This is a genomic window from Streptomyces sp. NPDC018610 (assembly GCF_044391765.1).
GTDB lineage: Bacteria > Actinomycetota > Actinomycetes > Streptomycetales > Streptomycetaceae > Streptomyces.
This window is the reverse complement of record NZ_JBISAL010000002.1, coordinates 352,219-467,561: the sequence shown is the minus strand read 5'-3', so window position 1 is coordinate 467,561 and position 115,343 is coordinate 352,219. Positions and strand designations below refer to the sequence as shown.

Here is a 115,343-nt window from a genome sequence, read left to right as displayed (position 1 = left end):
CGGCGTGCCCGCCGTCCACCGCGAACTCCGCGCCGGTGACGTAGGCGGCCTCGGTGCTCGCCAGGTAGGCGATCATGGACGCGACCTCCTCGGCCGTGCCGAAGCGGCCCAGTGCCGTCACCGCCGCCTGGCCGGAGGCGTACGGCCCGTCGGCGGGATTCATGTCGGTGTCGATCGGACCGGGGTGGACGATGTTCGCCGTGATCCCGCGCGGGCCCAGCTCCCGGGCGAGCGCCCTGGTCAGACCGATCAGGGCGGACTTGCTCGTCGTGTACAGGGTTCCGCCGGGGCCCGGCACGCGCTGGGCCATGCAGCTGCCGACGGTGACGATCCGGCCGCCGCGGCCCATCCGCCCGGCGGCCGCCCGGCAGGTCAGGAAGACGGCGCGCACGTTCACCGCGAGGACCCGCTCGGCGTCGTCGGCCGACAGGCTCTCCAGGGGACCCAGCACGCCCACGCCCGCGTTGTTCACCAGCACGTCGATCCGGCCCAGTGCGTCCGCCGCGCGGTCCACGGCCCCCGCCGCCTCCATCGGGTCCGCTGCGTCCGCGCGCAGGGCCACCGCCCACCGCCCGAGCCGCCGCACGGCCCGTACGACGTCCTCGGCCGCCTCCTTCCCGGCGACGTAGGTGATCGCCACGTCGTGCCCCTCGCGCGCCAGCCGCACCGCCGTCGCCGCGCCGATGCCCCGGCTGCCGCCGGTCACCAGGGCGACCCTGGCCCCGGCGCCGTCCGTCCCGCTGGCGATCTCCGTGCCGTTCGTGTTCGTCTCCGAAGTCATGCCTCCCATCCCAGCGGCCGTACCGCTCCTACGCTGGCGGCGCACGGACATCGACCTCGCGAGCGGACGCCGGTGCGGCCGGACCGCACCGGGCGGACCCCGGCCGGAACCCGGCGCCCTCACCCCTTGGACCCCTGGGCGTCGGCGACGACGAACAGCGCGACGGCCGGCAGGAGCAGGCTGAAGTCCTTCGCGGCCCTTCGGGGGCGCGTCGTCCTGAGGCCGAGGGACGGGTGCGGTCAGTGAGCCGGTCCCTGGGGGGCGTCCGGGATCTCCGCCAGCCGCACCGGCCGGTGCTCGCGGCGGGACAGCTCGCAGGCCTCGGCGACGCGCAGCGCCTGCAGCGCCTCGCGTCCGTCGCACGGGTTGGGCCGCTCCCCGCGCACCAGCTCGACGAAGGCGCACAGCTCGGCCTCGTACGCCGCGGCGAAGCGCTCCGGGAACCCGGTCCACGGCTTGTCGGCGGCCGGCGGCCCGGTCGGCTCGGTGGAGGCGATCGGCGTCCGGTCGTCGAGGCCGACCACGATCTGGTCCTGTTCCCCGGCCAGCTCCATGCGGACGTCGTAGCCCGCGCCGTTCAGCCGGGTCGCGGTGGCCGTGGCGAGGACGCCGTCGTCGAGGGTGAGCACCGCCGCGCCCGTGTCGACGTCGCCGGCCTCCCGGAACATCGCCGGACCGGCGTCCGAGCCGGACGCGTACACGTCGACGACCTCCCGCCCGGTCACCCAGCGCAGCATGTCGAAGTCGTGGATCAGCGTGTCCCGGAACAGTCCGCCGGACAGCGGCAGCCAGGCGGCCGGCGGCGGCGCCTGGTCGGAGGTGAGCGCGCGGACGGTGTGCAGCCGGCCGAGCCGCCCCGACCGAACGGCCCGGCGGGCGCCCGCGTAGCCCGCGTCGAAACGGCGCTGGAAACCCATCTGCAGGACCGTCCCGGCGCTCTCCACCTCGGCCAGCGCCTGCAGGGTGCCGGGCAGGTCGAGTGCGACGGGTTTCTCGCAGAACACCGGGAGCCCGGAGCGCGCCGCCCGGCCGATCAGTTCCGCGTGCGCCGACGTCGGCGTGGTGATCACCACGGCGTCCACGCCCCAGGCGAAGATCTCGTCCACCCCGGGCGCGGCCGTCTCGCCCAGCCGGTGGGCCAGCCCCTGCGCCCGCGCCGGATCGGCGTCCGTGAGGATCAAGGACCCGACCTCGCGATGACGGCTGAGCGTGTTCGCGTGGACGGTGCCGATGCGGCCCGTACCGATGACCCCGATGCGCATGGCAACAAGGTGGGGGCGGAGACCGGACGCTGTCAATCCTTATGTCCGGACAATCGGACTACACGACTTCCCGTCACCCTGTGGCGGGACTACGCTCGTGGCCGTGCCGAAACCAGAAGTGGACCCCACCGTGTCACTCGGGCTCCGTGTGGACCGGGGTTCGCCGGTGCCGCTGTACTTCCAGCTGGCACAGCAACTGGAGGCGGCGATCGAGCAGGGCGCCCTGACCCCCGGCAGCCTGCTGGGCAACGAGATCGAGCTCGCCGCGCGGCTCGGTCTGTCCCGGCCCACCGTCCGCCAGGCCATCCAGTCGCTGGTCGACAAGGGACTGCTGGTGCGCCGCCGCGGGGTCGGCACCCAGGTGGTGCACAGCCAGGTCAGGCGCCCCCTGGAGCTGAGCAGTCTCTACGACGACCTGGAGGCGGCCGGGCAGCGGCCGACGAGCAGGGTCCTGGTCAACACGGTCGCCCCGGCCTCCGCCGAGCTGGCCGCCGTGCTCGGGGTGGCCGAGGGCAGTGACGTGCACCGCCTCGAACGGCTCCGGCTCGCGCACGGCGAGCCGATGGCGTACCTGGTCAACCATCTGCCGCCCGGCCTGCTGGACCTGGACACCGGGCGGCTGGAGGCCACCGGCCTGTACCGGCTGATGCGCTCGAACGGGATCACCCTGCACAGCGCCCGCCAGTCGATCGGCGCCCGCGCCGCCACCCCGGTGGAGGCCGAGCGCCTCGGCGAGGAGGAGGGCGCCCCGCTGCTCACCATGGAGCGCACCACCTACGACGACACCGGCCGCGCCGTCGAGTTCGGCACCCACACCTACCGCCCGTCCCGCTACTCCTTCGACTTCCAGCTGCTCGTACGACCCTGAGGGCGGGGGCGCTCCGCGCCGGGGGCGACGACGCCGGCAGTGCTGTGAGCCGGCGGTGCCGCGGGCCCGCGGTGCCGCGAGCCGGCCGGGCCTCGGACGGACGCCGGTCCGGCCGCGCACGTCACAATGTCCGGACAATGCGCACACCCCCCGCGCCCCGGTCGCACGCCTCCTTGCGCTCATATCTGATAATGGGATGTTCGGGGTTGATGAAATCGTCATCGACCCCGCGCGTACGTTCGCACGTTCACACACGGCTAGAAGGGCACAGCCTCGTGGCACGGTTTCCAACCTGGGTAGGCATCGCGCTCGCAGGGGCACTCTCGTTGTCCCTGGCGGGGTGCAGCAGCACTGGCGGCAAACGGGCGGAGGACGCCCGCAAGGCCGCGGCGGCCCAGGGGAGGGCGGCGGTGAACACCCCCCGCTGGACCTTCGCGATGATCACGCACTCCGGTGACGGCGACACCTTCTGGGACATCGTGCAGAGCGGCGCCAAGCAGGCCGCCGTGAAGGACAACATCAACTTCCTGTACTCGCACGACGACGAGGCGCAGCAGCAGGCGCAGCTCGTGGACGCGGCGGTGGACAAGAAGGTCGACGCCATCATCGTCACCCTGGCCAAGCCCGACGCCATGAAGGCCGCCGTGGCCCGCGCCGAGAAGGCCGGCATACCGGTGATCACGGTGAACTCCGGCTCCGCGGAGTCCAAGGAGTTCGGCGCCCTCACCCACGTCGGCCAGGACGAGACGGTGGCCGGCGAGGCCGTCGGCGAGGAGCTCACCAAGCGCGGCCGCAAGAAGGCGCTGTGCGTCCTGCACGAACAGGGCAACGTCGGCCACGAGCAGCGCTGCGCCGGCGTGGCCAAGACCTTCGACGGCAAGGTGGAGAACCTGTACGTCAACGGCACCAACATGCCGGACGTCCAGTCCGCGATCGAGGCCAAGCTCCAGGCCGACAAGTCCGTCGACGCGGTCGTCACGCTCGGCGCTCCGTACGCGGACACGGCCGTCAAGGCCAGGACGGACGCGGGCAGCAAGGCCGAGATCGACACCTTCGACCTCAACGCCAAGGTCGCCGCGGAGCTGAAGAACGGCACGCTGGGCTTCGCCGTCGACCAGCAGCCGTACCTGCAGGGTTATGAGGCCGTCGACCTGCTGTGGCTGTACAAGTACAACAACGACGTCCTCGGCGGCGGCAAGCCGGTGCTCACCGGCCCGCAGATCGTCACCAAGGACCAGGCGTCCGCTCTCAAGGAGTACGCGGAGCGGGGCACCCGATGAGCACCACCACGAGCAAGGCCACGACCGGCGCCGACGAGAGAGCCCCGCACGGCTCGCCGCTGCGCAAGCTGCTCTCCCGGCCCGAGCTGGGCTCCGTCGTCGGCGCGGTCGCCGTCCTGATCTTCTTCGCCGTCGTGGCCGACGGCTTCCTGCGCGCCTCCAGCCTGAGCACCGTCCTGTACGCGTCCTCGACGATCGGCATCATGGCGGTCCCGGTCGCGCTGCTGATGATCGGCGGCGAGTTCGACCTGTCCGCGGGCGTGATGGTGACCTCCTCCGCCCTGGTCTCGTCGATGTTCAGCTACCAGATGACCGCCAACGTCTGGGTCGGCGTCGGCGTCTCCCTGCTGGTCACCCTCGCCATCGGCGCCTTCAACGGCTTCATGCTGACCCGCACCAAGCTGCCCAGCTTCATCATCACGCTGGGCACCTTCCTGATGCTGACCGGAATGAACCTCGGCTTCACCAAGCTGATCGACGGCACCGTCTCCACCAAGACGATCGGCGACATGGAGGGCTTCCCGGCCGCCCACGCCGTCTTCGCCTCGACCTTCACCGTCGGCGGCGTCGACTTCAAGGTCACCATCCTGTGGTGGTTCGGCCTGGTCGCCCTCGCCTCCTGGATCCTGCTGCGCACCCGCACGGGCAACTGGATCTTCGCCGTCGGCGGCAACCAGGACGCCGCCCGCGCGGTCGGCGTCCCGGTGACGCGGACCAAGATCGGCCTCTACATGGGCGTGGCCCTCGGCGCCTGGATCTCCGGCCAGCACCTGCTGTTCTCCTTCGACGCGGTGCAGTCCGGCGAGGGCGTCGGCAACGAGCTGATCTACATCATCGCCGCCGTGATCGGCGGCTGCCTGATCACCGGCGGCTACGGCAGCGCCGTGGGCTCGGCGGTCGGCGCGTTCCTGTTCGGCATGACCAGCAAGGGCATCGTCTTCGCCGAGTGGAACCCCGACTGGTTCAAGTTCTTCCTCGGAGCGATGCTGCTCCTCGCGACCCTGCTCAACGCCTGGGTCCGCAAACGGGCGGAGGCCGCCAAGTGACGCAGACCGAAGCACGTACGGCGCTCGTCGAGCTGTCCGACGTCAGCAAGAACTACGGCACCGTCCGCGCCCTGGAGGGCGTCTCCCTGGAGGTCCACGCCGGGGAGATCACCTGTGTCCTCGGCGACAACGGCGCCGGCAAGTCGACCCTCATCAAGATCATCGCCGGGCTGCACCGGCACGACGGCGGCGTCCTGCGCGTCGAGGGGGAGGACACCCGGCTCTCCTCGCCGCGCGCGGCGCTGGACCTGGGCATCGCCACCGTCTACCAGGACCTCGCCGTCGTGGGCCTGATGCCGGTGTGGCGCAACTTCTTCCTCGGCTCGGAGCCCACGAAGGGCGCCGGCCCCTTCAAGCGCATGGACGTCGGCCTCATGCGCAGGACCACGCACGAGGCGCTGCTGCGCATGGGCATCGACCTCAGGGACGTCGACCAGCCCATCGGCACCCTGTCGGGCGGCGAACGCCAGTGCGTGGCGATCGCCCGCGCCGTCCACTTCGGCGCCAAGGTGCTCGTCCTCGACGAGCCCACCGCAGCCCTCGGCGTGAAGCAGTCGGGCATGGTCCTGAAGTACGTGGCCGCCGCCCGCGACGAGGGTCTGGGCGTCGTCCTCATCACCCACAACCCCCACCACGCGTACCTGGTCGGCGACCGTTTCGTGCTGCTCAAGAGGGGCGCGATGGTGGGACATCACACACGGGACCAGATCACCCTGGACGAGCTGACCCGGCAGATGGCGGGCGGCAGCGAACTCGACGACCTGAGGCATGAGCTCGAGAAATCGGCCTGACGACGGCGCCGCGACGGCCCCCGCAGGCGGCTCCACGCGCGCGCGTGGAGCCCGTCGCGGGCGCCCGGCCGTCGCCGCCCTGTACGACGTCCTTAACGCCGGTGCGGCAGAATCGGGGCCGATGAGCACCTACCGCGACCTCACCGCCCCCATCGGCTCCCGACGGGCCACGGTCCTGCGCACCGTGGGCACCCGGGAGCGCCGTTCCCATCTCACGGCGCCCCGCGTGCCCACGGTCGGCATCGACATCGGCGGCACCAAGGTGATGGCGGGCGTCGTCGACGCCGACGGGAACATCCTGGAACGGCTGCGCACCGAGACCCCGGACAAGTCCAAGAGCCCCAAGGTCGTCGAGGACACCATCGTCGAACTGGTGCTTGACCTGTCCGACCGGCACGACGTGCACGCGGTCGGCATCGGCGCGGCCGGCTGGGTCGACGCCGACCGCAACCGCGTCCTGTTCGCGCCCCACCTGTCCTGGCGCAACGAGCCGCTGCGCGACCGCCTCTCCGAGCGGCTGTCGGTGCCGGTCCTCGTCGACAACGACGCGAACGCCGCCGCCTGGGCCGAGTGGCGCTTCGGCGCCGGCCGCGGCGAGGACCACCTCGTCATGATCACGCTGGGCACCGGCATCGGCGGCGCGATCCTGGAGGACGGCCAGGTCAAGCGCGGCAGATTCGGCGTCGCCGGCGAGTTCGGGCACATGCAGGTCGTGCCCGGCGGCCACCGCTGCCCGTGCGGCAACCGCGGCTGCTGGGAGCAGTACAGCTCCGGCAACGCCCTGGTCCGCGAGGCCCGCGAGCTGGCCGCGGCCGACTCCCCGGTCGCCTACGGCATCATCGAGCACGTCAAGGGCAGCATCGCCGACATCAGCGGCCCCATGATCACCGAGCTGGCCCGCGAGGGCGACGCCATGTGCGTCGAACTGCTCCAGGACATCGGCCAGTGGCTCGGCGTCGGCATCGCCAACCTCGCCGCCGCCCTCGACCCGTCCTGCTTCGTCATCGGCGGCGGCGTCTCGGCCGCCGACGACCTCCTGATCGGCCCCGCGCGCGACGCCTTCAAGCGCCACCTCACCGGCCGCGGCTACCGCCCCGAGGCCCGCATCGTGCGCGCCCAGCTCGGCCCCGAGGCCGGCATGGTCGGCGCCGCCGACCTGGCCCGGCTGGTCGCCCGCCGCTTCCGGCGCGCCAAGCGCCGCCGGGTCGAGCGCCAGGAGCGCTACGAGCGGTACGCCGAGGCCCGGCGCACCGCCCGGGAGGCACTGTGACGATGTCACTGCCGCGCCAGGCGGCACCCCCGCAGCAACCGCCGCCGCCCCGGCGGACCGAGACCCGCCACGAGCGCAACCGGCGCCGGGCCCTCACCCTGCTGATCATCGGCCTGCTCATCGGCGTACCGGCCGGCTACCTGGTCTGGTGCGCCCACCAGAGCCGCGACAGCGGCAGGGACAAGGCAGCCAAGTACGCGGCGACCGGTCTCACCCCCACCTACCCGGCCAAGATCCAGCGCCGCCTCTACGAGGTGCCGGTGCCGCACCCCGCCGACCGGGTCGCCTCCTACGAGACGAACAACTGGCGCACCAGCCGCCTCTACGTCCAGTTCCGGACCACCGCGGCCGGCCTCGACACCTTCCTCGACGCCATGGGCGTCGACCGGGGCGACCTCAAGAAGGGCGCCGTCACCATCAGCGCCCGCGACCGCCAGGTCAGCGGCTGGACCTTCCAGGACCCCGGCCCGTGGTGGGGCCTCAGCCACAGCCAGACCAACCCCGCCCCCACCCAGGACGTCGTCGTCAACCTGTCCAACCCGGTCCTCCCGATGGTCTACGTCGTCTCCCGCACCGTTCCCTGACCGCCGCCCCGCCCCGGGCTCCGGCGGCCCGGAAGCGGCGCCGGAGCCGATTGTCAGACCCCGCCCGTAGAGTCGAAGACGACTGACTCGACAGGCGAGCGGGAGGTGACAGGACGTATGAGCGGGACAGCCGTGGCGCGGACAGCCGTCGCGGAGACGACCGGGGCGCACACGGGCGGCGCGGACACGGTGTCCACGCGGCTCGCCGCCGTCTTCCTGCCCGCGCCCCTGCCGCGCGAGAGCCTCATCGCCTTCTGGGACCCGGCAGGCGAGGTGTGGCCCCAAGGACCCACGGCCGACGCCGTGCCGTGGACCGACGAGGACACAGCCGCCGACGCCGCGCCGTGGACCGACTCCCGCGCGGCCGACGGCCCGCCCGTGCCTCAGGGCCCCGCTGCCGGCGACCCGCCCGCCCCCGAGGACCCCGCCGCCGACGCCCGGCCCGTACGCACCCGCCTCACGGTCGTGCGCAGGCACGGCACCGGAGCGCGCCGCAGGACCGCCCCCGCCCTCACCCTGCCGGTCGGCGAGGCCCTGCCCCACCTCGTGCGCGCCCGCCACGACCCGGCCGCCCATCCCGCCACGGCCTGCTGGGGAGCGGCGGCCCTGCACGCGCTGCGGCTCACCGCCCGCGGCCGGCTGCTGCCCGGCCTGACCGCCACCGGGCACGACGCCTGGCGCGCCGGCCCCCTCGACCCGGACGACATCGCCCACCTGCGCGCGATCGCCGCCGCGATGCCCTACGAGGGCCACGCGGTCCCGCTGCCCGGCCCGGGCCGCATCCTCCTGCCCGAACCGGAGGCGCTGCTGCGCGCCTTCCTCGACGCGGTCGCCGACACCCTGCCCCGCACCCCGGCCGCGCCCCACACCGCCGGCAGGCCCTTCGCGGACCGCCAGCCGCAGCACCTGCCCGCCGCCCACGACTGGGCGGCCGAGGTCGCCGCCGGCATGGACGCGGGCGTACGGATCTCGCTGCGCCTGGACCTGTCGGCGTACGACCTGTTCGACGGCGAGGACCGGGACGACGCGGCGGCCCGCAGGGCGGGCGCCGCGATCGTCCAGGTGCACAGCCTCGCCGACCCCACCCTCGTCGCCGACGCGGCGGCCCTGTGGGCGGGCGAGGCCGACACGTCGTTCGGCCCCCGCGCGCGCGTGGACACCGCCCTCGCCGTGCGGCGCGCGGCCCGTGTGTGGCCGCCGCTGGACCGGCTCGCCGAACAGGAGACGCCCGACGTCCTCGCCCTGTCCGAGGACGAGGTCAGCGAGCTGCTCGGGGTGGCCGCGACCCGGCTCGCCGCGGCCGGCGTCGCGGTGCACTGGCCCCGCGACCTCGCCCAGGACCTGTCCGCCACCGCCGTGGTGCGGTCCGCTCCGGGCTCCGCGACCGACGGCACCGGATTCTTCGAGAGCGAGGACCTGCTCCAGTTCCGGTGGCAGCTGGCGCTCGGCGGCGATCCGCTCAGCGACGCCGAGATGGACGCCCTCGCCGAGGCCCACCGCCCGGTCGTGCGACTGCGCGACCGCTGGGTCCTCGTCGACCCCGCCCTCGTCCGCAAGGCACGCCGGCGCGACCTCGGCCTGCTCGACCCCGTCGACGCGCTGTCCGTGGCCCTCACCGGCACCGCGGAGGTCGACGGCGAGACGATCGAGGCCGTCCCGGCCGGGGCGCTCGCCGCGCTGCGCGACCGGATCACGGCGGGGGTGCGGCCCGCGGAGCCGCCACCGGGCCTCGACGCCACCCTGCGCGACTACCAGCTGCGCGGCCTGGGCTGGCTCGACCTCATGACCTCCCTCGGCCTCGGCGGCTGCCTCGCCGACGACATGGGCCTCGGCAAGACCGTCACCCTCATCGCCCTGCACCTGAAGCGGGCGCACGACGACCCCACCCTGGTCGTCTGCCCCGCCTCCCTGCTGGGCAACTGGCAGCGGGAGATCACCCGGTTCGCGCCCGGCGTCCCCGTCCGCCGCTTCCACGGCCCCGACCGCACCCTCGAAGGCCTGACCGGGGGCTTCGTCCTCACCACGTACGGCACCATGCGCTCCGCGGCGGCGACCCTGGCCGAACGACGCTGGGGCATGGTCGTCGCGGACGAGGCGCAGCACGTCAAGAACCCGTACTCGGCGACCGCGAAGGCGCTGCGCACGATCCCGTCCCCCGCGCGCGTGGCCCTCACCGGCACCCCTGTGGAGAACAACCTCTCCGAACTGTGGGCTCTTCTCGACTGGACCACCCCCGGGCTCCTCGGCCCCCTGAAGTCCTTCCGCGCCCGGCACGCGCGCGCCGTGGAGAACGGCGAGGACGCGGAGGCGGTGGAGCGGCTGGCCCGCCTGGTGCGCCCGTTCCTGCTGCGCCGCCGCAAGTCCGACCCGGGCATCGTGCCCGAACTGCCGCCCAAGACCGAGACGGACCACCCGGTCCCGCTCACCCGCGAGCAGGCCGCGCTGTACGAGGCGGTGGTGCGCGAGTCGATGTCCGCCATCGGGACCGCGCAGGGGATGGCCCGCCGCGGTCTGGTCCTCAAGCTGCTGACCTCGCTCAAGCAGATCTGCGACCACCCGGCCCTGTACCTGAAGGACGAGCGGACGAGGGGCGGCGATCCGGCCGGCCGCTCCGGCAAACTCGCCCTGCTGGACGAACTGCTCGACACCCTGCTCGCCGAGGACGGCTCGGCCCTGGTCTTCACCCAGTACGTCGGCATGGCCCGCCTGATCACCGCGCACCTCGCGGCCCGCGCGGTCCCGGTCGACCTCCTGCACGGCGGGACGCCGGTGCCCGAGCGCGAGCGCATGGTGGACCGCTTCCAGGCCGGTGAGACCCCCGTGCTCGTGCTGTCCCTGAAGGCGGCCGGCACCGGCCTGAACCTCACCCGCGCGGGCCATGTCGTCCACTTCGACCGCTGGTGGAACCCGGCGGTCGAGGAACAGGCCACCGACCGCGCCTACCGCATCGGCCAGACCCAGCCCGTGCAGGTGCACCGCCTCATCACCGAGGGCACCGTGGAGGACCGCATCGCCGAGATGCTCGCCGCCAAGCGGGCCCTGGCCGACGCGATCCTCGGCACCGGCGAGTCGGCCCTGACCGAACTGACCGACCGCGAGCTGACCGACCTGGTGTCGCTGCGGAGGGGGGCCTGATGGCGACGACGGAACACCGGGAGACGGGGCACCGCACCGACGCGAACCGTGCCGACGAGCCGCACGAGGGGGAGCCGATCCCGCTCGCTCCCGAGCCGCCCACCGGCGAGGCCGGCCCCGCGTCCAGGGCACCGTACGAGGCCCACCCCGTCGCACCGGGTGAGGAGGACGGACCGCCGCAGGGGACGCTCGCGGGGGAGGAGCCGCTTCACGGACAGGGACCGGCGGGGGACGAGCCCCGCACCGGTCAGGAGTCGGCGGGGGAGGAGCCACGTCACGGCGGGACGCCCGGGGGCGGGGCGTCGGCGCTCGCACCGGCGGCAGCCCGACCCGGCGACGTGGCACGCGAGGCGCTGCGCGCCGCCCGCAGGCGGCAGACGCCGCCCGGTACGCCTGCGACGGCGGACGGCTCGACCGAGCAGGGCTCCACCGAGCGAGGTCCGGCCCCGCACCACCCGGCGCAGGACGGTCCACCCGGCCCGGACGACGACGGTCCGGCGGCGCACGCTGCGGCGGGGCGCGCGTCCCGGCCCGGTGACCTCGCCCGCGAGGCCCTGCGCCGCGCGGTCTCGGCCCGACGCGGCGGTGAGACCAGGCCCAGCCCCGACACCACCCCACCGACATCCGGCACCGCACCGGACGCCCCGCCGCCATCCGACACCGCACCGGACGCCCCGCCGGCATCCGACACTCCGCCGACGCGGGTCGTGCCGGCGGCGCCCGACGCCGTCGAACCGGCGGGCACCGCTCCGCGGACACCAGTCGGCGGCCCACGCCCCGCCGACGTGGCCCGCGAAGCCCTGCGCGCGGCGCGCGCCCGCGGCGAGGCGCAGACCGAGCAGCCCCGGACCCGGACCGGGCCCCGGCCCCAGCAGGAGGCTCGCCCCCGACCCGCCGGGCCGCAGAGCCAGAGCCCGACGCCGACACCCGCGGCGACCACCGAGGACACCGTCCGGCCACGCCGTTCCGCACTCCCCGTCGGACGACCGCGAAGCGGCGTCGCGGACACCGGTGCGGGCGCCGGCACCCGACCGGACACCGTGGGGGAAGTGCTCGCGGGCGCCCTCCGGACGCACGCCCTGCCGACCCGCACGCCGACGGCGCGGGCGAGCGGCGACAGCCGGGAATCCCGGGGCGGTGCCGGCCGGCCCGTCGGTCCGCTCCCGACGGCCGTACCGGCGGACGTCGACACCACCCCGTACGCCGACCGTCCCGGCGGACGATCCACCGGCGCGGACCCCGACGCCGCGACAGGTCCCGGCCCCGGCCCCGACGCCGCGACGAGCACCGGCCCCGGCCCCGACGCCGTGCTGGGCGCCGCATCCGGTTCCGGCGGCCCCGACCACGGCCCTGAGGCGCATGCCGCTGCCGCCCCCCTGGTCCCCCGGACCATGGCCTCCCCGAGGCGCGACGGCGAACTGCGCCGTACGTTCCCGCCGTTCCCCGCCCGGACGTCCGACGGCTCCGGCTTCGCCGAGACCTGGTGGGGCGACGCGTGGCTCACCGCGCTGGAGGAGGGCGCGCTGGACGCGGCGCGGCTGGCCCGGGGGCGGGGCTACGCGGAGAAGGGACACGTGGACGCCATCACCGTGACCCCGGGCCTCGTCCTGGCCTACGTACAGGGCAGCCGCCCCCGCCCGTACCGGGTCCAGGTGCGGTTGCGGACGCTGGACGACGCGGACTGGGCCCGTTTCCTCGACGCTGCAGCCGACCGCCCCGGACACATCGCCGCGCTCCTGGACAAGGAGATGCCCCAGACCCTCGCCGACTGCGGGGTCCCCCTGCTCCCCGGCCCCGGCGACCTGGAACCGCACTGCAGCTGCCCCGACCGCGGCCACCCCTGCAAACACGCGGCGGCCCTCTGCTACCAGACCGCACGTCTGCTCGACGCCGATCCGTTCGTCCTGCTGCTGCTCCGCGGGCGGGGCGAGCGGGAGCTGCTCGACGCGCTGTCCCGGCTGAGCGCCGCCCGCGCGGCGCGCGCCGCGCGCGACCGGGAACCGGAGCCCCTGCCGGGGGTGCGGGCCACCGACGCCCTCGCGCCCCGTCGGCTCCCACCCCTGCCCGCGCCCTTTCCGCCCCCGCCGCACCCCGAGCAGCCCCCGGTGTATCCGGCGGCCCCGGGCGGCCCGGACCCGTTCGCCCTGGACCAGCTGGCGACCGACGCCGCCGCCCGCGCCCACGCCCTGCTCACCACCGGCCGCGACCCCGTGGGCGGGCTGACGCTGTGGCAGGACGCGGTACGCCTGGCCGCCGCCCGGCCCGGTTCCGGCCTGACCGCCGCGACCCGCGCCCTGTACGCCTCGCTCGCCTCGGCCACCGGACGCACCCCGAACGAACTGGCGCGCGCCGTGGCCGCCTGGCGGCAGGGCGGTCCGGCGGGCCTCGCCGTCCTGGAGGAGCCCTGGGACCCGCCGGCCGGCCGGTTCGACCGGGCCCGCCCGCTGCTCCTCGCCGCCGACCTGCCCGTCTTCCGGCCGTACCGCAACCGGCTCACCCACCCCGGCGGCCGTCTCCAGCTCCGTCTGGGCCGGGAGGGCCTGTGGTACGCGTACGAGTCCGAACCAGGCCGCGAGGACTGGTGGCCGCGCGGCACCCCCGACCTGGACCCGGTCGGTGCGCTGACCGGTCTGGCCGCGCCCGCCGGCCTCTGACCCGCCCGGCCCCCGCCGGCCTCTGACCCGCCCGGCCCGCCCGGCCCGCCCGGCCTCGAACGCCGCGAGGGCGTGCGGGGCCGGCCCGGCGAACGTCGCCTCTTGCGGCCCTAAGGGCTGTCCCGTGATCCCTGGCGGGCGCGCGACGACGGCCACGGAACCCCCAGCCTTCGGCCGGGGGTTCCCCCCCCGGGGCGTGGACGGGCTGCTGCGTCTTCACGATCTGGGGCCGGACCGCGTCGTGCGGCCACTCCCGCGCCCGGTCCTCGAGGTCTCCGGTCGTCCCGCTGACGGTGTCACCGGTGGCGGGATCCTTGTCGTCGAGTCCGGAGAACGGGCAGGTGTCCATGACGGGATGATCGGATCGTCCGGCACGGGGGCCTCGGATTCGCCGATGGGCAGTCCCGCGTCCCGCGACGAGTCGCCGGGCAGTGCGCCCGGGAATTCCCGCTTCACCGTCACCGCGCGTTCCTGCGGCCCGCCACACGAACCGTGAGGGAAAAGGACGTCGACGTCCTGGACGGGTCGGGGATGTGAATCGGGGTGGGAATCGGGGTGCGGACACCGAGTTCATCCGGGGTCAGCAGTACCTCGATGCCACCGAACTCGTGAGCCTTTGTGTCGCTTTTCCCGCTACGGCGCGGCCGCGGGGGCCGTCTTCACGGGGCCGGGAACGGGGAACGGCGGACGAGGGCGCGGTGCCGGTGGGCGCCCCCTGAGGCCCGGTCTCGCGGCGGGACTTCTCGGGTTCGGGCAAGGTGTCATGACGGAGCGGGGACGCCGACGGACCGGCCTCCCCCTTTCCCCCGCCGCGGCCGGAGAGGGCCGGAGCCGTCACCGCGAGCACGGTGACGGCTGCCGGGCCCGGTGCGCCCGGGGCATGATCAGTCACAGGCCCCGACGGTCTGGACGTTGTCCACGACGGCCTTGCCGCTGGAGTCCTTCATGTAGGAGTAGACCGTGCCGCAGTAGCCGCGCTTCTGGTAGACCGGGCCGGCGTACGAGCCGTAGGTGCCGAAGTCCTCGGCGGCGGGGTCCGCGGTGTAGTTGGACCGCAGACGCACGCCCATGTACCGGCTGGCGCCGGTGTCGTTGAAGAAGACCGCGCAGATGGGCTTGTCGTAGTACCCGGAGCCCGAGGTGCCGTTGGTCCAGGTGTAGGTGGTGCCGTTGGTGCCGTAGCGCCAGGCGCCGACGGAGATGGTGTAGCCGGAGCCGCACACGTTGGCGGTGGCGGTGGCGGCGACGGCGTCCGCGCCGATGATGCTCTTCGTCTCCGCCGACGCGCCCTTGGCCACCTTGATGCCGTTGATGTCCAGCGTCGCGACGGGGGCGTTCGCCTTGAGGGCGGGACCCTCGGCGGCCGATGCGGCCGGGACGGCCGTCATGAGGCCGAGCAGCACGGCGGCGGCGACGCCCACACGTATCGAAGCGGTCTTCACGTGAACTCCTCGCACGGCATGGAAATGCCTGATGTCGACTGAATGATTGAATGCGCGCACCATGGCCCGGCGGCCGAGGGGCAGGGGCGGGCGCGATGCCCGTACGGCACGGTGAACGTCCGACGGAACCCGTGCTTCTCGACCCGACGGGTCGATGAGGCGTCACGGGACCGCGGAAAGGCCGTAGGTGATCACATGATCGGCACTGTGTGGCAAGCCGGGCCACATCAGGGCATGTTGTCGGCGCTCCGCTTCTCAGCGGAATTCCCGAGCTTCGCGACATGCCGGCGGGCATGCGGCGAAACGGAACCAACTCGCATAGCGATCTCCCCCGTCGCACACTGATTCCTGCACCCATGAGGAGGGTCCTTCACGGGAACCTCACCTCGTGGCCACCGGAGCATATGCCGATGCCGCGCACGGGGAACAGGAGTTTTCGGCGTGCGGAGTTCCCGGAAGGGAAGCCGTGTCACCGAGCGTCACCGACGAGTTCGACTTGCCCGAATTCACGGGAATACTCGTTGCCTGGTCAATTCTTTGGCGTTCAACGGGATTGGAGGGGCGATTATCGGCCACCGACTCACCGGTCGGCCCTCCGTCCGGGGCGGGGGCGGGGAGGCCTCGATTCCCCTTGGAGGGCCGGGGGTGCGGCGCCACGATCCGCCACTGTGGCGAGATCGCGACACCCGGCCAAACCGCCCAGGCCGGAGGGCGTTGAACGTGCGGTCGCGCGGAGCGCGGGAGGTGACTCTCCGGGTATGTGACGTTACTCACGCGACCGGAGTGCTTGAGTTCGCGCGTGTGATGCCGTACGCCCCGACGTGACCGAACGGCTCCCGGCCTGCGAGGAGTTCCCGCTCCGGGCGGCCGAGTGGCCCGCGCGGAGGTGACGCGCGGACGGGGCGGGCCGGGTGGGCCTCCGGAAGTCCTCACCGACCGGACCACGCCGTCGGCGCAGGTCCGCGCACCGGGCCGTCGCCCCGAGTCGCCGGGCGAACACACCTTCTCCGCCAACTGCCCTGTGAGGGAGCCCTGTTGGCTCGTCACCCTACCCGCTTCGGCACCGGCCCGGCCGTCGCGCCCGCCGGAGCGACGGGGCGACGCCGGAATCCGGCCAACGGTGACGTACCCGGCCGGTCCCGCCGTGGGACGAGGCCGCTCGGTTCCCCCGGTCGTGGGGGAGCCCGTTGGGCATGAGAGGGTCTGACGGGTGAGTGAGACACCGTCGAACACCCTGCAATACCGCTTTGACGGGCCAGAAGAGGCTCCCGTCCTGATCCTGGGCCCCTCACTGGGCACCACATGGCACAGGTTGTAGAGACCGTCTTCGGGCGTCCAGGTCAGTCCAGGGCGGGCGCGTGATGGCAGGTCAGGGCATCGCAGTCCGGGGGAGTCGGCGTAGTTGGTGACAGACGTGTGAGAGCGCCTGTGAGAGAGGCGTTCGACGGCGAGCTCCTGCAGCCGCGGGTCGGCGGGGGCTTCCGAGCGGGTGTGCTGCGGCTCCGGCGGTGGCACCGTACCCCCCGGGTTCTCGTCCACCGAGCGCGTGCCGCGCGGGCGCGGTGATGGCACACGCCTGCGGTGGGTGCAGCCTGGGGCTTCTGGTGATCAACAGGTCATGGCCTTCGCCTCTGCGAAGTCGACAGCCCTTAGGGGGGTCTCTGAGGCGATGCCTGCCACCGCCGAGGGGCGCACGGGTGTTTCTCGTCGGCGGGCTCTTCATGACCGCTCATGCCTGCCAACATCTCTTTGTTCCGGTTGCGGAGCTTGGGGGTCTCGCGTGGTGTCGGCAGAGCAATGGTCAGCGGCTGCTGGAGCGCATCTTGGAGGACCAGCTTCGTAAGCTCGCGCCGGACAAGAGCCGGGACGACTTCTTCTCCGCCGGTGGGGAGGGCCCTCCCCACGGGGGTCCGTACCGGATACCGGCGCCCGCTGGGGCGGTCACTGGTCCTGGCTCAACTGTGCGAGGCGTACTTCCTCTGCATCGAGCCGTTCCTGTACCCGCAGCAGAACGGCGTCGTCGATACGGTGCCTGTCGCGCAGGGCGATGACGGCCGAGCGCTTGTGTTCCAGGAGTGCCAGGCGCAGGGAGGTCTCCCGTCGCCGGCGCCGCAGGAGAGGTTCGGACTGCGGGTCGCTCGCGGCGTCGGCGGCGTGCACTGTACTCAGGTGCGTTTCGTACTCGGCCTCCGCGGGGCTGACACCGCAAAGGGCAGCAAAGGACGCCTCGGTGTTCAGCCGCTCGGGATTGTCCCCCATGGTGATCAGGACAGTGACGGCGCTGTCCGGACCGATGCCCACCGGCACGAGCAGCTGTGGGGCGTGGCGTTCCCCGAGTCGGGCCAGCCGGCCTTCACTTCTTGCCCGAGTTGCCTGCTTCGCCTGGCCAGCCGGCACGAGGTGATCCGGGTGTCCTGCAACACCACCTCTTCACTGTCGTGGTCGTCTTTGCTGTCCTCGGTGAGCCGTGCGCAGGAACGAAGTGCTTGCGGTGTCCGAGGCTCCCCGGCGTGTGCCGAGGAGGCGCGGTTCTCTGCGCTGCCTCGGCACACTGAGCCCGCCCAGCCAGGTGGGCCGGGCGGGCGCTGTGCGGTCTGTCAGCCCATGTCCGTCAGGAGGGCGTTCAGTTCCTTCTCCTGCTGCGCGGGCGACATCGGCGGGTTCGAGTGGTCGATGCCGAAGGTCTTGAGCATCTTGTCCATCTGGGCGTCGATGGAGGTCCAGCCGGTCTGGTCCAGCGGCTGCAGCGACGCCTGGTCGGCGTCCCACAGGTCACGCAGCTTCTGGGCGGCCGCGTGGGCCCCGGTCTCGTTCCCCGAGCGTGCGTCCTTGAGGGAGGTGGAGGCGAGGGTCTTCAGCGCGGTGACCTTGGCGGGCGGGAACTTCTTGACCGCCTGGCCGGGAGCCATCTGGACAGCGGAGGTGTTGTCCTCCTCCGGCGCCGGGCCGACGTGCGGCTGGCTGTGGGCCCAGACCAGCAAGCCCGCGGTGACGACGGCGAGCAGTCCGAAGCCGGCCAGCGCGACGCGCTCCTTGCGCGGGTCGCCGGTGGTGTGTACGGCGTGGGCAGCCTCGTGGGCCTCGGTCACGTCCGAGCGCGTCACCGTCAGGTAGACCACCGTCGCCAGGATCAGGCCCAGGAAGATCACGCTGGTGGTGAACGTGCCCAGATCGAGACCAGTGGGGTCGCCGGGGTTCTCGGCGACCTTGGGGGAGGCGAGCCAGTCGCCGATGTTAGCGCCGAGCGGGCGGGTCAGGATGTAGGCGAGCCAGAAGGACAGTACCGGGTTGGCGCCGAACTTCCACAGCGCCGTGATCGCCGCGATGAGGCCGAGCGGTAGCAGGACCGAGACTCCCGGGCTCCAGCCGGTCAGCTCCAGCGTCCAGTCGCCGGTCGCGGTGCCGAGCGCGAAGGTGACGAGAACGGCGAGCCAGTAGAACGACTCCCGAGGCAGCGTGGTGACCGAGTGGATCGACAGCGTGCGCTCACGCAGCCACCAGACACCGAAGACCACCGCGAGCAGTACCGAGAAGACCGCGGAACTGATCCACAGCGGCACGTTGAGCTGGTCGGTCAGGATGTCGGTGTACAAGGTGCCCGTGACGCTGACAACGACCACGGTCAGCCAGTAAGGGAACGGGACGTACCGCTTCAGCCGCAGCTGGACGGCCAGGACCACCACGAACACCGCGGTGAAGATCCAGGCCGTGTTCACCAGGCCGACGCCCAGCTTCATGTTGATCCAGTCGGCGAAGCTCTCACCGACGGTCGTGCACAGGATCTTGATCAACCAAAACCAGATGGTGACCTCGGGAACCTTGTTGATCATGAGGCGCCCGCTGCGTGCGCGTGCTTCCGTTGTCGTCGTCATGCGGGGAGGTTCACGCGGGGAAGCTGCACATAACCTGACTACGCGGTTGCACGGGCGGCCGGGAGTGTCACCTCGACGTGACCGCGGCCGTCCGCGATCGCGCGGACCTCCACACCGGCCGAGGCGGCGATGCGCCGGACCACCGGCAGTCCCAGCCCGTACCCGTCGCCGCCGGTCACCCCCGCTTCGAAGGCCCGTTCGACGTCCGCGGCATCGAATCCGGGGCCGTCGTCCAGGACGTCGACCACGATGGCCTCGCCCTGGTTGCGGGCGGTGATCCACACCCCGGACTTCGCATGCCGCAGGCCGTTGTCCAGCAGGGGTGACAGCAGCGACACGGCGACGTCGGCCGCCACGGCGACCTCGACCTTCGCGGGGAAGGCGACCTCGACCGCACGGCCGGCGATCGCCTGCCGTGCGGCGGAGCGCAGGTCGCACCGCGTCCCCTTGTCCGTCCGTGCGCGCGCGGCGCGCAGAAGCGTCGTGATCGCCGTATCGAGGCGGTCAACCTCGCTCAGCACCGCCTCCGTCGGCACCGGCTCGCCGGACAGCTGCGCCAGCTGCGCCTCGGCCCGCAGGACCGTGAGCGGTGTCCGCAGCTCGTGGGCGATCTCATCGGTGAGCCGGCGCTCGTCCGCCAGCGCATTGTCGACGCGCTCCAGGAGGTGGTCCAGGGTCCGCCCCAGTTCCCCGAACTCGTCGCGGGGGACGCCGAGGTTGAAGCGGCGCCCGGGTTCGTGCTGGCCCCAGTCGTCGGCGAGGGCGGCCATCTCGTGCACGACCCGCAGCGCGCGGTACACCACGAGGTGTGCGACACCGCCGGCGAGGAGGATCGTGAGGCCGCCCAGTATCAGGGACAAGGTCAGGCTGCGCTGTTCGGATGTCTCGTAGGGCGTGAGGTCCACCCGGACGATCACCATGACGTGGTGGCCGTGGATCGGGACCTGCCGCGCGTACAGGAGGTAATCGTCGACCGTCGCGGTCTGCGCTCGCCCGGAGTCCGCGAGCTCCTGGACGCGATCGACCAGGCTCGGCGGGACGTTTCCGTCGATCAGGCGGCCGTCGGCATATACCCAGGCGACCTCGTCGAGCGCCTCGCTGCTGTTCTCCGTCAGTACGACGCGGCCGCCTTCGGCGGTGACGTTCCCCGCGACCGCCTCGGCGCGAGTACGTGCCAGATCGTGCGCGTCGGCGTCGGTCACCCGGCTCAGCAGCACGTGCGAGACGACGACCAGGATCGCGACCACGGCGGTGGCGATCAGCACGGTGAGTGCGACGACCCGCTTACGGAAGCCCGTCACTGCCATCGGTAGCCCACGCCGCGGACGGTCGCCAGCCGCTCGGCCACACCCAGCGGACCGAGCTTCGCCCGCAGCCGGCGCACATAGGAGTCGAGGGTGTTGTCGCTGACCTGCGCCCCGTGCGGCCAGCCGGCGGCGATGAGGGCGTGACGGCGTACTGCGTCGCCCTGCGAGGCGATCAGGCGGCCCAGCAGCCGGAACTCGGTCGGGGTCAGGCTCATGCTCACCGAATCGTAGGTCACCACGTGCTTCGCCGGATCGAGGACGACCTCGCGCGGTGCGGGCGCGACGGTGGCCCGGCGCAGCAGCGCCCGGACCCGGACCAGCAGTTCCGGGATGTCGAAGGGCTTGGTCATGTAGTCGTCGGCGCCGGCCTCGAAGCCGCCCACCTTGTGATGCAGGCCGTCCAAGGCAGTGAGCATCAACACCGGCACGTCGACGCCGCGAGCCCGCAGGGCCAGGCAGACATCACGGCCGTCGGCGTCCGGGAGCCCGAGATCCAGGACGACCAGATGGGGCGCCGGTGCGAGCTGCCGCAGCAGGCTGTCGGCCGTGGCGGCGACGGAGACGGTGTGGCCGTCGTGCTCCAGGGCGCGCTTGAGCACGCTGCGGACCGCCGCGTCGTCTTCGCACACCATGATGAAAGCCACGTGGCGACCCTAGATACTCCTGTTCCAGTTCTCCATCTTCCCTGGTCAGCCGCCTGACAGTGGGGAGAGGTCCCGAGGACATGCTGCGGCAGCTTGCACGCACCGGTGTCCTGCGGCCCCGGCGACGGGCTGGGGACCGCGCTGTTCCGATCTACCGCGGCCACCCACCCCGGCACCCAATCCGCCGCCCCGGCCCGGCGGCGCCGCCGGGGCGACGCTGGCCGCCGCGGTGCTCGGCTTCTTCGTCAACACCTTCGACGCCGTCGTCGTCAACGTCGCCCTGCCCTCCGTCCGGCGCGACGTCGGCGGCGGCATCACCGGCCTGCAGTGGGTCGCCGGCGGCTGCACCCTGAGGTTCGTCGCGCTGCTGTCCGTCGGCTCACTGGCCGACCGCATCGGCGCCCGCCGCGCACTTGCCGCGGGCGTCGTGGTGTTCGCCACCGCATCAACCGCCACGCGGTGACGGCAGCCCCACCATCGTGTGGCGGTCACTCACCGGCATGGGCGGCGCTCTCCCCGCCACGGAAGAGCCGGTGGAATGCGCATAACGGGCACCGGCGCAAAGGGGACGCCCTCCCGTCGGCGCAACGCCACGGCGTCTACAGTCATGTAGACAGACAGGGCCCTACTTCATGTAGGGTTCCGAGGTGATTTCGACAGCACGTCATGCCCGTTCGGGCAGTACTGCCACAGGCGATTTCCAGGGCGCGATCCGTGTGCCTGGAGTCGTCATCGCTTTCTGGGTCGCCAAGGGCTTGTCGACCGCGCTGGGGGAGAGCGCCTCGGACTATCTCGTCCAGGCTCTGGTGCCGCAGCTCGCGGTGGTGCTCGGCTTCGCCGCCTTTCTCCTCGCGCTCGTGTTCCAGTTCCGCCAGGCTCGCTACCGGGCGTGGACGTACTGGTTCGCCGTCGCCATGGTCGGCATCTTCGGCACTATGGCAGCCGACGTGGTGCACGTGGCTCTCGGCGTGCCCTACACCCTCTCCAGCGCGCTGTACGCGCTGCTTCTCCTGGGCGTGTTCCGGGTGTGGCGGCGGACCGAGGGCACACTGTCGATCCACAGCATCGACTCCCCCCGCCGTGAGGCGTTCTACTGGGCGACCGTCGTTGCCACCTTCGCCACAGGCACCGCCTTGGGCGACTTCACCGCCTTCACCCTGCACCTGGGCTACTTCACCTCCGCATTCCTCTTCGCAGTGCTCATTCTCATTCCGGCGGTGGGATACCGCTGGCTGCGCTGGAATTCGGTGTTCTGCTTCTGGGCCGCCTACGTGATCACCCGTCCGCTCGGCGCTTCGATCGCCGACGGCCTGGGCAAGCCTCGCTCCGTCGGGGGCCTCGGCCTCGGCGACGGGCCGGTGACTTCGGTCCTGCTCGCTTTGATCGTTCTGGTGGTCGCCTACCTGGCGGCGACCAAGACCGACGTACAGGGTGGGCGTGAGGCCGCCGACACACCGGAAACGGCTGGCGAGCGCGAGTAGAGGGAAGGCGGCGGGACAGAGATGACCCACCGTGGGAACTGAATCACCCGAGCGACTCAAGGAGATCCGCCGCGTCGTCGAACAGGGCATCGGCTCCTTCGCCGCCATGCTGCGCACAGGGCGACTCCCCACGGACAACCAACTCCTTTCACTACGGCAGTCGGCCGCCAAGCGCGCGGAGGAAGGTGTGCCCGGCGAGGCCGTCGTGCGCGCCTGCCACGTCGGCGCGCAGGAACGCTTGCGGCAGATGCTCCGCCACGCCACGGCGGACGACCTGGAACACGTACAGGCCGTCACCGTTTTGGTGTTCCAGTTCCTGGAGCGGATGACAGTCACCGTGGTCGCCGGCTTCTTCGCCGAGCGACAGGCGGTCCTCGGCGAAGAGCAGTCGGCACGGCAGGCACTTCTGACTCCGCTCATCGAGGGCGCGGACGTCGCGGGCACCGCCGCCCGCTGGGGTCTCGACGTGCCCCCTTGCTACCTCGTCCTGGACCTCGCCCTCGGCACGCACCCGGACGAGGAGCTGGACAGGGTCAGCCCGGCCATCCCCGGCAAACGCAAACTGCGCCGCCTGCGGGTCGAACTCGACCGGCACGTCGACGGCACCGTCCTGTCCGTCCTGTCCAGTGAAGGCGGCCTCGCGCTCATTCCGTGCCGCATAGAACCGGACCAAGTCACCGACCAGGACTGGGCACGGGTCGCCGCCGCCCTCAGCCATATGCGGCGGGTCGCGGGCATCGACATCACAGCCGGCGCGATGGCCGCCGCCCCCGGAGACCTCCCCGCCGCCGTGACGCTCGCCCAGGAGGTGCGCCGGGTCGCAGCCGCATCGGAACGGCCGCCGGGCCTCTACCGGCTCCCGGACGTACTGCTCGAGTACCAGCTGATGCGTCCAGGACCGGCCAGGAACGAACTGGCCCAGCTCGTGCGGCCCCTGACGACCCGGCCCCAACTCCTCGACACGGTGCGCACCTGCCTACGATGCGGGCTCAGTCGGCGCGACACCGCACAGGCGTTGTGTGTCCACCCCAACACGGTCGACTACCGGCTGCGCCGCGCTGCTGAGATCACGGGGCTCGACGTGACGAGCGGCCCGGACGCGCTGCGGGCCCGGGTCGCCGTCAGTGCGCTCGACGCGGCACAAGGCGCTGCCGGGACGTCACCATCGAGAACGAGATGAAGCCGGCGAGCGCCCTCCGACGGGCCACGTTGGACAGCTGGCCGGGAAGGGGTCCTCAGCCAGCGCTGGACTCGCCATGGTCACCCACGTTGAGCATCAAGGCCACGAAGCCCTACTGCACGTCACCGTCGGCTCCCGACGCGCGGACGTCCCCCACACCACCCTCACTCGTGATCAAGACCACCACCAGAAGAATGCTCTGCTCCAACTCCTGCGCAACGTGGGCACACGTCTACGCGAAGGGCTCCATCACCGCCCGCCGGCACCGCCCCGGCCCGTTCCACCCCTGCCCGAAAACTACGGAGTCGGCGAGCTCGTCCTGCGCGCACAACAGGACCTGCATTGCCGGCCCGGCGACCGCTTCTCCCTCCTCGTGGACATGAGGGCTCTGATGCTCTTCGACGCGCACGGCGACCGCGTCTTCCCCCATCCCATCCACCAGCCCGAACTATGACCAGTGCGCCTGCCACCGCATTCCGTTCCGGCGCGCTCGGCAACATGGGCATCCATCGCGGCGCCGACGCAATGGATCGCGGGAGCCAGGCAGGCTGACGAGCACGTCTGCGAGGTATACCTGCCTGCCACGAGGGCGGGCGCCACCGGCATCGGTGCCGCCCGTCCGCAAGCCTGACGTGTCTTCGTTACCTGTCGACCAGGGACATGTGGTGGTCGTTGTAGCGGTCGCCCTGTACGCCGATCCGGCCGGCGAGTTTGTTCAGGTCGGCCAGTTCGTCGGCGGAGAGGGGGAGTTGAGTGGCGCCGGTGTTCTCCTCGACGCGGGAGAGCCGTCGTGTGCCGGGGATCGGAACGATGGACGGGTGCTGGGCGAGGAGCCAGGCGAGGGCGACCTGGCCGGGTGCGGCGCCCTTGGCCTGGGCGAGCGTCGCGACGTGGTCCACGAGAGCCTGGTTCGCCGCGCGGTTCTCGGCGGTGAAGCGAGGGATGGTGGTGCGGACGTCGCCGTCCGTGAACGACGTGGACGCGTCGACCGTCCCGGTCAGGAATCCCTTGCCGAGGGGGCTGAAGGGCACGAAGCCGATGCCGAGGGCCACACACGTGGGCAGCACCTCCGGCTCGGGGTCCCGGGTCCACAGTGAGTACTCGCTCTGCACCGCCGTCACCGGATGCACGGCGTGGGCGCTGCGGATGGTCTGCGCACTGGCCTCGGAGAGTCCGAAGCAGCGCACCTTGCCCTCTCGGACCAGCTCGCCCACCGCCCCGGCGACGTCCTCGATCGGTACGTCCGGGTCGACGCGATGCTGGTAGAACAGGTCGATCGTGTCCACTCCGAGACGCCTGAGGGAAGCGTCGGCCACGGCGCGGATCTGCTCGGGGCGGCTGTTGAGCCCGGCGGGGGCGCCGTTCTCGATGCGGAAGCCGAACTTGGTGGCGATCACCACCTGGTCGCGCAGCGGGGCGAGGGCCTCTCCGACGAGTTCCTCGTTGACGTACGGGCCGTACACCTCCGCGGTGTCGAAGAAGGTGACGCCGCGTTCGACGGCGCCCCGCAGTACGGCGATCATGTCCTTGCGGTCACCGGGGTTCGGGCCGTAGCTCTGGGACATGCCCATGGCGCCGAGCCCGATCGCGGAGACGCGCAGGTCCCGTCCCAGCGTTCGTGTGTGCATCGTTCTCCTCCTTGCCGGGCGCCCCGCTCGATCAACCGAGTGGGCTTGTCCTGCCGAGCCGGATGGTCACTGATTGTGGTCGAAGGTCAGGACGATGCGTTCACGCAGGGCGCCCTGTTCGAGCCGGGTGTGTGCGGCGGCAGCGTCGTCCGCGGCGAAGGACAGGGCGGGGCGCAGGGTGATCGTGCCGTCCTCGGCCTGGTCGCGGAGCCGTACGATCGCGTCGCGGTCCCCGTCCCGTTCCCGCACGTTGAGGTGCTTGACCGTGATGCCGCGCCCGGGGTCGACGTCCCAGAAACGCAGGATGCCGACCTGGCCGCCGTCCCGGACGGCGGGAGCGATCCGCTCATGCAGCAGGGCCGCGTCCGCTACCGCGTCCACCGGGCCGCCCAGTTCCTTCAGCACGCGCTCGGCGATGTCTGGACCGCGGGGCACGAGTGTCTGCGCGCCGAGTGAGCGGAGCAGGTCCGCGTCGTCCTCGGCCGCGACGGTCACGACGTGCAGGCCCTCTGCGGCGCCGAGTTCGACCAGGTAGCCGCCGACGGATCCGGCCGCACCGGTGACCAGGAGGGTGGCTCCCGGGGGCAGTTGGAAGGCGTCGAGGACGTTTCGGGCGGTGAGCGCGTTGTTCAGGAAGCCGGCCGCGTCAGCGGTGGGCGCGCCCTTGGGGGACTGGACCACGGACCGTGCGGGAAGTGCGAGGTATTCGCTGTAGCCGCCGTGGCTGCCCAGGTTGTCCACGAAACCGACGACGTGGGTACCGGCCACCAGGCCCCAGCGGGGATCCACCTCGCTGCCGACTTCCTCGATCGTGCCGGCGACCTCCATCCCGGGGACGAACGGGGGAGTGAGCCCCTGGTGCATCTGCCGCAGCTGCCCGGAGCGGAGCATCGCGTCGACGGGGTTCACACCGGCGGCGTGGACCCGCACCAACACCTCCTGTGCTTCGGGGTGCGGGTCGGGGAGTTCGAACGGCCGCAGCACTTCGGGGCTGCCGTACTCGCTCAGTCCGATGACTTTCATGCGGGTGTTTCCTCACATTCTTTATTCGTCGCGATGGCGGCAGAGTGGTGCATTTCATGTGGTCGCTTCCGCCGTAATCGACCGTACCCTGCATTCGAAGAGCAAAAGGGGGGAAGAATTTTTCCCAGGATGGAATTCTTCCCCCCTATGTCCACCGACGCTTCTGTCAGCGCAGCGGCGGGCGGTCCGCGGCGCTCATGCCGGTGGCGAGACGAGGCGTGTAGTGCTCTTGGAGCGTGCTGATCTCTTCGTCCGTCAGGGTGATGTCGAGGGCCGCGGCGGCGTCCGCCAGGTGATGTGGCTTGGATGCCCCGATGATCGGCGCGCTGACGACGGGATTCGCCAGGACCCACGCGAGTGCGATCGTGGCCATGGAGACTCCGCGTGCCCGGGCTACGGACTGCACTGCCTCGACGATCTTCCTGTTCGACTCTTCTTCGACGAAGAGGCGCCCGTACGCGGGGTCGGTTTCGGATCGTCGGGTCTCAGAACCCCAGGGCCGGGTGAGCCGGCCGCGCGCGAGCGGGCTCCAGGGGATGCTGCCGACGCCCTGATCCGCGAGCAGGCCGAACATCTCGCGTTCTTCTTCGCGCATGAGGAGGTTGTACTGGTCCTGCATGGACACGAACCGCGTCCACCCGTGCAGGTCGGCGGTGTACTGCAGCTTGGCGAACTCCCAGGCCAGCATCGATGATGCGCCGATGTAGCGGACCTTGCCCGCCTTGACGACGTCATGGAGGGCCTCCATCGTCTCCTCGGCGGGCGTCTCGTAGTCGAGGCGGTGGATCTGGTAGAGATCCACGTAGTCGGTGCCGAGCCGGGTCAGAGATGCATCGATCTGCTCCATGATCGCCTTGCGGGACGTTCCGGAGCCGCCCGGACCGGAGTGCATCGGGTAGAAGACCTTGGTGGCGAGCACGATGTTCTCGCGGCGCGCGTATGTCTTGATGGCGCGCCCGACGATTTCTTCCGAGCTGCCGAAGCTGTAGGCGTTGGCGGTGTCCCAGAAGGTGATACCCAGGTCGACGGCCTGCCGGAAAATGGGCTCGGACTCCTCTTCGTTGAGTGCCCATTTGCTGAAACCGCTCGCGGTGTCCCCGAACGTCATGCAGCCGAGCGCGATACGGCTGACAACGAGTCCTGAGGTCCCAAGTCGTGTGTATTGCATAGCGGTGAATACCCCGATCGATGAGTTGGGGGGAGTTTTGCGAATCTCCCGTTTTTCCGTCGTCGGCCAGATCGTTATCGGTCACGGTGTGGCGTTCGTCCGTGCTCAGGGCGGCCGCGGGCCAGGTCGCCCTGCCGCGACTGCTTGACGAGCACCGCATAGGCGACGACGGCGAGGGCGATCGACGCTACGGTGACGATGCCCAGCGGGAGGACGGCTCGGGCGCCACCGAGGCCGACGAGCGGTGCGGCGACTCCCCCGAGCCCGAAGCGGGCGCAGCCCAGTGCCGAGGACGCGGTGCCGGCGAGTTCCGGGTAGTCGGCCAGGGCGAGCGACGTGGTCGGGGGCGCGGTGAACGCGACGCCGGAAGCGAGAACGAACAGGGAGGCGACCACCACGGGCAGGGGCAGGTTCCACAGTCCGGTCGCGAGGAGCCCGAGGGAGCCGGTGGCGGTCAAGGCGATTCCGATGACCAGTGCGCCGCGTTCGGACCGCCGCTCGGTGATGCGACCGCCGAGGTAGCCGAAGACCATGAAACCGGCTGAGTTCGCACCGAAGGCGACCGAGTATGCCTGCGGGGAAAGTCCGTAGGTGCCTTGGAGGATGTAGGTCGCCCCGGAGAGGTAGGCGAACAGGGCGGCGTAGGTCAGGCCGGCGATGAGCACCGATCCGACGAAGAGGCGGTCGGAGAACAGGCGGCGGAAGTCGCGGCCGGTCTGCTTCATGCCGCCGCTGGTGCGCTGATCCCCGGGGAGCGTCTCTCCGAAGACGACCAGGGTGGCGACCAGCAGCAGCACACCGATCACGGCGAGGAAGAGGAAGGTGCCGCGCCAGTCGGTGACGCGGGCGAGTTGCCCTCCCAGGATGGGGCCGACGATCGCGGCGAGACCGCCGAGGACGGTCAGACGCCCGTAGTAACGGATCAGGGCACCGCCTTCATAGACGTCCCGGCCGGCTGCCTGCGCGATGACGATCCCGACCGCGCCCGCAAGCCCCTGTATGAGCCGGGCGATCACCAGGGTCACGAGGCTCGGGCTGATCGCGCACAGCACGGAGGCGGCGATGTAGGCGGTGATCCCTATGAGCAGCGGTGGGCGGCGTCCGAACCGGTCCGACAGCGGCCCGGCGACGATCTGCCCCGCGGCGAGCCCGATCAGGCAGGCGGTCAGGGTGAACTGCGCCGCCGAGGTGGCCGCGCCGAGATCGCTCGTCAGCGAGGGCAGGACCGGCAGGTAGAGGTCCATCGAGATGGGGCCGAACACGGTCAGCAGCAACAGCAGCGTGGACAGTGCCGGGCCGACGCCTCGCGGGGGGCTTGTGGCCGAGCGGCGGCCGAGGGGAAGTATGGCCTGGTCGTTCATGCAATGGCCTCCACGGTGGCGTCGCGGGGTTCGAGCAGGCCAGGGGCATCGCGTGTGGCGTCGGAGCTGCGGAGCGCGGGGGAGACCTCGGTGTGGCTGCCGCGAGGCATGTCCACGGCGCCGAGGCCGATGGCAGGGACTCGCAGGTCGCGCCCCAGTGTGCAGTGGTGCATCGTGTCCTCCTTGCTGGTGGCCGTGGCGACGGGGGTGCAGTTCGTAGGGCGGTTCGGTGCGTCGGGCGTCGTTCTCAGCGACGCGGTACCCGGTCGGTGGCCGTCCCCCTGACACCGCGCTCGCCGGACTACCAGGCGTACGCTTCGGGAGCTTCGCCTCCTGGGTCGGGCCAGATCTTGTCGAGCGCGCGGAGCGTCTCGGGCGACAGGGTCAGGTGCGGGGCTCGCAGCGATTCGGTCAGTTGCTCGGGAGTGCGCGGTCCGACAATGGTGGTGACGACGGCCGGGTTGTGCAGCAGCCACGCCAGGGCGACGTCCGCGGGGCGCTCGCCGAGGTCCGCGCACAGTGCTTCGTACTTCTCGAGCTGCGGCCGGTGCCGGTCGACGGTGGCCAGGAAGTCGGGCGACGAGCGACGGCCGCTGTCAGCCTTCTCCAGGGCGCCCCCGAGCAGGCCGCCGCCCAGCGGGCTCCACGGGATCAAGCCGAGACCGTAGTGGCGCAGGGCGGGGATCAGTTCGAGTTCGACGGTTCGGGCGCCCAGGTTGTACAGGCTCTGCTCGGACACGAGGCCCAGGAAGTGCCGCTTGTTCGCCTCCTGCTGGGCGGTGGCGATGTGCCAGCCGGCGAAGTTGCTGCTGCCGACGTAGGTGACCTTGCCTTCGCGGACGAGCTGCTCCATGGCCTGCCAGATCTCGTCCCACGGAGTTGAGCGGTCGACGTGGTGCATCTGGTACAGGTCGATGTGGTCGGTCTGCAACCGTCGGAGGCTGGCCTCGGCGGCCCTGCGGATCTTGTAGGCCGACAGGTACTTGTCGTTCGGGCCGGTGCCCATGGGCTGGTAGAGCTTGGTGGCCAGCACGATCCGGTCACGTCGGCCGCCGCCCTGGGCCAGCCAGCGGCCGATGATCTCTTCGGAGGCACCGTAGCCCTGCGTCATGTCGGGTGACTGCGGTCCGCCGTAGACGTCGGCGGTGTCGATGAAGTTGATGCCTTCCTCTACGGCCCGGTCGAGGATGGCGAAGCTCGTGGGCTCGTCGGTGACCCAGCCGAAGTTCATAGTCCCCAGGCCGATCTTGCCGACCTTCAGGCCGGTCCGGCCGAGGTGGTTGTAGGTCATCGTCATGGGGTGGTTCCTTCCGATCCGGTATGGGCTGTGATGTGGGTATCGGCTCAGAGCGCAGAGCGCGCTGGCTTCGTAGGCGGGGCTGACGTGTTTCGAGTGGACGACTCCTGCGCTCACGGACAGTGGTGGAACCGGGCATCCCCGCTCTGTGGCAAGGGCGCCCGCCCCGGCGGCCCGCACTCGCCTCTGCGCTGTCGCCGGGAATGGCAACGGCGGGCTCTGTCGAGGGAACCGCAGGTCACGTGCGGGTGGAAGGTACGGCTGTGCCAGGTACTGACAGGACCCCCCTCGTCCGGGCCCGGCCGCCTAGCCTGGAGGTCGTGAGTACCGAGAGCGACATCCGCGAGTTCCTGGCCTCCCGCCGCGCCAAGATCACCCCGCAGCAGGCCGGGCTGCCCGCCTACGGCGGCAACCGGCGCGTGCCCGGGCTGCGCCGTGAGGAAGTCGCGATGCTCGCCGGCGTCAGCGTCGACTACTACGTCCGCCTGGAGCGCGGCCACCTCGCCGGAGCCTCCGAGGAAGTCCTCGACGCGATGGCGAACGCCCTCCAGCTCGACGAGGCCGAACGCGCCCACCTGCACGACCTGGCCCGCGCCGTCGCCCGCCGTCCCGCCCGACGCCCCAAGCGCACCCGCGGCCCGCTCCCGGACAGCGTGCTGCGCGTCCTGGACTCCATGACCGACTTGCCGGCCTTCATCCGCAACGGCCGCCTCGACATGCTCGCGGTCAACCGCCTCGGCCGCGCCCTGTACGCGCCGCTGTACACCGAGGACGCACCGCGCCCGGTCAACGTGGCCCGCTTCCAGTTCCTGGACCCGCGCGGCCGGGACTTCTTCCCCGACTGGGAGCAGTCCGTGAACACGACCGTCTCCCTGCTGCGCACCGAAGCCGGCCGGGCTCCCGGTGACAGTGAGCTGACGGGGCTGATCGGCGAGCTCGTCACGCGCAGCGAGGAGTTCCGCACCGCGTGGGCCAAGCACAACGTGCGCCTGCACCACACCGGCCGCAAAGCCTTGCGGCACCCGGTCGTCGGCGAGATCACCCTCGACTTCGACGCCATGGAACTGCCCGCGCAGCCCGGCCTGACCCTGACCGCGTACAGTGCCGCCCGGCACACCCCGGCCTACGACGCATTGCAACTGCTGGCCGCCTGGGCCGCCACCACAGACGCCGCGGCCAGAGACGCCGCAACCGCAGACTCGGATCACGCGGGCAACCGCTGAGCCATGTCCTTGGCAGCGTTGCCTCGCCGCCGATCGCGCGGGATCCACGGCCCCGCCGTCTGCGCGCGCACGCCGTCGGCCCCGTCTCCGCGGGCGTCGCGTGCAGGCCAGCGCACCCAGTCGGTGCGCGGGGGCGTGGCCCCGTGCCAAGCTGTGCGTGTGCAGCGCGACCCGAACCTGAACGAACTGGGAGCCTTCCTCAAGGCACGCCGTGCACAGCTCAGCCCCGGCGACGTGGGTCTGCCCGACAGCCGCGAGCCGCGGCGCGTCCCCGGGCTGCGCCGGGAGGAGGTCGCCCGGCTGGCCGCGATCAGCACCGACTCCTACACCCGGCTGGAACAGGGGCGCTTGCAGGCGTCCGAAGCCGTCCTCGGCGCCCTCGGGAAGGTTCTCCGGCTTGACGGTGACCAGCTGGCGTACCTGCTGACTCTCGCGGGGAAGGCCGCCTTGCCCCCGGCCGGCGGCAGAGCGCGGCAGCGGGTCCAGCCCCAGTTGCAGTACCTGCTGGACGACCTCGTTCTCACGGCGGGGTTCGTCGAATAAGGGGCGATGCCCGTTCGCACAAGGCTGCGGAAGGCAGACAGCCCATCGGCCGCTGGGGAACGCGCACGGTGGTCGGGCTCCTCGGCACGGTCCTGCTGTCCCTTGGGCTCGCGTCCCGTCGCGTACACCGCGGTGGCCGTACGGTGCCTGACGCGTGAACGGGCCGCCGCGCCCGCACTCGACCGGTACCGGCCCTTGCTGGTCCTGGCCGTCGGCGACGCGGTACGCACGGCCCTCTGCCACGCCGTCGACCGTGCCCGGCCTCCGGCGGAGCAGCGGCTCGCGCACTGCCAGGGAGCGAGTTTTCCGTCCCGGCACACCGCGACCGCCCTGCTGGCGACCGGGCTGGCCACAGATGCCGCCCCGGAGGCCGCCGGCGCCGTGGCCGCGCTCGTTGGGCTCAGTCGACTGGCACTGCGTGTCCACTGGCCCTCGGACGTCGTCGGCGGCTGGGCGTTCGGATACGGCTGGCTGGCCGCTTCAGAGATGACGCGTCGTGCAGTTGCTCACCACGGGGCGACGGGTGTCGGGACACGTCCACGCCACCCGGCTTGCTCCCTCACATGAAGGCGACTACTCGCAGCGAAGGTGGCTTCTCATGTCCACACTGCGGCATTGCGGCGCGTTGAGACGACGCTGGCTGGCGTGGTTTGAGCTGGGAAACCGCGAGCTGTTCCGCACCTGCGCGCGCCTCAGCCCGCTCAACGGCAAAGACGGCGGGGACGACGAGGACGCCGTGGCCCAGGCCACCCGCATCACCCTGAGCCTGCTGGTCCAGCGCATCGAGCAGCTCACCGCACAGATCGACGAGCTGAACCGGCGTCTGACCCGGCTCGTCGAACGCCACGCCCCGCAGCTGCTCATACCGGTGGGCATCGGCCCGGACAGCGCCGTCACTCTCCTGATCACCATGGGAGACCGTGGCGGCGACCGGCAGGCCAACGCCGTCCTCGTCGCTTCCGGTGCCGGTTGGCTCAGTGCGCGCCATCATGAGGCAGTGCCTCGGCGGCATGGGCGAGGAGGAGCGGATGGACCGGGAAGTCGTTCATGCGGAGCTGCGGCAGGCCGGCGCCACGTTCCATCGGCTGCTCGAGCCGGCCACTGCCGAGGACCTGCGTCGGCGGAGCCAGGGGACACGTTGGACCAATGAACAGCTGCTGTACCACATGCTGTTCGGATACATGGTCGTACGGGCGTTGCTTCCCTTGGTTCGGATGTTCGGTCGTCTTCCGCTCGGTGTGAGTGGTGCATGGGCGCGCCTTCTCGATGTGTCCACCCGTCCGTTCGACGTGATCAACTATCTCGGGGCGGTGGGCGGCGCCCGGGTCTACGACCGTCGCCGCATGGGAGCGAAGCTCGATCGCACGCTTGCGGCTCTTGCCGCCTGGACGCCGAGTCGGAAAGGGAGCTGGCGCGGAAGATGCGCTTTCCGACTCGGTGGGACCCGTTCTTCAAGGACGTGATGACTCTCGAAGAGGTCTACCGGTACCCGACCCGGCACTTCGACTTCCACCGCGCCCAGCTCACCCTGAGCGCCCAAGCCTGACGTGCGCGGCCGTGCGCTTCCGGGATCAGTCCTGGCAGTCGCAGCCCGATGCCGTCTTCGCCTCGGCGACGGTGCGTGCCGGGTCCGTTGAGGTCTCTGCCGGTGTGCAGCAGGAGTTCACGCCGCAGCAGGCGTCGGCCGGCGCGTCTGCGGTCTCGGTCGCCTTCCTGGTCGTGAGCTTGGTGGCGTGGACGATCGCGGAGTGCATGCCGTCGGCGACCGAGTGGGTCGGAGTGCTCTCGACGTTGGTGAATCCTGCAGCTTCCAGGCCCGCACGGTATTCCGCGAAGGACAGCGCCCGGCGATGCAGCCCACGTGGTCACCACGCTCGGCACGCTGTTCGGCGGTGAGGGTGTCGTCGGCGACGACGTCGGAGACGCCGACGCGGCCGCCGGGCTTGAGGACGCGGATGGTTTCGGCGAAGACGGCCGGCTTGTCGACGGACAGGTTGATGACGCAGTTGGAGATGACCACGTCGATGGTGTTCGCGGGCAGCGGGATGGCCTCGATGGTGCCTTTGAGGAACTCCACGTCGGTCGCGCCTGCCTTAGCGGCGTTGGCCAGGGCGAGGGAGAGCATCTCCTCGGTCATGTCGAGCCCGTACCTCTCCGCGCTGGCCGCCACTCTGGACGAGGACACGGAGCTGGTGTCGGTGATGGCCGCCAACAACGAGACCGGCGCCCTGCAGCCGATCGCCGAACTCGCCATCGGCGACTACGAGGGCCTCGCTACGGACGGCCGCTCCGCTGTACGGCCGCTGTTCGTCGAGACCAACGCCAACGCGCCGCAGGACTCCACCGACGCCTACAGCGGGCTGTTCCCCGCCGGCAGGCACAACGGACCCTTTGCCGAGGCCACGGCCACAGCCCCAGCGCGCACCGCAGGAACGCTGGGAGCCCGGCCGCACAGGCTCGTCCGGTGATCGAAGAGGTGTCACAAAGCGGCTGCAGCTTCCGGAACTTCGGGTTCATGTGAGGCGCAAGGTAAACAGAGCGCCATTTTTCCTGTGAGCCCTTTGTGTGACTGTTGTGGTCACGCCAAGATCCCCTCTGCGCCCGGGACACCCCCATGCTCCCGGCGCAGGGAGGAGCGGGCATGTTGCCCCCGAAGCACCAGCGACGGTTCATAACCTGCACCGTCGTAGCGGCCGCGTTCGGACTGGTAAGCACCCAGTCGTTCGCGGCGTCGAACGACGCAAGACCCCGGCCCTGGCAGGCACGCCACCAGGCCGCCGTTGGCCGGCAGCACATCAAGGCGGTGCACGCGGGTCACGGCGTGTCCGCGTTCGCCGCGGAGGGCGGCGATGACGACGGGGCCGACGAGGCGGAGAACTCCGCCGAGGCGACCGCCCAGTTCACCGAGGCCCGCACCGCACCGGGCGTGGTCGCGCCCGGCGCCTACGGGGCGGCCTGGCAGCAGCTGCAGTCGATGAAGCACACGAGCGGCAGCTGGGACCACGTCACCAAGAGGGTGTACAACTCCGACGACCCCCGCTACCGCGATGTGAACTCCAACTCCAGCGGCGGCGCGGGCGAGGTCACGGGCCGGATCACCGGCATCGCCGCCGACAACCAGGGCTATGTGTACGCGGGCGGAGCCAACGGCGGCGTCTTCCGCTCCACCACCGGCGGCGGACACTGGAAGCCGATCTCCGACAAGCTCCCGTCCCTGTCGACGGGCACTCTTTCCTTGGACGGCCAGCAGCGACTCTGGTACGCCACGGGCGAGTCCAACACCGGCGCGACGTCCTTCGTCGGTACGGGCGTGTACGTCCTGAAGGACCCCCGCCACGGCCAGTTCCAGCCCGGCGACCGCGTGGGCGGCGCCGAACTGGAGTCCACCGTCATCCACGCCCTGCGCTTCGCCGGGACTACGGTGTGGGCGGCCACCAGCACTGGCGTCTGGTCGCACTCGACGACCACCTTGTCCGGACCCTGGAAGCATGAGTTCGCGCCCAACCCGGACTACCTGCCGGGTGGTTCGAAGGCGGACGACCCGAGCGCGCCGTACAAGAACATCGCCAACGACATCGCCGTCGACCCGAAGGACCCCTCCAAGGTCCTCCTCGCGGTCGGCTGGCGCGGAGGCGACGCCTACAACGGGCTGTACGCGAAGGCGGACGACGGCAGCTGGAAGCCGGTCAGTGGGCTCGGTGACCTGCCCACGAGCAGCGCCGACGTCGGCAACGTGACGTTCGCCGCGGCGGCGGACGGCTCGCGCCTGTACGCCATCGACCAGTCGCCGGCGCAGACGGCCGCGAACCCGGACAGCGGGCTCAAGGGCGTGTACGTGTCGAAGAGCGGCTCGCCGTTCGGGCCGTGGACGCTGATCGCGGACTACACCAAGTTGAAGGCGTCCGGATCCGCCCTGCAGAGCGCGGGCTACATGCCTGGCATCCAGTCCTGGTACAACCAGTTCCTCTAGGTCGACCCGGCCAACGCCGACCATGTCTACCTCGGCCTGGAAGAGGTCTTCGAGACCAAGAACGGCGGCCAGAGCTGGACGGTGCCGGGCCCGTACTGGAACTTCCCCTTCCCCTGTTGGAGCATCGACCCGGCCAAGCAGACCGGCGATTGCTCGCCCACGACCCACTCCGACCAGCACGCGGTCGCGATCGGCAGCTACAAGGGCAAGACCTGGGCGTACGTGGGCAACGACGGCGGTATCTACCGCCGCCCGCTCAACGGCGCCGTCGACTCCGGCGGTCACGCAAAGGACTGGCAGTCCCTGAGCGACGGCACCCTCGACACCCTTCAGTACTACTCGGTGGGCGTCGGTAGGGACCTCACCAACGGCGGCGTCTCCGTCACCGGCGGCCTGCAGGACAATGGCCAGTCGATCCTGCGTGGCCACGACAAGGTCATGGGCTCCAACTTCGGCGGCGACGGCGGCGACACCATCGCCGACCCCGCCAACGGCTGCAACATCGCCGCCGAGTACGTCTACCTCGACATGTGGGTCACCCAGAACTGCGGCGAGAACGACGGTTCCTGGTCGACCGACCCGACCAAGGCCACCGAGTACGAGGTCGCACCGCCGGACAAGGACCAGGGCGGTGCGGGCGCCCGCTTCATCGCGCCCATCGCCGCCGACGCCAAGGACACGGGCACCTGGATCGCGGGCGGCCGGCACGTGTGGGTGAACACCAAGGGCTTCGCTATCCGCTCCGGCAAGGAGTGGACGAACGCCTACGACCTCGGCGAGGGCCACGTGGCCACGGCCGTCGCGTCCTCCGGCGGCACGGTGTACGTCGGCTGGTGCGGCCCCTGCAACAACCAGGGCTTCACCCGGGGCATCGCGGTCGGCAACGGCGACGGCACCGGCTGGCACCAGCTCGACCTCCCCGTCGACGGCACCATCCCGAACCGCTACGTCTCCGGCTTCGAGATCGACCCGGCCGACGCCCAGCACGTCTACGTGGCGATCAACGGCTTCTCCCGCCGCTTCACCGAGGGCCCGGGCGCCGGCGTCGGCCACGTCTTCGAGTCGAAGAACGGCGGCGCGAGCTGGACGGACATCTCGGCCAACCTGCCCGACGTCCCCGCCGACACGGTCAAGCTCCTGCCCAACGGCGGCCTCGCCCTCGGCACCGACCTGGCCACCTTCTACCGGCCGGCCGGCGCCACCAAGTGGCAGGTCCTGGGCCACAGCCTGCCCACCACGGCCGTGATGCAGCTGCGCCTCGGCCCGGACGGCAAGTTGTACGCGGCCACGCACGGACGCGGCATCTGGTCCTTCGACGTACGGCGCCTCAAGGGCCGTAAGGACTGATCACCACCCGTACGCTGAGTAGCACGACGACGGCCGGTGCCGCCCCGAACCGGGGGCCACCGGCCGTCCTGCTTTCGGGTTCACTGCACCGGATACGCCGCCACACTCAGCCGAAGCGTGAAGAGCGGCGCGCTCTCGGGACCCCACGTCACGGTCACCGATCCGATGCGCGCGGCACGCACCGTGACCCGGGTGACGCCCTTGCGGTCGGTGGCGGAGGAGGTCACCAGCGCCAGCATCGGGTTGCTGCTGCGCGGCTGGGGCCAGGAGCCCGGGGCACGGGGCTCCAGGACGACGGTCACCGTCGTGCCGGATCGCACGCACACGCTCTGGGTGGAGGCGTCCCCGGCGTTGTGGGTGATCATGACGGAGCCTGCCAGGCAGCCAGGCGACGCGGAGGCCGTAGCAGGGGGCGTGGCCGTGCCTCTCGGGGGCGACGACGGTGTTCCGGGAGGGGCTGTCGCCGAGGGCGACGTGGAGGGCGGGGCTGGAGGACCTGTCTCCCTCGTACCGCTCGCCGACGGCGTTGTGGCGTGCGGGTCGGCGGAGGGGCGCGGTGACGGGGAGACGGGGTGTGAGCTGCTGCCGCTGCCTCCGCAGGCGGTCAGAAGGCAGGCCACCGCGACGATGGCGGCCCCGAACCACGGCCCTCCGAGCCCCGGCCTGCGTCTTTGCTGCTCCAGCGTCACACCTGCCTCCTCAAGTCGCCGCACGCCACTGTGACGCCCGGGTCCGGCGCCTGGTTCCTGCCCCAATCGGCCCCTGTCCCCCTATATCAAGGTGCGCCCCGGCGTCTCCGCCGGAGCGCACCGTGCACTCTCTCAGGTCAGTGCCGGATCGGCAGCGGCCTGGTGACGTGCGGTGAGGGGACGGTCGCCGCGCCGTGGGCCGTGGCGCGTGCGCTGCCGCCGCTGACGGTGAGCGGGCCGGCGGTGTAGAGAGCCTCGTCAGACCGGCTTCCCGCACCCCCGCGTTATAGGGGCGTCCGTGAGACGTGAGAGGGTCTGGGGCGTGAGTGAGACACCACCCAACACCCTGCAATACCGCTTTGACGGGCCAGAAGACGCTCCGGTCCTGATCCTGGGTCCCTCACTGGGTACCACATGGCACAGGTTGTAGAGACCGTCCAGGGGCGTCGATGCCAGTCCACTGAGGGCATGAAATTGCAGGTCGAAGCCTCTTGGTCCGAGAGCGTCTGCCCAGTTGGTGATGGCTGTGTGATACGCGGGTGATATGGCGAGGCCCCGCCGAGGTCCGTCCTGGCGGGGTCTCTGCCCGGATCCGTGAGACGTGGAAGCCGCACCGGAGTGCTCCGGTGCGGCTTCGGCGTGAGGTCGAACGCGCTGGCGCGCATGATGCGGTCGGTTCCTCGAAGGAGTCCGTGTGCCTGTAATTCTCCCGGGTGCCTGATTTGCAATCGAACCCGCTCATCCGTTCGTATCGGGGTGAGTTTTCCATCCAGCGCGACCAGGATGCGTGAGTGCGGGAGCGGTTACGGCCGGATCGACTGGCTGGCTATCGGCAGCTGAACTGGCCATCTCGGCCTGTGTCCAGGCCACGGCTACTTCGCTGTCGCGTGTGACGTCCATGTAGGCGTTGATCCGTACTCCCGTAACTGCTACAAACGCCGCATCGGGAACCCGCGCGTGACAGTCTCATGCGTCTCGATCGCTACTTTGCCCGAGAAATCGGCCACTTGGTCAGGCTCACACCGCCGTGATGGCCACTAGAGGCGCAGTCGTAGGCTATGAAGCATGAAGATCAGGGTCCGTGACGCTCATCCAGCCGACGTCGAATGGATGAGCAACAACACCGAGGGCTGGACGGTCACCGTCGAGAAGCAGGAGGGGGCCGCCTCCCTGGCGGAGGCGCTGCACGCCCTGATCGCAGAGGATTCCGACCAAGGCGTGCGTATGGGATGGCTTCACTCCAGTCTGCAGCGCGCGGCAGGCGGCGAGCCCGGCTACGTCAGGCTTTATGAGCTCCACGTTTCTCCCGAGTTCCGACAAAGGGGAGTGGCACGAGCTTTGGTCGATGAGTTGTTTGCTCGGGTGCCCGATCAAGAGATCCTCTTGTCAGCGTGGGACCGGGAGCTGTACGGAGTGTGGCTTAAGCTCGGATTTACATACGTCCCTGAACCCGATGAAATGTCAGGAGATCACAGTTACCCCGGTGAGATGGTGCGCCCACCGGTAGAAGCTTCGTCCTGAAGGATCGGCATCGTCTGTCGGCATAGCCGTCCAGGATCCCTTCTTGCGGGAGCGCTTGTCGAGCTTGGGCAATGCCGAGCTGTTCCGCACCTGCGAGACCCTCAGCCCACTCGACGGTGGGGGAGACGAGGACGGAGTGATGGCCCAGGCCACCCACATGACGTTGCGCATGCTCGCCGAGCGCATCGAACAGCTCACCGCGCAGATCAATGAGCTGAATCAACGCCTGACCCGGCTCGTCGAACACCACGCCCCACAGCTACTCGTTCCGGTAGGCATCGGCCGGACAGCGCCGTCACTCTCCTGATCACCATGGGGGACAACCCCGAGCGGCTGAACACCAAGGCGTCCTTTGCTGCCCTTTGCGGAGTCAGCCCCATCGAGTACTCCTCCGGCCGGCGGCGCACGTGCCGGCTCAACCACGGCGGCGACCGGCAGGCCAACGCCGCCCTGCACCGCATCGTCTTCACCCGCCTGCGCCACGACCCGCGCACCCAGGCGTACTACGAACGTCGCACCCAGGAGGGCAAGATCCGCCGTGAGATCATTCGATGCCTCAAGCGATACGCAGTCCGCGAGGTTTTCAACCTGGTCAGACCGGTTTCCCGCACCCCCGCGTTAGAGGGGGGTCCCTTCGAGATGTCCGGCTCGCCGGCAATGATCAGGCCGCGCCCACTTGGCTCGTGTCTTGCAGCAGCATTGCCCGTAATCAAGGAAGCGCGTCTCCACGATCATTGGGGCGGTGGCCGTGAACGCGGTACACGATCTCGTCCGGGTGGCGCATGACCCTGGCCAGTCGCCACGCCGCGTCATACGGCCTGCAGCCGCGCTCCCGGGACCACAGGCGTAGGGCGAGCAGACTGGTGAGCGGGTCGAGCAGCCAGCGCAGTAGGGAGGTCTTCACTGCTTATCCTCCGCTGCTAAAGGGACGGTTGCTGGGGAGGGCGCCACGGACTCCAGGTCGCCGGACGGTGACGGCCAGGGGAATCCGTCGGCCCAACCCATCTGCTCGAAGAGCGTGCGGGTCGTGGCCATGAACCGCGCTTGCCGTCCCGGCACGTCGTCCAATCGCTCCCAGACGTAGAGGAGAGTGTGGGCGAGCCGCTCGGCTTGAGTGCGCTCGGTGACCGACGTCCCCACCAAAGGGAGGATCGTGTCCCTGAACGATGCCCAGTTGAGGGCCGACAGGTCGTCCAGATGTTGCTCCAGCCACCAGAGGCGGGCGCTGTCCCCGTCGGTGCACACGGTCCGAGCCAGCTCCTGCCGACGCAACCGGTCCTGCGCGAGCCGGAGTTCAGCGTCGCGCAGGGCGTTCTGGTGCTTCTGGGCCCGGTCGGCGTCCTGCTGGGGGAGCAGCAGGGTGAGTCGTGCCCTGAGCCAGAGGCCGGGATAGCCGTCGGGGCTGTGCCACGGCGAGACCGCCAGGGTGAGCCTCTGCTGAGCGCATTCCAGTTCCTCGGGCTGGTGCCCCCCGGCGATGCCGCGGCCGAGTTCGTCCAGGGCCAGGCGGGCCGCCGCTCGCGCGGCGACCCCGTGGTGGGTCCCGGTCGCCCTGGGCGGGATCTGATGGGTGAGAGTGCCGCGCGCCAGGAAGCGGACGCCCGGCAGGCAGGTGGGCCAGTACGCCGTGAACCGGCCGACCCGCCGTCTCCACCAGGGACCGGGACGATCGGTCATGCCTCCGACGCTTTCCGGACGAGGCTGTAGTGCTGCATGGCGTGGCCGAGGATGTCCCGCCAGAACGGCCGGACTACCGCTCCGTCGGCCACCAAGAGCCGGTCGAGCCGCAACCGCAGCCGTGGCGGGGCGAAGACCTCCGCAAGCAGGGCGATCACCGCGTCCCTCTGGTCGGCGTCGTGCTCGAACCGCTCCTGCCACCGGGTTAGTTGATCGAGCACGGCGTCCACGGCGTCGTTGGTGGACAGTAGCGTCTGCCAGGCATGCACGAAGTGCTCCCTGCTGGACGCGTCGCGGGCCGAGGCGAGGACCAGGTCCGTACCCGTGTCACTGGAGACGAGTGCGAGGAAGGCCCCCAAAGCTTGGCGGTGCGCCTTTCCATCGGCCTCGACCCCATGCTTCTTCAGCCACTGCACGACCGTCTTGTCCACGAGGCCAGGAGCGTGCCGGACGAGCTCCCGGAAGGCATCGACCAGCTTCTCGGCGCCGAACTCCTTTCCGTCCGCTGCCTTGCCCAGGCGGGTGAGGGCGAGCGCCGGCTGCTCAAGACCCCAGGGCCCGCCACAGACGTCGATGACCAGATCGACCTTCTCGGCGTTGTTGGATTCTGCCCAGTTGAGGAGTCGGTCCCGGACGTAGCGGCCGAGTTCGGCGTCGGTTGCGGCCTTCGTGAGCGCCTCGACGGCCAAGATGCGCCGAGGGCCGGTGAGCCCCGTCGCGAGAGCGTCGAGCACCTTCCTGTCGTGCCGACGTACCGCCAGGCGCAGGAGGGCTTCGCTTGCCAGACGGGCGTCGTCCTCCGGGACGGACCGATTCGCGGCGACACCGACCGCCCACGTCGTCAGCAGGTCATGCTGGGTGGGGAACTCGTCCCACAGATGACGCAGGATGGCAGCAGGCAGCCCCTGACACGTGCGGTCGTGGTGGGCACGTTCGCCGACGGGCTCGATCTCGGCTGCTTGGAGCCGACGGGACGACGTCGCGTCGGTGAGCACATCGGCCGGCCCGCGGGCCTGGCCCAGCGAGGCGAGCAAGTCGTCGGACGCGCGGACGATGGAACCGCGCCGCCCTCCGTCGAGCAGCGCTCCCGCCCATACCGTGACCCGAGTGGACAGCAACGACGGACTCCCGTCCACCGCACCGCGCTTGTTGAGCAGCTTCTCCACCGTGGTATGCCAGTCCCCGAAACGGTCCACGGCTTCCTTGAGCTGTTCCCTGCCGTTGACCGCACTGAGGAGTACGGCCAGCCGGCACGCCTCACGGGCGGACGGGTCGGCTTCCCAGATCGGGGAAAGTTTCTCGTCCGTCAGCCAGGCCAGCCGGTCCCCGTGACCGTGCGCGTCGAGCTCGGCCTCGACCAGGCGCCGCGCACCGGGGGACTCCAGCCGTACGGCGACGTCGCCAGTGGCATCCGCCCATGTGCCCTGCCAGTCGCCCGGGGTGGCGAGCACGACCAGGAAAGACCCCTGTTTACGCAGTGCCGCTCCATGACGGACCAAGTCTTGGCCGAAGCGGGCGGGCGGCTCGTCCGGGAGGTCGGAGAGGTCGAGCAGGTAGCCCGTCGCCGAGCGCACCGGCAGGCACTGGGCCCCGGGCTTGGTCCACTCCGGTTCCAGGTCGAACAGCTCTGGCTCCTGCGGTCCCGCCGTATGGCGCAGGAGCCGTACCGCCGCGGTCCGCCGGCCGCTGCCAGCGGGGGCGCACAGCACCACGACGCCGTGCGCTTCCAGGATCTTGGCGGCGTCGGGCAGACGGTTCGGTTCCCGGGGCTCGACGAAGCGCCCGTCTTCGCTCGCACGGTAAGCGGGGTCGCGGCCGTCGATGGGCAGGGGGTGAACGTAGTCACCGTTCAGGTGTACGGCGTAGTGGACCGCCTGGACGCTGTGGTCGCCGTATTGGTGGAACTCCGACGCGTTCGACGGCGGCGCGCCGGCCGGATCCTCGTGTGCCTGGGGCCCCACCGGCTCGATTCCGTGGTACGTCGGGTCGGGTGCTTCGCTGCTGCGGTCGCTCATTGCCGCCCCCGCTTGTCGTAGAAGTTGTAGCCCTGCTTGCCGTGCTCGCCGTACTGGTGGAAAGTCACCGCGCCGGGACCCGCCGGAGCCGTGGGCGCCGACGCCACGAGCGCCCCGGCTCCCGGCTCCTCCTCACCCCCCGCCGTTGTGGACGGCTCGAAGATGTCCGGATCCGCGAGCCCCCAGTCGAAGCCCGGGAGGTGCAGATAGGCCGGCTGCTCGAACTTCTTCACCCTCACCAGATGCCGGTGGAAGTGCGCCGGCAGTACGTCGCCGTTGACACAGCCGCTGTCGAAGACGTCCTCGTACACCCGCTGGGAGACGATCACGGCGGTGTTGGTGATCTCGGGATGGCCACGTTCGAGCACCGCCCGCAGCGCCTTGTCGTCCAGGAGTCGGTGGGTGTGCACCATGGGCACGCCCAGACCGCTTTGAGGCAACGGGCCGACGTGGATGCTGACCCGCAGCTGCAGGGGCTTGAGGTGCGGGTTCTCGGCCCGCCGACGGGAGAGCGCCTGGCGCAGTGCGTCGGGGAAGTGCCCCACCAGCGCGGGCAGGACCTCGGGGTCCATGCCGGCGACGTAGCCATCGCCCGTGTGCTGGCCGAACACGCGCCGTTCCCAGTGCGCGCTGACGTTGCTGGCGCTCAGTGCCTGGGCCAGCAGAGGTGGGATGTCGGCGTTGACTCGCTGCATCCCTTTGCTGTCGAGTGATCCGAAGTCCCTGGCGTCGACGGCCAGCACGGCCCGGTAGGGCCACAAGGGCTCCCATGACGGCAGCATGCGCCGCTCCTCTCGTAGCTCTCCCCGCCCATGCGGTGGGGAGAGCACCACCCTGTTCGGGGAGCGGGGAGCCGACCGTCCAGCGCTGGACGGTACGGGCGTGCCGCACGTCACATCACAGGAGCTCCGCGCGGCGGTCGGTCGCCGTCACCCACCCCGTCGTCCTCGGCTGCGGCCCTCAGCAGGGCAGGATCTCTGACAACGAGCCGCCGACGGCCGAGCGTGACAATGCCGTCGGACTGGAGACGCGCGAGGGCGGCAAACGCTGATGACCGGCTCATGCCCGCCATCGTGGCCAAGTCCTCTCTGGGTATGCCGAGTTCGACGACAAGACCGCCACTCCTGTCGCGGTGACCCACCTCGTCCGCGAGATAGACGACCACCCGTGCCAGGCGCGCCGGCGGCGGCAGATGAGCAAGGTCGGCGCGCAGACGCTCCTGGCTGTTCAGCCGTTCCACGCTCAGCCGGTACACGACCGGCTCCAGGCGATGCCGGGTCACGAAGCCACGGAAGGCGTGTGCGGCCATGACGACCCCGGTACACGGGCGTACCGCGGTCACGGTCGCCGAACGCGGCCGGTCGAGCAGCACGCCCATCTCGCCGAGGACTTCGCCGGGGCCGCGGAGCATCAACGTCAGACGGTCCCCGGCCTCATTGCCCTGCACCACCTTGACGAGACCATCGACCAGCGCGATCACACCGTCGGGCGACTCACCCTGTGCCAGGAGCACCGCCTGGCTCCGGTAGGTGCGCCGATGCCCGCGTTCGAGGAAGTCGCGCCATACCTCAGGAGAGACGAGGGAGAGGAAGTTCACCGTGACACCTCCTCGCCCTCACGCGAAGACGGTGGCCACGGCGAAGCAGCCGCAGCCCGCGACTGCCAGGACGAGAGAACATTGCACCCGGCGGTGTTTAGCCCAGGCGATCTCACTCATCACCACCACCTGCCGGGTAAGCGAAGGCAATGGGTCTGTGTTCCGCAGCGCGCTCTCCAGTACGGCGGGTTCCATGAGCCGCAGGTGTCCGAAGTACAGGAAGTCGCCATCCGGTTCTGGCCCTCGCCGCTCCTTGCCGAGCCGGGGAGAAACTGCCCATGCGGCACAACAGGCACCCGCCATGATGAGCACGATGCCGATCCACAACAGCGCCTGCGACGCGGCGGACTCGAACCCGCCTATCGCCCGCCGGGAACTCGCCAGCAGGCTCAGTACGGCCAGCGTGGTGGACTGCAGGGTCAAGGCGAGCGCGGCTTTCGAATCCGCCTTGGCCGTTGCATCCGCGACGGCCAACTGGATCTTCCACGCTGTTTCGGTCGGCTCAGTCGGCACGGTGGCATCCCCCCGGGTGCAGCGAGTAGCACTCACTGGCGCTGCGCTGAAGGCTGTGCAGGCATGACCGTCCTAAAACGTACGGCGGACATCTTGGCCTGAACACGCGGCGAAGCGGGCGATCCCGGTACGCGAGGTGGGCCGGAAGATCAGAGCTTCCGCCGGGCGATGGACTCGGAATTCCGCCAGCCATGAGTGACCACCCGGCCTCCGGACTGAGGTTCCCCCGAGATGCGAGGAGGGGTGACAGTAGGTCAGATTGATCTCGTGAGAGGAGATCTGACGACGCCTGCCCCCAGGAAGTACCCGCTGGAGTTGCGTGAGCGTGCGGTTCGGATGTACCGCGCCGCCGAGCCCAAGCCCGTCATCCGCTGTATGGCCGAGGAACTCGGCGTGCATCACGAGGCCCTGCGTGGTTGGATCCGCCAGGCCGAGGCTGACGCCGGCGAGCGTGACGACCGGCTGACCACCGACGAACGCGCCGAGCTCGCCGCGCTGCGCAAGGAGAACGCGCAGCTCAAGCGCTCGAACGAAGTTCTGCGGACGGCCTCGGCGTTTTTCGCGGCGCAACTCGACCCGACCCGGCCCAGGTGACGGGGCTCCTTGACGAGCACCCACACCTGGGAGTCGAGTGCGTCCTGCGGGAACTGCACATCCCCACCTCCACCTACTACCGCTGGCGCCAGGCCGAGACGGAGCCGTGCGAGCGGAAACGTAAGGACGCGGAGCTGACCGAGCAGATCCGGCAGGTCCACGAGGACTCCGGCGGGATCTACGGCTCACCACGCGTGCACGCCGTCCTCAAACGCGACGGCGTCCACATCGGCCGCAAACGAGTCGAGCGGCTCATGCGCGAAGCCGGCCTCGCCGGCATCAGCCCACGCCGCACGGGCAAGGGCTTCACCCGCCGCGACCCGGACGCCGACCTCGCCCCTGACCTGGTGCAACGCGACTTCACCGCGACCGGGCCGAACCGGCTGTGGGTCACCGACCTCACTCACATCCCCACCCTGGAGGGACCACTGTGGCTCTCCGCGATCCGCGACGCCTTCTCCCGCCGGGGCGTGGCTTGGGAAACCTCCGCCCACGCGGACACCGACCTGGTCCTCACCACGCTCGAGTATGCCCTGGCCAGCCGTGAGGTCGCCCCAGGCGAACTGATCCATCACGCCGACCACGGCTGCCAATACACGTCCATCAAGCTCACAACTCGCCTGGTGAGAGCTGGTGTTCACGCGTCGATGGGCTCGGTCGGCGACTCCTACGACAACGCGCTCGCCGAGAACCTGTGGACCATCCTCAAAAGTGAGTGCATCCGCGGCCGCGTCTTCGCCACCCGAGCTGAAGCCAACCTGGCGATCTTCGAGTACATCGACGGGTTCTACAACCCCCGCCGCATCCAGAAACGCCTCGGCTACCTCAGTCCCATCGAGTTCACAGAGAAGCACTGCGCCAGCCAGGCAGAGGCCGAACCAGTGAACCTGAAACCCCGCAAAACCGCCCTGACCAGCTAGTCAGCACCTCCCGCACAGCGGGGGAACCTCAGACAGCCGGAGGGGAACCCTGTAGCGGCCCGGAGCACTCATTGGAGTCTGATCCCTCGGGTCGTTTACCGCTCCCGCTCCATGGCCCTCTTTTGCTCAACGGGTGGCCCACCCGCCGTGGTCGCGACGCCCGCATGTTAGGAACGTCAGTGAGTCGGCGACGCCCCGCAGAGTGTTTTAGACCGTGTCCTATGTGGTGAGGCGGACAAGTCGCTTGTAGCAGCAGAGGGCGGCGGCGAGGCCGAGAAAGGCCAGGTAGTTACGGGGATCGCGCTCGTAGCGAGGGCTCAGACGTCGGTAGCCGGACAGCCAGGACATCGTCCGCTCGATGATCCAGCGGCGCCGGCCCAATCGTTCGCTGGACTCGATGCCTTTGCGGGCGATCCGTACTCCGATGCGTTTGCCACGTAACCATTTGCGCAGGTCGACTCGGTCGTAGGCTTTGTCCGCGTGAAGGCGCTGGGGTTTGAAGTGGCGGCCGCGGTGGGGGTCGTGTCTCGTTTGGTGACCCTCGATCATGGGCTCCAGCCCTTCGCTGTCGTGGGTGTTGCCGGCCGAGACGCCGACGAGGAGGGGCAGTCCGTTCGCGTCCGACAGGACGTGCATCTTGGAACCCGGCTTGCCCCGGTCCACGGGGCTCGGGCCTGTGAGTTCGCCCCTTTTTTAGCGCGGACGTGGGCGGTGTCGAGGACGACGCGGGTGACGTCGATGAGGCCGGCGTCGTCGAGCCGGTGCAGCACGGCTTCGTGCAGCCGCCCCCAGACGCCGGCTCTCGACCAGATCAGGAACCGGCGGTGGGCGGTCGACTTCGATATGCTGAAGCAAGGCGGCAGAGCCCGCCAGGCGCAGCCGCTGACCAGCACGTAGATGATTGCCGCGAACAGCGTCTCATCAGGTGTGTCCTGCGTTCCGCCGCCCTGCGGCCGCACCTTCGACGGTGGGATCAGCGGCTTCGCGATCTCCCACAGTCCGTCCGGAACAATCCAACTCCATGTACCCCGCCCCATACCGAGGTCAACGAAGCCTCACCACATAGGACACGGTCTTAGGGCAACCGGCGGACTCATGGGCGGTCACCGTGGCCGTGCAAGAGATAGTGGGAGTCGCCCGGATGGTGTTGCACTCGGGACTGCTGCCAGGCGGCGTCGAACGACAGCTGCCGCGGAGGTGAGGCGTGTGTGCGGGCCCGGCGCATCAGGGCCAGGGCATGCGTTCTTACTGGTCATCGACGCATTCTCCATGATCGGGAGTTACACCGAACGATTTACAGTCCCGAGTGGTCTCGGTACGCGCAGAGCATCCGGTTGGCAGGCGTGGGCGGGCCCCGTCACTCTCGGTGGGAGTGACGGGGCCCGCTGTGGATGGTGGGGTCAGCGCAGTGCGCTGACCTCGGTGGCATTCAGGGTTCGCGGGTAGAGGTGGACGTCGGCCACGGAGCCGGGGAAGGCCAGGTACGGGGTTGTGGCCGAGGCGCTGTTGATGCAGCCGCCGATTGTCAGGGGGAGGGAGGAGTCGTACTGGGGGCTGCGGTTGGTGTCGGTTCCCATGAGGGTGCCGTTTTGGTAGAGGGCCATGACTCCGGTGCTGGAGTCTCCGGCGACGGGTGCCCGGTAGGTGGCTACGAGGTGGGTCCAGGTGCCGATTGGTGCGGTGTTGGTGTCGCCTTCCGCGGTGGGGAAGTCGGAGTTCTCGTCGTTGGTGGTCGTGGTCTGGAACATCCAGGCTTGGCTGGGCTTGTCGTAGGAGAGGTAGAAGGCTTGATGCTGCGTGGTGCCTTGGCAGAGGGCCGTGGTGCCGAGGGCTGAGTTGATCTTCACCCACGCCGAGACGGTGTAGTCGCCGAGGGTGTTGATCGCGCTCTGCTTGCTCTTGAGGAAGCCGGTGCTGCCGTCGAAGGCGACGCTGCCGGCCATTCCGTTCGGCGCGTCGGAACTGAAGGTGCTGCTGCCGTTAGTGGTGAGCGGGTTGAGGATGGTGGTGTCGGTGCCGTCGGTGGCGAGCTTCCACTCGTCTTCGGGCATGCCGTGGTCCCAGCCGGAGGGGACGATCACGCTGTCGGCGCTGGCCTGGTCGGCCTGCATCGCGTAGGGGTAGACGTGGACGTCGGCCACGGAACCGGGGAAGGCGGCGTACGGGGAGGTGGCGTCGGTGTCGGTGACGCAGCCGCCGATGGTCAGTGGCATGGAGGAGTCGTATTGCGGGGTGAGGTTGGTGTCGGTTCCCATCAGGGTGCCGTTCTGGTAGAGCGACATCACGCCCGTGCTGGAGTCTCCGTCGACGGGAGCCGTGTAGGTGACGAGGAGGTGGGTCCAGGTGCCAATGGCGCCGGTGCTGTTGTCGCCTTCCGCGGTGGGGAACTGGGCGTCGGCGTCGTTGGAGGTGGTGGTCTGGAACATCCAGCCCTTGTTGGCGCTGTCGTAGCCGATGTAGAACGCCTGGTGCTGGCTGATGCCTTGGCAGATCGCGGTGGCGTCCACCGACGAGTTGATCTTCACCCAGGCGGAGATGGTGTAATCGCTCGAGGTGTTGACGGCGGTGTGGTCGCTCTCCAGAAATCCGCTGGTGCCGTCGAAGGACGCGGCACCGGCGCCGGCATTGAGCGCCTCGGGACCGTCGGAGGTGAAGGTCGCACCGCCGAGCGCAGTGAACGGATTGTCTCCGTTTCCGTCGGAGCCGTCGGCGTCCAACTGCCACTCGTCCTCGGGGGTGTCGCTGTCCGTGGCGAGCGGGACGAGCAGGTTGGGGCTGATACTGACGACGCCGGTGTCCGTGTCATTGAGGTACCGCGCGGCGAGGTCGGCGTAGTAGGCGTTGGACGGTTTGCCGCTGGAGAGGTCGGCTGCCTTCACGGTCGAGGACGTCGCCGTACCGTCCGTGGAGACCGCCGAGGCGAAGTCGATGACTTGGCCTGCGTTGTTGCCGAGCAGGTAGCCGTTCACCTGCTGACGTGCCGATTCCTGTGCGGCCGTGCCCGGATGTGCGGTGGTGAACGGCGGGATGGTCGCGAAGTAGACGGTGATGTTGGCGTTCTCGGTGATGGGGCGGCCGTACATGTCATTCGACAGGCCGTCGTCGGTGCCGTAGGCACTGATCTGGCTGCTGAGCGATGCCAGGCCGGCCTCGACCTTTGTGGCGCAGGTGTTGGCGTCGCTGGTGCAGTTGAGCAGGTCGGCGGCGCCTGTGGAGATGAGAACGGTGCGTACGTTGCCTTGGGACAGCACGTTCCGGTCCAGCGGGTTGATCGCGTTGAGCGGGGTGGCGCTGTTGGTGATCTGCGGCAGCAGATTGTTGCTCAGGCTGACGCTGTTGGTGCCGGCGTTGAGGACGCCGTAGTCCACTGAGTCGTCGCCGTTGGCATCGCCTACCAGGGCGCTGGAGATGGCGTCGCTGAGATGGTGCTGGCCGTCATTGTCGGCGGTGTCCCCGTTGACGCTCTGATCGCCGTAGAGGACCAGCGAGCCGGTGGGCGCGGTGGTGGGGGTGGTGACGTCGATGCCGGTTAGGTACGGCAGGCCGGTGTAGGTGGTCTGCGTGTACTTGCCCGCGGTGGCGTCGCCGGTGCGGTTGGCGGCGTCACTGACCCAGACAGGGGTCTGGGCTGCGGCGTGACCCGGCATGGCGGACACCGAGCCGTGAACCTGCAGGCTGACCAGAAGGGTCGCCTGCTGTGGGACGGCAACGGTGACTGGGTCGCTGGTGACATCTCCGCCGGCCGGGATGGTGACGGAGGCCGAGTTGCCGAAGGTCACCGGTGCCGGTGTCGCCGCCGCGTTGGCTCCGCCCGCGGTGGCGTCCTGCGGTGCGACGGATGCCGCATCGAAGGTCACCGGCGTCGTACCCATGGCGTTGGACAGGTGCAGGCGTACTGCGTTGCCGTCGTCTGTGCCGATGCTGACGTGGGCCGGGATCCGCAGCGTCTGCCCGTTGACGGTGGCGGTGCTGCCGCTGGACAGCTGAACCTTGGCGGTGTCCGGCACCGAGGCCCATGTGCCGACCCAGTGCCGGGCGCTTGAGCCGCTGCCGGTGACGGAGAGCTGCCGCAAGCCCAGTCCGAGGATGTGTAGGGCAGGCTGGCCGGCCTGGACCCCATTGGTGAACAGCGGCAGTGAGATGCTGCTGATGACTGAGCCGGGGCATTCCAGCGGGACGCTGATCACGTAGATCTTCGGACCGGAACTGGAACTGGTTTGCGTGTTGTTGCTGTGATTCTGATGGGCGAGGGTGAGCGAGGCGGCAGAGGGAGATCCGGCCAGCCAGTCCGGGACGGTGTCCAGCTGATAGTCCTGGCTGGAGGGGGCGCCGCTGGCATCCCGGCAGTTGTCTTTGGCGTAGGTGATGGTTCCGGCGGCGTCCTTGGCGGCGCCACCGGTTGCGAAGGCCAGGAAGACCAGCGCGCCGCCGGTGTTGGCCACGCCGCTGGTGGGTAGGGTGATGGTCTGGCCGGAGGCCAGCATGTTGTCGTAGGTGCCGGTGCCGAACTTCGGCAGTGCGATCGTGGCGCCGTCCACCGTCACCGTTTTGTTGCTCTGCCAGCCGGCCGTGCTCGTCAAGTCGGTGGAGTTGATGCTGTTGCCGGACCCGTCGGCGTCGGCCGGGCTGGTCGTGGTGGTGAAGGTGCTGGTGGCTGTGTTGTTCAGGCAGCTGCTGGTGGCGTTGATCGCACAGGTCAGCGCCGGCGCCAGACGCAGGACGTCGAGGCCGGCCTGGTAGCCCGTGGAGCGCGGGTTCTTGCCGGTCAGGGTGAGCGTGAGGGTGTGTACACCCTGCCTGAGGACGAGCAGCTGCCCGCTTGAGTCCTTGGGGATGCCCAGGTTGAGGAACTGGGTGGTGACGTAGGAGTTGTAAGCGTCGAAGCCGCTGATCATAGTGGACTGGTTGCTCTGGCCGGCGTCCAGGGTCAGCCGGTAGATGCCGTAGTCCTTGGCCTTGGTGAGATTGGCCCCGAAGCTCCAGGGTCCGTCCTTGGGGATGTAGAAGTTGAAGGTGACGGTGTCACCGCTGACGACCTTGGAGGTGGTGCTCTTGTTGTTGAGCATGGCCTGGTAGCCGTCGGCGAATTCGTATCCGCTGCCGGCGGCCTGGCTGATCAGCTGGCCGCCTTTGCTGGTGGTCGTCGCCTTCGGCACGGTGATGGTCGTGCCGTCTGCATTGGTCGTGGTCCAGCCGCTGATGAATTTGTCGCCGTAGGCGTAGACCGGGGTGCTGGTGCCTGCGTAGAACACGTAGGCCGTCTGCGTGATGGATGTGGATCCCGCTTGGTCCACCGACTTGACGTACAGCGTGTGCGGCCCGGCGACGCCGGGCGCGAAGGTCGGGGAGGCGCTGCCGTTGATGACCGATGCGCCGGTGCCGGGACCGTTGTCGGAAGTGGCGTAGTACACGTGGCCCGGCACGATCGTCGTGCCGCTCTTCCAAGGGGTGACACCACTGCTGCTGTACACCGTGTTGCCGAGGGTGGCGTCAAGGGAGAACAGGTAGCCGGTGATGTTGTTGGTGCGGTTGTTGCCCAGGACGAAGGTGCCCTTGTCGTCGAAGGCGGAGCCGATCTGCTTGGAGGGGAACTGACTGGAGGTGACGGTGGGGGCCGGCGGCGCGCTGGTGTCCACCGTGAACGACTGTGTCTTGGTCCAGATACCCGAGCCAGATCCGACCCAGTAGCCGGCCTCGTTCTGCGCGGTCGCCTTCCACGTGTACTTCCCGTCGGGCAGCTTCGGCGTGGTCCAGTCGCTGCCGTTGGTGTTGTACCTGGCGTGCTTCTTGGAGTCGAGGTTGGGACCGAAACCCTGGCCGACCAGAGTGCCGGAGGAGTTGAAGACGTTGTAGTCGACGCGCACCCGTTCGCTACCGCCCGCCAGGTCGGGGTCGACCGCCCGCGCGGAAAGCGTAGGGGTACTGGTGGTGGTCATCGTGTTGCCCATGCTCACGATGGACGGCTTGATGACGGGGCTGCCGGTGCCGTTCTTCAGTTTGGGACGGAAGCTGTAGGTGACTGACATGGTGGCACCACCGCCAAAGGCCAGCTGCTTCCACTGGGTGGCGTCGTTCATGTCGGGCGACTGGACCATCAGCGTCATGCTGCTCCAGCCGCCGGCCGCCGCGCTCTGCGCGCGTGAGGTTACGTCGAACTCGAGTGACGGTGGGCTGACCCAGGAGTTGGAGCCGTTGGTGACCGGGCAAGTGCCGGCTTCGTGGCTCTTCGGGTTGGTGCCGAGCGAGGCGGTGCGTCCACCGGGCTCGTGGCCCCAGTAGAGCGAGGACGAGTTCCATCCAGCGGGACGGTTTGTGCCGTAGACGGCGGCGGGGGTGTCGGAGCACGATGCGGCGGAGAGCTGTTTCACGTACAGCGAGGCATGACTGACCACCGCACCTTTGATGCCGCTGGTGTTCATCTGATAGTAAGTGCGCGCCCGTTCGCCGTTGCCCGGGGAGGAGTTGTCCCACCCTTCCCGGGCATTGGTCGCCCCTGACGTGGACGTCGAGTTGTAGACGTTCCATCCGTTGTCGGAGATGCGGGCCCAGTCCAGCTGGGAGGGCCTGCCGCTCCACTCCGGGTCGACGTAGACCGGGTATGTGGTGGTCTTGGCGGTGAGCAGCCTCTGGTCCAGGTCGAGCAGCTGTCGTCCGTTCCGGAGACTCACCTGGACCTGTGCTCGGTGCTTGCCGACCTGGGCCGCCGCCTTGTGCTCGGCACGGGTGGAGGAGGCGGTCGCGCTACGGGCCAGGGGAGCGGCGCTGGCTCTGTGGCCGGCGCTGTCCCACATCAGAGCGGTGTCGCTGTGGAACACGGTCTTGCCGCTACGCTTGTCGGTGGCTCGCGTACCGCCACCCTTGGTGGCCGAAAGCTTGAGGTTGCTGGAGGAGGTATTGAGCGCAAGATGCCGCAACCGCGGGTTGGCAGCCGCCTTAGGCGTTTTGACCACCAGGATCGAGGAGTATCCGGAGGCGTCGGCGGTCAGTTGCAGATCGACCCCGGCCAGCACCTCAGGGTAGGTGGCGGTGTCGCCGGAGATCACCGGCCTGGGTAGCGCATCCGGCCAGGAGAAGCTCAGCTTGTCCGGTCCACTGCTCATGGTGACCATGGGGTCGGTGCCGCCATCGGTGAAGGCGATGGGGGTGACAGCGGCCTTCGGCGCCCAGGTGCCGTCTGACTGCTGCACCAGTGCGGTGTCGATGGGGACCCACTTGCCCTGCTGTTGCACGCGCTGAGGCATCGAGGAGTCGGTGCGCGTGAAGGTGCCGTCCGGATTGGCGACGACCAGCGTCCCGGTGTCGGTGAGCTGGTCGACCGTTACGGGCTTGCCGGTCGCCTCCGCCTGCGCGGATGCCGACTCGGTGGGGTTGAGGAGCCTGGTGGTCTTCTGGGTCTCAGTCTTCTGTGAGTCGGAGTCGGTTGTCTGCGCTGAATCACCGGATGCCGCATGGGCGGGCACAGTGGTTGTCAGCGTTGCCGCAGCCAGTGCTGTGACGACAGCGACGGCAATCGGCCTTGCGGCAGGGCGTCTGGACGCACGTATGGGTGCGCGGAAGGCGGACATCGCGGTTGGGATCCTTCGCAGGTCTCAGGCGGTCCCCCCGTACGGGCCCCGCGCCGCTGTGCATTCTGAACGCCAGGTATATGCAAGGTCCATGGAGGACCCAACGCTAACTACCCCATAGCTGTCCGTTGTTGACGGGTGTAATCCGTCTTGGGTCCTGCGGCAGACGATTCTTTTGCACTCCCTGTGGAGATACTTTGCAAGTTGTGTCGACTTCAGCACCTAGCGTGATCGACTGCGGGGGAGGTCCGGTGCTTCCGCTCTGACGCGCATTCACATTGCCCACATGTCGGGCTCTTTGGGTGCTTTGGCAACCTCGGAGGGGAACGCACACCATGTCGTGGATATCGGTGCGTCGGCGCGGCGGAGCGGCCTGGGCAGCTCATAGCATTCGTCGCACAGCAGTCGTGACGGTTACTGCCTTGGTGGCGGCCCTGCTGCCCGTCGGCCTGGCCGCTGCGGCTACTGATGCCAAGGGGCATGCGTCAGCGCTGACCGCTCCACACGACAAGCCGATACCCTTCACTCACGCCCCCCTCAGGCGGCATTCCCCGCCCAAACCCTTCAAGCACTTCGACCCCACCGGGCACACAAGGCTTCCTGCACCGGGCAGCGCTGTGGTGAGCTTGCCCACGGCTGGTGCCTCCCTTGCCAAGGGCGTCAGGGCGCCCCAGGTCAGAGCTGGGAATATCCCGATTCTGTTGGGTGCTGGCGCGGCAGCGAGGTCCAATTCGGCCGCCGTCACCCAGCCCCAACAGGTACGCGTGACGATGCTCGATCAAAAGGCCGCGCAGGCAGCGGGCGTCCACGGCGTCTTGTTCGCCCTCCAGCGCATCGGCCCTGGCAGCGGGAACGTTACCCTGCAGGTAGACGACTCGTCGTTCCGCTACGCCTTCGGCGGTGACTTCGCCTCACGCCTGCACCTGGTGCAACTGCCCGCTTGCGCCATGACAACCCCGAACCTGGCGAAATGCCAGACGCAGACTCGTGTGCGCACAACCCCCGGCGCGGTGCTGTCGGCCCAGGTCGCCGTGCCGGCCGCGTCCACTGGCGTGTCGGGCGCTGCCGCTCCTTCACGCACAGCAGCGGCTGCCAAGGCGGCCGGCCCGATGGTCGTCATGGCCGCGACCTCAGGAACGGCCGGATCGTCCGGCGACTACTCGGCGACGAGCCTGTCACCGGGCGGCTCATGGTCCGTCTCCGGAAACACCGGCTCGTTCACCTACAACTACCCGATCACGGTGCCACAGGCGATCGGCGGGGCAGCACCCCAGGTCAGTCTGTCCTACGACTCCAGCAGCCAGGACGCGCGTACCGAGGGAACGAACAACCAGTCATCGTGGCTCGGTGATGGCTGGACCTCGACCGAGAACTACATCGAACGCACCTACAAGTCTTGCAGCGACGACGCCTCGTCCGGCGCTCCCAAGGACGACGGAGACCAGTGCTGGGCGGGACAGATCCTCACCCTGTCACTGAACGGCACCTCCACCGACATCGTCTACGACGACTCCACCAAGACCTTCCGCCCCGCCAATGACCAGTCCACCACCAAAATCGAGGATCTGACCGGCGGGAAGAACGACGCAAAGAACGGCGAGTACTTCAAGGTCACCGAGGGCGGTGACCAGTACTACTTCGGCCTCAACCAGCTCCCAGGCTGGACCAGTGGCAAAGAGGAAACGAAGTCCGTGTGGACCGAGCCGGTCTACCACGCACACAGCGGGGTGGCCGCCTGCCCGGACAGCACGGACTTCGCCGCGACCGCCTGCACCCTGGGATACCGGTTCAACCTGGACTACGCGGTAGACACTCACGGCAACGCCACCGCCTGGTACTACAAGCCGGAGGTCGGCTACTACGGGGCGGCCAAGAAGGACACCGCGGTGGCCTACACCCGCGGCGGTACCCTCTCGCGCATCGACTACGGCATGACCGCCTCGACCATCTACTCCGCCACCGCGCCCGAGCAGATCCTCTTCGGCACCGACGAACGCTGCATCCCCGGTACTCCCACGGGCAACACGTGCTCGGACAGCCAGTTCACGGCGGCGAACGCGGCCTACTGGCCCGACGTGCCCATCGACCTCAACTGCACCTCTGGCGGGAGTTGCACGAACCACAGTCCGAGCTTCTGGTCACGCATCCTCCTGAAATCGATCACCACTCAGATCCAGGTCGCCGGCGCAACGAAGCAGGTCGACAAGTACGACTTCATCCAGTCCTTCCCCGATGGGGGAGACCATGCCCCCACGCTGTGGCTGGACTCCATCCAGCACACGGGCCTCGATACCCTGGGTGGCGCGTCGGCCAGCACCTCGACTCCGGCGGTGAGTTTCGATCCGCCAGTGCAGCTACCCAACCGGGTGGGGACCATCCCGCAGATGCCGCTGATGTACCACAGCCGTATCCAGACGGTCACCAGCGAGAGCGGGGCCGAGACCACCGTCACCTACGATCGTCCGGATTGCTCCAGCGCCCCGGCGAGCGACCCGGACGACCCGACCGACGCCGCCGCGCGCAGTTTCGCGTCGACCAATACCTTGTCCTGCTTCCCGGTGTACTGGACGCCTTACGGCCAGCCGGCGCCGTGGATGGACTGGTTCTACAAGTACAAGGTCACCTCGGTCGTCACTCTTGACCCGAGCAACTCCTACCAGGACGGCACCGAGCCGGAACTGGAGACGGACTACACCTACAAGGGCAACCCCGGCTGGCACTACGACGACAACGAAGTCGTCAAGGCCAAGAACCGAACCTGGGGCCAGTTCCGGGGCTACCCCGAGGTGGACGTCACCACCGGCGACCCGACGGTATTCCACAAGACCGACGGAGTCATCGTCCACGACCAGAAGACCCTGACGAAGACCCATTACTTCCTGGGCATGAACGGCGACACCCTGCCCGGCGGCAAAACCCGCTCAGTGCCATCACTGACCAGCCAGGACGGCACCGTCAGCGTGGCGGACGACGACGCACTGGCAGGGCAGGTCTTCGAGACCGACACCTACACCAGCGCCACCGGCGACCTGAACAAGGCGGACGTCACCGTACCCACGATCATCGGTCCTACCGCCTCCCGGTCACGCAGCGGACTGCTGGCCCTCACAGCCCAAATGGTGCGTACGGCCAAGAGCCTCAGCCGACAGGCAGTCTCTTACGGCTGGCGCAAGACCGAGACCGACACCTTCTACAACACCGCTCTTGGCAAGCCGACCACCGGCATGCCGGTTCAGGTCGACGACCGCGGAGAGACGGCCGACAGCAGCAACACCACCAAGTGCACCTACACCCGCTACCTCACCGGCGGTATCGCAACGCTGGTCCTGCCCGCTGAAGTCGTCACCACCGACCAGGACTGCTCCACCGCCGCAGCGGCCCCCAGCGGCACCCTGATCTCCGACGTTCGTACCTCCTACGACAACACCGCCTTCGGCTACGACGGCGACGGCCGGCAAAACCCGGCGCTGCCGAAGATCGGGGACGCCACGCTGGTGCAGAAGGCATCCGCAGCCAACGGCGCCGCAGCCACAGCGTTCATCGACGCAGCAGCGAACACGTACGACAGCTACGGCCGCGCCGTCCTCACCACACGAACGCCGCATTCCACCGCCCCCAACGGCACCAGCCTCGCCCAGACCGTCGCCACCGCATACACCCCTGCCACCGGAGCGCTGCCGACCAGCCTGACCACCGCGACACAGGTCACCCCCGGGGCCACCTGCACAACAAGCACAACGAGCTCCAAGGACTGCCAGGTCACCAGCAGCACCCTGGACCCGGCCCGCGCCCAGGCCACCGCCAAGACAAGCGCGGCCGGACTGCTCACCTCATTCACCTACGACGCGCTCGGCCGCCTGACGAACGTGTGGCTGCCCAACGAGATAAAAGCCAACGGCGCGCCGGCGAACATGACCTACACGTACAGCCTGACGCAGACCACACCGTCGATCGTCACCACGAAAACACTTCTGGACGACGGCAGCTACAAGGCCAGCCAGACGCTGTACGACGCCATGCTCCGCCCCCTGCAGACGCAGGCGATGTCGGAGAACTCGACCACGACGGTCAGCGACACCCAATACGACTCGCACGGATGGACGGTAGTCACCAACAACGGCTACGCGCTCGCAAGCGGTCTCAGCAGCGTTCCGTTCCAGGTCTCCCAGGTCACCATCCCCGACAGCACCGTCACCGACCACGACGCAATGGGCCGCGCCGACCTGGTCACTGAGGAGCACAACGGCTCCAAGACCTGGACCACCAAAACCGCCTACACCGGAGACAAGATCACCGTGCTGCCCCCCAAGGGCAGCGTGCCGACAACCACAGTGGTCGACGCCCGAGGCCAGACCACCGAACTCGACCAGTACACGGCCGCCCCCGTCCTGTCCGGCACGGCAGCGACCGGCTTCACCGCCACCGGCGGAACTCCCTCACGCACCACCTACGCCTACACCCCCGCGGGCCAGCAGCACCAGGTCACCGGCCCCGACAAGGCCGCATGGACGTTCGACTACGACCTGCTCGGACGTAAGACGTCCCAGAACGACCCAGACGCAGGCAAGAGCACATACGGATACGACGACGCCGGCAACCTGACCTCCACCACCGACGCCAAGCAGGTCGAACTCGACTACACCTACGACCTCCTGGGCCGCAAACTCACCGGCACCGACAAGGCGAAAACCAACTTCCAGTTCGCCTCCTGGACCTACGACACCCTGCGCATCGGCCTGCCGACCTCATCGACCCGCTACGTCCAAGGAACCACCGGCGGCTACACCGTCGCCACCACCGGCTACACCGTCCTCGGCAACCCCACCGGCACAAAGATCACCCTGCCCAGCTCCGAGGCACCACTGCCGTCGACCTACACCACGACGTACACCTACACCATCAACGACCAACTGCTCGCCACACAAACCGACCCCCGCACCCAAGGACTGTCAAACGAGACCATCACCTACGGCCACGACACACTAGGCGCCCCGACGAAAACCAGCAGCAGCGCCAACATTTACGTCGCCGCAACCACGTACACGAACTACGCGCAACCGTCCCGGGTCACACTCGGCGCATCCACCAACCCCGCCACCATCACCTACAACTACGACGACCAAACCCTCCGGCTGCAAGAACGCACCATCGCACGCACTCAGGCACCCGGACCGACCGTAGACGACACCACATACAAGTACGACGACTCCGGCAACCCGATCTCCGCCACCGACCGGCAGTCCGAGACCGGCAACACCATCACCGACCAGCAGTGCTACAGCTACGACAGCCTGAACCGGCTCGCCGACGCCTGGACCGCCAACGACAACTGCACCGCCAACCCGCCCACGGCCAGCAGCCTCACCACGACAGCCGGCTCCTACTGGCAGACCTTCAGCTACGACGCCATCGGCAACCGCCACCAGAGCATCGACCACGCCATCGGCGGCACCGGCACCACCTCCACCACCACCTACACCAACGGCTGCACCGCCAACTGCAACACCACCGGAACTCAGCCTCACACCCTGACCGCCACCAGCGGCGGCGCCAACCCCACCAGCTTCACCTACGACGAAGACGGCAACCTCCACACCCGCACTCCGGTCACCGGCCCGGACCAAACCCTCACCTGGGACGATGAGAGCCACCTGGCCCAGGTTGACACGGCCGGCGCCAGCCCCACAAGCACCAAGTACCTTTACGACGCCGACGGCAACCAGCTCATCCGCCGCGACCCCGGCAAAACCACCCTCTTCGCCGGCGACACACAAATCGTCGTCAACACAAGCGTCACCCCCAATACCCTCCTCGGCGCCGTCCGCACCTACACCCACGGCGGCGCAGGCACCCCCGTCGCCGTCCGCTCCAGCCTCACGGGCGGAGGAGTGAAATACCTCTTCAGCGACCCGCACGGCACGGCGACGATCTCCATGGACACCACCACCCAGCAGATCGCCCGTCAGCAATACACCCCCTACGGTCAGCCACGTAACAGCGCCAACACCACCACATGGCCAGACCCGACCCACTCCTACCTCGGCAAACCGCAAGACACCACCACCGGGTACACCGACGTGGGCGCACGTAAGTACGACCCCACCCTCGGCCGCTTCATCAGCGTTGACCCTGTCCTTGAGTCGGGTAGTCCCCAGGACTTGGGTGGCTACGCCTACGCCGCCGACAACCCTGTCACGAACAGCGACCCCACGGGCCTCTGCCACCCGGACCAGTGCGGCATCGGCGTCCCGAGGGGGAACGTGGTAGGCGGCTCAAGCGGCGTTATCACTGATGGACCGATTGATCCCGACAACCCTGGAACGGGGTATTGCCATCATGGTTCCTGCGGTCGTGGCAGCGCGGGCGTCGGCGGAAAAGGTTCAGTGTCCCTGGTCTCCCAGGGGGCGAAGAAGGCAGCGCTTCCTATCGGAATGGCTGCGGGGATCTATCAGGTTCTCATGAAGTACATAAATGACTACCGGGAAACGGCCGCAGCGAAAACTGCGGGAAAGTCAAATGGTGATTTCACCCTGGTTGTAGCGCAGGTCGAGACGGACGACCCCGTAGGGGAGGATCCATTTGGGGTCCGGTATGTGGTCATCTCTTCCTCGCAGATTAAGGGCGAACTTGCGCAAGAGCTCGAAGATCTCGATGTACTCGTCGTTAGAGCCGAAGCGGAGGGGGTGCATGCTGAAGTGGCAGCAGCTGCCTACAGAAAGGATACAGCCCTGCAAGAAAGAGACTTGGGCGGAAAAATAACTAACGTTCGGAATGCGTACGTCACCACTCGGGTATGCAGCTCGACATGCGCAAGTTCTCTCGGGAAGTTCATCGGGCTCAACGAGGAGGAATCTGCGAAGTTGGAGAACACGAATGGCATGCTGCAGGGAAAAATAGTTGACAAGGAGTATCTGAATACTGCGAGGAGAGCCATCGGACTCAGGCCGGGGCGAGGTGCCGCGATGCGTGTGGTCACTCAGTATCTGGGTGGGCTCGTAAGTTCGCAGGGAATGGCGGCTGCCGAGGAAGGGGAGGAGAAGTGACGGGCATCGCCGGCGAGGAAGGTGATGGCTTGCGGTAAGGTCTGTCAGTTCGCGATTGCAGAGGAGGACTGCTCGTGCTGAGAGCAATTGAGGTGTTGACCATCCATACGGGGCACCAATACGCGGTGCGTCCGATGGTGGTGGCGGGCGCGGCTGGGCCGGGTCTCCTCGTATCGGTGACTGGGGCGGGCCCAGTAGTTCAAGCGTGGGACCTCGGCACTGGTGCACCTCTGTGGGCTGCCATGGAAGAACTTCCCGGCTACAACGACGCCGTGCTTGTAGGGCTGCCGGATGGGCGACGCATTCTGGCCGTGTCAACCGAAGACGGTGTCGAGCGTTGGAACGCCCTCACGGGGGACCCATTGGAGGGGCTGCTGGACTCGTCCGATTGGACGATCTGGGGTGTGGACGCAGTGGCCTGCCCGGGAGGCGGTACGATGCTCCTGGGAGCTGGACATAATCACGCCGTCTACCGCTGGGATCTCGTGAGCGGGGAATTGATGGGTGCGCCACTGCGGGGACACGACACGTCTGTTCGGGCTGTGAAATTCATCCCAGTATCGGGTACGGACGGTGTCATCGTCTCCGGGGATGATGCCGGTTACCTGGGGCGATGGGATCCAGCCACGGGCGCCCTCATCGGCCTTCCGGTTAAAGGGCATGCCTCGATGGTGAATTGTATCTCTCATCTGGCTATGGGTGATGGGCGAAGCTTGTTTGCCTCGAGCGATGTTGGGGGTGGGATTTCTCGATGGGACACAATAACGGGTAAACGGGTAGGGGATCCCTTGGAGACCGGTTTTGACGTGCACGTGTTGGCCACCGCCTGTCCAAGCGGCATTCCGTTGCTTTTGGCGTCTGGGGCAAGTGGTGCGATTGGAGCGTGGCATGCGCATACTGGTGAGGTGATTGATCTTCCGCTGTCAGGTGTATTCATATCCACGCTTGATCAGCCTGATGGAACCGCTCTTGTCGCCGTGGGGACAACACAGGGGGAGGTCGTGGTTTATTCGGTTTCGGAATAACAGCGGCTACTGAACTTGAATGGGTGATGTCGGGTCGGTTTGCCTGACGGGTGCTGTGCGGCGCTGGTAGCCATCTAAGGCTTGTCCCGTAAAGATCTTCGAGTCAGCGGGGCCGTGATCGGCTACCGCCCGCTCTGCTCGACTATCGGCTGAGTGCGAGGTTGTGCAGGCGGGCGATTCCACTCATCGCGTGATGGACGCCGTCGCCCTTCAAGCGGCAGTCGCGGAGGATCTTCCAGGTCTTCATGCGTGCGAAGGCGTGCTCAACACGGGCGCGGACCTGGCGGTGAAAGGTGTTGTGCTCTTCCTTCCAGGCCGGCAGTTCGTTCTGCCCGCGCTCGCGGCGGTGCGGGATGACCAGGCCGGTGCCCCGGTAGCCGCCGTCGGCGATCACGGTGATGCGGCCGACGGCGGCCTTGGCTCCGGACAGTGCCCACGCCTTGCAGTCGTTGCGGTTGCCGGGCAACGGTCGGCCGACCACGACGACGCGCCGGGTGTCAGCGTCGATGACGACCTGGTGGTTGGTGGAGTAGCGGTAGTTCTTCGACCGCTCGGCTACCGTGTGGTCGCGGGTGGGGACCAGGGTTCCGTCCACGATGAGCACGGTGGCCTTGCGAAACCGCCTGCGTTGCTTGAGCGCGAGCAGGGGACCAAGGTGGCTGATGATGCGGTCAGCTGTGGACTTCGAGACGCCGAACAGCGGGGCAAGCTGCCGCAGTGTCAAGTTGGTGCGCCAGTACGCCGTGACCAGCAGCACCCGATCCTCCAGTGGCAGGCTCCACGGCCGACCTCTGCGGACCGCGTCAGCTCCCTCGTGCCGCAGCTGTGCCACCAACGTGCCGAAACAGCGGGGGCTCAACCCAGTGAACGGGGCTATCCATGACGGCTGCGACGCCGTAATCACAGCAGACATCGCGAGATCATTGCACTCGTCGCCAGGCGTCCCGCTCACGGCAGTTCTCGACGACCCACCGAACCTTGAGCGGCGCTCCCCACCGGCCCCTGGTGACCTCGGTCAGTCGAAGAGGGCAACGACTCCATTTACCCAGATCGCGAGGAACGCAAGGCCCCCACCAGGCAGCCGACGCCCGCCAGCACACCGCCGACCGTCCACGGCTCGGAGGGCGCCTCCTCGTACTTCTCCTCCAGGCCGTCCCGGTAGGAGGCGGGGTCGTCCCAGTCGACGGGGTGCCCCACCTCCTCGGCGCAGGCGGTCCGCACTGCGACCAACTGCTTCTCTGCGAAGGAGGTGGCAGCCATCGCCTCGGGGCCGCGCCAGGCGAGGGCCTTCATCCGCCACCCGGGAGACCCGTATCGCGCCTCGAAGGCGGCGGTCTCGTCGGCGTTGCGGTCCTCTTCGAGGTACATCCAGCGTCCGGCCTCGGCGGCATCGCCGTAGAGCCGGTACACCTCGGCCAGACGCCGGCGGAGCGTCAGGTCGTACGGGAAGGATGAGACGAGACCGCGCAGGCGCTGGCGCGCGACGGGAACCCGGCCGGCGGCCAGGTCTGCATCGACTTGGGCAAGGGTCTCTCTCAGGGGCATGAACACATGATCGGGTACCGCACTGATCCACGTCGACCTGGTTTGTTGCTCAGCACTTGCTCGCTCTCAACGGCATCGACTGAACCCCACTGAGACGGGACACCCTCACTTACGGGACAGCCTTTAGCGCGGTGGAGCGAAGAAGGCCGCGGACAACCCGCCGTTGAGAGCCGCATGATGTTCGTCTCCACCAGCGGCGGTTGGCTGCAAGCGTGGCAACTGCCGTGAGGACTTGCCCGTCGTAGCCAAACAACCACATGCCCGACCCCGGGCGGTCACGTCCGCTGGAGTGGTGTAACGACAGCCACTCGGTGATCTCGTTTTGAGGCTATGCGGTGAGTTCGGTGGGCAGGACGGTGTCGTCGGTTTCTGACTCGATCGGGTGGAGGCGGGCCTTGGCGAGCAGGTCGAGTCCCATGTAGCGGCGGGCCTCGGTCCACTCGTCGTTCTGCTCTGCCAGGACCGCCCCGACGAGGCGGATGACGGCGGTGCGGTCGGGGAAGATGCCGACCACGTCGGTGCGGCGGCGGATCTCCTTGTTCAGCCTCTCCTGCGGGTTGTTCGACCAGATCTGCCGCCAGATCTCCCGCGGGAAGGCCGTGAAGGCCAGCAGGTCGTGCTGGGCAGCGTCCAAGTGGGGCGCGGCCTTGGGAAACTTGGCCTCCAGCGCGTCCAGGACGTGCCGCATCTGTGCTTGGACCGCGTCGGTGTCGGGCTGTTCGAAGACCGTCCGCAGCAGCGTGGCCACCCAGGGCTGGGCCGATTTCGGGACCTGGCTCAGCAGATTGCGGGCATAGTGGGTGCGGCATCGCTACCACGACGCACCGGCCAGGACCGCGCCGATGGCGTCGACGAGGCCGGCGTGAGCGTCGGAGATGACGAGCTGGACGCCGGACAGGCCGCGGGCGATCAGGGAACGCAGGAAGGCGAGCCAGCCTGCGCCGTCCTCGGTGGTGGCGACGTCCAGGCCGAGAATCTCGCGATGGCCGTCGGCGTTGACGCCGACGGCGATCAGTGCGTGGACGTTGATGATCCGGCCGCCCTCGCGGACCTTCTGGGTGAGCGCGTCGACCCAGACGAACGAGTACGGGCCGGCGTCGAGGGGCCGGTTGCGGAAAGCTGCCACCTGCTCGTCCAGGTGCTTGGCCATCGCACTGACCTGGGACTTCGACAGCTGGGTGACACCGAGGGACTCGGCGAGCTTCTCGACTCTGCGGGTGGATACCCCGAGCAGGTAGGCGGTGGCGACCACCGAGATCAGGGCCTGCTCGGCCCGGCGGCGTCGTTCCTGCAGCCAGTGCGGGAAGTAGCTGCCCTGCCTCAGCTTGGGGACGGCGAGCTCGACGGTCCCGGCGCGGGTGTCCCACTCGCGCGGGCGATAGCCGTTGCGATGGTTGACGCGTTCCTCGCTGACCTGCCCGTATTCGGCGTTGCAGAGGGCGTCGGCTTCCGCTGACATGAGCGCATCGGCGAACGTCTTGACCATCGCGCGCAGCAGGTCCGGACTCGCCGAGGCGAGATTGTCTTCCGCCAGGGCGCGCAGGGGCAGACTGTCGGGTGCGGTCATCGTGCTGGTCTCCTTCAAAGACTTGGTCGTCTTGAAAGATCAGCCGGTGGCCGTTCTCATATCCGGACACTCACTCCGACGCCGGGAAAAACACCCGGATCAGGTGGGAGCCCGTACACCACTTCCCAGGACGCAACCTTACGACCGGCCCAGGAGGCGAGACCCGGCGTGAGCTCATCCGATGCCTCAAGCGACATGCCGCCCGACCTGCGATCGAGGAGTGTGCGCTTCCTCGCTGCTGGTACGCATTACGAACCGATGGACTCCCATGGCAGGGCGGGCTGCTGGGGACGTCGAGACAGGGTGCGCCGTAGATCGTCGCGGTTGAACTCGATGCCGGCTGTCAGCAGGGTGCGGGTATGTAGGTCGAGTGCATCGAGGAGGTCGTCGGGGAGGCCGACTGCGATGGGAATCTGCCAGGCGTCCTTGAGGAAGGCGTCGAGTTCCTGCTCTTCAACCCGTAGGTGCACGTGAATCGACCACGGTTCAACCGACTTCATGGGTCCACGGACGGATCGCCCACGCGCTCCGATGATCCGATTCCCTGCGAGTTGAAGTGCACGCAGTACGGCCATCTCCGAGACTGCGGCGATCAGCATCGCGCGGCCTTCCGTTTCCAAAGTTTGCTCATCCCTTCCCGCCGCCTCGAGTGTGTGCCGTGCATCAGACTGTGTTGGATCGGCTTTCATGTGGTGAGGACGGCGGTTGCGTTTATCCGGTTACTCCAGTGGTGTTGACCGCTCACCAGAGGCATCTGTGGTCATCGTCCGCGGACTCGTGCGGCACGTTCGCGCTCTTCAGCCTGATCAAGCAGCTCCTTTTGTTGTGCGCGGCCCGCTGCGGCGACCGCGCGCAGCGCAGGTACTCGGTCGGCAAGAGCGGTGAAGTAGTCCAGAAGCTGAGAGTGCATCAGCGAGCGGTCCCCTGACCAGGAGTCGCACCAGGCGACAGCCGCCGCGATCCTGTCGGCGCTCACTCCCCGCTCCAACAGAAGAGGACCGATCTGCTCTACGACCGTGTTGCGCTGCCCGAAGAGGGCGTCGACCAGCTTGTCAGGGCTTACAGCGTGTTGGTCGAGCAGGTGATGGACCAGCTCGGTGTCTGAGCCGACGAGATGGATGAGGGCGCTATGGCCGACGCGGGGCAGGCCGATGCAGTGGATGGCCAGGCGTAGCCGGTGGGGACGTGGGAGGTAAGCGAGGATGTGATCGCTGTCGTGCGGGAGCGGCGAGGCGTACCAGCCCTGGGCGGTCATGTCCTTCAGCCGCTCGTGGAACCATGATTCGAAGGTGTCGGCGTCATGCTCCGCGAGGTGTGCGAGGACTCTGCCCGCTCGCCACTGGTTGTGCGGGGGTAGGTGATCGATGCGCAGGTTTTTTATCGCGCGGCACCATGATGTCTGCCATTCTGCCGGCAGGGTGGGGCCGTGTGGTGCTCCAACCGAGAAACTGATCGCTGCGCTCGCGGCGATGGCAGGGACGGTGTGGACGAGCAGGCGTTGCATGACATCGTCCGGCTCGTGGCGAATCAGCGTCTCGAGCAGTGCCGCGTCCTCGGCCCGCATCGAGTCGATCACCAGCTCTCCCGTCTGATCCACCACGCTGCGCGCGACGACGGCGCAGATGACAGTGGGCCGGGAGGCCGCATCGTCGAGGGCCGCTCGCAACACGGACGGCGGCACAGTGTCAGGAGCCGTGGTGAGCCATTGCGTCAGGGCAGTTCCCAACAACAGGGTTTCACCTGATTCGGCGGCTGCCTGGTACCAGGCAGCCGGGTCGTTCATCAGCTCGGCCATGCGGATGGCTGTCAGATGGCCGGTGTAGTCACCGACGACCTGTGCCTGCTCGGCCAGTTCGCTGAATCGGGTCACTCCGGCCCGAGGTCCCAGAGCAGTCAGCTTCTTCGCGAGTGTCTGCGCTTGAGTGAGCACTTGCTCGATGGCTGCCTCGTAATCATGGGTGAATTCGACGCTTCCCCATTCACAGAAGGACTGAAGATCGGAGTCGACGTCGAATGTCGGCAGCTTCTGGCCAGCTGTTTGAGCCCGGCCCCGGATCCCGGCGAGTTCGCGGTGAGCGCGCATCGCTGCTCCCGGGCTGTTTTGCAGCAACGGGTGGAGTGAAGCAAGAATGCGGCGTCCTCCCTCGACCCCCCACCGCATCTGCTCGGCGGAGGGAGTCTGGCCACGGGGGGCGACGCCCAAGCCGAGCCGGACCCATCCCAGCGCCATGTCGAGCAGGGCGACCAGCGCGACGGGCGGACAGGGGACGCTGTCCTCGCTTTCCGTATCGCAGGTCAGAAGCGGCACTGCCTGCTCCCACAGACCGAGTAGCTTCGAGAGATTCTCTGCGGCGTCCACGCCGTGGGCGAGTGTGACTTTGTTCGGTGCCCCTGGATCCGGCCAGTTCCCTGATATTTCGACGCTGAAAATGCCCGCCAGGGCCTCGGTGGCCACGCTCCATTGCTCGTCCGAGGCGCGATGGCGGCGCATCCAGTCGAGTACCGCCCGCAGCAGTCGGGTGCGGATCTCTGGTGACGTACCGAAGTCGGGGTCGATCAGGCCGGCCAGATCGCTGAGCACGCGCAGCGGGTGTTCCGGGGTGGAGTTGCGACGCCGCCTGTCTCCCACCGCCAGGGCCAGTAGTCCTCCGATCGCTTCCGGCAGCAAGAACTGACTTGCGCTCTGAATGAGTTGGCGGGTAGCTGCATCACCGAGAGGGTCAACGAGCATCCCATACAGCTCTTCGGGTTCGCGAGGAGTGGCCAGCACGGCCAGGGCCCCGTTCACCGCGAACTGGGCCGCGCGGGGGTCTAGGCGGGCATACTGCCCCACGACGGCGAAGGTGCCGACGTCCCAGGACGTGGGGGCCGAGAGCGAGTGGATCCACTTCTCTGCTTGAGCCCGTGCCTGCGAGGAAGGGGATACCTCGGCTGCGGACATCACCGCGGAGGCAAGGTTAAGCGCGTGGTCGGGGAAGGCATCGACCAGCGTGGCCCACGGCCGCCGCACCGGACTGGTGAAGAACCAACGCGCTACCAGCGGCGCGCACAGGGCTGGCTGCAGACGCCAAACGTCGTCCACTGACTCCACCAGGCCATTGTGTGCAAGGCCCTCCACCATGCCAGACAACTCAGCGGGAGCCACTCCGACCATGGGCGCGAGGGCGTACAGCATTTCCGGCGATGCGCCGCCCAGGGCGGCCACACAGGCCAGCGCATCCAGCACGGTGTGTGATGTTGTTGCCTCACTCAGGTACCGCTCGACGTGCGCTACGTGCGCTCTGCCGCTGAAGACGTCCCCGCCCTGCCCACTGGTGAGTAGCTCGCACAGCGTCACCGCCCACCCCGGCCGCCCGTCCGCTTGGTCGAGTACTGCAGCCCGGGACCGATGACCGGTGACACCCGCGGTGGTGACCAGCGTGTTCATCTCCGGCCGTTCGAGAGGGCCCACGTTGATGACCAGCGCCCCGGGCAGCCAGCCAAGCACCTCATCGAGCCGATCCGGCCAGGTCGTTACCACTGCGGAGAACGGCAGATCGGTCTGTCGACGCGTGTGTCGCAGGACACGCACCGCATCAGGATGAGCATGAGCATCGTCCACGACCACTGCTCTCGGCAGTACCAGAAGCAGGTCGTCATGAAGGTGAGCCAGCGAGGCGGGCTCTATGTAGACCACTTGATCTCCGAGCTGACCGGTGAGTCGAGTTTTGCCCACCCCCGGAACTCCAACAAGCACCACATCCTGGCAGGCATCCACAGCAGCTGACAGGGCCACAACCTCGCTTGCTCTGCCCACCAGCGGCGGTGGGCTCGCCACCTGAGGTGCCTCCAAAGGCTCGTCGAGCAAGGCGCCGAGTCGGCCCTCGATACCCAACAGACTCCGCCGCCATGCCGCATCACGCACCAACTGGTGAACGAACCACTCCTGGGCGTACACGTGGGCTGGAGGTAGCCCTCGGTCCGAGCACAGTTTGTCCAGAGCCCTCCGGGTGCGAGCGTCGACGGGGCGCGAGCTGGCTACGACAACCAGGTCGACCTGCAAGCCCTCCTCCTGCATCCGATTCAGGCCGTTGCGCACGTTGGCGATCGGATCACCAGTGGTGACCATAAGGCGCCCCCGCGCCTGAGGATCATTGCTGTCGGAAGGAAAGTAGATGTCTGCGTCACGGCCGAAGTCATGACCGCCCTCGACCGCCGACAACCCCGGATACCGGGACTGCAACAGGGCACAAGCGCACCGTTCGAACTCTGCTGGATGGACAGATTCGTTGAGAGCCTGCCGCACACGAGCCGGAAGATTCACAACCCACATGCTACGCACCGTGTGCGTTCTACGGTTGTGGAAAGCCGCTCAGCCAGACGGCTCGCCGTCTGCTGGGAAAGCCGGACCCGCTCGACGCACGGGTCGCCGCGCCGGCCGTACTCCGCGGTCGTGCCCGGGCCCGGCCAAGTCCGGCGACGGCCTGCTACCGGATGCTTCTCTTGACTTCGGTAACGATGGTCCCAGGGTTGCATTGTCCTTCGGCCGTGCGGCCGGCGCTCTGGCTGAACTCTCTCCAGACACGCGGGTGCTCGGCGGTCACGGGCTGCCGTTCACCGGTCATGCCCTGGACCAGGCAGTGGCCGCTGCGCTCGAGGTGGTGCTCGAGCCACTCTCTGGACGCGAGGAGACTGTAGGCCCTGCCGCTCGGGCGGTCCCATGTCAGGTACTGCACCTGCAGTTGCCCGTCGGTGTCGTACCAGAAGGGGCGGTCCGGGTCGCGCCGCAGCCTGCTGTCTCTCAGGAGTGGGTCACTGAGCAGCGTCACGGAGACGGATGCGTCGAGGGAGCAGTCCAGGCTCTGACCATTCCAGTTGTAGGTCTGGTCAGTCGGAATAGCGGTGACCGGTTCCCCATCGGGGTCTATGACGAACACCATCCGGCCCTGCGGCTGTGCGGCGAGGGTGCGCTCCAGCCAGTCGTCCTCGTCATCTTCCATCGGACCGTCCGCCCACTGCTCTGCGAGCTCCAGGAGCAGCTCTTCCCGGCGCTTCTCCCTGCGCTCCCGCCAGATGGCGATGGCGACGCCCCTCTCCGATGCCGGTGGCCCAAGGGCTGGCTCCGGAGAGGAGAGATCGTCGTCCTCTGGGACAGGAGAGTCGTCCTCACCGTGTTCGGGTTCGTCGTACTGAAAGCTACTCACATGCCAGGACTCGGGTTCCGGATCGGTCCAGGGACTGGGGATGGTGGGGAAGTCGGCCAGGAGAAGGCTGTGGCGATCGGGCCCTTCGGGCATCAGCCGGCTTGTGAACGAACGTCCCTTACTGCCTGTTCTCTATCCGCTCGCGCGGTCGGACAGGTTCGAACGGGAGCCTGGTTCGGGTGAGTTGTCCGGGGTGAGTGCATGGAGGAAGGGCCTCTTGGTAGCTCGCGGATGTCGAGTCCAGCGAAAACCAAGAGGCCCTGTTGTCGAAGTGTCGCGTGGTCACGGTCGCCGAGTCCAGTTCGTCCACTCGTGGGTGTGACTGCCTCGCCCACAGGTTCGGGAACGCGGTTGACCGGCCGCAGCGCCGGCCCCGGTACGGCTCGGACATGAGCGATGCCGAGTGGGCCGTGGTGAGGGACCTGCTGCCGGTTCCGGCCTGGCTTTCGGGCCGCGGCGGGCGTCCGGAGGGCTACTGCCACCGGCAGATGATCGACCAATGCCGCGAAGTTAAGGCCCCGATGGCAATGTCAAGGGGTTCGTCAGACGTGGCAGGGCCTCTGCTATCCAGGGGATCGACCAAGATCTTCCTGAGAGAGCAGAGGCCCTGTGGCCCAGTTTGTCACGGGCGGCACGCCTGACGTGTTCGCGCCCGGTCACATCGGCGAGTTAACCCAAGTCATCCCGCCGGAGCTGGTGGATGCGGTGGTGGAGGAGACCGGAGCCCGCGAGAAACGATTACGGAGACTGCCATCCCGGGTCGGGGTCTACTTCGTCCTGGCTCTCGGCATGTTCGAGCATCTGGGTGCTCAGCTGGTGTGGGACAAACTCGTAGCAGGGTTGAGCGGCAACGTGCCACGGCCGTCCGAGAAGGCACTTCGTGATCTGCGCCGGCGGGTGGGCGTCGCCCCTTTGCAGCGGCTCTTCGACGTGCTGGCGGGCCCGCTGGCCCAGCCCTCCACCCCTGGAGTGCGCTACCGCCGTTGGCGCACGGTCGCATTCGACGGATGCGGAAGCCTGTCGGTCCCCGACCACGAGCGCAATAGGTCCTGGCTCGGGCGCACCGTCCGACGCCACGGCCCGGCGGGTTACCCCCGGCTGATGCTAATGACGCTGTGCGAGACAAGCACCCGCGGCCTGATCGCAGCAACCTTCGGTCCCGCTGTCAAAGCCGAGAGTGACGACGCCCGGGACCTGACCAGCCACCTCACCCCGGACATGCTCCTTCTGGCAGACCGTGCATTCGACAGCAACGAGCTCCTGGCCGCTATCACCCGACAGGGCGCGCAGTTTCTGGTGCGCTGCACCAGCACGCGGCGCCCGCCGGTGCTGGGCCTGCTGCCCGACGGCTCGTACCTCACCCGCATCGGCAGCATTTCGCTACGAGTGATCGAGGCTGAGGTCCAAGCACGCACCGTCGACGGCGGCACTTTCGGTGACACCTACCGCCTGCTGACCACACTCACCGACCATCGCGCGGACCCCGCTGCCCGCTTGATGCGCCTCTACCACGAACGCTGGGAGATCGAGACCGCCTACCTGGCACTGCGCCACACCCTCCTTCAAGGCCGGGTGCTGCGTTCGAAGGACCCGGTGGGCCTCTGCCAGGAAGTGTGGGGACTGCTCACCCTCTACCAGGCACTGCGCTCGATCATGGTGACCGCGGTGGAGACCGAACCCGGCTGCGACCCCGACCGGGCCAGCTTCACCGCTGCCTTGGAGGCAGCCCGCGACACGGTCGTCAGCCTCACCGGAATACTTCCAACGACCGGACCGCGTAACTACTCCGACCTGGTCGGACACATCGGTACCCGCCTCCTGCGCACACTCCTTCCCAAACGCCGGATGCGGCTCTCCACCCGCATCGTCAAGAGCGGAATCTCCCGCTACCACACCTGGAACCGCGACGGACGCCCCCGCGACAGCACCCCGATCAGCGCCATCGAGATCACCGTCCACCCGCCGGCCCTTCCCGGCACACAGGCGCCCAGCCAGACGGCCTCCAGGCGTTGGGACCAGGTCTGCCGGATCCTGGCGGCGAATGCGAACCACGCCATGCATACCCGAGACATCGCACGCCGCCTCGGCCTCACCGCCACACCGTCCATCAAGAGCCTCACAGCACAGCTCTGCTACTGGACCCGCAACAACCGGCTCATCCGCACAGCCCCCTGCACCTATAAGCTCCCGCTCGCCGAGCTCTTGACAGCACCATCGGGGCCTTAACTTCGCGGCATTGGATGATCGACGCAGTGCGCTATCTCGTCGACAATGGCATCAAGTGGTGGGCGATGCCCGCGGACTTCCCGCCCTGGCCGCGCGTCTATGCCTTCTTCGCCCGCTGGCGGGACACCGGACTGGTCACCGAGCTGCACGACCGGCTGCGGGAAGCCGTCCGAGCCGGCGAAGGCCGCAGCACCGAGCCGAGTGCGGGGGTCGTGGACTCGCAGTCGGTGAAGGCGGACGCCACCGTCACCTTCGGCTCACGGGGCTTTGACGCGGGCAAGAAGATCAATGGTCGCAAGCGGCATCTGCTCACCGACACGCTCGGTCTTCTCTTGGCCGTGCTGGTCACACCGGCGTCCGTGACCGACCGGGACGGCGCCCGGGCACTTCTGCCAGAGGCGGCCGGCCGCTTCCGGCGGCTGGCGCGGGTCTGGGCCGACGGCGGCTACACCGGTCACCTCATCGACTGGACCGACCAGCATCTCGGGCTCGTCCTCGACATCGTCCGCCGCAGCGAGGACGTCCGCGGCTTCCAGCCACTGCCCCGCCGCTGGGTCGTGGAACGGTCCTTCGCCTGGTTCCTGCGCAGCCGCCGCCTGGTCCGGGACTACGAACGACGCACCGACACGAGCGAAGCCGTCATCCGCTGGTCGGTGATCGCCCTGATGAACCGCCGCCTGGCCGCACAGCCTCATCAGTGCGCTGTTCTGCCGGCAGGGTGAACCTTCGGCTGGGACAGTGCCTCGGCCTCACGGGTCGAGGGTGCGAGAGCACGGTTGAAGAGGCTGGTGGAACGGGGCTGGCTGGTGGAGGCAAAGCCCGGGAGCTCCTCGGCAATCGTCAAGTCCGCCCGCACCAGCTCCAGTTCGACTTCGAGCTCCTCCACCCGCACGGCACATCGACGGCATCAGCCACCCCCACGCCGACTCGATCAGCAACGAGTCGAGACTCCCGCCACAGCCGCAATCTCATGCCTGACCAGCGGAATCCGCACACGGCATTCGGAAAGCGAACGACCTCTCAGGCGGCCTGCCGATTGAGCGACCTGCCCAGCCGTATGGCAGTCAAATCGAGTGAACCCGGAAGCCGCTGCTGGCTGTGGACCAGCGACGGCAAGGGGGGAGGGGCGGCCAGGCTACGGCCAACGTCTCCCCTCCTGCGAGGCAAGGTAGAGCTTGCCTGCCGTGTGGCGTTCGGGCTGTTCATCGGTGAATCCCGGAAGACTTTCAGGTACGTCATGCCGATCCTTGGTGACGGCACTACACGCTTTGCTGCAAACCAGACCGTCTGGAAGCCGTGCCGAAGTGGGAAGCTGCGCAGTGCAGGGATCGCGAGGGTGCGCGAGCCAGGAGGACGTACTGTCCCCACGGTCAGGCGTGCACATCGAGGAACCCGTACGTGGACCCATGAGGGTCTCGGCGGTGCCGGGCGGGCCGCGCCGCGAGGGTCACGAGCCGCCGGGTTCACCTGGCCGTGTGAGATTTCGTGAGACGTGAGAGGGTCTGGGGCGTGAGTGAGACACCCCCGAACACCCTGCAATACCGCTTTGACGGGCCAGAAGACGCTCCGGTCCTGATCCTGGGTCCCTCACTGGGTACCACATGGCACAGGTTGTAAAGACCGTCTTGGGGCGTCCACGTCAGTCCAGGGCGGGTGCGTAGTAGCAGGTCAGGGCACCGTGGTCCGGGGGAGTCGGCGTAGTTGGTGACAGACGCGTGAGAGGGGCGTTCGATTTCAAGCCCCTGCAAAAGCGGCCGACGGGGGATCCAGAGTGGGTGCGCTGCAGCTCCAGCCGCGGCACCGTACCCCTCGGGTTCTCCTCGACTGAGCACTCGATGCGACGGTGCTGTGATGACACGCATCTTGGTGAATGCCGCCGGAGGCCCTTCGTGATTGACCGGGCGTAGCCTTCGCTTGCGCAAAGCATCTGCGAGGTGTACCTCCCTGCCATGAGGGCGCGTCTGCCGCCGACATCGCTGCCGCCGCCTGCTGCCTCACGTGTCTGGCAACTTGTCGACCAGGGGCATGTGGTGCTCGTTGTAGCGGTCGCCCTGGAAGTCGATCCGGCCGGTCAGTTCGTCGGCGAAGGGAGGAAGCCGAATGGCGCCGATGTCCCCCTCGACGGACGTCGTGTACGGGGCGCTGAGCCCCAGAGGGGGGAGTGTGCGATTCCGCGAAGGGCCTCCGCAGACGCCTGTTGGAACGTGATGGTGCGCGGCCCTCGGCCGGCGGCCTTTCGGCGTAGCAAGGGCATCGGCAAAAGCCTTGGCACAACGAGCAGGATTTTCCCTTTTTGGGCGTCTTCGTTCGATATTGCAAACCGGCCCTCGCCCGACGCTCACCCATCACGCCCGCGGGGCCCGCACCGGGACGGTGCGGGCCCCGCGGGCGTGATGGGTGGTCACGTCACCATCGATACCAGCGGCCGCGACCACCATGACTGCCCGCCGGCCCGGCAGAGCACGCCCGGGGGGTGCACGTCGTGGAAGGACGATCAGGCCGCTGGGGGAGAGCGGACTGCGAGCAGGGCCTGCCTCTCCAGAACAGCTCACCGGGCAGATCAATGAGCTGAACCAACGCCTGACCCGGCTCGTCGAACGGCACGCCCCACAGCTACTCGCCCCGGTAGGCATCGGCCCGGACAGCGCAGTCACCTTGCTGATCACCATGGGAGACAACCCCGAGCGGCTGAGCACCGAGGCATCCTTTGCTGAGCTTTGCGGAGTCAGCCCCGTCGAGTATTCGTCGGCCGTCGGAGTACGCGCCGGCTCAGCGAAGGCGAAGCGGATGAGCAGGTCCTTGCGCGGCATCTGCCGCGCGGCGCCCGGCGTCAGCCGTACCCGGTCGGTGTTCTCCGCGTTCTGGGCGGGTTGCGAGGGTGCCACCGCAAAGGTGACGGCGGCCGCCAGCGCGAGCCACATCACGAGCGCTGCCGCCGAGCCGCGCAGTGCCCCTAGCCTGCCCAAGGCGGGCACATCGACGATGGTGTAGGCGGTAAACGCGACCGCTCCGCCGATCATGCCGCGGGCTGCCAGCGAGGCGTCATGGTTGCCTTTGAACACGACGGTCAGGATCAGGCTGGCCAGGGCCACTGAGGGCGCCGCAGCGAAGATGCCGGCCAGCCGTTTGGGCTGGACGGCCTCGGCCACCAGGGCGAACACCACGACGAACAAGCCACCGGCGCAGGCTTTCAGGACGATCTCCGGCAGGGAATTCATCCGAACAACGTGGGCCTGACCCGTCGTGCAGGCAATGGGCCACGCCGTTCGGCTGCCTAACACTGAGCGGCCGTATCGTCCCGGCGCCCAGTAGCCGGTGCACCAGCGTCGTTGAGTGGTATGCCCTCACGCGCCTACCAGTAGTGACGTCGACCGCCAACGGCGTGTCCCACGGAGCCGAGAAGGAACAGGATGAGCCCGATGACGAGCAGGATGATCCCGATCGTCCACAGGATGCCGATATGCAGGAGGAATCCGACGATGAGCAGGATGATGCCGAGGGCGATCATGGTGGCCTCCTTCGTTTGGTGAGGCGGTGAGCAGGCGGTCGAAGAATGACCGGTGGTGGCGCAGGGCTGTGCGGGCTTCAATGGCCAATTGGGGAAATTTGTCCCAGAAGGGTGATACCCGGTCGTTCAAGGCTCATAACTGGCCTGGGCGGCAGCCCGATTTCTACCTCGATCCGGTGGACCTTGGTATCGCGATCGAGGCTGCAGGCGCCATGGCAGCGTCTCCGTCACTGGCAACCCGCAGGGGCGAACGGTGGTACTGGCTCACGGCTTCGGCTGCGACCAGACCATGTGGCGGTTGACGGTGCCTGCCCTGACCGACGACTACCAGGTCGTGCTGTTCGGCTACGTGGGTTCCGGCCGCGCCGATCCCTCCGGGTTCTCGGAGGACCGGTACGCCTCCCTGGCCAAATACGCAGGACGCGGTGGACGTGTGCGAGGCACTCGACCTGCGCGATGCGGTGTTGTGGGACATTCCGTCAAGCGCGATGATCGGCGTGCGGGCCGCCGGCATGGCTCCTGAGCGGATCGCCGCACTGGCGATGGTGGCGCCGTCCCCGCGCTACATCGACGACGGCTACCGGGGTGGTTTCAGTGCCGAGACATCGAGTCGCTGCTGGCATTGTTGGAGGCGAACTACCTGGGCTGGTCGGCTGCGATGGCTCCGGTGATCATGGGGAATCCGGAGCAGCCCGAGCTGGGCGAGAAACTGAAGAACAGCTTCTGCGCCACCGATCCGGACATGGCGCGGATCTTCGCCCGGACCACTTTCCTGTCGGACTCCCGGCGCGATCTGAAGAGCGTGCGGGTGCCTACGCTGGTGCTGGAATGCACCCAGGATGTCATCGCTCCCCGGGAGGTCGGCGCCTTCGTCCACCAGGAGATCCCCGGCTCGACGCTGCTCACCCTGGAGGAGACCGGGCATTGCCCGCATCTGTCCGCTCCCGAGGCGACCAACGATGCGCTCACGGGTTTCCTGGCAAATCTGCGCTGATGTACCGCCCCGGCCGGCAACTGGAGCGGCAGGGCACCGACCTCGCTACTGGAGGACGTCCCCGACCAGCTGTAAGCGCGCCCAGCGCGGATAGGTCCCGTCTATTGGAGTCGGAACCGCTCAACCGAACCGGTCACGACACGGTGGGCGAGCGTTTCGAGTGTGGGATTGATCGGAAAGCATGTCACCGGATGACGGCTCGATGGGCCGTACTTCGCCTGCTCTCCGAAGGCGAAGTCAGGTCGGCTGCGGGCATCGCGTGCTGCATGCCCGCAGCGGCCCTGGCGCTGGCCGGCGAGCCTCCTGCCGTTCTTTCACCTCCGCATCTCCAGGTGCTGGCCGTGCGTGCTGCGAGAGCGGCACAGTGCGATCACCGCCGCATCGTCGTCGAGACGGCCGCCCGCGTGGGCGAGGAGATCACAGCGAAGGAAGTGCACCAGCTTCTCGGGGCTGTAGCCGGTCCACTGCGCAGCCCGCTCGACGGAGGGATAGAAGCCACCGTCGGCGCCCCGTGCCTCGATGACCCCATCGGTGTAGAGCAGCAGGGTGTCACCGGGGTGGAAGGAGAACATTTCAACCATGTAGGTCACAGGCTCGAGCGAGCCGGTTCCCAAGGGGGGAGCGGGGTTCACCGGAACCAGGGTGACGCCGTCCGCGCTGATCAACAGCGGTGGGGGGTGTCCGCAGCTGATGATGCGCGCGATGCCGCCCTCCTCAGGGATATCGACCAGCAACGCGGTGGCGAACCGCTCCTCGTTCTCCTCCACCGGAGCCAGGCTCGCCAGGTTCCGGGTGACGCTGCGTTCCAGTGCGGCGGCCAGTTGCGGCAATCCGGCGTGCTCATGAGCGGCCTCCCGGAAAGCCCCGATGAGCAGGGCGGCCTCGCCGATGGCTGGGAGTCCCTTGCCGCGCACGTCACCGATCATGATCCTGACACCGTCCTCGGTGGAGGTGGCGGCATACAGGTCACCTCCGATCTGGGCTTCGTCGTCAGCCGCCAGATACAGCACGGCGACCTGCACGCTGCCGAGCTGGTCGGGCAGCGGCCACAGCAGCACGTGCTGCGTAGCCTCGGCGACCGTCCGGACCCGCGCCAGCTGACCGCGGTGGCGCTCACGCACCACGCAGAAGAGGACCGCCAAGGCCGACATCACCGCAAGAGCGAGGATCTGCACCAGTACGTTGCGGGTCATGAGCACGCTGAAGTGCCAGCCGATGTACGCCTGCGCCACCACGGTCAGAAAACCGACCAGGGCGGTCAGCCACGGACCCGCGAAGGCGATGGTGATCGCCGGAGCGACCACCAGCAGCGGGCTGAGGTGAACGTCTTCCGGTACGAGCTGGTCCACCGCCGTGATCACGACGATGAGCGCGATCGGGACCGCCAGCAGCGCCTGCTTCGACTGCCAGGGCTTCCGCACCCCGGTCTTGCGCCGCCGGACGTTCATGTAGTCCAGACTGCACCGTCGCGAGGGCCACGACGAGCGGAGGCACCTGATTGCACGCGGCGCCGGACCTGCCAGGCAAGGGGGGTGAAGGCTTTCGGTCCGGGGATCGGTGGCCGACTCGGTCGCGGTGCTCCCTTCGGCGACCGGTCTCGGGGAGGTGGCTTGCTCGGAGGCCCAGGCGCGGCCGGCCTGCCGGTACTCCTCGACCGGGATCGGGGTGACTCCGTCGCGCATCCGCGTGGTGTACAGCAGCCCGTCGAGGTGATCGAGCTCATGGTGAATGAGGCGGGCGAGGCCGCGCTCGTACACCGTGGTTATGGTCTCGCCGGATAGGGCGCTGGCCTCCACCGTGATTCTCAGCGGACGAGGGACGAGGCTGCCCACGTCGAAGAAACTGAGGCAGCCCTCATACTGCTCATCGGGCTACCCCGGTGCCCCCGAGCTGTCCAACGCTCACGCCTGATGCTGTGCTGGAGCACGACTTCGCCTCGTCTAGGGCCGGGCCGCTCTTCGTCCGTCGGCCGGACACCAACCCAGACAAACCTGATCCAATTGACCCGCGCTCGGCAAACGCCTCCGAACTGGTGGCCTGCCGGGTACGGAGCGGCGCGCACCGTGGAACATGGTGCGGGGTGCACAGGCGATTCCGCCCAGCCCCGCGATCCCTCAATGCTCGCTCTACGTATCCACGCTCGTCCATTCCAGTGATGCACAGTGATGCACGGTGAAAGCGAGCTAGCGGTGGGCGGTGGGGAATTGCTGGCCCCAGCTGCGGTTTCGTTGGAAGTGATGGATTTTTCAACGTCTTTGGTACTCGCTTGGACATGCCGGTCTGCTGTGCTCGGGCCAGCCTGGATGCGCAAGCCGTCCCGAATGGCCGACTCGCTCCCGGGGGGACCTCCGATCAGTCCAGGAGACCCACATGAGCGTCACCCGAAGCCGTCACCCGTGCGCTGGCCGCCGGTGCCCTGTCCGCCGCCCTGCTGTCGACCGGTACGGCCGGAGCCGCCGCAGCGACCGGGACACCGGCCCCCAAGCCCACCATGACCCGCACCGGCATGCCGAGCATGAAGCCGTCGCGGACGCCGACCGCCATGGGCTCGATCACCGTCTCGGCCAACCGCAAGGCCGTCAAGGTGGGCAACACCGTCGTGTTCACCGGCCGGGTCAAAGGCATCAAGGCCGGTTCCACGCTGGTGCTCCAGCACCGGCACAACGGCAAGTGGACCACGCTGAAGACCACAGCCGTCGTCAACAAGAACGGCACCTACACGATCAAGCGGACGTTCACCAAGAAGGGCACCGAGCAAGTGCGGGTGGCGACCAAGTCCGGCACGTTCCACTCGTCGCCGCTCACCGTTCAGGTCAGTTGACGGCAAGCTGGGGCGCGTCTGCAGCCGATCGTGGCGCAGCCGGACTTGAGTGGGGCCGGGATCGACCTGTCCGGCCCCGCTGCCGCGTCCGCGCGCCGATGGGCACACGCCTTGCGAATTGCGCTCCTAATTTCTTGCATGTCTTCCAGGGCTGAAAGCGTCAATCATCCGGGCTCGCCGTCTGCCCTTCCGGTGAGGGTGCTCGAGGCGGCGGGAACAGAAGGTCTTCCAGAGCGGACGTCCCGAACAGAATGAGGATGACCACCACCGGGACGAGCAGAGCTATCACGGTCACGACGCCTCCCTGCTGCAGCGATCACAACTGCTGCTCGGCGGCAACCTGGTCACCCTCACCATGCGGCCGAACGGGGTACGCCGCACATCGGCGCGGGAGCCGTGTAGGCCGATCGGGTGAGGTCTTGGCGTGCAGAGGTGCCATGGGCAGTGGCGATGATCCTCGGGGTGGGGGACCGCCGGAAGGGCCGCTGAACCATGACTGCTGCTGCGGCGAGGCGTGGCCTTGTCGGCACCGGGTTGCAATCCCAGCCGGCGCCTGTGCTGCAGCGGACTCTCGCCTACGCACTGTTCGCGGGCGGGAGCCGCCGGCCGACTGTGGCCCGATTCACCGCCCGGTGCTCGGGGCTCGCTCATCAACTGCCGCCAGTGGCGGGGCACGAGTGGAGACGCACTGGTCATCGCCTGCCCCGAGCCGGAACGGCAGACCGATGCGGTCCAAGCTACTGTCCCGGTCCGCGGATCCTGTCGTAGTAGCGGCAGGTGCGGTCTCGAAGCTGCGGCGCTCAGGGGTGCCGGGCATCATCGGCAGCACCGGGGTGGTGCGCTCAAGCGCCTGGATCTGCGACTTCTCGTCCATCGCGACGACCACCGCGTTCGCCCGCGGGGCGAGATACAGCCCGACCACGTCGCGCATCTTGTCGATCAGCAGCGGGTCCGGAGAGATCTTGGAGTCCTCCGAGCACCATGGCTGCAGCCCGAACGCCCGCCACATCCGCAGCACGCTCGTGGGCGAGATCCCCACCCACTTGGCCAGCTCCCATTTCGACCAGTGCGTGGCACGCTCGGGCCCCTCTTCGAGGGCGCGCACCACCACCTCCTCCTCCACCTGGCGAGGCTCCGGCCACCAGACCTGCCCAGGCCGATGATTAACGGCCTGTGCGGGAGTCTGTCTTTCGACAGCGATCTTCTGGAAGGCGGTCTCATGACGACCCTGTACGACTTGCTCGAAGCCCACGTTGGTGCCGGCACGCTGCCGGGAGCGGTTGGCCTCGTGGCCCGGGGTGACCAGGTCGAGGTGGTGGCCGTCGGTGCGCAGGACGCCGACGGGGACGCCCCGATGGCGAGGGACTCCATCTTCCGGGTCGCCTCGATCACCAAGTCCGTCACCGCCGCCGCACTGCTGATCCTCGTGGAGGAGGGCAGGATCGCACTGGACGACCCGATCGGAACGTGGCTGCCGGAGCTGGACAAGCCGGTGGTCGTACGCACGCCGGCGAGCCCGGTGGACGACGTCGTGCCGGCCGACCGGCCCATCACCGTGTTCGACGTGCTGGCCTCCCAGGCCGGGTACGGATTCCCCTCCGACTTCACACTGCCGGCGGTGCAGGAGTTGTTCACGGTGCAAAAGGACGGCCGGGTACCGAGCAACTTCCCGCCGGCCGACGAGTGGATGGCGGCGCTCGGCCGCATCCCGCTGCTGTACCAACCGGGCGCTGCCTGGCTGTACGACACCTGCTCCGTCCTGCAGGGGGTACTGATTTCGCGGATCACGGGACAGCCGCTGCCGGAGTTCCTGACGGAGCGGATCTTCCAGCCGCTGGGCATGGTGGACACCGGGTTCGAGGTGCCGGCCGCCAAGCGGGGCCGGTTCACCAGCTTCTACAGGCCAGGCGACGACGGCAGCCTCGAGCTCGCCGACGGCCCGGACGGCGAGTGGAGCAGCCTGCCCGCGCTACCGCTCGGCAATGGCGGGCTGGCCTCGACCGCCGACGACTGGCTGGCCTTCTGCCGGATGCTGCTGGCCGGCGGGGCGGCGGGCGACGGCCGACGGGTGCTGTCGGCCGACTCCGTACGCATGATGACCACCGACCACACAAATCCGGCACAGCGCGACATCGGCCGACTGTTCCTGGAGGGCCAGGGCTGGGGCTTCGGCGGCTCGGTCGACATCGACCGGACCAACCCATGGAATGCGCCCGGCCGTTACGGCTGGGTCGGCGGCACGGGCACAGCGGCGCACGTCATCCCGGCCACGGGGGTGGTCACCATCCTGCTGACTCAGGTGGCAGCGATGGGTCCCGTGCCCGCACCGGTGATCAGGGAGTTCTGGCGGTACGCGGCGAACGCCTGACACAGGCATCGCACGCCCGTAACCTCACGGTAGCCCAGCTGACCGGGTGGCGAAATCGGACCACGACGCATGGCTGTTTCAGCCCGCAAAGAGATCTTGCTGAGGTATCCCGGTCGAGCGTGACTGTTGTGACGATCTGATCGTTCGGCGGGTGTGGCGACTCGGCCGTGGGTCGTGGACGATGACGTGTGGGCGCTGATCGAACCGCTGCGGCCGCCCTGGCCGACGCGGTCGCCGGGGCCGAGGCCAGTGGATGATCGGCTCTGTCTGCAGGACATCCTGTACCCAGGACATCGCCTGGCAACTCCTGCGCTGGAGCTGGGAGTCGGATCAGGGCAGACCTGCCGCCGGTGCCTGGACCGCTGACAGCGGGCCGGAGCCTGCGTGGTGTCTGCCGCAGCCCGCTTGTCGGCACGCGCCTGCATCGGCGCATCACCCGTGCGAAAGACGACTCACGTGCCGGCGCATTGGACCGTGCGCCATTTCTCGCAGGCGAACCCTGCCGACCACGGCTGCGAGAGCGTCCCAGCCGTCTTGCGGCGGCTGGCCGCTTCCATCGAAGCGTTGGGCTTCGTCGAGATCCAGGACGTGGTGATCGAATCGGAGTTGACCGAGCACGGTCCCTGGCGATCAGGGACTTTTGACTTCCGCCTGCCTGAGGATGAGCACTGATTCAGGCACCGGCTTCACCTCCAGCCAACCGAGAGTCTGCTGCTCTACACCGAGGGCCTCACCGAAGCCCCGACCATCATGGGGAGCAGTTCGGTGAAGACCGCCTCACGCACGCGCTGGCCACTCAGAGCCACACCATCGCAAGCGATCACACTGTCACCCAAGTCGTGCGCGTACCGGTACCACGGGTATGGACGACGACCAAGCCGCTCTCGTCCTGACAGTCACACCTCAGTCGCCCAGTAGGCCGCCAAAGGTGTAATGGCGTCACAGCGGGTAGGCGAATACAGGTAAGTCCTATTGCACGTGAAGAGATGCCAAGGAAACCGACAAGGGATCCTCCATGACTACCACGCTCAGTAAGCAGACCCCGGAGGAGCAGCGGCCGAGGGTGCCCTGGCGCTACGGCGCTGCTTGGGGGACCAGGGGTGCGCACATCGCCGAGGCCCGCCACGCAGTGCGTCAGCTGCTGGCACGGGCTGGACATCATCCGCGCGAGCGTTCCAGCCAGGACGCCCAACTTGTCGTCAGTGAATTGGTCACCAATGCAGTCCGTCACGCACCCGGACCGGCTGAACTCATGCTCGAAGTCTCACCGGACGCCGCCCAGTTGCGGATCAGTGTCCGTGACAGCTCCCCGCTCCCGCCCCGCCTCCGGGTGTCCGACGCCGGCCGCATCGGCGGACACGGCCTGCACCTGGTCACCCGGCTCTGCGACCAGGTGCGCACCATCGCCCTGGGCACGGGCAAACGAGTCGTCGCACGCCTGCCCTTGCAGCAACCTGCCGGCTGACCCTCGCGAGAGTTGCGCACCGAGAGCAGCTGACATCTCCCGCCGGGCCGGCGTCAGGCCGAGGGGCGGGGATCAAGGAGGAGGCGGGCGGTGACCCGTTTCCCGGCCCCCTCGGGCAGGACGGTGAGGTCGGCCGCAACGGCCCTCACAATCTCCAGACCGTGCTGGCCCACCCTGTAAGGGTCCGCCTGCCGAGCCGTCGGAATCTCGGGATGGCTGTCCCACACTTCCACCTCCACCGCCTCGTCCGCCAGCCGCAGGCGCAACCGGATGGGGCCGGGTGCGTGTTTGCAGGCGTTGGTGACCAACTCGCTCACCACCAGCTGAGCCAAGCTCACGATGCGCCCCGTCACCCTCGTTGGACGGTTGTCAGCTGCGTCCCCGGTGAAGAAGGCGGCGGTTCGGTGACGGGCTTCGGCGATGCAGGAGCCGTCTCCTGACAGCGCGATGGTCTCCTCAACCGCCGTGGAGTTCGGTCCGTGGCAACACTCACGTTCTGGGTCCCCGCCCATCTGTCTTGTCACTCCCGCCCTGCTCGCGTACGCCGTCCTCCCGGGCGGGTACCGCGCACGCGCAACCTGTACCTGTGGGTGGCAGGGCCATCCGGGTGCAGTACCAGTACCATGCGCGCACAGATCCACATCGAGGAAGTGCTGGGGACGGCGTCACCGACGCTTGCTGAGGTGCTGAGGGACTGTGGCGGACAACCGTTCTGCAGGAAATGCGCGTCTGTCGATCAACATGAGTCATACCAGTGGCGTCCGGGTGGTCACGGCGTGCGGCGAGATCGATCTCGACAGCGCTCCACAGCTCCTGGATGCCCTGACCGCGGATGACGCTGCCACTCAGGTGACGGTGGTGGATCTCAGCGGCGTCACCTTCATGGATTCCAGCGGCATCAATACTCTTATCGCCGCGCATCACGCCGCGCAGCGCCATGGCGGGCGGCTGCGACTCGCTGCGCCGAGCCCCGCCGTCTCCGAGACCCTCGGGATCGTCGGCCTCACCGAGGTCATCCCCTGCCACCCGCCTCTGCGCGACGCGCTTGCCGTCTGACCCCGTCAGCCGGATGAGCTGAGCATGGCTGATGCCCGCCACGGTCATGGCGGGCATTATGAGGGGTACCGCTAATAGGCTCAGCCGGTCGTGAGCATGCCTTCGCGCAGCCGGGCCAGGCACCGGGACAGCAGTCGCGAGACGTGCATCTGCGAGACACCCAGACGTTCGCCGATCTGGGCCTGGGTGAGCTCCTCCACGAACCGCATGTGAATGAGCTGCCGGTCTCGCTCGTCGAGCTCGGCGATCATGGGTGCGAGGGCATGGAAGTCCTCCACCAGCTCCAGAGCCGTGTCCTCGGTCCCGATGAAGTCCTGGAGCGCGGCCTCGCCGTCCTCGCTCCCGTTGAGCGTGGCGTCCAGGGAGGAGGAGTTGTAACCGTTGGAGGCCAGGCGGGCCTCGCGGGCCTCGTCCTCGGACAGGCTCATCAGCTCCGACAGCTCCTTGACCGTCGGGTCGCGGTCGAGGCGGCTGCGCAGTTCCTCGGTCGCCTTGGCGAGCTGGACGCGGGCCTCCTGCAGTCGGCGGGGCACATGCACGGCCCAGGTCGTGTCGCGGAAGAAGCGCTTGATCTCCCCGACGACGTAGGGGATGGCGAAGGAGGTGAACTCCACCTCGCGCGACAGCTGGAACCGGTCGATGGCCTTGATCAGGCCGATCATGCCGACCTGGACGATGTCCTCCATCTCCTCCGGCCCGCGGCTGCGGAACCGGCCGGCCGCGTAGCGGACCAGGGACATGTTCATCTCGATCAGCGTGTTACGGGCATAGCTGTACTCCGGCGTGCCCTCTTCCAGCACCGCCAGCTGCTGGAAGAAGAGCTTGGACAGCTCGCGAGCGTCCTTGGGCGCCACCTGGGAAGGATCGGCGACCTCCGGCAACTCGGCCGTCCGGGTGTGCGTTGCCAGCGTGCTGGGCGCCATGCTGATACCCTCCCACGATCGATCTCACCGCTGCTGCCTGCCGAAACGGCCGACGACCGCGCGTCTACCCCGCCATCCTGCACCCATGCCTGCTCCTTGAGCGAACGGTGAATGGGACTCCGCTCAGGCGCCAGGACGCATGGCGGGCCAGTGGCCCCTGAGCCGACAGCGGTCGTTGCGCAGGGCCGTACCGCCCGCCCGTCCGAACCTTCACAGCTGACCTGCCCGCAGCCGCTGACGCCTCTGGGCGGCGCGGCTTTCGAGCGAGCGCCGACAGGGTGTCAGGAAGCCGGGCCGGAACTGGCAGCGGGACCGTGTTGTGGTCGCCGTACGAACACGGCGTCGAGGCCCGTGATCGCAAGCACGCGACGCAGAACCGGCTGGACGCCGGTCAGAGCGAATTCCGTCCGGGCCTGCAAGGCACCGCCTCTGGCCGCTACCAAGGCCGTGAGTCCGGCCGCGTCGCAGAACGACACTCCGGACAGGTCCAGCAGCAGCCGGACCGGCCGTTGATCCAGACATTCAGCCAGGACAGGGCACAGTTTTGGACCGGTGAACTGGTCCAGTTCACCGAAGACGCCCACCACCGCCGTGCCGCCCTCATGGACAACCAGGGTGGTGATGCCTCCCGCGCCGCTCATCCCGCGTCTCTCTCGATCGCTGTGACGCCAGTGTGCGGGCATATCAGTCGGGTTCCAAGGACACACCGGCACAGCGCGCTTCTGAGCCCGTGCGTGTCCCTGGATGGTTCGGTGGTGCCTATGGGCCAGTCCATGCCGTCCACCTGCCCCGAACCCGGGCATGTCCTCGGCGTCAACGGTATCGTCGCCCGTGAGAAGTGTCTCTCGAACCAACTCGGGGAGCGGATAGCGACTGGCACCTGCCGACGGCTTCGGACTCGTCGCCGGGAGGGGCATGCATGACCCTCCCGCATGGCTTGGTCCGGCCAGACCGCGATCGCGGCCTGGCACGTCAGCGTCGGCGGCCCCGCACTTCCGACGTGGTCGCTGGGCGCGCGACAAACGGCTCCGTCACAGCGGAACAACCTGTTCGTGTGCTGTGGCCGTGACTCGACGAGCTTGAGTGGCTTCCGCGCGGCAGCCGAGTGCGGGGCGCTGGCTGAGTCGTTGGACGCGCCAAGTCAGGGTGCGCGCCGGCGAGCGGGCATCGTCCAGCGTCCGCTGCTGAGCGGCCCAGCTCGGCAGCGTGGCTGGTTGATGGCCGGCCGCTTCCGCGTCGGCGAGGGTGGCGGCCAGGGCCGCCCAGGCAGGCCGCCGAGGATCTGCCGGGCGTACGTGGGTACGGCTGCACACACCAAGGGGAAGAAGAACGCCGGTTGCGTCTCAAAACGGCGCCGATGCTGCCTATCGCTCGTGGGCCGCCGCGGCACACGGGGAAACGGGACACCCAGCGCGGGGGTACTGCGGCAGGAGCGCCGAGCTCGATCGCTGGTACAGACGCCCCGTCGTGACGCGTCCGCGCGATCAGTTCAGGTTCGCGGAGGGGTTACGAGCGCTGTCGCAGGCCGTGTGTTCCCCTTCGGCCGGCGCACCAGACCCGTCGGCGGTGGTCACACGGTCGACGGAGCCCTGCGGCCCTGCGCTGGTGGGCTTGTCGGCTGTCATGGTGGTGACTGCATCGGCGGCGGTGGCATGGACCGGCAGGAGCGTGTCGACACCGGTGAGGACGAGCATCCGCATCAGGCGGTCGGGGACGTTGGCGAGCCCGAGTGCACCGCCCACCGCCTGGGCGGCGTGCCAGAGACCGATGAGCGCGCTCAGACCGGCGGAGTCGCAAAAACCGACCTGTGACAGGTCCAGAACCAGGTGCGGAGACCCTTGCTCGATGATCATCGAGGCGTCGCGGCGCAGGGCTTCCGCGGTGCGCATGTCCACGTCCCCGGCGACTGTGGCGATCGCGAGGCCGGGACGGGGGTGCTGGACGGTCAGCTGCAGCGTGTCGGTCACGTCGGTCATCACTCCTGGCCGAAGTGTTCGGGCGCGGCGGCGGTGTGGGCGGTGGCGACGACACTGCCGTCGGGTGTGCTGTCGGGGTGGGGGACGGACAGGGCCAGCAGGGCCACGTCGTCGCCGGCTCCGTCGGGCAGCGAGGCCAGCAGGGTGATGCTGTCCTCGACCAGGGAGGTGGCGGTGACAGGCGCGGTGCGCTGGTGGAGGAAGCCGGTCAGGCCGTCGTCACCGAGCATGGCGCCCTCAGTGGTGCGGGCTTCGATCAGCCCGTCGGTGTAGAGGAACAGGCTTTCCCCGGCCGTCAGGGAGAAGGTGGTCTGGGCGAAGGGCGCCTGGGGAAAGGCGCCGACGAGCATCCCGCCCTTGCGGCGTACGGCCCGCACCCAGACGGCGCCGCTGTCGTCGGGGCGCACGTGGTAGGCCGGCGGGTGGCCACCGGTGGCGAGGGTGACGGTGAAGCCGCCGGCCTCCCGGGGCTCCAGGAGGCCGAAGAGGACGGTGCAGAAGCGGCGGCCGGCGGTGACGTCGGTGAGCAGCATGGTGTTGAGCGCGCTCAGCACGGTGACGGGGTCGGCGTCGATCTGGGCCGTGGCGCGCAGGGTGTGGCGGGCCAGGGCGGTGACGGTCGCCGCCTCGGGGCCTTTGCCGCACACGTCACCGAGGAAGAACGCCCACCGGCCGCCGTCGAGGGGGAAGACGTCGTAGAAGTCGCCGCCCACGTCGTGGGCGGAGGCGGTGCGGTAATGGCAGGCCAGCTCCAGCCCCGGCACCACGGGAAGGGCCGGGGGCAGCAGAGTGCGCTGGAGGGTGGAGGCGAACGCGGCGATGGCGGCCCTGTCCTGCTCCGCCTTCTCCCGCGCCGCCCGCTCCGCCTCGGCCCGCGCCCGCTCCGCCTCGGCGTGCCGCGTTTCCGCTTCCCGGCGGGCCTGCTCGTCCCGCAGGGCGCGCAGCGCCGACAGCCGCAGCTCCATCTCGTCCAGCACGATCGCGGCGAGATCGGCCAGAGTGGCGGTGTCCTCCTCGGTGATCGAGCGCGGCCGGGTGTCGAGGACGTTGACCGTGCCCAGCTTGTGCCCGTCGGGGGTGATGATCGGTGCGGCGGCGTAGAAGCGCACGCCCATCTCCCCGGCGACCAGCGGATTGTCTGCCGCGACGGGGTCCTTGAGGGTGTCGGGGATGACCATCGTGTCATCGCGCAGGATCGCCGAGCCGCACAGGCCCGGGTCACGGCCGATCTGCGCGACACCCTCCAGGCCGTGGGCGGCCTTGAACCAGATGCGGTCGGTGTCCACGATCGTGACCGTTGCCACCGGCACGTCGAAAAGGCGGGCGGCCATTGCCGCCACCCGGTCGAACGCCCCGTCGGGCGGGGTGTCGAGGATGTCGTAGCGGCGCACCGCCGCGATCCGGGCCGCTTCCGCATCCGGGTCGGGGACCAGCTCGGGGCGGCGCCCGGGAGCCGGGTCGGTGGCCGATGCCGGCTGCGTCATCGGCTTTCCTCTCCGTCGATGGGCTGCCGCCGTGAACGGCACGAACCGACGCAGCCTAAATCGCCCACACGCCCGAACGCCAATGCCGTCGTCAACCGGGCTTCCGGCAGCGGCGCCCCGCGCATGCTCCCCCCCCCCGTCGAACGGTGGGCCAACGCTTCAGGCACCGGGCTCAGGGTCGGGTGACGGGGGGATGATTTCGGTGACGCCGACAGGAGACGGTCCACGGCCCCCAGGCACCCGCATGGGACGGGCCCGCCGTACTGGACGGCCACCGTGCCACGGGCCCGACGCCGACCCGCCACCGGCACCCTTGCTCATCGGCGACCCACTACGGGACCACTGCATCCTGTCACCCCTCGCCGACGACGCTGCGCTCCTCACCACGGCCGTAGCGCCGACCCTCGCCGGACTCCGTCAGCTTCTCGACGCGACGCTCGCCCAAGCCGTTGGCATGGGGTGGCCCGCGGGACAGCGACCGAACGCATCGCCGATCCAGTGGAGCCGTCCTTCCAGCGCGGTCCGCTCCAAGAGATGATCGATGAAGGGCAACCGCAAGGCGGACCGGACGGCTGTCCGTCATTGCCGGTCACGAGTGGGCGGGAATTCAACGCATTTTCAGCCTGCCCCAGCCAGATTGGGCACGGTCCGGGCGAAGCCATCCGACTTGGTCGGGACGTGCCGATGCACCGGGATCGATGGGACGGGTGCGCGATGCCATCCCGCATGGGGGTCCGACTCTTGAGATCTTTGACCGAAGTGTCCAGTCACAGGCATGTCGACCGTCGTTGCGGAATGGGTCCCGCTGTCACCGAGCTCCAGGGCGTGTCCCCATAGGGGCCTTGCCAAGTTCCAGGCGCCATCACGGTTCAGACCGCCCCAGCAGGCCGATGCCGTCCACCCCAGCCAGCACGCCATTACGTGGGAGGCCAACCATCATGACGACCCGACAGCGCAGTACCGCCTCCACCAGCACGGATCCGCCCGTTCGGCGCGAGGTCGTCCTGGGCGTGGACACGCACGGCGAGGTGCATGCCGCCGCCGTGATCTCCCCGCTCGGGAAGATCCTGGGCACCGAGTCCTTTCCGGCCACGGCGGCCGGCTACCGTCGGCTGCTCACCTGGGCCCGCAAGCGGGGCACGGTGCGCCGGGCCGGTGGGGAGGGCACCGGCACCTTCGGCGCGGGCCTGTCCCGCTACCTGCTGGCCCAGCAGATTCAGGTCTTCGAAGTGAACCGGCCCGACCGCTCGGGCCCGTCGGCTGCTGGGGAAGTCGGACCCGCTCGACGCTCAGGCCGCGGCCCGGGCTGTGCTCAGTGACCGCGCCCGGGCCGGGCCAAGTACGTCGGCACGAGCGACCTGTGCACCGGGCTGGTCAGTGAGTGGCCACTGCCCGTCGGTGTGGACGATTGCCGACCCGCTCGTCGCAGGTTTCGCTTCGGTGGCGTGGCACCCCCCTTCTCCTGCCGCCACCACGCGGCACGGCTCGACCTGGCGGTGGCGACGGCACACCGGGCGATCAGCGGCCGGAGCGCGTCTACACCTCGATGTGTGAACCCATGATGACCGTACGGTCGCGGGGGAGGCCGAAGTACTCGGCCGCGTCGGCCGTGATGTAGGAGGTGGCGATGAACAGCCGCTTGCGCCAGGGAGCCATCGTCGGTGACGTGCCGCGCCGGAGATCGATCTTCGACAGGAAATAGGACGCCTGGTCGAGGTCCAACGGTCCTTCGGTCTGGGCCGGGGTGAGCGTGGCCAGGGTGCTGGGTACGTCCGGTGTCTCCATGTAGCCGAACCGGGCGGTGACGTGGATGATCCCGTCGTCGGCGTAGCCGAGGTCGTCGACGGTGATCCGCTGGTCGGCCGGGACGCGGGGCACGGGCTGGGTCTCGAGCGAGAGGATCACGACCTGGTCGTGGCGTACGTGGTTGTGCTCGACGTTGGCCCGCATGGCGAGGGGCGCGGTCTGCTTGCCCCGGTTGAGGAACACGGCCGTGCCCGGGATCCGGAGCGTCGACACCTTCGCCGAGCGGAGGTCCTCGACGAACCCGGGGAGCGGTCCCTCGAGTTGTGCCCGTTCGACGGTGACGATCTCGCGGCCGCGTTGCCAGGTCGTCATGACGGTGAACGCGGTGATGCCGATCAGCAGCGGCAGCCACGCGCCGTGGACGAGCTTGGTCATGTTGGCCGCCACGAACAGCAGGTCCACGAAGAGCAGCACGGCGGCGCCGATGGCGAGCAGCCACTTGGGCGTGCCCCATTTCGCACGGGCGACGTAGAAGAACAGCAGGGTGGTGATGGTGATGGTGCCGGTGACCGCCATGCCGAACGCGAAGGCCAGCGCGGCGGAGCTGCGGAAGGCGAAGACCAGGGTGAGGACCGAGACCATCAGCAGCCAGTTGATCCACGGCACGTAGATCTGGCCGATGGTGGATTCGGAGGTGTGCGCGATCCGCAGCCTCGGTAGATAGCCGAGCTGGGCGGCCTGCGAGGTGACCGAGTACGCGCCGGTGATCACGGCCTGCGAGGCGATCACCGTGGCCGCCGTGGCCAGTACGACCATCGGCAGCCGTCCCCAGCCGGGTGTCAGCAGGAAGAACGGGCTGCTGACGTTGTGCGGATCGGCGAGGATCAGCGCACCCTGTCCGAAGTAGCTTAGGACGCAGGCGGGGAAGACCAGGAACAGCCAGGCCCGGGTGATCGCACGGCGGCCGAAGTGCCCCATGTCGGCGTACAGCGCCTCGGCGCCGGTGACCGCGAGCACGACCGCGGCCAGGGCGAAGAACGCGGTGCCGAAGTGGCCGAACAGGAAGCCCAGGGCGTAGGTGGGCGACAGCGCCCTGAGGATCGCCGGGTGGTCGGCGATGCCGGCCACACCGCAGGCGCCGATGGCCGCGAACCAGACGATCATGACCGGACCGAACACCCGGCCCACCGCCGCGGTACCCCGGCGCTGCACCAGGAACAGCAGCACGATGATCACCGCGGTGACGGGGACGACGGCGGTGTCCAGCGAGGGCTGCACGACCTTGAGCCCCTCGACCGCCGACAGGACCGAGATCGCCGGGGTGATCATGCTGTCGCCGAAGAACAGCGACGCTCCGAAGATGCCCAGCGCGGTCAGTACGGCGGTGGTCCTTCCGGCCGGCCGCGAGGTCCATCGCCGTACGAGGGTGATCAGCGCCATGATGCCGCCCTCGCCGTCGTTGTCGGCGCGCATCGCCAGCAGCACGTAGGTGACCAGGACGATGACCACCACCGACCAGAACACCAGCGACACCACCCCGTATACGTTCTGCGTCGTGACGGGGACGGGGTGCGGATCGCCCGGGTTGAACACCGTCTGGAGGGTGTAGATCGGGCTGGTGCCGATGTCACCGAAGACCACACCGAGGGCACCGATCACCAGAGCGAGGCGTGCCGTGTCGTGTGGGCTCGCACCACGAGCCTCAGGTGTCCGCGATGGGAATCCATCATCCGGCGCGGTTCCCTGCCGACGGTCGGCCATGGTCATCCTCCTCGTTGCGGACCGCTGTCCAGGGGCCCGGTGCATCGGTGCGGACGATACCGATCACCAGCGCGAATACCGGTAGGTGGGGCCGCTTCGTCTCGACGGCGTCTCCGCGCCGCCGGCCTGTACGCCGGCTGGGCCACCCATCGGCCGCCTGAACTCCGTTGGCCGTGAGGATGCAGCGTCCAGGCTTCCTGCGCAGGAGGCGTGCCGGGAGGAGGCAGGAGTACGGACCTTTCATGCCACGTGCTCATGAAGGTCATCGTGGTGTTCGGGTGGGGTCAGAAGAGTCCCGACGCCCGGAGCACCGCCTGTGCCGTCTCGTCGTCGATGCGTTCGCCCAGCCGGTGCAGGACATCCGCTCCCTGGCGCAGGGTTCCGCGCTCCAGGGAGCGGCGGACGCCGGTGTCGAGTTCGTGCCAGAGGAGCGGATTGGCGAGGAGGATGCGGGGGTCGAGTTCCAGGCGGTTGCCGTGGGCGTCCCGGAGGACCAGGTGGGAGGAGGGACCGTCGTACTGGATGGCGTCCCGCTGTGTGGTGTAGGGGATCTCCGCGGTTGAGTGCGCGGGTTCTGCTCCCTCGGGTGCACCGTCTGCCGGTGTCTGCTCCCTGCTCAACTGGCAGGCCACCGTGCAACTGTCCGGAGTGAACGGGCAGTTCGACCCCAGGGGGTGCACGGTGGCCTTGTCCCAGCATGACCTACTTCGCCTGCTTGAGTCACTACGTTCGGCCGATGGTCTTGAACTCGTCCGCGAGGTCGCCGAGCGGCTGCTGCAGGAACTGATCGAGGCCGAGGCCACCACGAAGATCGGCGCCGAGTGGGGCGAACACACCGACACCCGCACCACCTGGCGCAACGGGCACCGCGAGAAGACGATGACCACGCAGGCCGGCGACCTGGAACTCGCCATCCCGAAATTGCGGGCCGGAAGCTTCTTCCCCAGCCTCCTCGAGCGCCGGCGGCGCATCGACCAGGCTCTCTACGCGGTCATCATGGAGGCATACGTCCACGGCGTCTCCACCCGCTCCGTCGACGACCTCGTCAAAGCCCTCGGCTCGGACACCGGGATATCCAAGAGCGAGGTCTCCCGGATCTGCGCGGACCTCGACGAACAGCTCGACGCTTTCCGGACCCGCCCGCTGGACCACATCCGGTTCCCCTACCTGTTCCTCGACGCCACCTATGTCAAGGCCCGCGTCGACCACCGCATCGTCTCCCAGGCGATCGTCATCGCCACCGGCGTCACCCAGGACGGCGGCCGCGAAGTCGTCGGGGTCATGGTCGGCGACAGCGAGACCGAGGTGTTCTGGGCCCAGTTCCTGCGGCACCTGCGAGAACGCGGCCTGAGTGGCGTCCGCCTGGTCATCTCCGACAGCCACAGCGGCCTGGTCAAAGCAATCCGCAAAGTCATGCTCGGCGCCGCCTGGCAGCGCTGTCGTGTTCACTTCGTCCGCAACGTCTTCGCCGTGATCCCGAAAGGCTCGGCGGAGATGGTCGCCGCGACGATCCGCACCGTCTTCGCCCAGCCCACTGCGGACGCGGTCCGCACCCAGCTCGACACCGTCGCCGACATGCTCGGCCGGCAGTTCCCCAAGGTCAGAGAGATGCTGCTGGAAGCGAAGGAAGACCTGACCGCGTTCGCGGACTTCCCCCACCAGCACTGGAAGAAGATCCAGTCCACGAACCCGCTGGAGCGGCTGAACCGGGAGATCAAACGCCGCACCGACGTCGTCCAGGTCTTCCCCAACCCGCCCGCGGTCCTCCGCCTGGCCACCGCGGTCCTCGCCGAACTCCACGACGAGTGGATCGCCTTCCCCCGCCGCTACCTCTCCAACGAGAGCATGGACGCCCTCTACCTCGATGCCCCAACCGTCCTACCCGCCACGTCAGACGACTGATCGCCTACACCACGACAGGGGGCATGACCTCGTACTGCCGTACGGCGGTCAGCGCGTCCGTGTGGACCACGCGCCGGCGCCAGGGTGTGCGTACGGCGAGCCAGCCGGGGCCCGCGCTCACCCGCTGGGGAAGCAGGACGGCGCCCACCGCGACCGACAGGGTGAGCCAGAGCAGGGCGCGCAGGGGCGTCAGGCTTCCCGCATCCCAGTCGACGAGAAGGCTCAGGGCGTAGAAGGCCAGGGCGCAGTTGAGCGCCAGCCGGGCGCTGCCGTGCCAGTGGCGGTCGCCGGCCGAGCCTGGCGGTCCGCTCCGTCGCATAACGCCGACGGTAGGCGGGCGTACAGGGTCCGGCGACCGCTGCTTACGCGGTCCTAGCGCCGAGGGGGCACGTCTTGACGGGATCCTGACGCGCCTCGCCGGAGTCGGCCTTCAGCCGGTGTGGACGCGGGGGCGTCTGGCCCGGTTCGGTTCCGCCTCGCGCAGTACCTCGCGGGTGACCGGGGCGACCTCGCCCTGGCCGAAGAGGAAGAAGCGCAGGAAGTTGGAGAAGGGGCCGCCCTCGGTCCATTCGAAGTAGATGTGCGGAGTGCAGCCCGTCACGTCCCGGGCGTGCACGAGAAGGGCCGCCAGGGCGTTCGGGATGGACGCGGACTCCAGGGTCAGTACCCGGTAGCGGTCGTGCAGCACCTCGCCGCGCACGGTCAGGCCCGCCTCGAACTCGGAGGGGTCGGTGACGGTGACCTCCACGAAGACGAAGTCCTCCTGCTCCGGCATGTCGTTGTCGGCGCGGATCTGCTCGATCTTGTCGCGGTACTGGGCTTTGTCGCGGTGCCCGGGCTCGTTGGCGATGAACCGCATCTTGCGGCTGGCCATGTCCCGGATGAACCGTTCCGCCATCGGGTCGAGCGTCACGTTGGTCACGCGGAGTTCGAAGGCACGGGCCAGTCGGGACAGCAGCGAGACCAGGATGATGCCCGCGATGAAGCAGGCACCGATCTTCACACCGTCCGGGCGCTCGATCACGTTCATGACCCGCGTGTAGAGGAACACCGCCGAGATCACGCCGAAGCCGATGGTCCAGTTGCGCTGCCCGGCCTTGCGCGCGGCGATGGTCACCGCGATCGCCGCGGAGGTGATGAGCACCAGCACGCCGGTGGCATAGGCGCCGCCCTGCGCGTCGACATTGGCGTCGAAGATCCAGGTGACCAGGAAGGCGACGAGCGTGAAGACGATGACCATCGGGCGCACGGCGCGGGCCCAGTGCGGGGCCATGCCGTAGCGCGGCATCAGGTTCAGCAGACCGGCCATCGCGGAGGCGCCGGCGAACCAGAGGATCGCGATGGTCGAGACGTCGTAGACCGTGCCGAAGGCGCCGCCGAGGTACTCGTGCGCGAGATACGCCAGCGCACGTCCGTTGGCCTGGCCGCCGGTCTTGAACTGGTTCTCCGGGATGAGCAGCGTAGTGACGAAGCTGGACGTGATCAGGAAGGCGCTCATGATGATCGCGGCCGTGGTCAGCAGCTTCTTGGTGTCCCGGATGCGGCCGGTCGGCTTCTCCTCGGTGTCGTCCGGGTCGCCCTGTACGTGCGGCATCACGGCAACGCCGGTCTCGAAGCCGGACAGGCCGAGCGCGAGCTTAGGGAAGACGATCAGCGCCAGGCCGATCATGACGAAGATGATCATCTCGCCCGCCTCGACGACCACGACGTCCAGCGGTTTCAGTTCGGTGGCGGCGACGGCCTCCGTACGGGCGGTGCGTGGATCGGTGCCGTAGCTCCAGTGCAGCAGCCGCAGCGCCACCGTGTCCGTACGGGCTCTGCGCAGCGACTCGGCCTGTGCCTTGCCGCGGCCCTCGGCGACCGCCTCGGCGAGGTTGGCGAAGACCACCGTCAGCCACAGCCACAGGCTGATGACCCAGGTGAAGACGGCGGGATGGAGCAGCGCCGACAGTGTGGTCAGGACCGCCCCGACGGACACGACGAACAGAACCGGGTTCTTCACCAGGACGCGCGGGTGCAGTTTGCGTAGCGCCTCGGGGAACGAGCGGACGAGCTGGACGGGTTCGAACAGCCCGCTCGGTGCGCGGCGTCTCCGCCTTCCCTCCGGTCCGGGCCGGACCGTGCGCTCGGGACGGGACGGGGAAGCCTGCTCGGGGGCAGCGGGAAGCATGGACACCTTCGTGTCTTGTCGGTGAATCGGACAGCCGGGGATCGATTGGAGTGGGCGGTCCGTGCGGTGCCGGGGCCCCGGCACCGCACGGCGGCGCACGGACGCCGGCGAAGAGGCGACGACAAGGCGTCCTGCGCGGGCGCGTGCCCCCTCGGACACGCACCGGGCCGCCTTCGCGTCACAGCGGAGCGTGGACTCCGCCCGTCATGCGGGGTCACGGACGTCTGTTGGGCCCTGACGTCCATGGCTCCAGCGGCGGCCGACAGCGAATCTAATCCCGCTCGCTCCGCCGACCGGCGTGGCGGACACAGAATTTGCGGCACTCATACGGCGCCGCGCGTGCCGCCGTCAAGGTGCCGTCAAACAACGCTGATTCGCCATCAGGGAGCCGTCAGGACGAGCCATGGGTGGCTGAATCCGGTCGCAGACTGATCACCAACGGGGGACGGGCGACCGTCCGTGGCGGTGACGTTGGAGGGACCGTGACTCTCACGGCCGGATCAGCGCAGGGTCCTCGGACCGAGCAAGGGGCACCGCCACGGACTGTGGTCACCCAGCCCGGGGGCAGCCCCGGACCGCGAAGACGAGGGTATTCGCGCACGGCCGGACCGGGTCCGGGGCTGCGCCCGGGGCAGCGCCTGCGGCGGCAGGCCGTGGCCGCGCGGGCCGCTTTGCGCCGCCGCTTCTGGGCCACCGTGCCCGCGCGGCTGCGCCTTCTGCGCGCGGACACGCTCCTGCTCGCCACCGCGGTGACGGCGCTGCTGACCGTCGCCGGGCTGGCCACGAACGACACCTGGGACAGCGTGTCCGAGCGGGACGCCCCGCGCACCATCAGCGCCGCCGATCTCAACCTGGCCCTGAACGACATGGACGCGCAGGCCGCCAACATCCTGCTGTCCAGCGGCGACGCCGGGAAGGGCCGCCTACAGACCCCGTACGACAAGGCGGTCGGCGTCTACGGCGAAGCCCGGCGTGAGATCGGTCACGACCTGCGGACCCTCGCCGTCGCGGCGCAGGGCGAGCGGTCCGGCGAGAAGACCGTGGAGAACCTGACCGACGACTTCGCCGAGTACCAGGAGCTGATCGGGCGCGCCCTGGAGAACGACGGGCACACCGGCGGCAAGCTGGCCGCCCTGGCCGACTACCGCAAGGCGACCGACCTGCTGCAGGGCAAGCTGCTGCCCGAGTCCCGCACGCTGGTGTCGGCCAACGACCGTGCCTTCGACGCCGAGTACACCGCGGCCCGCTCCACGCTCTCCGCGCAGCTCGCCGCCACCGCCGTGCTGGGCATGCCGCTGCTGGCCGCCCTCGGCGTCCTCCAGGGGTACTTGGTCCGGCGCTTCCACCGGATCCTGAACCCGTCCCTCCTCGCCGCGACTGCCTGCGCCCTGCTCGCGGTGGTCCTCGGCACGCAGATGCTCACCTCGTCGTCCGGGTACCTGCGCGGCGCCCGCCGTGACGCCTTCGACTCCGTCGTCGCCCTCTCCCGCGCCCGGGCGATCGCCTATGACGCCAACGCCGACGAGAGCCGTTACCTGCTCGACCCGCAGCGCCGCGAGCAGTACGCGCACTCGTTCCTCGCCAAGTCGCAGAAGCTGTACGGCATCCGGGGCGCGACCCTCGGCACGTACGACGCCGGGCTGGCCACCAGCTGGCAGGCGTATTGGACCGACCACCACGAGCCTCGCTTCACCGGCGAGTTCCGGCGCGAGCTGGACAACATCACCTTTCCCGGGGAACGTGCCGCGGCCGAGAAGACCGTGCAGACGTACGCCGTCTACCAGCATGACGACCGCCGCATCCGCGCCCTGCAGGCGGCCGGGAAGGAACGCGAGGCGGTGGAGTTCTGCATGGACTGGAAGCCGGGCACCTCCGAAGCGCACTTCGGCGCGTGGATGGCCGCCCTGGACAAGGTGACGGACATCAACCGGGCCCACTTCACCTCCTCGGTGCGCGATGGCCGCGGGGCGGTGAGCGGCCTGCTGCCCTGGGCCGGCACCCTGCTGCTCGCGGCGATGGCGTTCACCGCGCTGGGACTGCGGCCACGGCTGGCGGAGTTCCGCTGACGCCGTTCACACGTCCGTGAGCCGGGCTTCCTCCAGGTCCAGGGAGCGTTGCAGCCGGCGCCGGGTCGTGTCGCTGACGCGGTGCGTGTCGTAGAGGCGCTGGAGCTCCGCGGTCTCCACGGTGATCAGGTCGCGGCGCAGCTGGCGGTAGACCAAGTCGGCGGACTCTGTGGCGGCGGTGGCGCCGTTGTGCTCGGCGAGGCGGTCGCGGGCGTCGTCCAAGCGGGCGGTCAGCCCGCGGCGGAGCCGGTCGAGGACGATGTCGGGGACCGCCTCCAGCTCGGCGAGTTCCTCGAGGCGGGCGAGTCCGGCGTGGGCGAGGTGCGAGCGGGCCTCGACCTCCTCGCGCTCGGTGTGGGTGGGCTCCAGGGCGATGCCGGAGGCGCGGACGACAGGGGCGAGGGTGAAACCCTGGACGACCAGCGTCACGACCACCACGGACGTGGTCAGGACGAGGACCAGAGAGCGGTCCGTCAGGGCGGTGCCGTCCTTGGCGACCTCAGGGATGGAAAGCGCGGCGGCCAGCGGCATGACACCGCGTGTGCCCGCCCAAGTCAGCACCACCGGCAGCCGCCAGTTCAAACGGCTGATCCCGCCCTTGCGCTGGACGACCGCCGACAGCGGTGCGAGCCACAACAGGCGCACGGTGATGAGGGTGGCCGCGACGGCGAGGGCGTACAGCGGCCAGGACCGGTCGTCGTCGGCGAGGGCCCGCACCTCGCCGGGAAGGGCCAGCCCGATGAGGGAGAAGACCACGCTCTCCAGCAGGAACACCACCGTGCCGTACACGGCGTGCAGCTGGAGGCGTATGCGGGCGTTGGTGAGCCGGTCGCCCCTGCCGCCCAGTACCACCCCGGCCACCACGCAGGAGGTCACGCCGGAGGTGTGCGCCGCCTCCGCGAGCAGGTAGGCCGCGTACGGGGTGACCAAGGCGATCACCGTCTCCAGCACCGGTTCCTCGGTATGGCGCCGAATGAGCGCCACCACACCGGCCACGGCGGCCCCGATCACCGTGCCACCGCCGGCCAGCAGCAGGAACTGGCCGCCCGCCGCCCCCCAGTTCGCCGCGGTCGATGCCACCGCGATGCCTGCTGCCACCCGGACCAGGACCAGCGAGGTCGCGTCGTTGAAGAGGCTCTCTGCCTGCACGAGCACCTGCACCCGCGGAGGGAGGGCCAGCCTGCGGCCGAGCGCGGTCACCGCCACCGGGTCGGTACTGGCCAGCACCGCACCCAGCACGAAGGCCATCTGCCAGGACAGCGGGGTGACCGCGGCCGCCACTGCCGCGACGGCTGCCGCGGAGGCGAGCACAAGGCCGATGGAGAGGACCCCGACCGGCTTCCACACCGCCCGCAGCTCCCGCCAGGGCATGTCCTCCGCGCTCGCGTACAACAGCGGCGGGAGCACGACCAGCCCGATGATCTCCGGACTGATCTCGATCTGCGGGCTGCCCGGCAACAGCGCCACGGCCAGACCGGCGACCACCAGCAAAGAAGGAGCGGGCATCCGCCAGCGGCGCGCGAACGTCGCCACCACGGTGGCCAGAATGACCAACGCGAGTACCGTACCGACGCTCCGCATGCCGTCCCCCTGGGGCTATGAGAAGAGCCGCCCTGACTCCCTCGCCGACCAGACTTCCCGGCACACCGCCTTCACCCTATCGGCCCAGGTCACGTCAAAACAGTGTCAAGGTCCCCGAGACCGGCGGCAAGAAATCGCTAACACGCGCCCCACCCGGCCCTGCGAAGGGCTTCCTTAGGAGCAGTCCCCCTGGACCGGGGGGAGTCGAGCCAGGGAGCGGAGCGCGTCGGCGGCGATGAGTGACGTACGGCCCGGACGACTGAAGGTCTACCTCGGGGCGGCCCCGGGGGTCGGCAAGACCTACCGGATGCTCGACGAGGGACGGCGCCGTGCCTCGCGCGGGGCGGACGTGGTGGTGGGCTTCGTGGAGTGCCACGGGCGCCCGCACACGGAGGCCATGATCGACGGTCTCGAGGTCGTACCCCGTTCCTCCTGCACCTATCGCGGCGGGGGCTTCGAGGAGATGGACCTGGCCGCGGTCCTCGCCCGCCGCCCGCAGGTCGCGATCGTGGACGAGTGCGCACACAGCAACGTCCCCGGTGAGGGCCGCAACCCCAAGCGGTGGCAGGACATCGAGGAACTCCTCGCCGCCGGCATCGACGTCATCACCGCGGTGAACATCCAGCACCTCGAATCCCTCAACGACGTGGTCGAGAAGATCACCCACGTTCCGCAGCACGAGACCGTGCCCGACGAGGTCATACGCCGGGCCTGGCAGATCGAGCTGGTGGACATGCCCCCCGAGGGGCTGCGCCGCCGCATGGCGCACGGCAACATCTACGCCCCCGAGAAGATCGACGCGGCCCTCGCCAACTACTTCCGCCCCGGCAACCTCACCGCGCTGCGGCAGCTGGCCCTGCTGTGGGTGGCCGACCGGGTCGACGAGGCGCTGCAGGAATACCGCTCTCAGCACGGCATCGGAGGTGTCTGGGAGACCCGGGAGCGGGTGGTTGTAGCCCTGACCGGCGGCCCTGAGGGCGACACGCTCGTCCGGAGGGCCGCCCGGATCGCGGCCCGGTCCGCCGGCGGCGACCTGCTCGCCGTGCACGTGGCCCGCAGCGACGGCCTGGCCGGGGGCGTCTCGGCCGCCTCCCTCGCCCGGCAGCGCAGGCTCGTGGAGGACCTCGGCGGCAGCTACCACTCCGTCGTCGGGGACGACGTGGCCACCAACCTCGTGGAGTTCGCCCGCGCCGAGAACGCCACCCAGCTCGTCCTCGGCACCAGCAGACGCGGTCGCCTGCAGCGTTTCCTGACCGGGCCCGGCACGGGGGAGACCGTGACCGAGCTGTCCGGCGACATCGACGTCCACCGGGTCACCCACGAGAGGGCCGGGCGCGGCACCCTCCTGCCGTCCCGGCGCCGTACGCTCTCCACGGCCCGTCTGATCGCCGGACCGGTGGCCGGGCTCGTCCTGCCGATGCTGCTCACCGCCGTGCTGGCGCAGGTGCGCGGCGCGCTGGACCTGACCAGTGAGGCGCTGCTGTTCCTGCTCGCCGTGGTGGGAGTGGCCTGCATAGGCGGGGTCGCGTCGGCGGTGATCGCGTCGGTGACGGCGTCCCTGCTCCTGAACTACTGGTTCATCCCGCCCATCGGCGCCTTCACGCTCACCGACCCGAACGCGCTGCTCGCCCTCGCCGTGTTCGCCGTCGTCGCGGCCACCGTGGCCGGGGTCGTCGATCGCTCGCTCCGGCTGTCCCGGCGCTCGGCCCGGGCCACCGCCGAGGCCGAGACCATGTCGTCCCTCGCAGGGACGATCGTGCGGGGCGAGGCCACGATTCCGGCCCTCCTGGAGCGCACCCGTGAGACCTTCGGCATGGAGTCGGCGGAGCTGGCGGACGAGCCGCCGGATACCGAGGGGGCCACCTCGGTGCCGGCCGGTCCGGGCGCGTACCTGATGCTGCGCGGCCGTACCCTCTCCTCCTCCGAGCGGCGGGTGCTGGCCGCGTTCGCCGCCCACGTCGGCTCCGCGGTGGAGCGCGCCCGGCTGGCCGAGGCGGCGGCGGAGGTGGAGCCGGTGAAGGCCGCCGACCGGCTGCGCACGGCCCTGCTGCGGGCCGTCGGCCACGACCTGCGTACCCCGCTCGCCGCGGGCTGGGCCGCCGTCACCTCCCTGCGCAGCCGTGACGTCGAGTTCACACCGGAAGACCGCGACGAACTCCTCGCCACCGCCGACGAGTCCATGGCCAAACTCAACCGGCTGGTGGAGAACCTTCTCGACCTCAGCCGCCTGGAGGCCGGCGCCCTCACTCTGAACCTGCGCCCGACCTCGCTGGACGAGGTCCTGCCGATGGCGCTCGCGGACGTGCCGGAGGCCGAGGTGGCGGACGTGGAGGACATCCCGGCGGTGCTCGCTGACCCGCCGCTGCTGGATCGGGTGATCGCCAACCTCGCCTCAAACGCCGTCCGCCACACCCCGCCGGGGCAGAAGGTGATGGTCACCGCCAGTGCCCTGGCGGGACGCGTGGAGCTGCGCGTGGTCGACCGGGGCCCCGGACTCCCGCAGACCGGCCGGGAGCGGATCTTCGAACCCTTCCAGCGGCTCGGCGACAACGACAACACCACCGGCCTCGGCCTCGGCCTGGCGCTGGCCCGCGGCCTGACCGAGGCGATGAACGGCACCCTCACCCCGGAGGACACCCCCGGCGGCGGCCTGACAATGGTGGTGTCGCTGCCGTTCGCGGAGCAGCCCGTGGGGGCAGGACCAACCGAGCAGAGCGCAGGAGGTGCGCGATGAGCACGCACGCAGGCACCTGGAGACTGCACCGCATACACACCCCGGCCCGCACCTGGCCACTGCGGGACCGGCTCGCGCTGATCGCCGGCCTGGCCGCCCCGTTCCTGACAGCCCTCGTCCTGGTCCCGTTCCGCACCAGCCTGTCGCACACGAACGCCGCCCTCGTCCTCGTCGTGGTGGTGGTCGCGGTCTCCGCGCTGGGCAGCCGCACGGCGGGCGTGGTCGCGGCACTGTCGGCGGCGGCCTGGTACGACTTCTTCCTCACCCGGCCGTACGAGACGTTCGACATCAACGCCTCCGCGGACATCGAGACCGCGGTGCTGCTGCTGGTCGTCGGCGTGATCGTCTCCCAGCTCGCGGCGAGAGCCCGCCGGCTGGAGGTCATGACGGTCACGGACGCCGCCCACCTGGCGCGCATCCACCGCACGGCCGACCTCGTCCAGTCCGCCAACTCGGCGGACACCGTGGTCGACCACGTCCGCACCGAGCTGACCGACCTGCTCGGCCTGCGCGCCTGCCGCTTCGAGTACGGCACGCTCATCGGCCGGCCGCCGCGGTTGGAGACGGACGGCAGTGTGACCGTGGGCCGGCGCACGTGGAACCCGGACACGGACGGCTGGCCCGAGGGCGAGATCGAACTGCGCTCCTACGGTAACGGCCACTACCTCGGCCGCTTCATGCTCACCCCCGGCCCGGGCGCCGTACCCCCGCTCCAGGCCCGGCTGGTCGCGGTGACGCTGGCCGACCAGACGGGGGCGGCACTGGACACGTCGGGACCGGCACAGAGGTGAGCAAGCCCCGGCGGATTCCCTGACGCGATCTTGACGTCGGCACGGCCACTTGGTGGAACGGCACCGTGACGCGGGTCGTTTCTGCGCGCTGCACGCCGACCCGCGCTCCCTGGTCGAACTGCTCGTCTCCGCGCGCCCGGACGAGCGGACCCTGCGGGCGGCCGAGGTCGAGTGGGCCGCCGCGCTCGCCCTCACCTACCGCGACGACCAGGTCAACATGACCGCGGCGCTGCCGGCCCGCACCCTCAACCCGTCGGTACGGCTGGTGGTGCGGATGTTCCACCGCGAGCGCGGCCGCCACTGAGTGGTCCTGGCGACCACTCGGCGCGGGCTGGACATCCTGATGACGGGCGTGCAGCCGCATCCCTCGGACAGACGGGACTGAGGCGGCACCGCAAGCATCACTCCAGTCCGGATGCCTTGAACACGGCCAGCGCGGTCTCCCGGTCCATGCGGGCCGTAAGGTGCCGCAGCGCGGTCTGCCCGCACAGCAGGAGCCCGTCGTCCGCGGCCTTCCGTGCGCCCGCCTCGAAGCGGTGCCACAGGGACGGGTTGTTCATGAGGACGCCGGGATCGATGACGACGCGTGCGCCGAACACGTCACGCAGCACGAGCCGTTGGGAGATGCCGTCCAGGACGCGCACGGACACCAGCACATCGGTGCGGACCTCGCGCTCGCGCAGCATCCATCGTGCGGCCAGCCAGTCCTCACCGGCCGAGACACGGGCGGGAAACAGCACGACGAACAGCAGCACAGCGAGCGTGAGCCACAACAGGCCGCGCCACATCGTGAACCGGCCCGAGCCCCAGTCGATCAGCAGGAGCACGGTGAGCAGCCCGCCTGCGCACCGGGCGGCATCCCACACGTTCCGCGCCCAGCGGCGGTCGTACACCGCGCCCGCTGATGAGTGTGCGCGAGCGCCGGTCGGCGACCTGCGCGCCCTTTCGCGTCGTCCCATACCGGTGACGGTAAAGACGTGATGGACCGGATCCACGCATTTTGATGGGGCTCTGATGCACACGCCCGTCAAGGTCCCATCAAGGTCGGTCGTACCAGCGCGAAGATCCCGCTAGGAACCGCCGATCACCGTCGGAAACGGTCAGAACCTAAGGGCACCGCGTACATGTCGACGTAGCTGCGCGGCTTTCGCCGAAGGAGTGCCGCCCCATGACCGTCCTGACCAGCGAGCCCGATGCCGTCCCCGCCGGCGAGGAGCCGCCTGATACCGGCGAACGCCACCGGCTGACCGCCGTCACCGGGCTTGCCGCGCTCTCGCTGGACGCGATGGCGTCCGTGGCCTACGGCCCCGAGGCGATCGTGCTGGTCCTGGCCGCCGCCGGCGCGCACGGTCTCGGGTTCACCCTCCCGGTGACGCTGGCCATCGCCGCCCTGCTGGCGGTGCTGGTGGCCTCCTACCGGCAGGTGATCGCGGCCTTCCCGGACGGCGGCGGCTCCTACGCGGTCGCGAAGACGTATCTGGGGCCGCGGACCAGTCTGGTGGCGGCGGCCTCGCTGATCCTGGACTACGTCCTCAACGTCGCCGTGGCGGTGACGGCGGGCGTGGCGGCGCTGACGTCCGCGTTCCCGGGGCTGTACAGCGACCGGCTGTGGCTGTGCCTGGTGGTGCTCGCGCTGATCACGGGCGTGAATCTGCGGGGGATCGTGGAGTCGGCGAAGGCGTTCATCGTGCCGACGGTCGTCTTCGTGGGTGCGATCTTCGTGCTGATCGGCGTGGGTCTGTTCCGCGCCGCGCCGGTCAGTACGGCGACGGCCGCCGGGCATGCCTCGGTCGTCGCGGACAACGCCACCAGCGTGGGTGTCCTGCTCCTGCTGAAGGCTTTCGCTTCCGGGTGTTCCGCCCTGACCGGCGTCGAGGCCATCGCCAACGCCGTGCCCTCCTTCCGAGTCCCGCGCGTGCGGCGGGCCCAGCGGGCGGAGGTCGCGCTCGGCGCCGTACTCGGCCTGATGCTGATCGGTCTGTCGGTGCTGATCGGGCGCTTCCACCTCCAGCCGGTGGCGGGCGTCACGGTGCTGGCCCAACTCGCGGATGCCTCGCTCGGCCACAACTGGGGGTTCTACGTAATCCAGTTCGCGACAATGATCCTGCTGGCGCTGTCGGCGAACACGTCCTTCGGCGGGTTGCCCGTGCTGCTGAAGCTGCTCGCCCGCGACAACTACGCCCCTCACGTCTTCGCTCTGAAGGCCGACCGCCAGGTGCACCGGCACGGCGTCCTCGCCCTGGCCGTCGTCTCCGCCGCGCTGCTGGTCTTCTCCGGCGGCGACACCAACACCCTGGTGCCGATGTTCGCCATCGGTGTCTTCGTCGGCTTCACGATCGCCCAGGTCGGCATGGTCTGGCACTGGCGTCGCGAGCGGGGCCGTGCCTGGCGCGGAAAGGTGCTGCTCAACGGCTTCGGCGCGCTGCTCACCGGTGTCTCGACGGTCGTCGTCGCAGCGAGCAAGTTCGCGGAGGGTGCCTGGCTGATCGTGGTGGCGCTGCCCCTGCTCGTCGCCGCCTTCGTCACCGTCCACCGTGCCTACGGCCACATCGGCGAGCGACTCGGCCTGGGCCGCATCCCCGAGCCCCCACACCGCGACCGCTCCATAGTGATCGTGCCGGTGTCCTCGCTGTCCCGGCTCACCTCCGAGGCCCTGACGGCCGCAGCCTCCCTCGGCGACGAGGTCCGCGCTGTCACCGTCTGCTACCCCGACCCGGAGGACCGCGCCCACCTGCACGCCCTGGAGCGGGCCTGGGCCGAGTGGGACCCCGGTGTGCCCCTGGTCCGGCTGTCCTGCGAGCGGCGCAGCCTGGGCCGTCCCATCGCGGCGTACGTCCGTGAGGTGGCCGCGGCCGAGCCCGGCACCCGGGTCACCGTGCTGATTCCGGAGACCGAGCCGGAGCGGCTGTGGCAACGGCTGCTGCAGAACCAGCGGGGCGCGGTCGTCGCGCACGCGGTGCGACGGGAGACGGACGCGGTGATCTGCCGGCTCCGCTTCCGGCTGCTGTGAACAGAAACGGTCTGTTACCGGCGGTACGGCTCGTCAGCCGTAAGGGTTCCGTCAAAGCCGTGGGCGAGGCCGTAAGAGGGCCGTCAACGAGGGTCCGGATCCGGCCAGCGAGGCGGTTTCCTCTAATCGTCCCTGTTCCACCCCCGAACCTCTTCAGGAGTTCACGATGGCCGATCTGGCCTTCGTCGTCACCGTACTCGCGGGCTTCGCGCTGGTGGCTCTCGTCGCCCGGGGGGTGACGAAGCTGTGACCGTCGAGAACGTCGTCGGCCTGGTCGTGGCCGTCGCGCTGCTGGGCTATCTCGTCCTCGCCCTGATCTTCCCGGAGAGGTTCTGAGCACAGACATGAGTCCAGAACTCGCAGGCTTCCTCCAGCTGCTCGCCCTCATAGGCGCACTGGCGCTCGCCTACATCCCCCTTGGCAACTACATGGCCAAGGTCTACTCCTCGAAGAAGCACCTGCGGGTAGAGAAGTGGATCTACAAGGCCATCGGTGCCAACCCTGACGCCGAGATGACCTGGCCCGCGTATCTGCGCGGTGTCCTGGCCTTCTCCGCCGTCAGCGTCCTCTTCCTCTACCTGCTTCAGCGGCTCCAGGGCGTCCTGCCCGGCTCGATGGGCTTCTCCTCGGTGAACCCGGCGCAGTCGTTCAACACGGCCGTGTCCTTCGTGACCAATACCAACTGGCAGTCGTACTACGGCGAACAGACCATGGGGCACGTCGTGCAGACCGCCGGTCTCGCCGTGCAGAACTTCGTCTCCGCCGCCGTCGGCATCGCCGTCGCCGTGGCGCTGGTGCGCGGTTTCGCGCGCTCGCGCACCGGTGAACTGGGCAACTTCTGGTCTGACTTGGTGCGCGGCACGCTGCGCATCCTGGTGCCGGGGGCCGCCATCGCCGCGATCATCCTCGTGGCGTGCGGGGCGATCCAGAACTTCTCCGGCATCCACGAGGTCGGCCAGTTCATGGGCGGCTCGCAGCAGTGGAACGGCGGCGCGGTCGCCTCCCAGGAGGCCATCAAGGAACTGGGCACCAACGGCGGTGGCTACTTCAACGCCAACTCTGCCCACCCCTTCGAGAACCCGACCCCCTTCACCAACCTCCTCGAGATCTTCCTGATCCTCGTCATCCCCTTCTCCCTCACCCGCACGTTCGGTGTGATGGTCGGCAACGTGAAGCAGGGGTACGCGATCCTCGCCACGATGGTCACCATCTGGCTGGGCTTCACCGTCCTGATGATGTGGACCGAGTTCGCCCACCACGGCCCGGCGCTTCAGGCGGCCGGCGGTGCGATGGAGGGCAAGGAGACGCGCTTCGGCGTCGGTGGCTCCTCGATCTTCGCCGTCGCGACCACGCTCACCTCGACCGGTGCGGTGGACTCCTTCCACTCCTCCTTCACCGGCCTCGGCGGCGGCATCACGATGCTGAGCATGATGCTGGGCGAGATCGCGCCCGGCGGCACCGGCTCCGGCCTGTACGGCATCCTGATCATGGCGGTCATCGCGGTGTTCATCGCCGGTCTGATGGTCGGCCGTACCCCGGAGTACCTGGGCAAGAAGATCGGCGGCCGCGAGATGAAGCTCGCCGCCTGCTACATCCTCATCACCCCCGCCCTGGTGCTGGTCTTCACGGCGGCCTCCATGGCGCTGCCCACCCCGCCGCACTCGATGCTCAACTCCGGCGCGCACGGGTTCTCCGAGGTGCTGTACGCCTTCACCTCCGCGGCCAACAACAACGGCTCCGCCTTCGCCGGCCTGAACGCCAACACCGACTGGTACAACACCATGACCGGACTCGCGATGCTGCTCGGCCGCTTCCTGCCCATAGTCTTCGTCCTGGCGCTGGCCGGCTCGCTCGCCGAGCAGAAGCCCATCCCGGTCACCGCCGGCACCCTGCGCACCGAGAAGCCGCTGTTCACCGGCCTGCTGGTCGGCGCGATCCTGATCATCACCGGTCTCACCTACTTCCCGGCCCTCGCCCTGGGCCCGCTCGCGGAAGGACTGGCGTGATGACCACCCGCATAGAGAACCCAGAGGACTCCATGTCCACAGCCACCCCGACCCGGGCGCCGCACAGCGACGTCCCCACCGGGCACAAGCCGGCCGAGGGCCGTGTCGGCGCGGGCCTGTTCGACCCCAAGGCACTGGTCAAGTCACTGCCGGACGCCTTCCGCAAGCTCGACCCGCGCGTGATGGTCAAGTCGCCCGTGATGTTCGTGGTGTGGATCGGCTCCGTCCTGACCACCGTCTTCTCCTTCCAGCACGCGAGCGACTGGTTCGGCTGGACCATCAGCGCCTGGCTGTGGCTGACCGTGATCTTCGCCAACCTGGCCGAGGCCGTCGCCGAGGGCCGCGGCAAGGCCCAGGCCGACACCCTGCGCAAGGCCAAGACCGACACCGTGGCCCGCCGGCTGCTCGCGGACGGTGCCTCAGAGGAGCAGGTGCCAGGCACTGCCCTGACCATCGGCGACCTGGTGGTCTGCGAGGCCGGCGACGTCATCCCCGGCGACGGCGACGTCGTCGAGGGTGTCGCCTCGGTCGACGAGTCGGCGATCACCGGCGAGTCCGCTCCGGTGATCCGTGAATCCGGCGGTGACCGGTCGGCGGTCACGGGCGGTACGAAGGTCCTGTCCGACCGCATCGTCATCAAGATCACCACCAAGCCCGGCGAGACCTTCATCGACCGGATGATCAACCTGGTCGAGGGCGCCGCCCGGCAGAAGACGCCCAACGAGATCGCGCTGAACATCCTGCTCGCCTCGCTGACCATCGTCTTCCTGCTGGCGGTGGCCACCCTGCCGCCGTTCGCGAACTTCGCGGGCACGCACCTGACGATGGTGGTCCTCGTCGCCCTGCTGGTCTGTCTGATCCCGACCACGATCGGCGCCCTGCTCTCCGCGATCGGCATCGCCGGCATGGACCGCCTGGTCCAGCGCAACGTGCTGGCCATGTCCGGTCGTGCTGTCGAGGCCGCCGGTGACGTGTCGACTCTGCTGCTGGATAAGACGGGCACCATCACCCTCGGCAACCGCCAGGCCGCCGAGTTCGTGCCGGTGAGCGGAACCACCGAAGCTGAGGTGGCCGACGCCGCCCAGCTGTCCTCGCTGGCCGACGAGACCCCCGAGGGCCGCTCCATCGTCGTCCTCGCCAAGGAGAAGTACGGGCTGCGCGAGCGCCACCAGGGCGAGCTGGCCGGCGCCGAGTGGATCGAGTTCACCGCCCAGACCCGGATGTCGGGCGTGGACGTCGACGGCCGGAAGATCCGCAAGGGCGCCACCGCCTCGGTCATCGCCTGGGTCCAGGAACAGGGCGGCACGGTCGCCAAGGACGCGGACGCGACAGCCAACCGCATCTCCGAGGCCGGCGGCACCCCGCTGATCGTCGCCGTGAACGACGACGAGGGCGCCCGTGTCCTGGGCGTCATTCACCTGAAGGACGTCGTCAAGGAGGGCATGCGGGAGCGGTTCGAGGAACTGCGCCGCATGGGCATCAAGACGGTCATGATCACGGGTGACAACCCGCTGACCGCCAAGGCGATCGCCGAGGAGGCCGGCGTCGACGACTTCCTCGCCGAGGCCACCCCCGAGGACAAGATGGCCCTCATCAAGCGGGAGCAGGCCGGCGGCAAGCTGGTCGCGATGACCGGTGACGGCACGAACGACGCGCCCGCGCTGGCCCAGGCGGACGTCGGCGTGGCGATGAACACCGGCACGTCGGCCGCCAAGGAGGCCGGCAACATGGTCGACCTCGACTCCAACCCGACCAAGCTGATCGAGATCGTGGAGATCGGCAAGCAACTCCTGATCACCCGGGGCGCGTTGACGACGTTCTCCATCGCCAACGACGTCGCGAAGTACTTCGCGATCATCCCGGCGCTGTTCGCGGCGGTCTACCCGGGCCTGGACAAGCTGAACATCATGCAGCTGTCCTCGCCGAACTCCGCGATCCTGTCCGCGGTCGTCTTCAACGCGCTGATCATCATCGCGCTCGTGCCGCTGTCCCTGAAGGGCGTGCGCTACCGGCCGATGAGCGCCGACAAGATGCTGCGGCGCAACCTCGGGATCTACGGAATCGGCGGCCTGATCGCCCCCTTCATCGGCATCAAGATCATCGACATGCTCATCTCCCTCATCCCCGGGATCGGCTGATCGCCATGAACAACTCCGTAACGAACACCGCCCGGCTGCTCGGTGCGGGCCTGCGGGCCCTCCTCGTACTGACCCTGGTGACCGGTGTCATCTACCCGCTGGTCGTCACCGGCATCGCCCAGGGGCTGTTCCACGACAAGGCGAACGGCTCCGAGATCAAGGCGGACGGCAAGGTCGTCGGCTCGTCCCTGATCGGGCAGTCCTACAACCTGCCACTGAAGAAGGGGCAGCAGACGCCGGACGCGGACCTGAAATGGTTCCAGGGCCGCCCGGCCAACGGCCTCGGCACCAACAGCGTCAACACGCAGTACAAGCTGATCCTCTCCGGTGCCACCAACCTGTCCGCCGACAGCAAGGTGCTGACCAAGCAGGTCGAGGACGCCAAGGCCGCGGTCGTCAAGGACAATTCGGTGCCCGGCTACACGGTCAGGGCGTCGGACGTGCCCGCGGACGCGGTGACCTCCTCGGGCTCCGGTCTGGACCCGGCCATCTCCCCGGCCTACGCCGACCTCCAGGTCCACCGGATCGCCGCGAAGAACGGCCTGTCCGTCTCTGCGGTGGAGAAGCTGGTCAAGGACCACACCGAGGGCCGAACTCTGGGCTTCATGGGCGAACCCCGGGTGAACGTCCTGGAGTTGAACATCGCGCTCAAGGACCTTGTGGCGAAGAAGTGACCGCCTTACGCGATCCGCGACGGGAGTCGGCACCTCGGGGTGCCGACTCCCGCAGGCATGACAGGAGAGGCACACACCCATGACCAGGGTGCTCGTGGTGGAGGACGACCCGCAGCTCGTACGGGCCCTCGTGATCAACCTGCAGGCACGTCACTACGGCGTGGACGCCGCCCCCGACGGAGCCACCGCGCTCCGCCTGGCCGCCGCCCGCCAGCCGGACGTGGTGATGCTCGACCTCGGCCTGCCCGACATGGACGGCGCCGACGTCATCAAGGCCCTGCGCGGCTGGACCCGTGTCCCCATCCTGGTCCTCTCCGCCCGCCAGGCGTCCGACGAGAAGGTCGCGGCCCTCGACGCCGGTGCCGACGACTACGTCACCAAGCCGTTCAGCATGGACGAGCTGCTCGCCCGGCTGCGAGCCGCCGTCCGTCGCACCGAGGACACCCCGCTGGTCCCCGAGACGACGCTGGTGGAGACGGAGGACTTCACCCTCGACCTGCTCGCGAAGAAGGCCGTCCGGGATGGGCGGGACGTCCGCCTGACCCCGACCGAATGGCATCTGCTGGAGATCCTGGTCACCAACCCGGGGCGCCTGATCACACAGAGGCAACTTCTCCAGGAGGTGTGGGGCGTCTCCCAGAGCAACAAGACCAACTACCTGCGCGTCTACATGGCCCAGCTGCGACGCAAACTGGAAACAGACCCCTCCCACCCCCGCTATCTCATCACCGAGCCCGGCATGGGCTACCGCTACGAAGGGTGAACATGGCACGCGGCAAGCTCCGGATCTACCTCGGCGCGGCACCCGGCGTCGGCAAGACCTACGCCATGCTCTCCGAGGCGCACCGCCGGGTGGAGCGGGGCACCGACTGCGTCGTCGCCTTCCTCGAGCACCACAGGCGGCCGCGCACCGAGGTGATGCTGCGCGGCCTGGAACAGGTGCCGCGCAAGGAGATCGAGTACCGGGACAGCACCTTCACCGAGATGGACGTCGACGCCGTCCTGGCCCGCCGCCCCCAGGTGGCCCTGGTCGACGAACTCGCCCACACCAACGTCCCCGGCTCGCGCAACGCCAAGCGCTGGCAGGACGTGGAGGAGCTGCTCGCCGCCGGCATCGACGTGATCTCGACGGTCAACATCCAGCACCTCGAATCGCTGGGTGACGTCGTGGAGTCGATCACGGGCGTACGGCAGCGCGAAACCGTACCGGACGAGGTCGTACGGCGCGCCGACCAGATAGAGCTGGTCGACATGTCCCCGGAGGCGCTGCGCCGCCGCATGGCGCACGGCAACATCTACAAGCCGGACAAGGTCGACGCGGCCCTGTCCAACTACTTCCGCCCCGGAAACCTCACCGCCCTGCGCGAGTTGGCGCTGCTGTGGGTGGCCGACCGGGTCGACGAGTACCTGAACGAGTACCGCAGCGAACACCGAGTCTCCAAGATCTGGGGCTCCCGCGAGCGGATCGTGGTCGGGCTGACCGGCGGCCCCGAGGGACGCACCCTGATAAGGCGTGCCGCGCGCCTCGCCGAGAAGGGCGCCGGCGGCGAGGTGCTCGCCGTCTACATCTCCCGCAGCGACGGCCTGACCTCCGCCTCCCCGAAGGAACTGGCCGTACAGCGCAAGCTGGTGGAGGACCTCGGCGGCACCTTCCACCACGTGGTCGGCGACGACATACCGGCGGCCCTGCTCGACTTCGCCCGCGGGGTCAACGCCACCCAGATCGTCCTGGGCGTCTCGCGCCGCCGTAGCTGGCAGTACGTCCTCGGACCCGGGGTCGGCGCCACGGTGGCCGTGGAGTCCGGTCCCGATCTCGACGTGCACCTCATCACGCACGATGAGGCGGGCAAAGGACGCGGGCTGCCAGTGGCGCGCGGCGGCCGCCTCGGACGCTCCCGGGTCCTCTGGGGGTGGGCCGTGGGAGTGCTCGGCCCCGCCGTGCTCATCTGGCTCCTCACCAGTGCCGTGCCGGACGTCGGCCTCGCCAACGACATGCTGCTGTTCCTGACACTGACGGTGGCAGCGGCACTGCTGGGCGGCCTGTCCCCCGCGCTGGCCTCCGCCGTGGTCGGCTCCCTGCTGCTCAACTGGTACTTCACCCCGCCCGTCCACACCCTGACGATCGCCGACCCGAAGAACATCGTCGCCATCGCCATCTTCGTCGGGGTCGCCGTGTCCGTGGCCTCGGTGGTGGACCTCGCCGCCCGCCGCACCCATCAAGCCGCCCGGCTGCGCGCCGAGTCCGAGATCCTCTCCTTCCTCGCCGGCAACGTCCTGCGCGGTGAAACCTCCTTGGAGGAACTGCTGGAACGGGTCCGCGAGACCTTCGGCATGGAGTCGGTGGCCCTGCTGGAGCGGACCGGTGAGACCGCGCCCTGGACCTGCGCCGGCAGCGTGGGACCCCGGCCCGCGAAGGTGCCGGAGGATGCGGACGTCGACGTCCCCGTCGGCGACCACATGGCCCTCTCCCTGCGCGGCCGCGTCCTGCCCGCTGCCGACCGCCGCGTGCTGGCCGCGTTCGCCGCGCAGGCCGCCGTCGTCCTGGACCGCCAGCGGCTGCAACGCGAAGCCGACCGCGCCAAGGAACTGGCCGAGGGAAACCGCATCCGCACCGCGCTGCTGGCCGCCGTCAGCCACGACCTGCGCACCCCGCTCGCAGGCATCAAGGCCGCGGTCACCTCACTCAGGTCGGACGACGTCGAATGGTCCGAACAGGACCGGGCGGAGCTGCTGCAAGCCATCGAGGAGGGCGCCGACCGCCTCGACCACCTCGTCGGCAACCTCCTCGACATGTCCCGCCTGCAGACCGGCACCGTCACCCCCATCATCCGCGAGACCGACCTCGACGAGGTCGTGCCCATGGCGCTCGGCGGCGTGCCCGAGGACAGCGTGGACCTGGACATCCCCGAGACCCTGCCCATGGTGTGGGTCGACCGCGGGCTGCTGGAGCGGGCCGTCGCCAACGTCGTCGAGAACGCCGTCAAGTACAGTCCGCCGGGGGAGCGGGTGCTGGTGTCCGCGAGCGCCCTGGCCGACTGGGTCGAACTGCGGGTCGTGGACCGCGGCCCCGGCGTCCCGGACGAGGCCAAGGACCGCATCTTCGAACCCTTCCAGCGCTACGGCGACTCCCCGCGCGGCAACGGGGTCGGCCTCGGACTCGCGGTCGCCCGCGGCTTCACCGAGGCCACGGGCGGCACCCTGCACGCCGAGGACACGCCAGGCGGCGGCCTCACCATGGTGCTCGCCGTGCCCACGGCCCCGGCACGGCGTCCGGAGCAGCCGGACCTGCCGGCCACCGCTGCCCGCTGAGGAGATCAGGCGCCGGGCGGCAC

The 115,343-nt window shown here is 69.0% G+C and carries 85 protein-coding genes and 9 pseudogenes (2 of these 94 only partly in view); 48 read left to right on the top strand and 46 right to left on the bottom strand.

Annotated elements, in window-relative coordinates:
• Both ACH5A8_RS07430 and ACH5A8_RS07425 read right to left on the bottom strand, forming a co-directional pair.
• Positions 1–781, bottom strand: the 5' portion of a protein-coding gene (locus ACH5A8_RS07430; protein WP_398998958.1) for an SDR family NAD(P)-dependent oxidoreductase. 5 nt of this gene lie to the left of the window's left edge; 781 of the gene's 786 nt are visible here — the first part of the coding sequence; it begins with the start codon at positions 779–781; the stop codon falls past the left edge of the window.
• 239 nt (positions 782–1,020) lie between these two features.
• Positions 1,021–2,043, bottom strand: a complete 1,023-nt coding sequence (locus ACH5A8_RS07425) for a Gfo/Idh/MocA family oxidoreductase (RefSeq protein WP_398998956.1) — start codon at positions 2,041–2,043, stop codon at positions 1,021–1,023.
• Between the two features lie 130 nt (positions 2,044–2,173).
• Here ACH5A8_RS07425 and ACH5A8_RS07420 point away from each other — a divergent pair, with 130 nt between their 5' ends.
• The 8 genes from ACH5A8_RS07420 to ACH5A8_RS07385 all read left to right on the top strand — a co-directional run bounded on the left by ACH5A8_RS07420 (position 2,174) and on the right by ACH5A8_RS07385 (position 13,671).
• The gene (locus ACH5A8_RS07420) at positions 2,174–2,911 is read left to right on the top strand and encodes a GntR family transcriptional regulator (protein WP_398999778.1); all 738 of its coding nucleotides are present in this window, start codon (positions 2,174–2,176) and stop codon (positions 2,909–2,911) included.
• Positions 2,912–3,186: 275 nt separating this feature from the next.
• Entirely contained in the window at positions 3,187–4,191 is a 1,005-nt protein-coding gene (locus tag ACH5A8_RS07415; protein ID WP_398998954.1) for a sugar ABC transporter substrate-binding protein, read from the top strand.
• Positions 4,188–5,237, top strand: coding sequence for an ABC transporter permease (locus tag ACH5A8_RS07410; RefSeq protein ID WP_398998952.1), 1,050 nt, complete (start codon positions 4,188–4,190; stop codon positions 5,235–5,237). The genes ACH5A8_RS07415 and ACH5A8_RS07410 overlap by 4 nt, the downstream gene beginning before the upstream one ends.
• A complete protein-coding gene (locus ACH5A8_RS07405; protein ID WP_398998949.1) occupies positions 5,234–6,028 on the top strand; it encodes an ATP-binding cassette domain-containing protein in 795 nt (264 codons plus the stop codon). Before ACH5A8_RS07410 ends, ACH5A8_RS07405 begins: the two co-directional genes overlap by 4 nt.
• A 121-nt stretch (positions 6,029–6,149) precedes the next feature.
• On the top strand, positions 6,150–7,298 hold the full coding sequence (locus tag ACH5A8_RS07400; protein WP_398998947.1) for an ROK family glucokinase: 1,149 nt from the start codon (positions 6,150–6,152) through the stop codon (positions 7,296–7,298).
• Positions 7,295–7,882, top strand: coding sequence for a sugar kinase (locus ACH5A8_RS07395; RefSeq protein ID WP_398998944.1), 588 nt, complete (start codon positions 7,295–7,297; stop codon positions 7,880–7,882). Before ACH5A8_RS07400 ends, ACH5A8_RS07395 begins: the two co-directional genes overlap by 4 nt.
• 117 nt (positions 7,883–7,999) lie before the next feature.
• Entirely contained in the window at positions 8,000–11,017 is a 3,018-nt protein-coding gene (locus ACH5A8_RS07390) for an SNF2-related protein (RefSeq protein WP_398998942.1), read from the top strand.
• Between the two features lie 1,049 nt (positions 11,018–12,066).
• Positions 12,067–13,671, top strand: coding sequence for an SWIM zinc finger family protein (locus ACH5A8_RS07385; protein WP_398998940.1), 1,605 nt, complete (start codon positions 12,067–12,069; stop codon positions 13,669–13,671).
• An 884-nt stretch (positions 13,672–14,555) separates the two neighbouring features.
• Here the strand turns inward: ACH5A8_RS07385 and ACH5A8_RS07380 are convergent.
• Entirely contained in the window at positions 14,556–15,113 is a 558-nt protein-coding gene (locus tag ACH5A8_RS07380; RefSeq protein WP_398998938.1) for a hypothetical protein, read from the bottom strand.
• A gap of 1,210 nt (positions 15,114–16,323) precedes the next feature.
• Between ACH5A8_RS07380 and ACH5A8_RS07375 the strand changes: the two are divergent.
• Positions 16,324–16,422: pseudogene (locus ACH5A8_RS07375) on the top strand (3-oxoadipate enol-lactone hydrolase); the annotation flags it as partial.
• Positions 16,423–17,054: 632 nt separating this feature from the next.
• On the opposite strand, the gene ACH5A8_RS07370 reads toward ACH5A8_RS07375, so the two are convergent.
• The 4 genes from ACH5A8_RS07370 to ACH5A8_RS07355 all read right to left on the bottom strand — a co-directional run bounded on the left by ACH5A8_RS07370 (position 17,055) and on the right by ACH5A8_RS07355 (position 20,936).
• Positions 17,055–17,420, bottom strand: coding sequence for a transposase (locus ACH5A8_RS07370; protein WP_398998936.1), 366 nt, complete (start codon positions 17,418–17,420; stop codon positions 17,055–17,057).
• 290 nt (positions 17,421–17,710) lie between these two features.
• Entirely contained in the window at positions 17,711–18,985 is a 1,275-nt protein-coding gene (locus tag ACH5A8_RS07365) for a hypothetical protein (protein WP_398998934.1), read from the bottom strand.
• A gap of 38 nt (positions 18,986–19,023) precedes the next feature.
• A complete protein-coding gene (locus ACH5A8_RS07360; protein ID WP_398998931.1) occupies positions 19,024–20,292 on the bottom strand; it encodes a sensor histidine kinase in 1,269 nt (422 codons plus the stop codon).
• A complete protein-coding gene (locus ACH5A8_RS07355; RefSeq protein ID WP_398998929.1) occupies positions 20,283–20,936 on the bottom strand; it encodes a response regulator transcription factor in 654 nt (217 codons plus the stop codon). The genes ACH5A8_RS07360 and ACH5A8_RS07355 overlap by 10 nt, the downstream gene beginning before the upstream one ends.
• A 229-nt stretch (positions 20,937–21,165) precedes the next feature.
• On the opposite strand from ACH5A8_RS07355, the gene ACH5A8_RS07350 reads away from it, so the two are divergent.
• The 4 genes from ACH5A8_RS07350 (at position 21,166) to ACH5A8_RS07335 (ending at position 24,051) form a co-directional block, all read left to right on the top strand.
• Complete coding sequence (locus ACH5A8_RS07350; RefSeq protein WP_398998927.1) at positions 21,166–21,399, top strand: hypothetical protein; 234 nt, start codon at positions 21,166–21,168, stop codon at positions 21,397–21,399.
• 184 nt (positions 21,400–21,583) lie between these two features.
• Positions 21,584–22,417 carry a hypothetical protein gene (locus ACH5A8_RS07345; protein WP_398998925.1) on the top strand — a complete coding sequence of 278 codons (834 nt, stop codon included), beginning with the start codon at positions 21,584–21,586 and terminating at the stop codon, positions 22,415–22,417.
• Positions 22,418–22,448: 31 nt separating this feature from the next.
• Positions 22,449–23,597 (top strand): PucR family transcriptional regulator, encoded by a 1,149-nt coding sequence (locus ACH5A8_RS07340; RefSeq protein WP_398998924.1) that lies wholly within the window; start codon positions 22,449–22,451, stop codon positions 23,595–23,597.
• Positions 23,598–23,673: 76 nt separating this feature from the next.
• Entirely contained in the window at positions 23,674–24,051 is a 378-nt protein-coding gene (locus ACH5A8_RS07335; protein ID WP_398998922.1) for a hypothetical protein, read from the top strand.
• 187 nt (positions 24,052–24,238) lie between these two features.
• Here ACH5A8_RS07335 and ACH5A8_RS07330 read toward each other — a convergent pair whose 3' ends face one another.
• The 6 genes from ACH5A8_RS07330 to ACH5A8_RS07305 form a co-directional block, all read right to left on the bottom strand.
• The gene (locus ACH5A8_RS07330) at positions 24,239–25,225 is read right to left on the bottom strand and encodes an aldo/keto reductase (RefSeq protein WP_398998920.1); all 987 of its coding nucleotides are present in this window, start codon (positions 25,223–25,225) and stop codon (positions 24,239–24,241) included.
• A 66-nt stretch (positions 25,226–25,291) separates the two neighbouring features.
• Positions 25,292–26,248 (bottom strand): NADP-dependent oxidoreductase, encoded by a 957-nt coding sequence (locus ACH5A8_RS07325; protein WP_398998918.1) that lies wholly within the window; start codon positions 26,246–26,248, stop codon positions 25,292–25,294.
• Positions 26,249–26,414: 166 nt separating this feature from the next.
• A complete protein-coding gene (locus ACH5A8_RS07320; RefSeq protein ID WP_398998916.1) occupies positions 26,415–27,416 on the bottom strand; it encodes an aldo/keto reductase in 1,002 nt (333 codons plus the stop codon).
• A 74-nt stretch (positions 27,417–27,490) separates the two neighbouring features.
• Positions 27,491–28,777 (bottom strand): multidrug effflux MFS transporter, encoded by a 1,287-nt coding sequence (locus ACH5A8_RS07315; RefSeq protein ID WP_398998914.1) that lies wholly within the window; start codon positions 28,775–28,777, stop codon positions 27,491–27,493.
• A complete protein-coding gene (locus ACH5A8_RS07310) occupies positions 28,774–28,950 on the bottom strand; it encodes a hypothetical protein (protein ID WP_398998912.1) in 177 nt (58 codons plus the stop codon). Before ACH5A8_RS07310 ends, ACH5A8_RS07315 begins: the two co-directional genes overlap by 4 nt.
• A gap of 128 nt (positions 28,951–29,078) precedes the next feature.
• Positions 29,079–30,068: an aldo/keto reductase gene (locus tag ACH5A8_RS07305; protein WP_398999776.1), complete on the bottom strand. Its 990-nt coding sequence runs from the start codon at positions 30,066–30,068 to the stop codon at positions 29,079–29,081.
• Between the two features lie 326 nt (positions 30,069–30,394).
• On the opposite strand from ACH5A8_RS07305, the gene ACH5A8_RS07300 reads away from it, so the two are divergent.
• The 3 genes and pseudogenes from ACH5A8_RS07300 to ACH5A8_RS07290 all read left to right on the top strand — a co-directional run bounded on the left by ACH5A8_RS07300 (position 30,395) and on the right by ACH5A8_RS07290 (position 32,407).
• Positions 30,395–31,297, top strand: coding sequence for a helix-turn-helix transcriptional regulator (locus tag ACH5A8_RS07300; RefSeq protein ID WP_398998910.1), 903 nt, complete (start codon positions 30,395–30,397; stop codon positions 31,295–31,297).
• Between the two features lie 159 nt (positions 31,298–31,456).
• Positions 31,457–31,834, top strand: a pseudogene (locus tag ACH5A8_RS07295) (helix-turn-helix domain-containing protein); the annotation flags it as partial.
• A 12-nt stretch (positions 31,835–31,846) separates the two neighbouring features.
• Positions 31,847–32,407, top strand: coding sequence for a phosphatase PAP2 family protein (locus tag ACH5A8_RS07290; protein WP_398998908.1), 561 nt, complete (start codon positions 31,847–31,849; stop codon positions 32,405–32,407).
• Here the strand turns inward: ACH5A8_RS07290 and ACH5A8_RS07285 are convergent.
• Positions 32,400–32,831 carry a hypothetical protein gene (locus ACH5A8_RS07285; protein ID WP_398998906.1) on the bottom strand — a complete coding sequence of 144 codons (432 nt, stop codon included), beginning with the start codon at positions 32,829–32,831 and terminating at the stop codon, positions 32,400–32,402. The genes ACH5A8_RS07290 and ACH5A8_RS07285 overlap by 8 nt on opposite strands.
• Positions 32,832–33,260: 429 nt before the next feature.
• Here ACH5A8_RS07285 and ACH5A8_RS07280 point away from each other — a divergent pair, with 429 nt between their 5' ends.
• Positions 33,261–33,386, top strand: coding sequence for a hypothetical protein (locus tag ACH5A8_RS07280; RefSeq protein WP_398998904.1), 126 nt, complete (start codon positions 33,261–33,263; stop codon positions 33,384–33,386).
• 25 nt (positions 33,387–33,411) lie between these two features.
• On the opposite strand, the pseudogene ACH5A8_RS07275 reads toward ACH5A8_RS07280, so the two are convergent.
• Positions 33,412–33,992 (bottom strand): annotated as a pseudogene (locus tag ACH5A8_RS07275) (methyltransferase domain-containing protein); the annotation flags it as partial.
• On the opposite strand from ACH5A8_RS07275, the gene ACH5A8_RS07270 reads away from it, so the two are divergent.
• From ACH5A8_RS07270 to ACH5A8_RS07260, 3 genes are all read left to right on the top strand, one after another.
• Complete coding sequence (locus tag ACH5A8_RS07270) at positions 33,976–34,308, top strand: hypothetical protein (protein WP_398998902.1); 333 nt, start codon at positions 33,976–33,978, stop codon at positions 34,306–34,308. The pseudogene ACH5A8_RS07275 and the gene ACH5A8_RS07270 overlap by 17 nt on opposite strands.
• A gap of 173 nt (positions 34,309–34,481) precedes the next feature.
• Positions 34,482–35,810: a WD40/YVTN/BNR-like repeat-containing protein gene (locus ACH5A8_RS07265; RefSeq protein ID WP_398998900.1), complete on the top strand. Its 1,329-nt coding sequence runs from the start codon at positions 34,482–34,484 to the stop codon at positions 35,808–35,810.
• Positions 35,811–35,891: 81 nt separating this feature from the next.
• Complete coding sequence (locus ACH5A8_RS07260; protein ID WP_398998898.1) at positions 35,892–37,157, top strand: hypothetical protein; 1,266 nt, start codon at positions 35,892–35,894, stop codon at positions 37,155–37,157.
• An 80-nt stretch (positions 37,158–37,237) separates the two neighbouring features.
• On the opposite strand, the gene ACH5A8_RS07255 is transcribed toward ACH5A8_RS07260, so the two are convergent.
• Positions 37,238–37,522: a hypothetical protein gene (locus ACH5A8_RS07255; protein ID WP_398998896.1), complete on the bottom strand. Its 285-nt coding sequence runs from the start codon at positions 37,520–37,522 to the stop codon at positions 37,238–37,240.
• A 1,389-nt stretch (positions 37,523–38,911) separates the two neighbouring features.
• On the opposite strand from ACH5A8_RS07255, the gene ACH5A8_RS07250 reads away from it, so the two are divergent.
• From ACH5A8_RS07250 to ACH5A8_RS07240, 3 genes are all read left to right on the top strand, one after another.
• Positions 38,912–39,367, top strand: coding sequence for a GNAT family N-acetyltransferase (locus ACH5A8_RS07250; RefSeq protein ID WP_398998894.1), 456 nt, complete (start codon positions 38,912–38,914; stop codon positions 39,365–39,367).
• Positions 39,368–39,431: 64 nt separating this feature from the next.
• Positions 39,432–39,674, top strand: a complete 243-nt coding sequence (locus ACH5A8_RS07245; RefSeq protein ID WP_398998892.1) for a hypothetical protein — start codon at positions 39,432–39,434, stop codon at positions 39,672–39,674.
• A 5-nt stretch (positions 39,675–39,679) separates the two neighbouring features.
• Positions 39,680–40,153 carry a transposase gene (locus tag ACH5A8_RS07240; RefSeq protein ID WP_398998890.1) on the top strand — a complete coding sequence of 158 codons (474 nt, stop codon included), beginning with the start codon at positions 39,680–39,682 and terminating at the stop codon, positions 40,151–40,153.
• Positions 40,154–40,267: 114 nt separating this feature from the next.
• On the opposite strand, the gene ACH5A8_RS07235 is transcribed toward ACH5A8_RS07240, so the two are convergent.
• The 5 genes from ACH5A8_RS07235 to ACH5A8_RS07215 form a co-directional block, all read right to left on the bottom strand.
• Positions 40,268–41,044, bottom strand: coding sequence for a hypothetical protein (locus ACH5A8_RS07235; protein WP_398998888.1), 777 nt, complete (start codon positions 41,042–41,044; stop codon positions 40,268–40,270).
• Positions 41,041–43,059 carry a hypothetical protein gene (locus ACH5A8_RS07230; RefSeq protein WP_398998886.1) on the bottom strand — a complete coding sequence of 673 codons (2,019 nt, stop codon included), beginning with the start codon at positions 43,057–43,059 and terminating at the stop codon, positions 41,041–41,043. Before ACH5A8_RS07230 ends, ACH5A8_RS07235 begins: the two co-directional genes overlap by 4 nt.
• The gene (locus tag ACH5A8_RS07225) at positions 43,056–43,841 is read right to left on the bottom strand and encodes a hypothetical protein (RefSeq protein WP_398998884.1); all 786 of its coding nucleotides are present in this window, start codon (positions 43,839–43,841) and stop codon (positions 43,056–43,058) included. Before ACH5A8_RS07225 ends, ACH5A8_RS07230 begins: the two co-directional genes overlap by 4 nt.
• A 110-nt stretch (positions 43,842–43,951) precedes the next feature.
• Positions 43,952–44,656, bottom strand: a complete 705-nt coding sequence (locus tag ACH5A8_RS07220) for a Crp/Fnr family transcriptional regulator (protein WP_398998882.1) — start codon at positions 44,654–44,656, stop codon at positions 43,952–43,954.
• Between the two features lie 18 nt (positions 44,657–44,674).
• Entirely contained in the window at positions 44,675–45,169 is a 495-nt protein-coding gene (locus ACH5A8_RS07215; RefSeq protein ID WP_398998880.1) for a Pycsar system effector family protein, read from the bottom strand.
• Between the two features lie 231 nt (positions 45,170–45,400).
• Here ACH5A8_RS07215 and ACH5A8_RS07210 point away from each other — a divergent pair, with 231 nt between their 5' ends.
• On the top strand, positions 45,401–45,763 hold the full coding sequence (locus ACH5A8_RS07210; protein ID WP_398998878.1) for a transposase: 363 nt from the start codon (positions 45,401–45,403) through the stop codon (positions 45,761–45,763).
• A pseudogene (locus ACH5A8_RS07205) lies at positions 45,721–46,683 on the top strand (IS3 family transposase); the annotation flags it as partial. The gene ACH5A8_RS07210 and the pseudogene ACH5A8_RS07205, both read left to right, overlap by 43 nt.
• Before the next feature lie 219 nt (positions 46,684–46,902).
• Here ACH5A8_RS07205 and ACH5A8_RS07200 read toward each other — a convergent pair.
• Together ACH5A8_RS07200 and ACH5A8_RS07195 are read right to left on the bottom strand one after the other, a co-directional pair.
• A protein-coding gene (locus tag ACH5A8_RS07200; RefSeq protein ID WP_398998876.1) for an IS5 family transposase occupies positions 46,903–47,720 on the bottom strand; the annotation gives its coding sequence in 2 pieces (ribosomal slippage) (positions 46,903–47,372 and positions 47,372–47,720; 819 coding nt in all).
• A gap of 363 nt (positions 47,721–48,083) precedes the next feature.
• Entirely contained in the window at positions 48,084–54,248 is a 6,165-nt protein-coding gene (locus ACH5A8_RS07195) for a LamG-like jellyroll fold domain-containing protein (protein ID WP_398998874.1), read from the bottom strand.
• Between the two features lie 770 nt (positions 54,249–55,018).
• Between ACH5A8_RS07195 and ACH5A8_RS07190 the strand changes: the two genes are divergently transcribed.
• A complete protein-coding gene (locus ACH5A8_RS07190) occupies positions 55,019–61,291 on the top strand; it encodes an RHS repeat domain-containing protein (RefSeq protein ID WP_398999774.1) in 6,273 nt (2,090 codons plus the stop codon).
• A 1,167-nt stretch (positions 61,292–62,458) separates the two neighbouring features.
• On the opposite strand, the gene ACH5A8_RS07185 is transcribed toward ACH5A8_RS07190, so the two are convergent.
• The 6 genes and pseudogenes from ACH5A8_RS07185 to ACH5A8_RS07160 form a co-directional block, all read right to left on the bottom strand.
• Positions 62,459–63,229, bottom strand: a complete 771-nt coding sequence (locus ACH5A8_RS07185; protein WP_398998872.1) for a transposase — start codon at positions 63,227–63,229, stop codon at positions 62,459–62,461.
• Positions 63,230–63,331: 102 nt separating this feature from the next.
• Positions 63,332–63,861, bottom strand: a pseudogene (locus ACH5A8_RS07180) (DUF6584 family protein).
• 328 nt (positions 63,862–64,189) lie between these two features.
• Positions 64,190–65,428: pseudogene (locus ACH5A8_RS07175) on the bottom strand (IS256 family transposase).
• Positions 65,429–65,676: 248 nt separating this feature from the next.
• Entirely contained in the window at positions 65,677–66,117 is a 441-nt protein-coding gene (locus ACH5A8_RS07170) for a hypothetical protein (RefSeq protein ID WP_398998871.1), read from the bottom strand.
• A 71-nt stretch (positions 66,118–66,188) separates the two neighbouring features.
• Positions 66,189–69,731, bottom strand: a complete 3,543-nt coding sequence (locus ACH5A8_RS07165) for a hypothetical protein (RefSeq protein WP_398998869.1) — start codon at positions 69,729–69,731, stop codon at positions 66,189–66,191.
• 163 nt (positions 69,732–69,894) lie between these two features.
• Positions 69,895–70,704: a hypothetical protein gene (locus tag ACH5A8_RS07160; RefSeq protein ID WP_398998867.1), complete on the bottom strand. Its 810-nt coding sequence runs from the start codon at positions 70,702–70,704 to the stop codon at positions 69,895–69,897.
• Positions 70,705–71,220: 516 nt separating this feature from the next.
• Here ACH5A8_RS07160 and ACH5A8_RS07155 point away from each other — a divergent pair.
• The 3 genes from ACH5A8_RS07155 to ACH5A8_RS07145 all read left to right on the top strand — a co-directional run bounded on the left by ACH5A8_RS07155 (position 71,221) and on the right by ACH5A8_RS07145 (position 75,828).
• Entirely contained in the window at positions 71,221–72,837 is a 1,617-nt protein-coding gene (locus ACH5A8_RS07155) for an IS4 family transposase (protein WP_398998865.1), read from the top strand.
• Between the two features lie 14 nt (positions 72,838–72,851).
• The gene (locus ACH5A8_RS07150) at positions 72,852–73,559 is read left to right on the top strand and encodes an IS5 family transposase (RefSeq protein WP_398998863.1); all 708 of its coding nucleotides are present in this window, start codon (positions 72,852–72,854) and stop codon (positions 73,557–73,559) included.
• A gap of 1,714 nt (positions 73,560–75,273) precedes the next feature.
• Positions 75,274–75,828 carry a transposase gene (locus ACH5A8_RS07145; protein ID WP_398999772.1) on the top strand — a complete coding sequence of 185 codons (555 nt, stop codon included), beginning with the start codon at positions 75,274–75,276 and terminating at the stop codon, positions 75,826–75,828.
• On the opposite strand, the pseudogene ACH5A8_RS07140 reads toward ACH5A8_RS07145, so the two are convergent.
• Together ACH5A8_RS07140 and ACH5A8_RS07135 are read right to left on the bottom strand one after the other, a co-directional pair.
• A pseudogene (locus tag ACH5A8_RS07140) lies at positions 75,732–76,055 on the bottom strand (DUF3147 family protein); the annotation flags it as partial. The gene ACH5A8_RS07145 and the pseudogene ACH5A8_RS07140 sit on opposite strands and share 97 nt — an antisense overlap.
• Before the next feature lie 134 nt (positions 76,056–76,189).
• Positions 76,190–76,345 carry a DUF6131 family protein gene (locus ACH5A8_RS07135; protein ID WP_167528460.1) on the bottom strand — a complete coding sequence of 52 codons (156 nt, stop codon included), beginning with the start codon at positions 76,343–76,345 and terminating at the stop codon, positions 76,190–76,192.
• Between the two features lie 592 nt (positions 76,346–76,937).
• On the opposite strand from ACH5A8_RS07135, the pseudogene ACH5A8_RS07130 reads away from it, so the two are divergent.
• Positions 76,938–77,339: pseudogene (locus ACH5A8_RS07130) on the top strand (alpha/beta fold hydrolase); the annotation flags it as partial.
• A 314-nt stretch (positions 77,340–77,653) separates the two neighbouring features.
• On the opposite strand, the gene ACH5A8_RS07125 reads toward ACH5A8_RS07130, so the two are convergent.
• The gene (locus ACH5A8_RS07125) at positions 77,654–78,787 is read right to left on the bottom strand and encodes a PP2C family protein-serine/threonine phosphatase (RefSeq protein WP_398999770.1); all 1,134 of its coding nucleotides are present in this window, start codon (positions 78,785–78,787) and stop codon (positions 77,654–77,656) included.
• A 237-nt stretch (positions 78,788–79,024) separates the two neighbouring features.
• Positions 79,025–79,192 (bottom strand): annotated as a pseudogene (locus ACH5A8_RS07120) (peptide deformylase); the annotation flags it as partial.
• 653 nt (positions 79,193–79,845) lie between these two features.
• Between ACH5A8_RS07120 and ACH5A8_RS07115 the strand changes: the two are divergent.
• Positions 79,846–80,160, top strand: coding sequence for a hypothetical protein (locus ACH5A8_RS07115; protein ID WP_398998861.1), 315 nt, complete (start codon positions 79,846–79,848; stop codon positions 80,158–80,160).
• Positions 80,161–80,782: 622 nt separating this feature from the next.
• On the opposite strand, the gene ACH5A8_RS07110 is transcribed toward ACH5A8_RS07115, so the two are convergent.
• Positions 80,783–81,283, bottom strand: coding sequence for a hypothetical protein (locus ACH5A8_RS07110; protein WP_398998859.1), 501 nt, complete (start codon positions 81,281–81,283; stop codon positions 80,783–80,785).
• Between the two features lie 96 nt (positions 81,284–81,379).
• Between ACH5A8_RS07110 and ACH5A8_RS07105 the strand changes: the two genes are divergently transcribed.
• The 3 genes from ACH5A8_RS07105 to ACH5A8_RS07095 all read left to right on the top strand — a co-directional run bounded on the left by ACH5A8_RS07105 (position 81,380) and on the right by ACH5A8_RS07095 (position 83,993).
• The gene (locus tag ACH5A8_RS07105) at positions 81,380–82,528 is read left to right on the top strand and encodes a serine hydrolase domain-containing protein (RefSeq protein ID WP_398998857.1); all 1,149 of its coding nucleotides are present in this window, start codon (positions 81,380–81,382) and stop codon (positions 82,526–82,528) included.
• Between the two features lie 387 nt (positions 82,529–82,915).
• On the top strand, positions 82,916–83,200 hold the full coding sequence (locus tag ACH5A8_RS07100) for a hypothetical protein (protein ID WP_398998855.1): 285 nt from the start codon (positions 82,916–82,918) through the stop codon (positions 83,198–83,200).
• Positions 83,201–83,543: 343 nt separating this feature from the next.
• Positions 83,544–83,993, top strand: coding sequence for an ATP-binding protein (locus ACH5A8_RS07095; RefSeq protein WP_398998853.1), 450 nt, complete (start codon positions 83,544–83,546; stop codon positions 83,991–83,993).
• A gap of 53 nt (positions 83,994–84,046) precedes the next feature.
• Here ACH5A8_RS07095 and ACH5A8_RS07090 read toward each other — a convergent pair whose 3' ends face one another.
• Complete coding sequence (locus ACH5A8_RS07090; protein ID WP_398999768.1) at positions 84,047–84,505, bottom strand: ATP-binding protein; 459 nt, start codon at positions 84,503–84,505, stop codon at positions 84,047–84,049.
• Positions 84,506–84,689: 184 nt separating this feature from the next.
• On the opposite strand from ACH5A8_RS07090, the gene ACH5A8_RS07085 reads away from it, so the two are divergent.
• A complete protein-coding gene (locus tag ACH5A8_RS07085) occupies positions 84,690–85,049 on the top strand; it encodes an STAS domain-containing protein (protein ID WP_398998851.1) in 360 nt (119 codons plus the stop codon).
• A gap of 80 nt (positions 85,050–85,129) precedes the next feature.
• On the opposite strand, the gene ACH5A8_RS07080 is transcribed toward ACH5A8_RS07085, so the two are convergent.
• From ACH5A8_RS07080 to ACH5A8_RS07065, 4 genes are all read right to left on the bottom strand, one after another.
• Complete coding sequence (locus ACH5A8_RS07080) at positions 85,130–85,972, bottom strand: RNA polymerase sigma factor SigF (protein ID WP_398998849.1); 843 nt, start codon at positions 85,970–85,972, stop codon at positions 85,130–85,132.
• 281 nt (positions 85,973–86,253) lie between these two features.
• Complete coding sequence (locus ACH5A8_RS07075; protein ID WP_398998847.1) at positions 86,254–86,613, bottom strand: STAS domain-containing protein; 360 nt, start codon at positions 86,611–86,613, stop codon at positions 86,254–86,256.
• An 843-nt stretch (positions 86,614–87,456) separates the two neighbouring features.
• The gene (locus ACH5A8_RS07070; RefSeq protein WP_398998845.1) at positions 87,457–87,948 is read right to left on the bottom strand and encodes an STAS domain-containing protein; all 492 of its coding nucleotides are present in this window, start codon (positions 87,946–87,948) and stop codon (positions 87,457–87,459) included.
• Positions 87,948–89,432 (bottom strand): PP2C family protein-serine/threonine phosphatase, encoded by a 1,485-nt coding sequence (locus tag ACH5A8_RS07065; protein ID WP_398998843.1) that lies wholly within the window; start codon positions 89,430–89,432, stop codon positions 87,948–87,950. The genes ACH5A8_RS07070 and ACH5A8_RS07065 overlap by 1 nt, the downstream gene beginning before the upstream one ends.
• A 938-nt stretch (positions 89,433–90,370) precedes the next feature.
• Here ACH5A8_RS07065 and ACH5A8_RS07060 point away from each other — a divergent pair.
• Positions 90,371–90,751, top strand: a complete 381-nt coding sequence (locus ACH5A8_RS07060) for a transposase (RefSeq protein ID WP_398998841.1) — start codon at positions 90,371–90,373, stop codon at positions 90,749–90,751.
• Positions 90,752–90,968: 217 nt separating this feature from the next.
• On the opposite strand, the gene ACH5A8_RS07055 is transcribed toward ACH5A8_RS07060, so the two are convergent.
• Positions 90,969–92,837 carry a potassium transporter Kup gene (locus tag ACH5A8_RS07055; protein ID WP_398998839.1) on the bottom strand — a complete coding sequence of 623 codons (1,869 nt, stop codon included), beginning with the start codon at positions 92,835–92,837 and terminating at the stop codon, positions 90,969–90,971.
• Positions 92,838–93,223: 386 nt separating this feature from the next.
• Positions 93,224–93,559: a hypothetical protein gene (locus tag ACH5A8_RS07050; RefSeq protein WP_398998837.1), complete on the bottom strand. Its 336-nt coding sequence runs from the start codon at positions 93,557–93,559 to the stop codon at positions 93,224–93,226.
• 67 nt (positions 93,560–93,626) lie between these two features.
• Between ACH5A8_RS07050 and ACH5A8_RS07045 the strand changes: the two genes are divergently transcribed.
• Positions 93,627–94,841 carry an IS256 family transposase gene (locus ACH5A8_RS07045; RefSeq protein ID WP_398998835.1) on the top strand — a complete coding sequence of 405 codons (1,215 nt, stop codon included), beginning with the start codon at positions 93,627–93,629 and terminating at the stop codon, positions 94,839–94,841.
• A gap of 4 nt (positions 94,842–94,845) precedes the next feature.
• On the opposite strand, the gene ACH5A8_RS07040 is transcribed toward ACH5A8_RS07045, so the two are convergent.
• Both ACH5A8_RS07040 and ACH5A8_RS07035 read right to left on the bottom strand, forming a co-directional pair.
• Positions 94,846–95,160, bottom strand: a complete 315-nt coding sequence (locus ACH5A8_RS07040) for a hypothetical protein (protein ID WP_398998833.1) — start codon at positions 95,158–95,160, stop codon at positions 94,846–94,848.
• Positions 95,161–95,271: 111 nt separating this feature from the next.
• Positions 95,272–97,011 (bottom strand): hypothetical protein, encoded by a 1,740-nt coding sequence (locus tag ACH5A8_RS07035; protein ID WP_398998831.1) that lies wholly within the window; start codon positions 97,009–97,011, stop codon positions 95,272–95,274.
• A 653-nt stretch (positions 97,012–97,664) separates the two neighbouring features.
• On the opposite strand from ACH5A8_RS07035, the gene ACH5A8_RS07030 reads away from it, so the two are divergent.
• On the top strand, positions 97,665–99,077 hold the full coding sequence (locus ACH5A8_RS07030; protein ID WP_398998829.1) for a hypothetical protein: 1,413 nt from the start codon (positions 97,665–97,667) through the stop codon (positions 99,075–99,077).
• Positions 99,078–99,083: 6 nt separating this feature from the next.
• Here the strand turns inward: ACH5A8_RS07030 and ACH5A8_RS07025 are convergent, their stop codons facing one another.
• The gene (locus ACH5A8_RS07025; protein ID WP_398998827.1) at positions 99,084–100,658 is read right to left on the bottom strand and encodes a Na+/H+ antiporter; all 1,575 of its coding nucleotides are present in this window, start codon (positions 100,656–100,658) and stop codon (positions 99,084–99,086) included.
• Positions 100,659–100,893: 235 nt separating this feature from the next.
• On the opposite strand from ACH5A8_RS07025, the gene ACH5A8_RS07020 reads away from it, so the two are divergent.
• The 3 genes from ACH5A8_RS07020 to ACH5A8_RS07010 are packed head-to-tail and all read left to right on the top strand — an operon-like array spanning position 100,894 to position 104,487.
• Complete coding sequence (locus tag ACH5A8_RS07020) at positions 100,894–103,392, top strand: ATP-binding protein (protein ID WP_398998825.1); 2,499 nt, start codon at positions 100,894–100,896, stop codon at positions 103,390–103,392.
• The gene (locus tag ACH5A8_RS07015) at positions 103,389–104,183 is read left to right on the top strand and encodes a DUF4118 domain-containing protein (protein ID WP_398998823.1); all 795 of its coding nucleotides are present in this window, start codon (positions 103,389–103,391) and stop codon (positions 104,181–104,183) included. The genes ACH5A8_RS07020 and ACH5A8_RS07015 overlap by 4 nt, the downstream gene beginning before the upstream one ends.
• A gap of 52 nt (positions 104,184–104,235) precedes the next feature.
• Positions 104,236–104,487, top strand: a complete 252-nt coding sequence (locus tag ACH5A8_RS07010; protein ID WP_398998821.1) for an NAD-binding protein — start codon at positions 104,236–104,238, stop codon at positions 104,485–104,487.
• Between the two features lie 97 nt (positions 104,488–104,584).
• On the opposite strand, the gene ACH5A8_RS07005 is transcribed toward ACH5A8_RS07010, so the two are convergent.
• Positions 104,585–105,076 (bottom strand): hypothetical protein, encoded by a 492-nt coding sequence (locus tag ACH5A8_RS07005; RefSeq protein WP_398998819.1) that lies wholly within the window; start codon positions 105,074–105,076, stop codon positions 104,585–104,587.
• A 275-nt stretch (positions 105,077–105,351) separates the two neighbouring features.
• Here ACH5A8_RS07005 and ACH5A8_RS07000 point away from each other — a divergent pair, with 275 nt between their 5' ends.
• The 7 genes from ACH5A8_RS07000 (at position 105,352) to ACH5A8_RS06970 (ending at position 115,320) form a co-directional block, all read left to right on the top strand.
• Positions 105,352–107,193, top strand: a complete 1,842-nt coding sequence (locus tag ACH5A8_RS07000; protein ID WP_398998817.1) for an APC family permease — start codon at positions 105,352–105,354, stop codon at positions 107,191–107,193.
• Between the two features lie 246 nt (positions 107,194–107,439).
• Positions 107,440–107,529, top strand: a complete 90-nt coding sequence (kdpF, locus tag ACH5A8_RS06995; RefSeq protein ID WP_037770757.1) for a K(+)-transporting ATPase subunit F — start codon at positions 107,440–107,442, stop codon at positions 107,527–107,529.
• A gap of 8 nt (positions 107,530–107,537) precedes the next feature.
• Complete coding sequence (gene kdpA / locus ACH5A8_RS06990) at positions 107,538–109,199, top strand: potassium-transporting ATPase subunit KdpA (protein WP_398998815.1); 1,662 nt, start codon at positions 107,538–107,540, stop codon at positions 109,197–109,199.
• Entirely contained in the window at positions 109,199–111,337 is a 2,139-nt protein-coding gene (gene kdpB, locus ACH5A8_RS06985; RefSeq protein ID WP_398998813.1) for a potassium-transporting ATPase subunit KdpB, read from the top strand. The genes kdpA and kdpB overlap by 1 nt, the downstream gene beginning before the upstream one ends.
• A 5-nt stretch (positions 111,338–111,342) precedes the next feature.
• Positions 111,343–112,011: a potassium-transporting ATPase subunit C gene (locus tag ACH5A8_RS06980; RefSeq protein WP_398998811.1), complete on the top strand. Its 669-nt coding sequence runs from the start codon at positions 111,343–111,345 to the stop codon at positions 112,009–112,011.
• Positions 112,012–112,090: 79 nt separating this feature from the next.
• Positions 112,091–112,774: a response regulator gene (locus ACH5A8_RS06975; RefSeq protein WP_398998809.1), complete on the top strand. Its 684-nt coding sequence runs from the start codon at positions 112,091–112,093 to the stop codon at positions 112,772–112,774.
• Positions 112,775–112,776: 2 nt separating this feature from the next.
• Complete coding sequence (locus tag ACH5A8_RS06970; RefSeq protein ID WP_398998807.1) at positions 112,777–115,320, top strand: ATP-binding protein; 2,544 nt, start codon at positions 112,777–112,779, stop codon at positions 115,318–115,320.
• 5 nt (positions 115,321–115,325) lie between these two features.
• On the opposite strand, the gene ACH5A8_RS06965 is transcribed toward ACH5A8_RS06970, so the two are convergent.
• Positions 115,326–115,343 carry the end of a universal stress protein gene (locus ACH5A8_RS06965; protein WP_398998805.1) on the bottom strand. 549 nt of this gene lie beyond the right edge of the window, so 18 of the gene's 567 nt are visible here — the last part of the coding sequence; its start codon lies off the right edge, out of view; it ends in the stop codon at positions 115,326–115,328.

Bases quoted from the DNA above. Each gene is read 5' to 3' on its own strand.
- ACH5A8_RS07365 (WP_398998934.1), bottom strand. From the start codon at position 18,985: ATGACGACGACAACGGAAGCACGCGCACGCAGCGGGCGCCTCATGATC.
- ACH5A8_RS07015 (WP_398998823.1), top strand. From the start codon at position 103,389: ATGAGCACGCACGCAGGCACCTGGAGACTGCACCGCATACACACCCCG.
- ACH5A8_RS07330 (WP_398998920.1), bottom strand. From the start codon at position 25,225: ATGCACACACGAACGCTGGGACGGGACCTGCGCGTCTCCGCGATCGGG.
- ACH5A8_RS07410 (WP_398998952.1), top strand. From the start codon at position 4,188: ATGAGCACCACCACGAGCAAGGCCACGACCGGCGCCGACGAGAGAGCC.
- ACH5A8_RS07285 (WP_398998906.1), bottom strand. From the start codon at position 32,831: ATGATGGCGCGCACTGAGCCAACCGGCACCGGAAGCGACGAGGACGGC.
- ACH5A8_RS07065 (WP_398998843.1), bottom strand. From the start codon at position 89,432: ATGACGCAGCCGGCATCGGCCACCGACCCGGCTCCCGGGCGCCGCCCC.
- ACH5A8_RS07190 (WP_398999774.1), top strand. From the start codon at position 55,019: ATGCTCGATCAAAAGGCCGCGCAGGCAGCGGGCGTCCACGGCGTCTTG.
- ACH5A8_RS07320 (WP_398998916.1), bottom strand. From the start codon at position 27,416: ATGCAATACACACGACTTGGGACCTCAGGACTCGTTGTCAGCCGTATC.
- ACH5A8_RS07160 (WP_398998867.1), bottom strand. From the start codon at position 70,704: ATGCCCGAAGGGCCCGATCGCCACAGCCTTCTCCTGGCCGACTTCCCC.
- ACH5A8_RS07270 (WP_398998902.1), top strand. From the start codon at position 33,976: ATGTCGAGCCCGTACCTCTCCGCGCTGGCCGCCACTCTGGACGAGGAC.
- kdpB (WP_398998813.1), top strand. From the start codon at position 109,199: ATGACCACCCGCATAGAGAACCCAGAGGACTCCATGTCCACAGCCACC.
- ACH5A8_RS07125 (WP_398999770.1), bottom strand. From the start codon at position 78,787: ATGAACGTCCGGCGGCGCAAGACCGGGGTGCGGAAGCCCTGGCAGTCG.
- ACH5A8_RS07000 (WP_398998817.1), top strand. From the start codon at position 105,352: ATGACCGTCCTGACCAGCGAGCCCGATGCCGTCCCCGCCGGCGAGGAG.
- ACH5A8_RS06975 (WP_398998809.1), top strand. From the start codon at position 112,091: ATGACCAGGGTGCTCGTGGTGGAGGACGACCCGCAGCTCGTACGGGCC.
- ACH5A8_RS07360 (WP_398998931.1), bottom strand. From the start codon at position 20,292: ATGGCAGTGACGGGCTTCCGTAAGCGGGTCGTCGCACTCACCGTGCTG.
- ACH5A8_RS07280 (WP_398998904.1), top strand. From the start codon at position 33,261: ATGCGCTTTCCGACTCGGTGGGACCCGTTCTTCAAGGACGTGATGACT.
- ACH5A8_RS07060 (WP_398998841.1), top strand. From the start codon at position 90,371: ATGACGACCCGACAGCGCAGTACCGCCTCCACCAGCACGGATCCGCCC.
- ACH5A8_RS07210 (WP_398998878.1), top strand. From the start codon at position 45,401: ATGCGAGGAGGGGTGACAGTAGGTCAGATTGATCTCGTGAGAGGAGAT.
- ACH5A8_RS06970 (WP_398998807.1), top strand. From the start codon at position 112,777: ATGGCACGCGGCAAGCTCCGGATCTACCTCGGCGCGGCACCCGGCGTC.
- ACH5A8_RS07105 (WP_398998857.1), top strand. From the start codon at position 81,380: ATGACGACCCTGTACGACTTGCTCGAAGCCCACGTTGGTGCCGGCACG.
- ACH5A8_RS07240 (WP_398998890.1), top strand. From the start codon at position 39,680: ATGGGGGACAACCCCGAGCGGCTGAACACCAAGGCGTCCTTTGCTGCC.
- ACH5A8_RS07145 (WP_398999772.1), top strand. From the start codon at position 75,274: ATGACTGCCCGCCGGCCCGGCAGAGCACGCCCGGGGGGTGCACGTCGT.
- ACH5A8_RS07335 (WP_398998922.1), top strand. From the start codon at position 23,674: ATGGTCACCCACGTTGAGCATCAAGGCCACGAAGCCCTACTGCACGTC.
- ACH5A8_RS07170 (WP_398998871.1), bottom strand. From the start codon at position 66,117: ATGAAAGCCGATCCAACACAGTCTGATGCACGGCACACACTCGAGGCG.
- ACH5A8_RS07195 (WP_398998874.1), bottom strand. From the start codon at position 54,248: ATGTCCGCCTTCCGCGCACCCATACGTGCGTCCAGACGCCCTGCCGCA.
- ACH5A8_RS07035 (WP_398998831.1), bottom strand. From the start codon at position 97,011: ATGCTTCCCGCTGCCCCCGAGCAGGCTTCCCCGTCCCGTCCCGAGCGC.
- ACH5A8_RS07225 (WP_398998884.1), bottom strand. From the start codon at position 43,841: ATGCTGCCGTCATGGGAGCCCTTGTGGCCCTACCGGGCCGTGCTGGCC.
- ACH5A8_RS07315 (WP_398998914.1), bottom strand. From the start codon at position 28,777: ATGAACGACCAGGCCATACTTCCCCTCGGCCGCCGCTCGGCCACAAGC.
- ACH5A8_RS07290 (WP_398998908.1), top strand. From the start codon at position 31,847: ATGCCCGTTCGCACAAGGCTGCGGAAGGCAGACAGCCCATCGGCCGCT.
- ACH5A8_RS07025 (WP_398998827.1), bottom strand. From the start codon at position 100,658: ATGCGGAGCGTCGGTACGGTACTCGCGTTGGTCATTCTGGCCACCGTG.
- ACH5A8_RS07075 (WP_398998847.1), bottom strand. From the start codon at position 86,613: ATGAGCGGCGCGGGAGGCATCACCACCCTGGTTGTCCATGAGGGCGGC.
- ACH5A8_RS07070 (WP_398998845.1), bottom strand. From the start codon at position 87,948: ATGACCGACGTGACCGACACGCTGCAGCTGACCGTCCAGCACCCCCGT.
- ACH5A8_RS07400 (WP_398998947.1), top strand. From the start codon at position 6,150: ATGAGCACCTACCGCGACCTCACCGCCCCCATCGGCTCCCGACGGGCC.
- ACH5A8_RS07235 (WP_398998888.1), bottom strand. From the start codon at position 41,044: ATGACCGATCGTCCCGGTCCCTGGTGGAGACGGCGGGTCGGCCGGTTC.
- ACH5A8_RS07310 (WP_398998912.1), bottom strand. From the start codon at position 28,950: ATGCACCACTGCACACTGGGGCGCGACCTGCGAGTCCCTGCCATCGGC.
- ACH5A8_RS06980 (WP_398998811.1), top strand. From the start codon at position 111,343: ATGAACAACTCCGTAACGAACACCGCCCGGCTGCTCGGTGCGGGCCTG.
- ACH5A8_RS07325 (WP_398998918.1), bottom strand. From the start codon at position 26,248: ATGAAAGTCATCGGACTGAGCGAGTACGGCAGCCCCGAAGTGCTGCGG.
- ACH5A8_RS07095 (WP_398998853.1), top strand. From the start codon at position 83,544: ATGACTACCACGCTCAGTAAGCAGACCCCGGAGGAGCAGCGGCCGAGG.
- ACH5A8_RS07040 (WP_398998833.1), bottom strand. From the start codon at position 95,160: ATGCGACGGAGCGGACCGCCAGGCTCGGCCGGCGACCGCCACTGGCAC.
- ACH5A8_RS07265 (WP_398998900.1), top strand. From the start codon at position 34,482: ATGTTGCCCCCGAAGCACCAGCGACGGTTCATAACCTGCACCGTCGTA.
- ACH5A8_RS07150 (WP_398998863.1), top strand. From the start codon at position 72,852: ATGATCGACGCAGTGCGCTATCTCGTCGACAATGGCATCAAGTGGTGG.
- ACH5A8_RS07115 (WP_398998861.1), top strand. From the start codon at position 79,846: ATGCCGAGCATGAAGCCGTCGCGGACGCCGACCGCCATGGGCTCGATC.
- ACH5A8_RS07185 (WP_398998872.1), bottom strand. From the start codon at position 63,229: ATGTCTGCTGTGATTACGGCGTCGCAGCCGTCATGGATAGCCCCGTTC.
- kdpA (WP_398998815.1), top strand. From the start codon at position 107,538: ATGAGTCCAGAACTCGCAGGCTTCCTCCAGCTGCTCGCCCTCATAGGC.
- ACH5A8_RS07135 (WP_167528460.1), bottom strand. From the start codon at position 76,345: ATGATCGCCCTCGGCATCATCCTGCTCATCGTCGGATTCCTCCTGCAT.
- ACH5A8_RS07250 (WP_398998894.1), top strand. From the start codon at position 38,912: ATGAAGATCAGGGTCCGTGACGCTCATCCAGCCGACGTCGAATGGATG.
- ACH5A8_RS07230 (WP_398998886.1), bottom strand. From the start codon at position 43,059: ATGAGCGACCGCAGCAGCGAAGCACCCGACCCGACGTACCACGGAATC.
- ACH5A8_RS07390 (WP_398998942.1), top strand. From the start codon at position 8,000: ATGAGCGGGACAGCCGTGGCGCGGACAGCCGTCGCGGAGACGACCGGG.
- ACH5A8_RS07090 (WP_398999768.1), bottom strand. From the start codon at position 84,505: ATGGGCGGGGACCCAGAACGTGAGTGTTGCCACGGACCGAACTCCACG.
- ACH5A8_RS07020 (WP_398998825.1), top strand. From the start codon at position 100,894: ATGAGTGACGTACGGCCCGGACGACTGAAGGTCTACCTCGGGGCGGCC.
- ACH5A8_RS07425 (WP_398998956.1), bottom strand. From the start codon at position 2,043: ATGCGCATCGGGGTCATCGGTACGGGCCGCATCGGCACCGTCCACGCG.
- ACH5A8_RS07305 (WP_398999776.1), bottom strand. From the start codon at position 30,068: ATGACCTACAACCACCTCGGCCGGACCGGCCTGAAGGTCGGCAAGATC.
- ACH5A8_RS07255 (WP_398998896.1), bottom strand. From the start codon at position 37,522: ATGATCACCCACAACGCCGGGGACGCCTCCACCCAGAGCGTGTGCGTG.
- ACH5A8_RS07080 (WP_398998849.1), bottom strand. From the start codon at position 85,972: ATGGCGCCCAGCACGCTGGCAACGCACACCCGGACGGCCGAGTTGCCG.